Here is a 96137-nt window from a genome sequence, read left to right as displayed (position 1 = left end):
GGGGGGCGTGCGTCTGGCCTCGCGGGCCCGGGGCCCCGCCCGCTGGGGGGGGGGGGGGCGGGCGGGCCGGGGGGGGGGGGGGGGGGGGGGGGGGGGGGGGGGCCCCCCCCGCCCCGGGTGGAGAAGGATCAGACGGTCGCGGAGTACTGGCTGTCCTTCATGAGGAAGGTCGCCAGCGGCTTGCCGTCGGCGTTCGACATGGCGCTGAAGGTGATGCCCAGGGTGGACGCCGCCTTGCGGGCCAGCTTGATGTCGTCGGACGCGGTGACCTGGCCGCGCGGGATGATGAACCGGTACGTGACCGCGGTGTTGCTCCCGGCCTTGACGTCGGTGAACTCCAGGCCGAGGGCGCGGGCATCCGCGTACGGACGCTCGGCGATCTCGTACTTGTAGGTCTCCGCCTGCGCGGCCGGGTCGGCCTCGACCTTGCCGCCGCCCATGAAGAACGGCAGCGTGTTCTCGTTGAACTGGAGCATGGAGAACTTCAGCGAGAGGTCACGGGCCGAGTAGATGTAGTGGATCGGGGAGACCGACTGCCACGAGTCGATGGCCTCCAGCTTGTCCTTCTTCGAGAAGGTGACGCCGTCGCCGGTGGTGAAGCCGAGGTCCGTCCAGCCGGTCCAGTCGGCGGAGGGCTCGCCGGCGCCGAAGGCGGGGGCGGCGGTGCCGACGTTGGCCACGTAGAGCTTGCCGGTGCCGGCGACGCGGATCTCGGCCGAGTTGTTTCCTGCCATGGTGGTTTTCTCCTTGTGATGGGGTGAAGGCACCGCCCCGGGCGTGAGACCCGGGTACGGCAAAGGCCCCGCCGGACGGCGAGGCCTGGTCTGTGGGGTGAGCGGCCGTCAGGGAGCCGGAGCGGCTCAGAAGACGCTCAGGGAGAGGCGGATCACGCAGAGGTAGCGGTTGGCGCCCCGGTAGAGGTAGTCGGGCAGCCAGCGCGGCCCGTCCTGCTCCTCCACGTCGTGGACGACGTTGTCGGCGCCGATCTGCTTGCCGATGGTGGCGAGCAGGCACCGCCGGGCCGCGTTGGCGAGGACGTGGGCCGCGTTCTTGGTCGGCCCGTACACCTCAAACTCGATCAGCGGCATGTCGACGTGCAGGTCGCCGATCCAGGCGCCGCCGCGGCGGTTCACCAGGACGGCGCTCTGCGTGCCGTCGAAGCCGGCCGGCGCGTTGACCGCGATGGTCGCGCCGGCCAGGGCGGGGTCGGCCTTGAGGACGTCGACGACCAGCTTCTCGACGTCCGGGAACGCACTCGGGGGAGTGGTCATGACGGTTCTCCTCAGGGGAGGGGAGGGATGGCGGGACGGGGTGCCGCCCGGGGCGCTCCGGCGGGAGGGGGCGGGGCGCGGCAGCGCACCCGGACGGCGGACGGCGGAGCCGCGTCCCGTCCTGCGGGCGCAGCTCCGCCGCTGCACCAACTGTGACAGCGATCGTGCGCGCACGCAACTAGAACGGTGAGGGGATGTGGCGGAACCCCTGGAGGGATCCGCCACCCGACCCGCACCAGGGACGGACCCCGACCCGCACCAGGGACGGACCCGGATCCGCACCAGGGACGGACCCCGACCCGCACCAGGGACGGACCCCGACCCGCACCAGGGACGGACCCCGACCCGCACCAGGGACGGACCCGGATCCGCCCGGCCCCCGGGGACACCCCCTCGATAGGTTGGCCGCCACCGAACCGAGGGAGCCGACCGTGACCGCCGACCGCCCCCGCCTGCTCTACGTGACCGACCTGGCCTACCCGGCCAACGGACGGCGCTACGGCGACGAGGACATCCACCTCACCGCGCGGCTGCGCGCCGACTTCGACCTGGCCCTCTGCCACCCGCTCGACGCCGCCGCCCTCATGGAGGGCTTCGACGCCGTCGTCGTCCGCAACAGCGGCCCGGTCCTCGCCTACGAGAAGGAGTACGAGGCCTTCCGCGCGCGGGCCCTGGCCCTCGGCACCCGCGTCTACAACCCGCTCCACGGGCGCGGTGACATGGCCGGCAAGCAGTACCTGCTCGACCTCACCGCCGCCGGGTACCCCGTCATCCCCACCGTCGACCGCCCCGAGGACCTCCACCGGCTGCCCGCCGCCACGGAGTACGCGGTCAAGCCCAAGGCCGGCGCCGACTCCATAGGACTGCGCTTCCTGCCGCCCGAGGAGCTCCCCGGCCTCGTCTACGACGAGCTCCTCGTCCAGCCCCGCGTCCCCTTCCGGTACGAGGTCTCCTTCTACTTCGTCGACGACCTCTTCCAGTACGCCCTGTACGCCCCCGACCCCGAGCGCCGCTGGATCCTGGAGCCGTACGAACCGACCGCCGAGGACCTCGTCCTCGCCCGCCGCTTCATCGACTGGAACACCCTCGACCACGGCATCCAGCGCGTCGACGCCTGCCGCACCCCGGAGGGGGAGCTGCTCCTCGTCGAGCTGGAGGACCTCAACCCCTACCTCTCCCTCGACCGCGTCCCCGAGCCGGTGCGCGAGCGCTTCGCCGCCACCCTGGTCCGCTCCCTCCACGCCTTCCTGGCGGCATGACCACGTGACGGCGTGACGGCATGACGAAGCGCCCCGAGTCCGGAAGATCCGGACTCGGGGCGCTTCGGTGACGAACGGTCAGGCGGTCGGTCAGGCGGTACTCGTACGGGTACGGCGGCGGGCCAGCCGCTCCGCCGCGAACACGTCCTCCAGGCGGAAGAGCTGGGCGCGGCCCGCCTTGCCCGCGGCCCGCAGGTGTCCCAGCTGCACCCACTTGCGGATCGTCGCGGGGGCGACCCCGGCCTCCTCGGCGGCGAGCGGCCCGGGGATCAGCGCGGGCAGCGCGGGCAGTCCGGACAGCGCCGGCATCGCGGGCGAGCTCAGCATGAGGTGGTCCCCTTCGTGTCGTCCATCGCCGCTTCGATCTCCTCGGTACGGGTCCCCGAGGCCTCCGTCAGTTCCGCCCACTCGCTCTCCGGCCACAGGTGCCGGTACGCGGGGTCGTCCTGACAGCCGCACGCCGCGTCCGTGCACACGCACGCCGGGTTCACGCACAGCACCGCGCGCCGGTCGGGGAACGCCCGCAGCGACACCGAGTCGCACCACGGGCAGCGCCCCGAGACCCGGACGATCGTCTCCGCGTCACCCAGCGTCCGGGCGCAGCGGCGGGCCATCCGCCGGATCTCGTCCCGGACGTGCCGGGCGAGGACCGGGTGGGCGGCGACGGCGTCGAGCAGGCCGACGATCCGCCGGAGCCGCTCGATCACCCCGGCCCGGCGCGGCCGCGGCAGGGCGAGCCGGGCGCAGACCGCCTCCTCCAGCTCGACCACGCCGTCGGTGATGTCCCGGATGGCGTCGGAGATGTGGAGCCGGATCGGGGCGGCGCCGTGCCCGGGAACGGAGAGGCCGTGCCGCTGTTCGAGGAGCAGCGCCTCGCGCCGCTCCTCGCGGATCAGCTCGTCGCGGCCGGGGTGCGGGGCGGTGGGGGCGGTCCCGGCGGGGGAGCGGCGGCCGGGCGCCAGCTCCTCGGAGAGCTCGGGAAACTGCCGTACGAGGGAGGCGGTCCAGAGGGCGATGTCCCGCAGCACGAGCTCGACAGCGCTCGCGCTGTTCGGAGAGCCCGGGTCCGGAACGCTCGCGCTCTTCGGGAGGGTCGGGCTGTCAGGGGCGCTCGCGCTGCTCAGGGGGCTCGCGACGCTGGCGGTGAGGTCAGCCACGGCGGCGACTCCCCGCAAGCGCGACCGCCTTCGCGACGCGCTCCGCGTCCGCCGGGCGGCCGTTGCGCCACAGGCGGCCCGCGCAGACGCCGTCGAAGTAGCTCTCGGCCGGGGCCACGGCCGCCTCGCACTCGCGGCGGACGGGGCAGTCGGCGCAGGCGCGCAGCGCCGGGGCCGCGTCCTTGGGGCGGCGGGCGAAGACGACGGACGGGGAGAGGCCGGCGCACGCGGCGGAGGCCTGCCAGGGGGACGGGTCGGTCGGGAACAAGAGGTTTCTCCACGGTCCGGGGCCACCGGGGCGCCCATGGGGCCGGTGGGGCTTCTGGTGCTCAGGGGGCCGGCGAGTGCGGCGATGAGCAGCCTTACACGTTGCGTGCGAGCGCGCAACAAACTTATGGGGATGCCCCGACCAGGTCTTCATCGATTCGACACGATTGCGTGCCCGAAAGCACGTAATTCTGTGCGCGCAAGCACGCTAAGGTGAGGCCTCCGGAGGGTGGGGAGTGAGGGAGCGGTACACATGACCAGTCAAGGGCTCGACGAATTCGCGGGTTGGGTCGAAGGCCTGATGAGAGCGCGCGGATACGACATCGACAGTCCCCGCGGCGGCGGGAAGTCCCGGATCGCGGACGAGGCCGGGGTGCACCGCGCCGCCGTGACCCGTCTGCTGCAGCGGCAGAGCATGCCCGACCTGGAGACCATGCGCCGGATCGCCCCGCTCCTCGGGGTCTCCGTCCGGGACATGCTGATCCGGTCCGGCCGGGTCACCCCCGAGGAGCTGCCGCTCGCGGCGGACCTGCTGCCGCCCAACGACTGGCAGCCGACCATGGAGGACTTCGCGCGCTGGCTCGGCGTGCCCGACGAGCGTCTGGGCGTCTTCGTCAAGGTCGTGAACCAGTTCCTGGAGCCCGCCGAGGAGGGCCTGGACGACGCGGCGGCCGTCGAGGCGAGGCGTACCGCGCGCGACTGACCGCCACCCGCCTGGACGGACCCGGTCGCCGGGCCCGTCCCGGCGACCCCCTTCAGGCGGCTCTCGCGGTGATCCCCCGGGCGATCCGGCACGTCCCGGCGCGCCCGGGGCTGCGCGTGCGTGGCCATTTGTTTTGACCGGAGTCCATGCGATAGGTACGCTCATGCCTTGTGCCTGGGGTGTGCCTGGGCTCCCGTGCGTGTCTTCCGCCGCACGGCGAGTCCGCGAAACGGCCACCGTGATCCGCGCCTTTTCCGCCTTCGGCGGAGGTCCGCGAATTCGACACACCCGACCGCGTGGGTCGGCGAATGTTCCAGGTTAGTTTCACCGACGGCACACAGAAACCGGAGAAGTAGTGCCTACGATCCAGCAGCTGGTCCGTAAGGGCCGGCAGGACAAGGTCGAGAAGAACAAGACGCCCGCACTCGAGGGTTCCCCTCAGCGTCGTGGCGTCTGCACGCGCGTGTTCACGACCACCCCGAAGAAGCCGAACTCGGCCCTCCGTAAGGTCGCGCGTGTGCGTCTGACCTCGGGCATCGAGGTCACGGCCTACATCCCGGGTGAGGGTCACAACCTGCAGGAGCACTCCATCGTGCTCGTGCGTGGTGGCCGTGTGAAGGACCTGCCGGGTGTTCGCTACAAGATCATCCGCGGTTCCCTCGACACGCAGGGCGTCAAGAACCGTAAGCAGGCTCGCAGCCGCTACGGCGCCAAGAAGGAGAAGTAAGAATGCCTCGTAAGGGCCCCGCCCCGAAGCGCCCGGTCATCATCGACCCGGTCTACAGCTCTCCTCTTGTCACCTCGCTGATCAACAAGATCCTGCTTGACGGCAAGCGTTCCACCGCCGAGCGCATCGTGTACGGCGCCATGGAGGGTCTTCGCGAGAAGACCGGCCAGGACCCGGTCATCACGCTGAAGCGCGCGCTTGAGAACGTCAAGCCGTCCCTCGAGGTCAAGTCCCGCCGTGTCGGTGGCGCCACCTACCAGGTGCCGATCGAGGTCAAGCCGGGCCGCGCGTCCACGCTGGCCCTCCGCTGGCTCGTCGGTTACTCCCGCGCCCGTCGCGAGAAGACCATGACCGAGCGCCTTCTGAACGAGCTGCTCGACGCCTCCAACGGCCTCGGCGCTGCTGTCAAGAAGCGTGAGGACACGCACAAGATGGCCGAGTCCAACAAGGCCTTCGCGCACTACCGCTGGTAGTCGCAACCCACATCGAGACCGAGAGAAGACTGAGCCGATATGGCTACCACTTCGCTTGACCTTGCCAAGGTGCGCAACATCGGCATCATGGCGCACATCGACGCGGGCAAGACGACCACCACCGAGCGGATCCTGTTCTACACCGGTGTCTCTTACAAGATCGGTGAAGTCCACGACGGCGCTGCCACGATGGACTGGATGGAGCAGGAGCAGGAGCGCGGCATCACGATCACGTCCGCCGCGACGACCTGCCACTGGCCGCTCGAGAATGTCGATCACACGATCAACATCATCGACACGCCGGGTCACGTCGACTTCACCGTCGAGGTGGAGCGTTCGCTGCGCGTGCTCGACGGTGCTGTCACCGTGTTCGACGGTGTGGCCGGCGTCGAGCCCCAGTCCGAGACCGTTTGGCGACAGGCGGACCGCTACGGCGTCCCGCGTATCTGCTTCGTCAACAAGCTCGACCGTACGGGCGCCGACTTCCTGCGCTGCGTCGACATGATCGTGAACCGCCTCGGCGCGGTCCCGATCGTCATGCAGCTGCCCATCGGCGCCGAGATGGACTTCCAGGGTGTTGTGGACCTCGTCCGCATGAAGGCCCTGGTCTGGTCCGCGGACGCGTCCAAGGGCGAGATGTACGACGTCGTCGACATCCCGGAGAACCTCACCGAGCTCGCCGAGGAGTACCGCGGCAAGCTCATCGAGTCCGTCTCCGAGAACGACGAGGAGCTCATGGAGCTCTTCCTCGAGGGCGTCGAGCCCACCGAGGAGCAGCTCTACGCCGCCGTCCGTCGCATCACCATTGCCTCCGGCAAGGGTGGCGGCGAGAAGACGGTCACCCCCGTCTTCTGTGGCACCGCGTTCAAGAACAAGGGCGTCCAGCCCCTGCTCGACGCGGTCGTGCGCTACCTTCCCTCCCCCCTGGACGTCGAGGCCATCGAGGGCCACGACGTCAAGGACGCGGAGCTGGTCGTCAAGCGCAAGCCGTCCGACGACGAGCCGCTGTCGGCCCTCGCGTTCAAGATCGCGAGCGACCCGCACCTCGGCAAGCTCACCTTCGTCCGGATCTACTCCGGTCGCCTGGAGGCCGGCACCGCGGTGCTGAACTCCGTCAAGGGCAAGAAGGAGCGCATCGGCAAGATCTACCGCATGCACGCGAACAAGCGTGAGGAGATCGACTCGGTGGGCGCCGGCGACATCGTCGCCGTCATGGGCCTGAAGCAGACCACCACCGGTGAGACGCTGTGCGACGACAAGAACCCGGTCATCCTGGAGTCCATGGACTTCCCGGCGCCGGTCATCCAGGTCGCGATCGAGCCCAAGTCCAAGGGTGACCAGGAGAAGCTGGGTGTCGCCATCCAGCGTCTCGCGGAGGAGGACCCCTCCTTCCAGGTGCACTCGGACGAGGAGACCGGCCAGACCATCATCGGTGGTATGGGCGAGCTTCACCTCGACATCCTCGTCGACCGTATGCGTCGCGAGTTCAAGGTCGAGGCGAACGTCGGCAAGCCGCAGGTCGCGTACCGCGAGACGATCCGCAAGGTCGTCGAGCGCGTGGACTACACCCACAAGAAGCAGACCGGTGGTACCGGTCAGTTCGCCAAGGTGCAGATCGCGATCGAGCCGATCACGGACGGCGACGCCACGTACGAGTTCGTGAACAAGGTCACCGGTGGCCGCATCCCGAAGGAGTACATCCCTTCGGTCGACGCGGGTGCGCAGGAGGCCATGCAGTTCGGCATCCTGGCCGGCTACGAGATGACCGGCGTCCGCGTCATCCTTCTCGACGGTGGCTACCACGAGGTCGACTCCTCCGAGCTGGCGTTCAAGATCGCCGGTTCGCAGGCCTTCAAGGAGGCCGCGCGGAAGGCTTCGCCGGCCATCCTCGAGCCCATGATGTCCGTCGAGGTCACCACGCCCGAGGACTACATGGGTGAGGTCATCGGCGACATCAACTCCCGCCGTGGCCAGATCCAGGCCATGGAGGAGCGCAGCGGCGCTCGCGTCGTGAAGGGCCTCGTGCCCCTCTCGGAGATGTTCGGCTACGTCGGAGACCTCCGCAGCAAGACCTCGGGTCGCGCAAGCTACTCGATGCAGTTCGACTCCTACGCCGAGGTTCCGCGGAACGTCGCCGAGGAGATCATCGCGAAGGCCAAGGGCGAGTAGCTCTCCCGAGTTCACGCTTTAGGCTTGACACCAGTCGCCGGGGCTCGACCCCCGAAACCCGAGGAATCGGGCCCCGGTGGATGGCATCCCAGCAAAGATCACCTGGCGCCGATGAAGCAAGGCGTACAGAACCACTCCGCAGGAGGATTCAGTGGCGAAGGCAAAGTTCGAGCGGACTAAGCCGCACGTCAACATCGGCACCATCGGTCACATTGACCACGGTAAGACGACCCTCACGGCCGCCATTACCAAGGTGCTGCACGACGCGTACCCGGACCTGAACGAGGCCTCGGCCTTCGACCAGATCGACAAGGCTCCCGAGGAGCGCCAGCGCGGTATCACCATCTCGATCGCGCACGTCGAGTACCAGACCGAGTCGCGTCACTACGCCCACGTTGACTGCCCCGGTCACGCGGACTACATCAAGAACATGATCACGGGTGCGGCGCAGATGGACGGCGCCATCCTCGTGGTCGCGGCCACCGACGGCCCGATGCCGCAGACCAAGGAGCACGTGCTCCTGGCCCGCCAGGTCGGCGTTCCGTACATCGTCGTCGCCCTGAACAAGGCCGACATGGTGGACGACGAGGAGATCCTGGAGCTCGTCGAGCTCGAGGTGCGTGAGCTCCTCTCCGAGTACGAGTTCCCGGGCGACGACCTTCCGGTCGTCCGCGTCTCGGCGCTCAAGGCGCTCGAGGGCGACAAGGAGTGGGGCGAGGCTCTCCTCGGTCTCATGAAGGCCGTCGACGAGTCGATCCCGCAGCCCGAGCGTGACGTCGACAAGCCGTTCCTGATGCCGATCGAGGACGTCTTCACGATCACCGGTCGTGGCACCGTCGTCACCGGTCGTATCGAGCGCGGCATCCTCAAGGTCAACGAGACCGTCGACATCATCGGTATCAAGACCGAGAAGACCACCACCACGGTCACCGGTATCGAGATGTTCCGCAAGCTGCTCGACGAGGGCCAGGCCGGTGAGAACGTCGGTCTGCTCCTCCGTGGCATCAAGCGTGAGGACGTCGAGCGCGGCCAGGTCATCATCAAGCCGGGTTCGGTCACGCCGCACACGAACTTCGAGGCCCAGGCCTACATCCTGTCGAAGGACGAGGGTGGCCGTCACACCCCGTTCTTCAACAACTACCGCCCGCAGTTCTACTTCCGTACCACGGACGTGACCGGCGTCGTGACCCTCCCCGAGGGCACCGAGATGGTCATGCCGGGCGACAACACCGCCATGAGCGTTGAGCTGATCCAGCCCATCGCCATGGAGGAGGGCCTCAAGTTCGCCATCCGTGAGGGTGGCCGGACCGTCGGCGCCGGCCAGGTCGTCAAGATCACTGCCTGATCTTGAAGTGACCCGGTAGCTCCACGAGCTCCACAGGGAAGGCCCCGCACCGAAAGGTGCGGGGCCTTCTCGCGTTCCCGGCCGCCTTCTACGGGCGCCAGCTCCACGGATGCCCGTCCGCGCCGAGCCCCACCACGGTCACCCCGCGCGCGCCCACGTGGAGCGCGGCCGACAGGGCGGCCCCTCCCGCCGTACGCGTACGGAGCCGGCCGCCGGCCCGCACCGCGACCCGGCCGCGCGGATCCGTACCGAGCAGCACGGTCCCGAGCGCCGATGACCGGGCGGCGACCACACCCCCGTACCCGTCGAGACCGGCGTCGCCCGAGGGGCCGAGCAGCTCGCCGGCCGCGGGCCGCCGGTAGTACAGCTCACCGCCCGCCGAGGCCACCGTGGACCCGGAGAGCGGCAGCGCCCCCGTCTTCGCCACGCCGTCCACCCAGTGCCGTACGGACTCCCGGCCCGCCGCGTACACATGCACCCGGCCCGCCGCGTCGAGCGAGACCGCGAGGCCGTCCTGGACCTCCGTGTCCCCGGGAAGCGCCCGCCACGGACCCCAGGACCCGTCCGCCGCCGACCGGACCCGTGTCGAGACGCCCTGGTCCGCGTTCCGTACGAAGAGGTGGACCCGGCCGTCCGGGGCCGTGACGGCCACCGGGGCTCCGATCCGGCGCCCCCGGTCGTCCCCGCGCTCCGGACCGCCGAGCCCGCGCCAGGCCAGGAACGGGCCGCCGGGGGAGCGCTGCTCCAGGAGCACGACCTCGCGCCGGTTCGGCCCGCCGTGCCCCTCGATCGCGGCGAACCGCACCCCGACGAGCAGCACCCGGCCGTCGTCGAGCACCGCGGAGCCGAGCGCCGGCGCGAGCGGGCCGCCGCCCAGGTCCTCCGGCTCGCCCCAGACGCCGCTGCCGGGCGCCGACTCCCGCCAGCGGGCCGCGCGCATCCCGAGGACGCCGTACGCCGCCAGCCGGCCGTCCGGCTCCTCCACGAGCGCCGGACCGGTGGCCGGCCAGCGGTGGTGCGTCGAGCGCACCCAGCCCTTGCGGTTGGTGAGCGGCCGGTCGCCGCCGACCCCGTAGTCGCCGCACCCCGAGGGGTTCCCGCACTCCCAGGACGGATCCCCGCCGTACGGGACGAGCCGGGCGGCCTTCTCCTTCAGGACCCCCGGCGGGAGGTTCTTGGGCCAGTGCCGGTTGTAGTAGCCGCGGAAGGCGGTCGTCGTGAACGCCGGTATCGGGCCCCCGTCCCGTACCGCGTCGGAGACCCACCGGCTCAGCGCCGCCCAGGTGAAGCAGGCCACCGCCGTGTGGTCCCCGTGGTCCGCGTAGCCCGGCTGCTCGCTGTCCCGCTTCCGGGTGGCCTCGTCGGTGATCCGGATGTCGGGGTCCGGGTCAAGGGTGTGCACCACGGTCGGCCGGTAGCGGCGGAGGATACCGACGAGGACACCGACCAGCCCGTCGTAGTCGTACGTCTCCGAGCGGGTCACCGGCGAGCCCGCCGACAGATGCGTCCGCAGCTCCAGGGCCCGGTCGTGCCAGAGCGCGGGCACCGCCATGTACCGGCGGTTCGTGTGCATCGGCAGGTCGAGGAAGACCAGCTCGATCCGGCGCGGGCCGCGGATGAGCGTGTCGACCTCCGCGCGACGGCCGCCGGGGAGCGTCAGGACCTCACGGCGCCACGGCGTGAACTTCGGCAGGCCGAGCGCGGCGGCGTACGTCTGGCGCAGGCCCTGCCGGCGGGCGGAGGAGTACGCGGCCCGGTCCGGAGGAGTGTCGGGCATCCCCGCGATCCGGTTCCGGCCGGTGTGCTCGCCGGCCGTCACGTACACGGAGACGAGCGGGATCCCGGAGTCGAGCAGCCGCTGCGTGTCCGGGTTCATGAAGTACAGGTCGTCGTCCGGATGCGCGGCGAACTGCATGAGCAGCGCCCGCCGGGCCCGCGTCGGGGCGATCGTCTTCCCCGGCGCGGGGTCCGCGGTCGGGGCGGTCCGGCGCGGCTCCGGCACGGAGCAGCCGGTGGCGGCCGCGGTCACCGCGAGGGCGGCGGCGCCGAGAACCGTCCGGCGCCGGTGGGTGGTGGTCACGTACGGGTCCCGTCCCCTTCGGTCTGCGGTCCCCTGTAAGACGGACTTCCGGTACCCGGGGTTGTGCGCGAAGGGGCCCCGGATGCCGGAAACGACCCCCTCGGAAAAGATCTTTGAGAAAGTTCGAGAAATACTGTCGGCTGATGTCGAGCCCGCGCCGACGGTTCCGACCATGGGGTGACAGCGCGCCACAGGGGCGCGCGGGACGAGGGGGACACCCAAGATGAAGTACGTCGCGATGATCTACGGCAACCAGGCCAAGTGGGAGTCCTTCCCGGCCGAGGCCTGGCCCGAGGCGATCGCCAAGCAGGAGGCCTTCAACCGGAAGTACCGGGAGACCGGAGAGCTGATCGGCGCGTACGGACTCGCCGACGCGGCCGCCGCCCAGCTCGTCCGCCGCGAGGGCGGGGCCCCCGCGGTCACCGACGGGCCGTACCTGGAGACCAAGGAGTACCTGGCCAGCTTCTACCTCCTCGACTGCGACAGCCTGGAGCGCGCCCAGCGGATCGCGGCGGACATGCCCTTCGCGGACGTCGACCCCGTCGAGCTCTGGCCGATCCTGCACGAGTCCGCGGCGGACGTGTGACCGGGACGACGGAGATCGAGGACCTGCTGCGCACCTGTGCGCCGCAGGTCCTCGGCACGCTCGTCCGGCGGTACGGCACCTTCGACCTCTGCGAGGACGCCACCCAGGAGGCGCTCATCGCCGCCGCGCGGCAGTGGCCCGACGAGGGGATCCCGGACAACGCGCGCGGCTGGCTCCTCACCGTCGCCCAGCGCCGGTACGTCGACCTGGTACGCAGCGAGGCCGCGCGCCGGCGCCGCGAGGAGGCCCTCTCGCTGGCCACCCCGGACTCCGAGCTCCTCGCGCCCGCCGTGGACGACGCCCCCGGGAGCGACCGGGACGACTCCCTGTCGCTGCTCTTCCTCTGCAGCCACCCCGACCTGACCCCCGCGAGCCGGATCGCGCTCACCCTGCGGGCCGTCGGCGGCCTCACCACGGCGCAGATCGCCGCCGCCTTCCTCGTCCCCGAGTCCACGATGGCGCAGCGCATCAGCCGGGCCAAGCAGACGATCAAGGCGGCGGGCGGCACGCTCGCCCTGCCCGCGGGGGAGGACCGGGCGGCCCGCCTCGCCGAGGTGCGGCACGTCCTCTACCTGATCTTCAACGAGGGCTACACGGCCAGCGGCGGCGACGAGCTCACCGCGCCCGCGCTCTCCACGGAGGCGATCCGGCTCGCCCGGCTCCTGCACCGGCTCGTCCCCGAGGACACCGAGACCGCGGGCCTGCTCGCGCTCATGCTGCTCACCGACGCTCGCCGCCCGGCCCGCACGGGCCCGCACGGCGAGCTCGTGCCGCTCGCGGAGCAGGACAGGGGCCGGTGGGACGGCGGGCTGATCGCGGAGGGCGTCGCGCTGATCAGCCGTACGCTCCCCAGGGGGCAGGTCGGCCCGTACCAGCTCCAGGCGGCGATCACGGCCGTGCACGACGAGGCCGAGTCGGCCGAGGCCACGGACTGGCCCCAGATCCTCGCCCTCTACGAGCTCCTGGAGCGGACCGGCGAGAACCCGGTGATCACGCTCAACCGCGCGGTCGCGGTCGCGATGGTCCACGGCCCGGAAGCGGGGCTTGAGCTCCTCGACGGCCTGGCGCGGGACAAGCGACTCGCCCACCACCACCGGCTGCTCGCCACCCGGGCGCACCTTCTCGAACTCCTCGGCGACGAGGAGGGCGCGGCCGGCGCCTACCGCGAGGCGGCCCGTCACGCGACGAGCGCTCCCGAGCGCCGCCATCTGACGGAGCGGGCGCGCCGGTTGGGATGAGGGGGGGCGGGAGGGGCTTCCGGGACGGCGCACGCGCCCCGACGCTTGCCCGTACGTGACGTGGGGTACAGTCTTCGCCCCCGATTGGCGGCCGGAAGGTCCCGTATGGCAGACTGTCGGGGTTGCTCGGTTGAGTGCCGATGCTGCGCGCCTCCCGTCGGGAGGACCGGAAGCGAGTCCCACAGTACTCGTCGCTCCTTCTCAGGAGCGGACGTACGGGAATCTTCCGGGAAGCGTCAGCGGGGTGCAGACCAGGCGCTCGGGTGGTGTTCTGCCCCCGGCTCGCGGTTCTGGGACCGCACCCCCTTGGTTGGGAAATCCTTCGGGATTTCTGCGTAGAGGGAGTGCGACACGCCCGACCGCGTGGGTCGGAGACAGAGTCAACAGAACCCCCGAGTCCAGAGCGTTACGAGAGACAGGACTACTAGTAGCCATGGCGGGACAGAAGATCCGCATCCGGCTCAAGGCCTACGACCACGAGGTCATCGATTCCTCGGCGAAGAAGATCGTCGAGACGGTGACGCGCACTGGTGCGTCGGTCGCGGGCCCGGTGCCGCTGCCCACTGAGAAGAACGTGTACTGCGTCATCAAGTCGCCGCACAAGTACAAGGACTCGCGCGAGCACTTCGAGATGCGCACGCACAAGCGCCTCATCGACATCCTCGACCCCACGCCGAAGACGGTTGACTCGCTCATGCGTCTCGACCTCCCGGCGGGCGTTGACATCGAGATCAAGCTCTGAGGGCGCGCGAGATGGCTAAGAACATCAAGGGCATCCTGGGCGAGAAGCTCGGCATGACGCAGGTCTGGGACGAGAACAACCGGGTCGTCCCGGTGACCGTCGTCAAGGCCGGCCCGAATGTCGTGACCCAGGTCCGTACGAACGACGTCGACGGCTACGAGTCGGTCCAGATCGCCTTCGGCGAGATCGACCCTCGCAAGGTGAACAAGCCCCTCAAGGGTCACTTCGCCAAGGCTGACGTCACCCCGCGCCGCCACCTGGTGGAGCTCCGCACCGCTGACGCCTCCGAGTACACGCTCGGCCAGGAGATCACCGCCGAGCTCTTCGAGGCCGGCGTGAAGGTCGACGTCACCGGCAAGAGCAAGGGCAAGGGCTTCGCCGGTGTCATGAAGCGCCACAACTTCCGTGGTGGCAAGGCGTCGCACGGTGCCCACCGCGTGCACCGCAAGCCCGGCTCCATCGGTGGCTGCGCCACTCCGGGTCGTGTCTTCAAGGGCATGAAGATGGCCGGTCGCATGGGTAACGAGCGTGTGACCACCCAGAACCTGACCGTCCACGCCGTTGACGCCGAGAAGGGTCTGCTGCTCATCAAGGGCGCCGTCCCCGGCCCCAACGGTGGCCTCGTCCTGGTCCGCACCGCGGCCAAGGGGGTTTGAGGAACCGATGAGCACCATTGACATCCTTTCGCCGGCAGGCGACAAGACCGGTACCGTCGAGCTCCCCGCGGAGATCTTCGGCGCCAAGGTCAGCGTTCCGCTGATCCACCAGGTCGTCGTCGCGCAGCTGGCCGCGGCCCGTCAGGGCACGCACAAGACCAAGACCCGTGGCGAAGTCCGTGGTGGTGGCAAGAAGCCGTACCGCCAGAAGGGCACCGGCCGCGCCCGTCAGGGTTCGACCCGCGCCCCGCAGTTCGCCGGTGGTGGCGTCGTCCACGGCCCGCAGCCGCGTGACTACTCCCAGCGGACCCCGAAGAAGATGAAGGTCGCCGCCCTCCGCGGTGCCCTGTCGGACCGGGCCACCCACTCCCGCATCCACGTCGTCACCGGCGTGGTCGAGGGTGGCATCTCCACCAAGGCCGCCAAGACGCTGTTCGGCAAGATCTCGGAGCGCAAGAACCTGCTCCTGGTCGTCGAGCGCTCGGACGAGGCCGCGTGGCTGTCCGCTCGTAACCTGCCCCAGGTGCACATCCTGGAGCCGGGCCAGCTCAACACGTACGACGTGATCGTCTCCGACGACGTGGTCTTCACCCAGGCCGCCCTCGAGTCCTTCGTGTCTGGCCCCCAGACCGCTGAGACCGAAGGGAGCGACGCCTGATGACTGAGGCCGTCGTCACCAGCAAGACCTTCTCGGACCCGCGCGACATTCTCGTCAAGCCGGTTGTCTCGGAGAAGAGCTACGCCCTGCTGGACGAGAACAAGTACACGTTCATCGTCGCGCCTGGCTCCAACAAGACCCAGATCAAGCAGGCCGTCGAGGCGGTCTTCTCGGTCAAGGTCACCGGGGTCAACACGATCAACCGCCAGGGCAAGCGCAAGCGCACCAAGGCCGGTTTCGGTAAGCGCAAGGACACCAAGCGCGCCATCGTGACCCTTGCCGAGGGCAACCGTATCGACATCTTCGGCGGTCCGACCGCCTAAGGGCGGTCTGGATCGTCCGGAATCGGACGAGGACTGAGAAATGGGAATCCGCAAGTACAAGCCGACTACGCCGGGCCGTCGTGGCTCCTCCGTAGCCGACTTCGTCGAGATCACGCGGTCCACGCCGGAGAAGTCGCTGGTCCGCCCCCTGCACAGCAAGGGCGGCCGTAACAACACCGGTCGGATCACGGTTCGACACCAGGGTGGCGGCCACAAGCGCGCCTACCGGGTGATCGACTTCCGTCGTCACGACAAGGACGGCGTGCCGGCGAAGGTCGCTCACATCGAGTACGACCCCAACCGCACCGCGCGCATCGCGCTGCTCCACTACGCGGACGGCGAGAAGCGCTACATCATCGCCCCGAAGAACCTGACGCAGGGTGACCGGGTCGAGAACGGCCCCGGCGCGGACATCAAGCCCGGCAACAACCTGGCGCTCCGCAACATCCCGGTCGGTACCACGATCCACGCGATCGAGCTCCGCCCCGGTGGCGGCGCCAAGTTCGCGCGCTCCGCTGGTGCCTCCGTGCAGCTGCTGGCGAAGGAGGGCACGATGGCCCACCTTCGTATGCCGTCCGGTGAGATCCGTCTCGTCGACGCCCGCTGCCGCGCCACCATCGGTGAGGTCGGCAACGCCGAGCAGTCGAACATCAACTGGGGCAAGGCCGGCCGTAAGCGCTGGCTGGGCGTTCGCCCGACCGTTCGCGGTGTGGCGATGAACCCGGTGGACCACCCGCACGGTGGTGGTGAGGGTAAGACCTCCGGTGGTCGTCACCCGGTCTCCCCGTGGGGTCAGAAGGAGGGTCGTACTCGCTCGCCGAAGAAGGCTTCGAGCAAGTACATCGTCCGCCGCCGCAAGACGAACAAGAAGCGCTAGGAGCGGGTTTAGATGCCGCGCAGTCTCAAGAAGGGACCCTTCGTCGACGGACACCTCGTAAAGAAGGTGGACGTACAGAACGAAGCCGGTACCAAGAACGTCATCAAGACCTGGTCCCGTCGCTCGATGATCATCCCGGCCATGCTCGGCCACACGATCGCGGTGCACAACGGCAAGACCCACATCCCGGTGTTTGTCACCGAGTCGATGGTCGGCCACAAGCTCGGCGAGTTCTCGCCGACGCGCACCTTCCGGGGTCACGTGAAGGACGACCGGAAGTCGAAGCGCCGCTAGTAGCGGGGTGGAATCGACCATGACAGACACTGGAAGGACAACCATGGAAGCCAGGGCCCAGGCGCGGTACATCCGCGTCACGCCCATGAAGGCCCGCCGAGTGGTGGACCTTATCCGTGGCATGGACGCCACGGAGGCTCAGGCGGTCCTGCGTTTCGCCCCGCAGGCCGCGAGCGTGCCGGTTGGCAAGGTGCTGGACAGCGCCATTGCCAACGCTGCACACAACTACGACCACACTGACGCCTCTTCGCTGGTCATCAGCGAGGCGTACGTCGATGAGGGCCCGACCCTGAAGCGGTTCCGTCCGCGTGCTCAGGGCCGTGCATTCCGGATCCGTAAGCGGACCAGCCACATCACCGTGGTCGTCAGCAGCAAGGAAGGAACCCGGTAATGGGCCAGAAGGTTAACCCGCATGGGTTCCGGCTCGGCATCACCACGGACTTCAAGTCCCGTTGGTACGCCGACAAGCTGTACAAGGACTACGTCAAGGAAGACGTCGCCATCCGTCGGATGATGACGTCCGGCATGGAGCGCGCCGGCATCTCGAAGGTTGAGATCGAGCGCACCCGTGACCGTGTGCGTGTGGACATCCACACCGCGCGTCCCGGCATCGTCATCGGCCGCCGTGGCGCCGAGGCCGACCGCATCCGCGGCGACCTCGAGAAGCTCACGGGCAAGCAGGTCCAGCTGAACATCCTCGAGGTCAAGAACCCCGAGATGGACGCTCAGCTGGTTGCTCAGGCCGTTGCCGAGCAGCTCTCCTCCCGCGTCTCCTTCCGTCGCGCCATGCGTAAGAGCATGCAGGGCACGATGAAGGCCGGCGCCAAGGGCATCAAGATCCAGTGCGGCGGTCGTCTCGGCGGCGCCGAGATGTCCCGCTCCGAGTTCTACCGCGAGGGTCGTGTGCCGCTGCACACGCTCCGCGCGAACGTGGACTACGGCTTCTTCGAGGCCAAGACGACCTTCGGTCGCATTGGCGTCAAGGTCTGGATCTACAAGGGCGACGTCAAGAACATCGCCGAGGTCCGCGCCGAGAACGCTGCGGCCCGTGCGGGTAACCGCCCGGCCCGTGGCGCCGGCGCTGGCGACCGCCCGGCCGGCCGTGGTGGCCGTGGTGGCGAGCGTGGCGGCCGCGGCCGCAAGCCGCAGCAGCAGTCCGCGCCGGCTGCCGAGGCCCCCAAGGCCGACGCTCCCGCCGCCGCTGCCGCTCCGGCTGAGAGCACCGGAACGGAGGCCTGACCGACATGCTGATCCCCCGTAGGGTCAAGCACCGCAAGCAGCACCACCCCAAGCGCTCGGGTATGAGCAAGGGTGGTACGCAGGTTGCGTTCGGCGAGTACGGCATTCAGGCCCTCACGCCGGCGTACGTGACGAACCGCCAGATCGAGGCTGCTCGTATCGCGATGACCCGCCACATCAAGCGTGGCGGCAAGGTCTGGATCAACATCTACCCGGACCGCCCCCTGACGAAGAAGCCTGCCGAGACCCGCATGGGTTCCGGTAAGGGTTCTCCGGAGTGGTGGATCGCGAACGTCAAGCCGGGTCGGGTGATGTTCGAACTGTCCTACCCGAACGAGAAGATCGCGCGCGAGGCCCTGACCCGTGCGGCCCACAAGCTGCCGATGAAGTGCAAGATCGTTAAGCGCGAAGCAGGTGAGCTGTGATGTCGGCCGGTACCAAGGCGTCCGAGCTGCGCGAGCTGGGCAACGAGGAGCTTCTCAACAAGCTCCGCGAGGCCAAGGAAGAGCTGTTCAACCTCCGCTTCCAGGCGGCGACGGGCCAGCTCGAGAACCACGGTCGGCTCAAGTCCGTCCGTAAGGACATCGCCCGGATCTACACCCTGATGCGTGAGCGCGAGCTGGGCATCGAGACGGTGGAGAACGCCTGATGAGCGAGAGCAACGTGACTGAGAAGACCGAGCGCAACGCTCGCAAGGTCCGCGAGGGCCTGGTCGTCAGCGACAAGATGGACAAGACCGTCGTCGTCGCTGTCGAGGACCGCGTCAAGCACGCGCTGTACGGCAAGGTCATCCGCCGTACGAACAAGCTCAAGGCTCACGACGAGCAGAACGCTGCCGGCATCGGCGACCGCGTCCTCCTGATGGAGACCCGGAAGCTGTCGTCGACGAAGCACTGGCGCGTCGTCGAGATCCTCGAGAAGGCCAAGTAGGCATTTCGCGCAAGCGAAATCCAATAACCACAGCTTGTAGGGGTAACCCTTCAAGTTCGTTCCGCCAGGCTCGGCCGGGGCACTTCGGTGCCCCGGCCGGGAACCGGCAGACAATCAGGAGATAGACGTGATCCAGCAGGAGTCGCGACTGCGTGTCGCCGACAACACTGGTGCCAAGGAGATCCTTTGCATCCGTGTTCTCGGTGGCTCCGGTCGCCGCTACGCGGGCATCGGTGACGTCATCGTCGCCACCGTCAAGGACGCGATCCCCGGTGGCAACGTGAAGAAGGGTGACGTCGTCAAGGCGGTCATCGTTCGCACCGTCAAGGAGCGCCGCCGCCAGGACGGCTCGTACATCCGCTTCGACGAGAACGCCGCTGTCATTCTCAAGAACGACGGCGACCCTCGTGGCACCCGTATCTTCGGCCCGGTCGGCCGTGAGCTGCGCGAGAAGAAGTTCATGAAGATCATCTCGCTCGCGCCGGAGGTGCTGTAAGCATGAAGATCAAGAAGGGCGACCTGGTTCAGGTCATCACCGGTAAGGACAAGGGCAAGCAGGGCAAGGTCATCACGGCCTTCCCCCGCGAGAACCGCGTTCTCGTCGAGGGTGTCAACCGGGTCAAGAAGCACACCAAGGCCGGCCCGTCGCAGGCCGGTGGCATCGTCACGACCGAGGCTCCGGTCCACGTCTCCAACGTCCAGCTGGTCGTGGAGAAGGACGGCAAGAAGGTCGTCACGCGTGTCGGTTTCCGCTTCGACGACGAGGGCAACAAGATCCGCGTTGCCAAGCGGACGGGTGAGGACATCTGATGGCTACCACCACTCCGCGTCTCAAGACGAAGTACCGCGAGGAGATCGCGGGCAAGCTGCGTGAGGAGTTCTCGTACGAGAACGTCATGCAGGTTCCCGGCCTCGTGAAGATCGTGGTCAACATGGGTGTCGGCGACGCCGCCCGCGACTCGAAGCTGATCGACGGTGCGATCCGCGACCTCGTCACGATCACCGGCCAGAAGCCGGCCGTGACCAAGGCTCGCAAGTCCATCGCGCAGTTCAAGCTGCGTGAGGGCCAGCCGATCGGTGCACACGTCACCCTCCGTGGCGACCGCATGTGGGAGTTCCTGGACCGCACCCTGTCGCTCGCGCTTCCGCGCATCCGCGACTTCCGTGGTCTGTCCCCCAAGCAGTTCGACGGGCGTGGCAACTACACCTTCGGTCTCACGGAGCAGGTCATGTTCCACGAGATCGACCAGGACAAGATCGACCGTGTCCGGGGTATGGACATCACCGTGGTGACCACGGCGACCAACGACGCTGAGGGCCGCGCCCTTCTCCGTCACCTCGGCTTCCCCTTCAAGGAGGCGTAAGCGAGATGGCGAAGAAGGCTCTCATCGCGAAGGCTGCCCGCAAGCCCAAGTTCGGCGTGCGCGGCTACACGCGCTGCCAGCGCTGTGGTCGTCCCCACTCCGTGTACCGCAAGTTCGGCCTGTGCCGCGTGTGCCTTCGTGAGATGGCTCACCGTGGCGAGCTGCCGGGCGTGACCAAGAGCTCCTGGTAATCCCTTAATTGGGATGACCGGAGTCTCTCGGTAAGCACTGGGTTGTCGGTCGCCCATCCCTCCATGGCTTAGGCTAGGAGGGTTGGGCGTCCGTCGCCCGTACGACTTACTACGCCGTAGGTCCCCGCGCCGCACCCGTCCCGCCCCTGTGTGGGGAGAGGGATGGCGCATACAGGAAACCCCGGCGAGAGAGGCCGAAGGCCAATTCATGACCATGACTGATCCGATCGCGGACATGCTGACTCGTCTGCGTAACGCGAACTCGGCATACCACGACTCCGTGACGATGCCGCACAGCAAGATCAAGTCTCACATCGCGGAAATCCTCCAGCAGGAGGGCTTCATCACGGGCTGGAAGGTCGAGGACGCCGAGGTCGGCAAGAACCTCGTCCTCGAGCTCAAGTTCGGTCCGAACCGTGAGCGCTCCATCGCGGGCATCAAGCGGATCTCGAAGCCCGGTCTCCGGGTTTACGCGAAGTCCACCAACCTGCCGAAGGTTCTCGGCGGCCTGGGCGTGGCGATCATCTCCACGTCCCACGGCCTCCTGACCGGCCAGCAGGCAGGCAAGAAGGGCGTAGGTGGGGAAGTCCTCGCCTACGTCTGGTAGTCGGGAAAGGAAGGAAAGCTCATGTCGCGTATTGGCAAGCTGCCTATCCCGGTTCCCGCCGGCGTGGACGTCACCATCGATGGCCGCACGGTCACGGTGAAGGGTTCCAAGGGCACCCTGAGCCACACCGTCGCCGCTCCGATCGAGATCGTTAAGGGCGAGGATGGCGTGCTCAACGTCAACCGTCCGAACGACGAGCGTCAGAACAAGGCCCTCCACGGCCTGTCCCGCACGCTGGTGGCCAACATGATCACCGGTGTGACCCAGGGTTACGTGAAGGCGCTCGAGATCAGCGGTGTCGGTTACCGCGTTGCCGCGAAGGGCTCCAACCTGGAGTTCCAGCTCGGCTACAGCCACCCGATCCTGGTCGAGGCGCCCGAGGGCATCTCGTTCAAGGTCGAGTCGCCGACCAAGTTCTCGGTCGAGGGCATCGACAAGCAGAAGGTCGGCGAAGTCGCCGCCAACATTCGCAAGCTTCGCAAGCCTGACCCTTACAAGGCCAAGGGCGTGAAGTATGCGGGTGAGGTCATCCGCCGCAAGGTCGGAAAGGCTGGTAAGTAAGCCATGGCATACGGTGTGAAGATCGCCAAGGGCGACGCCTACAAGGGCGCTGCCAAGAAGCGCCGCCACATCCGCATCCGCAAGAACGTGTCGGGTACGGCGGAGCGTCCGCGCCTCGTCGTGACGCGTTCCAACCGCGGTATCACCGCTCAGGTCATCGACGACCTCAAGGGTCACACCCTTGCGTCTGCGTCGACCCTGGACGCGTCGATCCGTGGCGGCGAGGGTGACAAGTCCGCGCAGGCCAAGCAGGTCGGTTCCCTGGTCGCCGAGCGCGCCAAGGCCGCCGGTGTCGAGGCTGTCGTGTTCGACCGTGGTGGCAACAGGTACGCCGGGCGCATTGCCGCTCTGGCTGACGCCGCCCGCGAAGCCGGGCTGAAGTTCTAAGCCCCGGTTCCGGGACTAACGGACGTAACAGAGAGAGGTAATCCAATGGCTGGACCCCAGCGCCGCGGAAGCGGTGCCGGTGGCGGCGAGCGGCGGGACCGGAAGGGCCGCGACGGTGGCGCTGCCGCCGAGAAGACCGCGTACGTTGAGCGCGTTGTCGCGATCAACCGCGTCGCCAAGGTTGTCAAGGGTGGTCGTCGCTTCAGCTTCACCGCCCTGGTTGTCGTCGGTGACGGCGACGGCACGGTAGGTGTCGGTTACGGCAAGGCCAAGGAAGTTCCCGCGGCCATCGCCAAGGGCGTCGAGGAAGCCAAGAAGAACTTCTTCAAGGTTCCCCGCATCCAGGGCACCATCCCGCACCCGATCCAGGGCGAGAAGGCGGCCGGCGTTGTCCTGCTGAAGCCTGCTTCCCCCGGTACCGGTGTTATCGCCGGTGGCCCGGTGCGCGCGGTGCTCGAGTGCGCCGGCGTTCACGACATCCTGTCGAAGTCGCTCGGCTCCGACAACGCGATCAACATCGTGCACGCGACCGTGGAGGCCCTCAAGGGTCTGCAGCGTCCCGAGGAGATCGCGGCTCGCCGTGGTCTGCCCCTCGAGGACGTCGCTCCCGCGGCTCTGCTCCGTGCGCGTGCTGGGGCGGGTGCGTAATGGCTCGCCTCAAGGTCACGCAGACGAAGTCGTACATCGGCAGCAAGCAGAACCACCGCGACACCCTGCGTTCGCTTGGCCTCAAGAAGGTCAACGACGTGGTTGTCAAGGAGGATCGTCCCGAGTTCCGCGGCATGGTGCACACCGTCCGCCACCTCGTGACGGTCGAGGAGGTTGAATAAAATGGCGGAGAACAGCCCGCTGAAGGCCCACAACCTCCGTCCCGCCCCCGGTGCCAAGACCGCGAAGACCCGTGTCGGTCGTGGTGAGGCGTCCAAGGGTAAGACGGCCGGTCGTGGTACCAAGGGTACGAAGGCCCGTTACCAGGTTCCGCAGCGCTTCGAGGGTGGGCAGATGCCCCTCCACATGCGTCTGCCGAAGCTCAAGGGCTTCAAGAACCCGTTCCGCACCGAGTTCCAGGTCGTGAACCTGGACAAGCTCGGCGCTCTCTACCCCGAGGGTGGAGAGGTCACGGTGGCCGACCTGGTCGCCAAGGGCGCGGTTCGCAAGAACAGCCTCGTCAAGGTGCTCGGCACCGGCGAGATCACCGTGGCGCTGCAGGTTTCGGTTGACGCCGTCTCCGGCTCCGCCAAGGAGAAGATCGCCGCCGCTGGTGGCACCGTCACCGAGCTCGTCTAAGACGACTCGATGGCTTGAACATCCGATCGGGGATGCCTCCCAAAAGGGGCATCCCCGATTGGTCGTTCCTAGGGGGGCATGGTCGCCGGTAAGGTGGCGTGCACTGTCTAGGCTCCGTGCGGTATGCCCGCGCGGGATTGATGACCGATACCTAATCGTCGAACCTCAAGACCGTCACCCTTGACGCATAGCGCGGGGGTCGCAGGAGGCACCGTGCTCACCGCGTTCGCCCGGGCGTTCAAGACGCCCGACCTGCGCAAGAAGCTGCTCTTCACGCTCGCCATCATCGTGCTGTACCGCCTCGGCGCGCACATCCCGGTGCCCGGCGTCAGCTACGAGGCTGTTCAGCAGTGTGTCAAGCAGGCCAGCGAGGGCAACAACAGCCTGTTCGGCCTGGTCAACATGTTCAGTGGCGGGGCGCTGCTGCAGATCACGATCTTCGCGCTCGGCATCATGCCGTACATCACGGCGAGCATCATCCTGCAGCTGCTGACCGTCGTGATCCCGCGACTGGAAGCCCTCAAGAAGGAGGGACAGTCCGGTACCGCCAAGATCACGCAGTACACCCGGTACCTGACGATCGCCCTCGCCATCCTCCAGGGCACCGGTCTCGTGGCCACCGCGAAGAGCGGCGCGCTCTTCAGCGGCTGCGTGGTCGCCGACCAGGTCGTGCCCGACCAGTCGATCTTCACGATCGCCACGATGGTCCTCACGATGACCGCAGGCACCGCTGTCGTCATGTGGCTCGGTGAGCTCATCACCGACCGTGGCATCGGCAACGGCATGTCGATCCTGATGTTCATCTCGATCGCCGCCGGCTTCCCGGGTGCCCTCTGGGCCATCAAGGAGAGCGGCAAGCTCGCCAAGGGCTGGATCGAGTTCGGCACCGTGATCCTCATCGGCTTCGTGATGGTGGCCCTCGTGGTCTTCGTCGAGCAGGCCCAGCGACGCATCCCGGTGCAGTACGCGAAGCGCATGATCGGCCGGCGCTCCTACGGCGGTACGTCCACATACATCCCGCTGAAGGTGAACCAGGCAGGTGTGATTCCTGTCATCTTTGCGTCGTCGCTGCTCTACATCCCGGCCTTGATCGCGCAGTTCTCGAACTCCACCGCGGGGTGGAAGACCTGGATCGAAGCCCACTTCGTCAAGGGTGACCACCCCTACTACATCGCTACGTACTTCCTCCTGATCGTGTTCTTCGCCTTCTTCTACGTGGCGATCTCGTTCAACCCCGAGGAAGTTGCCGACAACATGAAGAAGTATGGTGGCTTCATCCCGGGTATCCGGGCTGGTCGACCTACTGCTGAGTATCTGAGCTACGTGCTCAACCGGATCACTTGGCCGGGCTCGCTGTACTTGGGTCTGATCGCTCTTGTGCCGACGATGGCGTTGGCAGGCTTCGGTGGCGCCAATGCCAACTTCCCCTTCGGCGGGACGAGCATCCTCATCATCGTGGGTGTGGGGCTGGAGACCGTGAAGCAGATCGAGAGCCAGCTCCAGCAGCGCAATTACGAAGGGTTCCTCCGCTGATGCGAATCGTCCTCGTCGGACCGCCCGGTGCGGGCAAGGGTACGCAGGCCGCGTACCTTGCCAAGAACCTGGACATCCCGCACATCTCCACGGGTGACCTGTTCCGTGCCAACATCTCGCAGGGCACGGCGCTGGGCCTTGAGGCGCAGTCGTACATGAAGGCCGGCCAGCTCGTGCCGGACTCCGTGACGATCGGGATGGCCAAGGACCGCATGGAGCAGCCGGACGCCGTCAACGGCTTCCTGCTCGACGGGTTCCCGCGCAACGTGGCCCAGGCCGAGGCGCTGGACGAGATCCTCAAGGCGGGCCACGTCCAGCTGGACGCGGTCCTGGACCTGGAGGTCCCCGAGGACGAGGTCGTGAAGCGGATCGCGGGTCGCCGCATCTGCCGCAACGACAGTGCGCACGTCTTCCACGTGACGTACAACGCTCCGAAGACCGCGGGTGTCTGTGACGCCTGTGGTGGCGAGCTCTACCAGCGCGACGACGACTCCGAGGAGACCGTCCGTCGGCGCCTGGAGGTCTACCACACGGAGACCGAGCCGATCATCGACTACTACAGGTCGCAGAACCTGGTGTCGACGATCTCGGCGCTCGGCAAGGTCGACGAGGTCACCTCGAAGGCCATGGCCGCGCTGAAGAAGTAGCCACCTGTTCGTTCGATACGGCCGCGGTGCCCGAGAGGGGCGCCGCGGCCGTATCGTTGTTCTGTCCCGTGTACACGCAAGAAAGGCCCCGTGACGATGGTGCAGATCAAGACCCCCGAGCAGATCGCGAAGATGCGTGAGGCGGGCCTGGTCGTCGCCGCCATCCACGCGGCGACCCGTGAGGCGGCCGTGCCGGGCGCCACGACGCGGGATCTGGACGAGGTCGCGCGGAAGGTGATCGCCGACCACGGCGCGAAGTCGAACTTCCTCGGGTACGGCGGGTTCCCCGCGACGATCTGCACCTCGGTGAACGAGGTCGTCGTCCACGGCATCCCCGACGACAAGACCGTCCTGAAGGACGGCGACATCATCTCCATCGACGCCGGCGCGATCGTGGACGGCTGGCACGGTGACGCGGCCTACACGGCCTTCGTGGGCACCGGGCACGCGCCCGAGCTCGTCGAGCTCTCCCGGGTGACGGAGGAGTCGATGTGGGCGGGCATCGCGGCGATGAAGCTGGGCAACCGGCTCGTCGACATCTCGAAGGCCATCGAGACGTACATCAAGCGGCAGCCCCGTCCGTCGGTCGGCGAGCACAGCCTCGGGAAGTACGGGATCGTCGAGGACTACGGCGGCCACGGCATCGGCACCGAGATGCACATGGACCCGCACCTGCTGAACTACGTCTCCCGCAAGCGCGGCAAGGGCCCGAAGCTGGTCCCCGGCCTCTGCCTGGCGATCGAGCCGATGGTCTCCCTGGGCACCCCGCACACCGAGGTCCTCAAGGACGACTGGACGGTCGTCACGACCGACGGCACCTGGTCCTCGCACTGGGAGCACTCGATCGCCCTGACCGAGGCGGGCCCGCTGGTCCTCACGGCGGTCGACGGCGGCAAGGCGAAGCTGGCGGAGCTGGGTGTGACGGCGGCGCCGGACCCGCTGGCGTAGGTGCTTGCTTAATGATCTTCTACTGTGGGCAAACTTCCCGGATTCGTCTTTTCCAGGGGCCTGACGTAGACTGATGCGTCGGCTCTCGTGTACCCGTGTGTCCGCATACGGCGGCGAGAGTCGATCAAGGTAGCCGATTCGAAAGGCGAAGCGTGGCCAAGAAGCAAGGTGCCATCGAAATCGAGGGCACCGTGATCGAGTCTCTCCCGAACGCCATGTTCAAGGTGGAGCTCCAGAACGGTCACAAGGTCCTCGCGCACATCTCCGGCAAGATGCGGATGCACTACATCCGAATCCTTCCGGACGACCGGGTCGTCGTGGAGCTCTCTCCGTACGACCTGACGCGTGGCCGGATCGTCTACCGCTACAAGTAGATCTTGCCCGCACCCCGCCTCCGCGCGCGGGTGATGGCACTGACCCGGAGAACCTCACACCCATGAAGGTCAAGCCGAGCGTCAAGAAGATCTGCGACAAGTGCAAGGTGATCCGCCGTCACGGTCGGGTCATGGTCATCTGCGACAACCTGCGCCACAAGCAGCGCCAGGGCTGACGCACGCCGACCGACCTGCATTTCGCAGTTCTTCGCGCGACGCATAGCAGTACGTACATACGCAGAGCCCGTCGGGCCGTGTTCCACGGTTGACGGCACCTCCGGCGGGGGCCGGGGACCCGGACGTACCACTCTTCGACATTTCGAAGGGTCGGCGGTCGGGAGCGGTTCTGCAGCAGACCCCCGAGAACACAGGAGCCATTGAATGGCACGCGTTTCCGGTGTTGACATCCCGCGCGAAAAGCGCGTGGTGGTCGCACTCACCTACGTCTTCGGCATCGGGCGTACCCGGTCCGAGGAGATTCTCGCCGCGACCGGCGTGAACCCGTCCACCCGTGTCCGTGAGCTTGCCGAGGAAGACCTCGTCAAGATCCGTGAGTACGTGGACGCCAACCTCCAGACCGAGGGTGACCTCCGCCGCGAGATCGCCGCCGACATCCGCCGCAAGGTCGAGATCGGCTGCTACCAGGGTCTGCGCCACCGTCGTGGCCTGCCCGTTCGCGGTCAGCGCACCAGCACGAACGCTCGTACCCGCAAGGGCCCGCGTCGCGCCATCGCCGGCAAGAAGAAGCCGGGCAAGAAGTAGTCCTCAGCGGACGCTTGACCAAGCGGTCTTCGCTGTAGGACCGACCACCTCCCGTAGGAGATTTAGATGCCCCCCAAGGGTCGTCAGGGCGCTGCCAAGAAGGTGCGCCGCAAGGAAAAGAAGAACGTCGCTCACGGCCACGCGCACATCAAGAGCACGTTCAACAACACGATCGTCTCGATCACGGACCCCGCGGGCAACGTGATCTCCTGGGCCTCCGCCGGCCACGTCGGCTTCAAGGGCTCGCGCAAGTCCACCCCGTTCGCCGCGCAGATGGCCGCTGAGTCGGCCGCTCGCCGCGCGCAGGAGCACGGCATGCGCAAGGTCGACGTCTTCGTCAAGGGTCCCGGCTCCGGCCGCGAGACCGCGATCCGCTCCCTCCAGGCCACGGGCCTCGAGGTCGGTTCGATCCAGGACGTCACCCCCACGCCGCACAACGGCTGCCGTCCCCCCAAGCGCCGCCGCGTCTGACGCACGGCTGCTTGATCAGGACTTCGGGCGGTACGGCTCTTCGGACCGTGCCGCCCGTACCCTTGTAGGTGCTACATCCCGTCGGGCGTCAAATAGTGGGCGTCCACGACTGAAGGACACAAAGACATGCTGATCGCTCAGCGTCCGTCGCTGACCGAAGAGGTCGTCGACGAGTTCCGCTCCCGGTTCGTGATCGAGCCGCTGGAGCCGGGCTTCGGTTACACCCTCGGCAACTCCCTCCGCCGTACCCTCCTGTCGTCGATCCCGGGTGCCGCTGTCACCAGCATCCGCATCGACGGTGTCCTGCACGAGTTCACCACCGTGCCGGGCGTCAAGGAGGACGTCACCGACCTCATCCTGAACATCAAGCAGCTGGTCGTCTCCTCGGAGCACGACGAGCCCGTCGTGATGTACCTGCGCAAGCAGGGCCCGGGTCTGGTCACCGCCGCCGACATCGCGCCCCCGGCCGGTGTCGAGGTGCACAACCCCGACCTCGTCCTCGCCACGCTCAACGGCAAGGGCAAGCTGGAGATGGAGCTGACCGTCGAGCGCGGTCGCGGCTACGTCTCCGCCGTGCAGAACAAGCAGGTGGGCCAGGAGATCGGTCGTATTCCGGTCGACTCCATCTACTCGCCGGTGCTCAAGGTCACGTACAAGGTCGAGGCGACCCGTGTCGAGCAGCGCACCGACTTCGACAAGCTGATCGTCGACGTCGAGACCAAGCAGGCCATGCGCCCGCGTGACGCCATGGCGTCCGCCGGCAAGACCCTGGTCGAGCTGTTCGGTCTGGCGCGCGAGCTCAACATCGACGCCGAGGGCATCGACATGGGCCCGTCCCCGACGGACGCCGCCCTTGCCGCCGACCTGGCGCTGCCGATCGAGGAGCTCGAGCTCACCGTTCGTTCGTACAACTGCCTCAAGCGCGAGGGCATCCACTCCGTGGGTGAGCTCGTGGCGCGTTCCGAGGCGGACCTGCTCGACATCCGCAACTTCGGTGCGAAGTCGATCGACGAGGTCAAGGCGAAGCTGGCCGGTATGGGCCTCGCGCTGAAGGACTCGCCGCCCGGATTCGACCCGACCGCCGCGGCCGACGCCTTCGGCGCGGACGACGACGCGGATGCCGGTTTCGTCGAGACCGAGCAGTACTAAGAGCTCGGGGCCGCTGGTCGGTCCCTTGGTGCGGGTGGACTGTGGCTGGTCGCGCAGTTCCCCGCGCCCCTTCCGGGCGCCCCTTCGGGGGCTGCCCGGATCTCCGACGGGTATCCGCCCGCTCGGACACTGACATCGGTACCTCATACGGCCGGTGCAGAGCATTAGGAGAAACACCATGCCGCGTCCCGCGAAGGGTGCCCGCCTCGGCGGTTCCGCCGCTCACGAGCGTCTGCTGCTCGCCAACCTGGCGAAGTCCCTCTTCGAGCACGGCCGCATCACGACGACCGAGGCCAAGGCCCGTCGCCTGCGTCCCGTCGCCGAGCGCCTGATCTCCAAGGCGAAGAAGGGCGACATCCACAACCGTCGCCTGGTGCTGCAGACGATCACCGACAAGGGCATCGTCCACACCCTCTTCACCGAGATCGCCCCGCGTTACTCGGAGCGTCCGGGTGGTTACACCCGTATCACCAAGATCGGCAACCGTCGTGGCGACAACGCCCCGATGGCCGTGATCGAGCTGGTCGAGGGCGAGATCGCCAAGAAGGCGACCGTCGCCGAGGCCGAGGCCGCCACCGTGCGCGCCGTCAAGGAGGCCGACGCGGCCGCCGAGGCGCCGGCCGAGGAGTCGAAGGACGCGTAAGCGTTCCTCGCCGACTTTCCGTGTGCGGGCCCGTACCCCTCTGGGGTGCGGGCCCGTTCCCGTGTGTTTGAGAGGATTCTCGCGTGAGCGATGACGTGCAGGACGGGTTCGTACGAGTACGCCTTGACCTTTCGTACGAGGGCAGGGACTTCTCCGGCTGGGCCAAGCAGCCCCAGGGGCGGCGGACCGTGCAGGGGGACATCGAGGCCGCCCTGCGGACCGTGACCCGGTCCACGGAGACGTACGAGCTGACCGTCGCCGGCCGGACCGACGCCGGCGTGCACGCGCGCGGGCAGGTGGCCCACGTCGACCTGCCCGTCGAGCTGTGGGAGGAGCACCGGGACAAGCTGCTCAGGCGGCTCGCGGGGCGGCTCTCCCACGACGTACGGGTGTGGAAGGTGGAAGAGGCCCCCGCCGGCTTCAACGCCCGCTTCTCGGCGATCTGGCGCCGCTACGCCTACCGCGTCACCGACAACCCCGGGGGCGTCGACCCGCTCCTGCGCGGGCACGTCCTGTGGCACGACTGGGCCCTCGACATGGACGCCATGAACGAGGCGGCGACCGCGCTCATCGGTGAGCACGACTTCGCCGCGTTCTGCAAGAAGCGCGAGGGCGCCACGACCATCCGCACCCTGCAGGTGCTGCGCTGGGAGCGGCGGGCCGACGGCATCCTCGAAGCGACGGTGAAGGCGGACGCCTTCTGCCACAACATGGTCCGCTCGCTCGTCGGCGCCATGCTCTTCGTGGGCGACGGCCACCGGCCGGTCGACTGGCCCGGCAAGGTGCTCGCCGCCGGCGTGCGGGACTCGGCCGTCCATGTCGTACGGCCGCACGGCCTCACCCTCGAAGAGGTCGGCTACCCCGAGGACGCTCTCCTCGCCGCCCGCAGCAAGGAGGCCCGCAACAAGCGGTCACTCCCCGGGAGCGTTGGCTGCTGCTGAGGCCTGCGCCCGGCCACGGGCGTAGATCTGGTTGAAGACGAAGGTGCCGAGGTCGTCGCTGGCCTGGAAGACCGGCTTGTCGGCCGTGGTGACCTTCTTGCCGTTGGAGAAGCCCGCCTGTGTGAAGTAGGCGTAGCGGCCGGCGGAGTTCGAGCGGCGCAGACAGACCGTGCCGTGGCAGAACTCACGCACGCCCGCGCCCGCGAGGGGTGCGATGCCGCCGGTCGCCTGGGCCTTCGCCTTGAGGGCCGCCGCCTCGGAGGGGAAGACGGCCACGCCGACCGTGATCGCCACGCCGTCCTTCACGTAGGTGGCGCGCAGGATCTTCTGGCAGCCGTTCTTCTTGAGGACGGTGCCGAGCCCGCCCTGGGTGACGGCCGCGCAGTTCGTGGTGACGGCGGTCGCGCCCTTCTGGTACGCGCGGCCGTTCATGGACATCTTCTTGCCCGGGAAGAGGCCGTCCGCGGTGAGCGGGGCCTTGTCCTTCTTCGGGTCCGAGATGTAGTCCTTCGGGTTCGGCGGGGGCGGCGGCGCCACCGAGGAGAAGGTCGGCTCGGGCGTGGGGGAGCCGGTGGGGGAGACCGTGCCGGTGGGAACCCCGCCGTTCTTCGCCTCGCCGTTGGTCTTGTTGGTGCTCACGACGGCGGTCGCGACGATCGCGCCCACGGCGAGGGTCGCCAGCGCCCCGCCGCCGATCATCAGCCACTTCTTGCGGCGGCTGCGGCTCGCGGAGGCGTCGGCGAGGGCGCCCCAGTCAGGGGTGGGTCCGCCGCCCTGCGCCCCCGGGAAGGGGTTCGGCTGCTGCTGTCCCTGGCCCGGCTGCCCGCCGTACGGCTGCTGCCCGCCGTAGCCGGGCTGCTGTCCGCCGTAGCCGGGCTGCTGCCCGTACCCCGGCTGTCCCTGTCCCTGCCCCTGCTGCTGCGGCTCCTGCGGCCACTGCGGTCCCCCAAAGCTCATGCCGCGCATCCTAAACCGGTTGGGGGAAGGGGACGCGTGCGGTGACAATGCACCTCATGGGACATGTCGAGGCCGCACATCTTGAGTACTACCTTCCGGACGGGCGGGTCCTCCTCGGAGATGCCTCCTTCCGCGTCGGGGAGGGCGCGGTCGTCGCCCTCGTCGGGGCCAACGGCGCCGGCAAGACGACCCTCCTCCGGCTGATCTCCGGGGAGCTCCAGCCGCACGGCGGCTCCGTCACCGTCAGCGGTGGTCTCGGCGTGATGCCGCAGTTCGTCGGCTCCGTACGGGACGAGTCGACCGTCCGCGACCTGCTGGTGTCCGTGGCGCAGCCGCGGATCCGGGAGGCCGCGAAGGCGGTCGACAAGGCCGAGCACCTGATCATGACGGTCGACGACGAGGCCGCGCAGATGGCGTACGCGCAGGCCCTCAGCGACTGGGCCGAGGTGCAGGGCTACGAGGCCGAGACCCTCTGGGACATCTGCACCATGGCGGCCCTCGGCGTCCCGTACGACAAGGCGCAGTTCCGGGAGGTGCGGACGCTCTCCGGCGGCGAGCAGAAGCGGCTGGTCCTGGAGTACCTGCTGCGCGGCCCCGACGAGGTGCTGCTCCTCGACGAGCCGGACAACTACCTCGACGTGCCCGGCAAGCGGTGGCTGGAGGAGCGGCTGCGGGAGACCCGTAAGACCGTGCTCTTCATCTCCCACGACCGCGAGCTGCTCTCCCGGGGCGCCCAGAAGATCGTCGCGGTCGAGCCCGGCCCGGCCGGCTCGGACGTGTGGGTGCACGGCGGTGGCTTCGACACCTTCCACGAGGCGCGGCGCGAGCGGTTCGCCCGCTTCGAGGAGCTGAAGCGACGCTGGGACGAGAAGCACGCCCAGCTGAAGAAGCTCGTGCTCAACCTGCGGCAGGCGGCGTCGGTCAGCCACGACATGGCCTCGCGGTACGCGGCGGCGCAGACCCGGCTGCGGAAGTTCGAGGAGGCGGGGCCGCCGCCGGAGCCGCCGCGCGAGCAGGACATCCGGATGCGGCTGCGCGGCGGCCGTACCGGTGTCAGGGCTGTGACCTGCGAGAACCTTGAGCTGACCGGGCTGATGAAGCCCTTCTCGCTGGAGATCTTCTACGGGGAGCGGGTCGGCGTCCTCGGCTCGAACGGCTCGGGCAAGTCGCACTTCCTGCGGCTCCTCGCGGGGGACCCGTCCGTCGCTCACACGGGTGACTGGAAGCTGGGCGCGCGGGTCGTGCCCGGGCACTTCGCGCAGACCCACGCGCACCCGGAGCTGACCGGGCGGCCGCTCGTCGACATCCTGTGGACGGAGCACGCCAAGGACCGGGGCGGGGCGATGTCGATGCTGCGGCGGTACGAGCTGGAGCGCCAGGGCGACCAGCCCTTCGACAAGCTCTCCGGCGGCCAGCAGGCCCGCTTCCAGATCCTCCTCCTGGAGCTGGCGGGGACCACGGCGCTGCTCCTCGACGAGCCGACGGACAACCTGGACCTGGAGTCGGCGGAGGCCCTGCAGGACGGGCTCGAGCAGTACGACGGGACCGTCATGGCGGTGACCCACGACCGGTGGTTCGCGAAGAGCTTCGACCGGTTCCTGGTCTTCGGCTCGGACGGGATCGTGCGGGAGACGACCGAGCCGGTGTGGGACGAGCGGCGGGTCGAGCGGGCGCGGTGACCTCGGGCGGTCGGCGGGTCGCTTCGGTGCCGGTGACCTCGGGCGGTCGGCGCGTCGCCTCGGTGCCGGTGACCTCGGGCGGTCGGAGGGTCCGCGTCGGTGCGTTTTGACCCGTCCGGGGTGGCGCGGGTACTGTTGCGGTTTGTTATGCGTAGGGGCTACGTCGTTCTCACACGACGGACCCTTACGTAGGTTCCCTGGAGCAGTTACCAGTGGCTCGCATACGGGCGGTGTCCCGGCAGTGCAGGCCCCAGCTGCATGATCGCTTCAGGTGTGTCTGGACTCCATCCACTGAAGAAGCGAAGGCTACGAAGTGCGTACGTACAGCCCCAAGCCCGGCGATGTCACTCGCCAGTGGCACATCATCGACGCGCAGGACATCGTCCTGGGCCGTCTGGCGACCACGGCTGCGAACCTCCTGCGAGGCAAGCACAAGCCGATCTACGCCCCCCACATGGACATGGGCGACTTCGTCATCATCATCAACGCTGACAAGGTCCACCTGTCCGGCAACAAGAAGACCCAGAAGCTGGCCTACCGCCACTCCGGCTTCCCGGGTGGTCTCCGCTCCGTCCGTTACGACGAGCTGCTGGAGAAGAACCCCGAGAAGGCCGTCGAGAAGGCCATCAAGGGCATGATCCCCAAGAACACCCTGGGCCGTCAGATGCTCTCGAAGCTGAAGGTCTACGCGGGCCCGAACCACCCGCACGCTGCGCAGCAGCCGGTTGCGTTCGAGATCACCCAGGTCGCGCAGTAGTTCCGGCCACACCCCCTAAGAACGAAAGAAATCTGAGGAGCATCGTGGCCGAGACCACCCCCGAGACCCCCGTCGACGAGTTCGAGGGCGTTGAGGAGTACACCACCGAGACCGAGCTCGTCGAGGGTGAGTACACCTCCGAGTCGCTCGCGTCCCGCTTCGGCGACCCGCAGCCGGCCGCCGGCCTGGGCCGTCGCAAGAACGCCATCGCCCGCGTCCGGATCGTTCCGGGCACCGGCAAGTGGAAGATCAACGGTCGCACCCTTGAGGACTACTTCCCCAACAAGGTGCACCAGCAGGAAGTCAACGAGCCCTTCAAGGTGCTCGAGCTCGACAACCGCTACGACGTCATCGCCCGCATCGCGGGTGGCGGTGTCTCCGGCCAGGCCGGCGCCCTGCGCCTCGGTGTGGCCCGTGCGCTGAACGAGGCGGACGTCGAGAACAACCGCCCGGCGCTGAAGAAGGCCGGCTTCCTCTCCCGCGACGACCGTGCGGTCGAGCGCAAGAAGGCCGGTCTCAAGAAGGCCCGTAAGGCCCCGCAGTACAGCAAGCGTTAATCACGCCTGCTCGGACTGTTCTCGTACGCCCCGGCGGCACTGCCCGTGCCGTCGGGGCGTACGTTTTTTCATAACCTTTTTCTTCTTTCATCAGCTTGGGCACGTATTTCTCGGAGGACAGCTGTGGGACGACTCTTCGGCACGGACGGCGTACGCGGTGTGGCCAACGCGGACCTGACGGCGGAGCTCGCGCTCGGTCTGTCGGTCGCGGCGGCGCACGTGCTCGCCGAGGCGGGCACCTTCGAGGGCCATCGGCCGACCGCGGTGGTCGGGCGTGACCCCCGCGCGTCCGGGGAGTTCCTCGAAGCCGCCGTCGTCGCGGGTCTCGCCAGCGCCGGTGTCGACGTGCTGCGCGTCGGCGTCCTCCCCACCCCCGCCGTGGCCCACCTCACCGGCGTCCTCGGCGCCGACCTCGGCGTGATGCTCTCCGCCAGCCACAACGCGATGCCCGACAACGGCATCAAGTTCTTCGCCCGCGGCGGCCACAAGCTCGCCGACGACCTCGAGGACCGCATCGAGTCCGTGTACGAGGAGCACCGCACCGGCGCTCCCTGGGCGCGCCCGACCGGTGCCGGCGTCGGCCGGGTCCGCGACTACGACGCGGGCTTCGAGACGTACGTCTCCCACCTCCTCTCGGTCGTCCCCAACCGCCTCGACGGTCTCAAGGTCGTCCTCGACGAGGCCCACGGCGCCGCCGCCCGCGTCTCGCCCGAGGCCTTCACCCGGGCCGGCGCCCAGGTCGTCACCATCGGCGCCGAGCCGGACGGCCTCAACATCAACGACGGCTGCGGCTCCACGCACCTGGGGCTGCTCCGCGCCGCCGTCGTCGAGCACGGCGCCGACCTCGGCATCGCGCACGACGGCGACGCCGACCGCTGCCTCGCCGTGGACGCCGCCGGCAACGAGGTCGACGGCGACCAGATCCTCGCCGTGCTCGCCCTCGCCATGCGTGAGGCCGGGACGCTGCGCGGCGACACCGTCGTCGCGACCGTCATGTCCAACCTGGGCTTCAAGCTCGCCATGGAGCGCGAGGGCCTGAACCTCGTCCAGACCGCGGTCGGCGACCGCTACGTCCTGGAGTCCATGAAGGAGAACGGCTACGCACTCGGCGGCGAGCAGTCCGGGCACGTCATCGTGCTCGACCACGCCACCACCGGCGACGGCACCCTCACCGGCCTGATGCTCGCCGCCCGGATCGCCGCCACCGGCAAGTCCCTCGCCGAGCTCGCCGGCGTGATGGAGCGGCTGCCGCAGATCCTCATCAACGTCCCGGACGTCGACAAGTCCCGCGTGAAGACCTCCGGCGACCTCGCCGCCGCGGTCACCGCCGCCGAGTCGGAACTCGGTGCCACCGGCCGCGTCCTGCTTCGCCCCTCCGGCACCGAGCCGCTGGTCCGCGTCATGGTCGAGGCCGCCGACATCGAGCAGGCCCGCGCGGTCGCGCAGCGCCTCGCGGACGTCGTGAAGTCGGCGCTGGGCTAGGCTTTCTGAGGCATCGTCATGCAGATGGGTGAGGACCCGCCGCACCGGACTCCGGTACGGCGGGTCCTTCTCGTACGAGGGGACTTTCCGGGGTCAGCCCCTGCGTAGGCGGCGCTTGAGGCGGCCGCGCTGCGTCTGCCACAGCCTCTTCTGCACGTACAGGGTCGCCGTACCCGCGAGCATGATCCCCAGCAGGTTGAGCAGCAGCTGCCCGATCGACCCACCCATCTGCCCGAGCTCGCCGTAGCTGAGCGCCACCGCCGCGTTCGCCGCCGCCGGGACCGTGGTCACCGAGATCGCCACTCCCACCAGGGCGCCCGACTTGGACGAGGTCAGCGACAGGGTGCCGGCCGCGCCCGCCAGGAGTGCCACCACGAAGGAGAACGGGTCCGGCTGCCAGATGAAGCTGGTCTGTGGACGCTCCGCGTCCAGCAGGTCCTTGCTGAACAGGCCCAGCCAGTCCATGAGCAGGCTGAACACGGTCGTCACCAGGATCGCCGAAGCGAAGCCGATGAGCAGCGCGATCAGCGAACGGGCCGCCAGCCTCGGCGCCCGCTGCACGATCGCCGTGCACACCCCGGCGAGCGGGCCGAACTCCGGGCCGACCGCCATGGCGCCCACGATCAGGATCGCGTTGTCCAGGATGACACCGCAGGCCGCGAGCATCGTCGCGAGGCACATGAAGGAGAAATAGGTGAAGGAGAGCGTCGACTCCTCGTGGCTCGACTCCGCCAGCTGCTCCCAGATCACGGCGTCCGCGCCCTCGCCCGGCGCCTCCTCCTCGGCCGCGTCCGCCCGCCTGGACATCGACAGGTCGATGTGTTCCACGGCGATCGACCCGTCCTGATCGATCTTCAGGTCGCGGAGCCGGTGCAGCAGTTCGTCCGCGGCCTCACGCGCCGTGTCACAGGCGACCAGGTCGCCGACAGGGTTCCTGGCCGCGCCGGGCAGCACCACGAGATGCGTGGCGCCGACCGTCGACTCGATCAGTTCGACCGCGGACGCGGTGCGGTCAGGTGGAACGATCATCCGAAGGTGCAGCATGCGGAGAGCTTACGGAGGTCACAGCTTGCGGAGGCTCAGGCGCTGCACCTTGTGGTCGGGGCCCTTGCGGACGACGAGGGTCGCCCGGCCGCGGGTGGGGGCGACGTTCTCCAGGAGGTTGACCTTGTTGATCGTCCGCCACATCGTGCGGGCGTAGTCGAGGGCCTCCTCCTCGGAGACCTGCGTGTACCGCTGGAAGTACGAGGAGGGATTCTGGAACGCGGTGTCGCGCAGCTTGCGGAAGCGGTTGAGGTACCAGCGCTCGATGTCCTCCGGCCGCGCGTCCACGTACACCGAGAAGTCGAAGTAGTCGGCGAGACCGACCCTCGTACGGCCGTCCTTGCCGGGCAGGGCCGGCTGGAGGACGTTCAGCCCCTCCACGATGAGGATGTCGGGGCGGCGGACGACGAGCCGCTCGCCGGGCACGCGGTCGTAGATCAGGTGCGAGTAGACCGGGGCCGTGACCTCCTCCTTGCCCGCCTTGATGTCCGCCACGAACCGGGTCAGCGCCCGGCGGTCGTACGACTCCGGGAAACCCTTGCGGGCCATCAGGCCGCGCGCCTTCAGCTCCTCCATCGGATAGAGGAAGGCGTCCGTCGTCACCAGCTCCACGCGCGGGTGCTCCGGCCAGCGGGCGAGGAGGGCCTGGAGGAGGCGGGAGACCGTCGACTTGCCGACGGCGACCGAACCGGCGACCCCTATGACGAAGGGGGTGCCGCGCTGCTCCGCGCTCTCGCCCAGGAAGGTGTTGAGGGCGCCGCGGAGGCCGCTGGTGGCCTGCACGTAAAGGTTGAGCAGCCGGGAGAGCGGGAGGTAGACGTCCCGGACCTCGTCGAGGTCGATGACGTCCCCGAGGCCGCGGAGCCGCTCGACCTCGTCGGCGGTGAGGGGGAGCGGCGTCTTGTCGCGGAGGTCGCTCCACTCGGCCCGGGTGAGGTCGACGTAGGGGGTCGCCTCGGAGGGACGGCGGTTGCCGGTGCCGTTCCGGGGGCTGCCGGTGCCGTTCCGGGCGGTGCCGGTCCCGTTTCCGGGGGTGCCGGTGCCGTTCCCTGGGCTGCCGGTCCCGGCGCCGTCGCGGGGACCTTCTCCGTTGGCGCTTCGTGGCGGCGAAGTGATCACCCCGCCATTGTCGGGGGTCGGGGGCGTCTGTGGGTCGTGGGGTCGGTCACGCGACAAAAGTCGTTGTCCGGGCGCGGCCGCGGGGGCGATCATTCTCGGGTGCCGCGTGTCCTCTGGATCTCACGCGGGGGGAGCCGCCCGTCGGGCGGCACGATGAGACCACGAAGAGAAACAGAGAGCCACCACAGATGCGTACGACCATGAGAAGCGCTGCCGTCACCGCCACCGCCGTCTCCCTCGCCCTGCTCGTCACCGCCTGCGGTGGCGGGGAGAAGAGCGACGGCGACCAGGGCAAGGACGGGGGGAAGGGCGCCGCTCCGAGCACCTCCGCCCCGAGCACCTCCGCTCCGAGCGCCTCCGCCACGAGCAGCGCACCCGACGCCAAGGCGCTGACCGCCGCCGAGCTCGAGAAGCTCATCGTCGAGCAGGCCGACCTGCCGGGCCACCAGGTGCAGAAGACCAAGGCCGGAGAGATCCCCGCGGCCTCCGCGATCTCCACCGACAAGCCGTCCTGCAAGCCGTTCGCCGAGGCCATGTCCTACCTCGCCCCCGGGAAGCCGGCCGTCTCCGCGCACCGCAAGGCCATCGAAATGCCGAAGACCGAGGGGAAGACGGCATCTCCGGAGGACGCCCTGGGGGCGCTGGCGGCACCGGTGACGGGCGTGGCCCTCGGCTCGTACGAGGGGCAGGGCGCGCAGGAGGCCTTCGCCTCGCTGAAGACGGCCGGCACCGACTGCGCGGGCGGCTTCACGCTGATCGGCGGCGGCGAGCGGACGAAGATCACCCAGGTCGCGCCGGAGACGGTGGCGGGTGAGGCGGCGCTGGCCTGGACGGTCACCACCGACGTGGAGGGCAAGCCCTGGGTCACCAAGCTGGTCGTCTTCCGTCACGGCAACACCCTGGCCTCGCTCTCCACGATCAGCTTCGGCGGCACGGTCAAGGCCCTGCCGAAGGCCATCATCGACGCGCAGGCCGCGAAGCTCGGCTGACGCCACCCTTCGCCGGCGCACGGGTTCGCAGGCGGGGTTCGGTCGGCTGCCGACGCGCGGTCGCCGAACTCCGGCCTTCCGGCCGCCTTCCGTCCTACGCTTCCGACATGTGCGGAATCGTGGGATACGCCGGCGGGCAGTCGGCGCTTGATGTGGTGGTCGCGGGCCTGAAGCGGCTCGAATACCGGGGCTACGACTCGGCCGGTGTCGCGGTGCTCTCCGACGGGGGAATCGCCGCGGCGAAGAAGGCGGGCAAGCTCGTCAACCTGGAGAAGGAGCTCGTGGACCGGCCGCTGGCCGGCGGCTCCGTGGGCATCGGGCACACCCGGTGGGCCACCCACGGCGGGCCGACCGACGTCAACGCGCACCCCCACCTGGACAACGCCGGGCGCGTCGCCGTCGTCCACAACGGCATCATCGAGAACTTCGCCGACCTGCGCGCCGAGCTCGCCGAGCGCGGCCACGACCTGGTCTCCGAGACCGACACCGAGGTCGTCGCCCACCTCGTCGCCGAGGAGTTCTCCTCCGCCGGCGACCTGGCGGAGGCCATGCGGCTCGTCTGCCGCCGCCTCGACGGGGCCTTCACCCTGGTCGCCGTCCACGCCGACCAGCCCGACGTCGTCGTCGGCGCCCGCCGGAACTCCCCGCTCGTCGTCGGCGTCGGCGAGGGCGAGAACTTCCTCGCCTCCGACGTGTCCGCCTTCATCGCCCACACCCGCTCGGCGATCGAACTCGGCCAGGACCAGGTCGTCGAGCTCACCCGGGACACCGTCACCATCACCGACTTCGACGGCGCCCCCGCCGACGTACGGGCCTTCCACGTCGACTGGGACGCCTCCGCCGCCGAGAAGGGCGGCTACGACTACTTCATGCTCAAGGAGATCGCCGAGCAGCCCAAGGCCGTCGCCGACACCCTCCTCGGGCGGATCGACGGGGCCGGCCGGCTCACCCTCGACGAGGTCCGCATCCCCGCCGCCGTGCTCCGCGAGGCCGACAAGGTCGTCATCATCGCCTGCGGCACCGCCTTCCACGCCGGTCTCATCGCCAAGTACGCCATCGAGCACTGGACCCGCATCCCCTGTGAGGTCGAGCTCGCCAGCGAGTTCCGCTACCGGGACCCGATCCTCGGCCAGAAGACCCTGGTGATCGCGATCTCCCAGTCCGGCGAGACCATGGACACCCTCATGGCGCTCCGGCACGCCCGCGAGCAGGGCGCGAAGGTCCTCGCCGTCTGCAACACGAACGGTTCGACGATCCCCAGGGAATCGGACGCCGTCCTCTACACGCACGCCGGGCCCGAGGTCGCCGTGGCCTCGACCAAGGCCTTCCTGACGCAGCTCGTCGCCTGTTATCTGCTCGCGCTCTACCTCGGGCAGGTGCGCGGCACCAAGTGGGGCGACGAGATCCACGCCGTCGTCCGCGAGCTCGCCCGCATCGGCGACGAGGTCGAGCGGGTCCTGGAGACCATGGAGCCCGTCCGGGCCCTCGCCCGCTCCCTCGCCCACAAGAACACCGTCCTCTTCCTCGGCCGGCACGTCGGCTACCCGGTGGCCCTGGAGGGCGCGCTGAAGCTCAAGGAGCTCGCGTACATGCACGCCGAGGGCTTCGCCGCCGGAGAGCTCAAGCACGGCCCGATCGCGCTCATCGAGGAGGACCTGCCGGTCGTCGTCGTGGTGCCCTCGCCCAAGGGCCGCTCCGTCCTCCACGACAAGATCGTCTCCAACATCCAGGAGATCCGGGCGCGCGGTGCGCGGACCATCGTGATCGCCGAGGAGGGCGACGAGGCCGTCGTCCCGTACGCCGACCACCTCATCCGGATCCCGGCGACGCCTACGCTGCTCCAGCCGCTGGTCTCCACGGTGCCGCTCCAGGTCTTCGCCTGCGAGCTCGCCACCGCGCGGGGCAACGAGGTCGACCAGCCGCGCAACCTGGCCAAGTCCGTGACCGTGGAGTGAGTGGGAAATGATCATTGGGGTGGGGATCGACGTGGCGGAGATCGACCGCTTCGGCGCGTCGATCGAGCGCACACCGGGGCTGCTCCAGCGCCTCTTCGTCGAGCGGGAGCTGCTGCTCCCCAGCGGCGAACGGCGCGGGGTGGCCTCGCTCGCGGTGCGGTTCGCCGCGAAGGAGGCGCTGGCGAAGGCGCTCGGCGCGCCGGGCGGACTGCACTGGACGGACGCCGAGGTGTACGTCGAGGGGACCGGGCAGCCACGGCTCCGCGTGCGCGGGACGGTGGCGGCGCGGGCGGCGGAGCTGGGCGTGAAGCACTGGCACGTCTCGCTGAGCCATGACGCGGGGGTGGCCTCGGCGGTGGTGATCGCGGAGGGGTGAGGGTCGTACGTCGACAGGGGCCCGGCCGTCTTCACGGCCGGGCCCCTGTCGTGTGCGCGCGGCCGCCAGGGCCGGCGTCGGCGTCGGGTGGTGTGCGCCGCGCGCGTCTAGGGTCACCGATTCGGCGGCCTGGTCGCCGACGTACAGCCGTCCCTACGCCGGGTCGGCGGCGAGGTGGGTGACGCTGACGTCGACCGCGGGCAGGGGCTTGAAGGCTGCGGCAGACTGCTGGACATGCGTACCGCTCACCGTGTCGAGACCGTCCGGGCCGCCGAGGCCGCACTCCAGGCCCACCTCCCGGAAGGCGCCCTCATGCAGCGGGCCGCCGCCGGACTCGCCGCCGCCTGCTGCGGGTTGCTGCCGCGGGTGTACGGGGCGCGGATCGTGCTCCTCGTCGGCAGCGGCGACAACGGCGGCGACGCCCTGCACGCCGGTGCCCGGCTCGCCCGGCGCGGCGCGGGCGTCACGGCCGTACTGCTCGGGGAGCGGGCCCACGAGGGCGGGCTCGCGGCGTTCCGGACGGCGGGCGGGCGGATCGCCGACGACCCCTTCGGGGCCCTCGCCGTCGCCGACCTCGTCCTCGACGGCATCACCGGCATCGGCGGGCGGGGCGGGCTCCGGCCCGACGCCGTCCCCGTCGCGCGGGCCGCGCGCGGCTCCGACGCCGTCGTCGTCGCCGTCGACCTGCCGAGCGGCGTCGACGCCGACACGGGGGAGGTGACGGGCGAGGCGCTGCGGGCCGACGCGACGGTGACCTTCGGGACGTACAAGCCGGGGCTGCTCGTCGACCCCGCGCGGGAGTACGCCGGGGCGCTGCGGCTCGTCGACATCGGCCTCGGGCCCTTCCTCCCCGGGGTGCCCGAGGCGGAGGCCCTCCAGCACGCGGACGTCGCGCGGCTGCTGCCCGTGCCGGGCGCCGAGAGCGACAAGTACCGCCGCGGCGTCCTCGGCGTCGTCGCCGGCTCCGCCCGCTACCCCGGAGCGGCGGTCCTCGCGGTGGCGGGGGCGCTGCGGGGCGGGGCGGGGGCCGTGCGGTACGTCGGACCCGCCGGGGACGCGGTGCTCGCGCGGCACCCGGAGACGCTGGTGCACTCCGGGCAGCCGGAGAAGGCCGGGCGGGTGCAGGCCTGGGTCGTCGGGCCCGGGCTCGGCGAAGGGCCCGGTTCCGCCGTCGCGGTCGCCGAGGTCCTCGCCTCCGACGTGCCGGTCCTCGTCGACGCCGACGGCCTGCGGGGCCTCGACCCGGCCGTCGTACGCGCCCGTCGCCCGGCCCCGACCCTGCTCACCCCGCACGCGGGGGAGGCGGCGGCGCTGCTGGGCGTCGCCCGGGAGGAGGTCGAGGCCGGGCGGCTCGCGGCGGTACGGGAGCTGGCGGCGCGCTTCGGGGCGACGGTGCTGCTCAAGGGGTCGACGACGCTGGTGTGCGGCCCGGAGGGCGGGCCGGTACGGGTCAACCCGACGGGGACGCCGTGGCTGGCGACGGCGGGCAGCGGCGACGTCCTGTCGGGGCTCGCGGGCTCGCTGCTGGCGGCGGGACTCCCGGTGATGGACGCGGCGTCGGCCGCGGCGTACCTGCACGGGCTGGCGGCACGGCGGGCGTCCACCGGGCGGGGCGGCGGTCCGGCGGGGCCGGTGACGGCGAGCGAGGTGGCGGAGTCCCTGCGGGGGGCGTGGGGGGACGTGGGGGCGTAGGCGGTGGGGTGGGAGGGGGGTCGCGGGGCTGTGCCCCGGACCACGCTCGGGGCTGTGCCCCGGACCCCCCTCGGGGCTCCGCCCCCGCCCTCCGGCCATCCCCTCCGCCACCCCCCACTCGGCCGAACCCGTTGCCCCACCCGTGCGATCCGGCGCGCTGCGAGCGCGGGGCGGGGATTGGGTGGGTCGGGTGATCATGTCGAGAAGTCGTACCGCCCCGCTGTTGTTCGTCCTCGCCGCCGTGCTCGCCCTCGGGCCCACCGCTGCCCTCGCCGACACGCCCGAGCCCTCCGGGCCTTCCGCGGCCGCCGAGCCGCTCGTGCCCGGGGTTCCCGGTGCCGGGCGGGCCGAGTATCCGATGGACACGCCCGATCAGGTGCTGCCTCCGCTGCAGCCCCAGGGCGAGGTGCCCGTGCCCGAGCCCGAGGAGGGGGTCGACGAGCTGGTCGAGTATCTGCCGCGGAGTGTCGTCGGGGCCGCCTGCACCGCCACCACCGGGACCTATCAGCGGCAGGTCGAGCGGCTGTTGAAGCTGACGGTCGACGGGAGGCAGTCGGCCGCCGACTGCAGGGCCATCAAGGCCTTTCAGGTGAAGGAGAAGATCAAGCCCGCCAACGGGTACGCCGGGCCCGTCACCTGGGCCCGGGCCGAGCTGCTCGCCGCGCGGAAGAACCTCGACCCGGGGCGGCGCTGCCCCGTGAAGAAGTACGCCGTGGCCTGCGTCGATCTCGACCGGCAGCTCATGTGGGTCCGTAAGGACAAGAAGGTGACCTACGGGGTGGTGAACATCAGGAGCGGGCGGGTCGGGTACGCGACCCGGACCGGCTGGCACACCGTCTACTGGCGCCACAAGGACCACTGGTCGTCCATCTACGACACCCCCATGCCGTACTCCCAGTTCTTCAGCGGCGGCCAGGCCTTCCACGGCGTCTACGGGCCGATCGCCACGCCCACCGGCAGCCGCGGCTGCGTCAATCTCAGCTACGGCAACGCCGGGAGACTCTGGGACGTCCTGCGCAAGGGTGACCGGGTCTACATCTGGGGAAAGCGGCCCGGTAGCTGACACCTGAGAGACTGGGCGCGATGACTGAGACACCTCCGCCCCGCAGGGCCCGCGCCGAGATCGACCTCGGCGCGCTGCGTGCGAACGTCCGCACGCTGCGCGCCCGCGTCGCCCCCCACGTCCGGATCATGGCCGTGGTCAAGGCCGACGCGTACGGACACGGCGCCGTACGCTGTGCCCGCGCCGCCCTCGACGCGGGCGCGGACTGGCTCGGTACGGCCACCCCGCACGAGGCGCTCGCCCTGCGCGCCGCCGGGATCACCGACGTTCCCGTCATGTGCTGGCTCTGGACCCCCGGCGACCCCTGGGACCAGGGCATCGAGGCCGGTCTCGACATGTCCGTGAGCGGGATGTGGGCTCTGGAGGAGGTCGTCGAGGCCGCCAGGGCGACCGGGAAGCTCGCCCGCGTGCAGCTCAAGGCCGACACCGGGCTCGGGCGCAACGGCTGCCAGCCCGCCGACTGGCCCGAGCTCGTCGGGGCGGCGCTGAAGGCCGAGGCCGAGGGGCTCGTGAAGGTGACCGGCCTCTGGTCGCACCTCGCCTGCGCCGACGAGCCCCACCATCCCTCCATCGCCGCGCAGCTCGACGTCTTCCGGTCGATGCTCGCCCACGCGGAGGAGGCGGGCGTCGAGCCCGAGGTCCGGCACATCGCGAACTCGCCGGCCACCCTCACCCTGCCCGAGGCCCACTTCGACCTGGTCCGGCCCGGCATCGCGGTGTACGGCGTCTCGCCGAGCCCCGAGCTCGGCACCTCCGCCGAGCTGGGGCTCCGGCCCGTCATGTCGCTGAAGGCGAGCGTCGCGCTCGTCAAGCACGTGCCCGCCGGGCACGGGGTCAGTTACGGGCATCACTACGTCACGGGTGACGAGACCACCCTCGGGCTCGTGCCCCTCGGGTACGCCGACGGCGTCCCCCGGCACGCCTCGGGCCGCGGCCGCGTCCTCGTCGGCGACACCGTCCGGACGGTCGCCGGGCGCGTCGCCATGGACCAGTTCGTCGTCGACCTCGGCGGGGACACCCCCGAGCCCGGCGCCGAGGCCGTGCTCTTCGGCCCCGGCGACCGGGGCGAGCCGACCGCCGAGGACTGGGCGGTGGCCGCCGACACCATCGCGTACGAGATCGTGACCCGGATCGGCGCGCGCGTCCCGCGCGTGTACCTGGGCGAGTAGGGGGGTCGGGGTGGGCGAGTCCAGCGGCACCAGTAACTGGCGGCGGGCCGGGTTCGCCGGGGCCGCGATAGGCGTCCTCGCCGCGGGCGCGGCCGCCGGAGTCGCCGTCGAGCGGCTCACGGTCGGCCGCTCCGTACGGCAGAAGGCCCGGCTCGCCCTGGACTCCACCGGGCCGTACGGCAGCCTGCGCGGCACCTCGGGCCGGGCGCTCGCCGACGACTCGACCGTCCTGTATTACGAGGTCGACGACATCGACGACATCGACGACATCGACGAGGCCGATGAGGTCGGCCTCGTCGTCGGTGAGGCCGGCGAGCTCGACGCCAGGGGTGACGCCCGCCCGGGGCCGCCGGGCACGTCCGTCGGGCGCCGTCGCCGGCGGCGGCTCTTCGGCCGCAAGGAACCCGCCCCCGTCACCGTCGTCTTCAGCCACGGCTACTGCCTCAACCAGGACTCCTGGCACTTCCAGCGGGCCGCGCTCCGCGGTCTCGTCCGCACCGTCCACTGGGACCAGCGCAGCCACGGCCGCTCCGGCCACGGCGTCGCCCAGTCCGGGCCTGACGGGGTGCCCGTCTCCATCGACCAGCTGGGCCGCGACCTCAAGGCCGTCCTCGACGTCGCCGCGCCCGAGGGCCCGCTCGTCCTGGTCGGGCACTCGATGGGCGGCATGACGGTGATGGCGCTCGCCGAGCAGTACCCGGAGTTCTTCCGCGAGCGGGTCGTGGGCGTCGCCTTCGTCGGCACCTCCGCCGGAAACCTCGCCGAGGTGTCGTACGGGCTGCCGCTCGCCGGCGTCAACGCCGTCCGACGGGTCCTGCCTGGCGTGCTCCGGGCCCTCGGCTCGCAGGCGGAGCTGGTCGAGCGCGGGCGCCGTGCGACGGCGGACCTCTTCGCCGGGCTCATCAAGAAGTACTCGTTCGCGTCGAAGGACGTGGACCCGGCGGTCGCCCGCTTCGCGGAGCGGATGATCGAGTCGACCCCGATCGACGTGGTGGCGGAGTTCTACCCGGCCTTCGCCGAGCACGACAAGGCCACCGCCGTCGCCGCCTTCGCGGAGCTGGAGCTGCCGGTGCTCGCGCTCGCCGGGGACAACGACCTCGTGACCCCCAGCTCGCACACCGAGGCCATCGCCGATCTCCTCCCGGACGCGGAGCTGGTCATCGTCCCCGACGCGGGCCACCTCGTGATGCTGGAGCGCCCCGAGGCCGTCACCGACCGGCTGGCCGACCTGCTCGTGCGGGCCGGCGCGGTCCCCGGGCCCGCGACGGTGAGGACGGACGCCCGCAGGAGTTAGGTTGGGCGGCATGGAAGCAGCGCACCCGCCCGTCTCCGGCGCCACCCTCGACATCGACTCCCCCGAGCAGATGGGGGACCTCGGTCGCCGGCTCGCGAAACTCCTCCGCCCCGGCGACCTCGTCATGCTCACCGGCGAGCTCGGTGCCGGGAAGACCACCCTGACCCGTGGCCTCGGCGAGGGCCTCGGTGTGCGCGGTGCCGTCACCTCCCCGACCTTCGTCATCGCCCGTGTCCACCCGTCCCTGGTCGGCGGTCCGGCCCTCGTCCACGTCGACGCGTACCGCCTCGGCGGCGGTCTCGACGAGATGGAGGACCTCGACCTGGACGTCTCGCTGCCCGAGTCCGTGGTGGTCGTGGAGTGGGGTGACGGCAAGGTCGAGGAGTTGACCGACGACCGGCTGCACGTCCTCATCCACCGCGTGACCGGCGACACCGACGACGACCGGCGCACGGTCGTCCTGCGCGGGATCGGTTCGCGCTGGGCCGACGAGGACCTCGATCTCGGCTGAGGGCGAGCCGGCACCTCCCAGGGCGCCGTCGTGTTCGTCTGATCGTAGGAGCTTCCGACAACGTGTCGGGAAGATATTGCGTGGGCCGTACGTGCCGTGGTGACATGGATGCACGAGCTGGTTAGGTGTACCTAACCTACGGGAGGCATGCATGGCCACGCCACAGCGCGCGGAAGCCGGAAACGGCCGGGACCACGTCTCGATGGGCGAGCTCCTGGCGTCCTGCGCCGCGGCGCGTGCCGTGTCCACGCCGCCGCGCCGCACCGGGCCCGAGCAGGGCGAGGGCGGGAACGAGCGCGAAGACGGGCGCGAAGACGACGGCAGACTCGTCGTGTGGCGGGACGAAGCCGCTTAGGAGGCGTCGTCCCTCCTCGAATCAGGGCAGGACAGCCTGTATATGTGTGCGGGAGCGGGCGCGGTCAGTTGACGACGACGACCTTCGCGCCGATCGACGCGAACATCCACAGCGCGTCCCCGTCCGCCCGCTTCATGCGGATGCCGCCCGTCTTCTTCGACGGGTCCGGCTTCGGCGTCGAGCCGTCCACCGCCGCGCTGAAGCCGATCGCCACGTCCTGGGCGGTCGCGAACCGCACCACGTGCTCGATCTGCACCCCGTCCGAGCCGCGCACCGAGCCCGAGCGCGAGGTCACCGAGTAGGCGCCCGGCGGCGGGTTCACCGTGCTCGGCATCACCGTGAACGTGCGGGTGGCCTTGCCCTTGCCGTCCACCAGCCACACCCGTCGGTCGGCGAGTGCGTACACGACCCGCTCACCCGTGCCCGAGCCCGCCGGGACCGTCAGCGGGTTCTTCACCGGCTGCTTCGGGCCGCCGCTCGCCGACGCGGAGGGGACGGCCGTGCCCGGCTTCGTCGGCTTCGCCGACAGATCGGTGGGGACGTTCGCCGAGGCCTGGTACGCGAGGACGCCGACCGCGACGACGGCCGCCGCGGTGAGCCCGGCCACGAATCCCGAGCTGCTCCTTGCCACCGTGCCCACCTCTCGTACGAACGTATCGAAGGGTGACGGTAGCAGCCGGTGCCCCCGGGGGCGGGGCGCCGTGCCCGGCGGCGGTCCGGGGGTGGCCCGGGTGCCTCGCCGGGGCGCCGCCCGTCCCGGGAGCCGTAGGCTGTTCGCGTGCTGTTGCTCGCCATGGATACCGCCACCCCCGCCGTCACCGTCGCCCTGCACGACGGCGAGGCCGTCGTCGCCTCGTCGAGCCAGGTCGACGCCCGCCGTCACGGGGAGCTGCTGCTGCCCGCCGTCGACCGGGTCCTCAAGGAGGCCGGGCTCGCGCTCGACGCCGTCACCGGGATCGTCGTCGGCGTCGGCCCCGGTCCGTACACCGGTCTGCGCGTCGGTCTCGTCACCGCCGCGTCCTTCTCCTCCGTGCTCGGCGTCCCCGTGCACGGCCTGTGCACCCTCGACGGCCTCGCGTACGCCTCCGGGATCGACGGGCCCTTCGCCGTCGCGACGGACGCGCGCCGCAAGGAGGTCTACTGGGCGCGCTACGAGGACTCCCGCACCCGCGTGACCGACGCGGCCGTCGACCGACCCGCCGAGATCGCCGAACGCCTCGCCGGTCTGCCCGTCGTCGGCTCGGGCGCCCGCCTCTACCCCGATGCCTTCCCCGACGCCCGTGACCCCGAGCACCAGTCGGCGGCCGCGCTCGCCGCGCTCGCCGCCGAGAAGCTGGCGGCCGGCGGCGAGGGGTTCCTGGACCCGCTGCCGATGTACCTGCGGCGCCCCGACGCGCAGGTGCCCAAGAACTACAAGGTGGTCACCCCCAAGTGACCGGCGGAGACACGACCGGCGGACACCTGGCCGGCGGAGACGTGGCCGGCGGAGACGTGACCGGTGGGGTCGAGCTGCGCGAGATGCGCTGGTGGGACATCGCCCCGGTGCTGGCCCTGGAGGACGAGCTGTTCCCCGAGGACGCCTGGTCGGCGGGGATGTTCTGGTCGGAGCTCGCGCACGCGCGCGGCCCCCGGGCCACCCGCCGCTACCTCGTCGCGGAGGACGCGGCGGGGCGGCTCGTCGGATACGCCGGGCTCGCCGCGGCCGGCGGACTCGGCGACGTCCAGACGATCGCCGTCGCCCGCGACCAGTGGGGTACGGGCCTCGGCGCCCGGCTCCTCACCGACCTGCTCCACCACGCCACCGCCTTCGAATGCGACGAGGTCCTCCTCGAAGTGCGCGTGGACAACACCCGGGCCCAGAAGCTCTACGAGCGCTTCGGCTTCGAGCCCATCGGCTTCCGGCGCGGCTACTACCAGCCCGGCAACGTGGACGCGCTCGTGATGCGACTGACCGTCCAAGGAACCGGGACCGAGATCTGATGTCCGTAACGACCCATGGCTGGAATGACTGATGGCTGCTGACGAACCCCTCGTACTCGGCATCGAGACCTCCTGTGACGAGACCGGCGTCGGCATCGTCCACGGCACGACCCTCCTCGCCGACGCCGTCGCCTCCAGCGTCGACACCCACGCCCGCTTCGGCGGCGTCGTGCCCGAGATCGCGTCCCGCGCCCACCTGGAGGCGATGGTCCCGACGATCGAGCGCGCCCTGAAGACGGCCGGGGTCTCCGCGAAGGACCTCGACGGCATCGCCGTCACGGCCGGGCCGGGCCTCGCGGGCGCGCTGCTCGTCGGCGTCTCGGCCGCCAAGGCGTACGCCTACGCCCTCGGCAAGCCGCTCTACGGCGTCAACCACCTCGCCTCGCACATCTGCGTCGACCAGCTGGAGCACGGCAAGCTGCCCGAGCCGACGATGGCCCTGCTGGTCTCCGGCGGTCACTCGTCCCTGCTGCTCTCCTCCGACATCACCTCCGACGTGCGGCCCATGGGCGCCACCATCGACGACGCTGCCGGCGAGGCCTTCGACAAGATCGCCCGCGTCCTCGACCTCGGCTTCCCCGGCGGACCGGTCATCGACCGGCTCGCCCGGGAGGGCGACCCGAAGGCGATCGCCTTCCCGCGCGGACTGAGCGGCTCCCGTGACCCCGCGTACGACTTCTCCTTCTCCGGCCTCAAGACCGCCGTGGCCCGCTGGATCGAGGCGAAGCGCGCGGCCGGCGAGGACGTGCCCGTACGGGACGTGGCCGCGTCCTTCCAGGAGGCCGTCGTGGACGTGCTCACCCGCAAGGCCGTCCGGGCCTGCAAGGACGAGGGCGTCGACCACCTGATGATCGGCGGCGGCGTCGCCGCCAACTCGCGGCTGCGGGCGCTCGCCCAGGAGCGCTGCGAGCGGGCCGGCATCCGGCTGCGCGTACCGCGCCCGGGGCTGTGCACGGACAACGGCGCGATGGTCGCCGCGCTCGGCTCCGAGATGGTCGCCCGCAACCGGCCGGCCTCGGACCTGGAGCTGTCGGCTGACTCGTCGCTGCCGGTGACGGATCCGCATGTGCCCGGTGCGGCCCACGCCCACGATCACGGTCACGCCCACGACCACGATCACGTGCACGAGGTCAGCAAGGAGAACCTGTACCCGTGAAGCTCACGCTCATGTGGGAGGCGCGGGCCGCCCAGGGCCGCGGCGCCGAGCTCCTGGAATGGGCCAGGGCCCAGGTCCTGGCCCACGAGCCCCTGCGCCGGGAGATCTTCCGCGCCCCGCAGGACCGGGTCCTCGTCCTCACGTGGTGGGAGGCGGAGACCTTCGACGCCGAACTGCCCGAACTGCCCGAGCCGGAGGCGGAGCTCATCACCCGTCCGGTCCATCGCTGGCGCTTCGAGGCGGTTTCCTCCGACTGATCCGGCCTCCGGGGGCAACCCCGGGGCCCGCTCGCGCATCCCACAGGGCGTGGACAAGAAGATCGTGGTGTGGGCGGCGCTGACCGCCGTCGCTCTGCTCGTGACCGGCTGCACGGCGGAGCACCCGGCCCCCGCCCCCGCCACCGCCCCGGGCGCGTCCGGGAGCGCCCCTGCCGTGGCGCCCACAGCCGGTGCGGCCGCGTCGCCCTCGACCGGTGCGGCCGTGGATCCCTCAGCCGGTGCGGCCGCCGGCGCGCCGGGCTCCGCCGCCGCGTACCGCACGTGGGGGCTGAAGCCCTTCGCCGCCCCGCCCGCCCCGCCGGCGGTCAAGCCGGTCGTCCGGAAGCCCGGCGGTCCCGTCCCCGTCATCAGCGAGATCCCCACCACCGAGAAGATCGTCTTCATCACGATCGACGACGGGGCCGAGAAGGACCCGGAGTTCGTCCGGATGATGAAGGACCTCAAGGTCCCGGTGACGATGTTCCTCACCGACTCCGCGATCCGCGGCGACTACGGCTACTTCGCCCCGCTCGCCGCCCAGGGCCACGGCGTCGCCAACCACACCCTGACCCACCCCAACCTCCGCACGCTCTCCCGCGACGCCCAGCGCCGGGAGATCTGCGGCCAGCAGACGAAGCTGGCTGCGCGGTACGGCACGGCCCCGCGGCTCTTCCGCCCGCCGTACGGCAACTGGAACGAGGACACCCGCGCCGCCGCCGGGACCTGCGGGGTGGACGCCATCGTGCTGTGGCGCGAGTCCATGCAGATCAAGAACATGCAGTACCAGCGCGGGGACAAGAAGCTGCGCCCCGGCGACATCATCCTGGCCCACTTCCGGGGCCCGTCGGAGCTCAAGGGCCGGACGATGACCGAGATGACGGCCACGATGCTGCGCCGCATCCAGGAGCAGGGCTTCACCGTGGCCCGCCTGGAGGACTACGTCTGAGGATCCCGGTCCACGGATTCCCGGAGATTCCCCTGGCGCGGTGTCGATGCGGGCCCGACCCGTTCGACGTATGTGTGGAAGGCGGGGAACGGCCCCGCCACCGCACCACCGAGGAGTCGTCATGCCCCGCTTCCTGTCCCTCGTCCGCATCGAGGAGAACACCATCGACATGGAGAGCGCCGACCCCGGCTTCGAGGAGCGGATGGGCGCGCTCTTCGAGGAGATCACCAAGGCCGGCGCCATGGTGGACACGGCCGGGCTCAAGCCGACCGCCGAGGCCACCCGGATCACCTGGTCGGACGGGAAGCTGTCGTACACCGACGGACCGTTCACCGAGACCAAGGAGGTCGTCGGCGGCTACGCCATGCTCCAGTGCAAGGACATGGCCGAGGCCGTCGAGTGGGGGAGGCGTTTCCTGGCCGTCCACCCGCCGCAGTGGAAGGTCGGCCTGGAGGTCCGCGAGGTCGAGGAGATGCCGGAAGGCTGACCCGTGGGGTGGACCGCACTCCTGTACGGCCCTGCCGTGTCGCCCGCTGTGCTGTCATGTGAACCATGACGGTGGAAAGCACCCTGGAGACGGTCTGCCGGATGGAGTCGGCGCGGATCATCGCCACCGTGGCGCGGATCGTCCGGGACGTCGGCATCGCCGAGGAGATCGCCCAGGACGCGCTCGTCGCCGCCCTTGAGCAGTGGCCGCGGACAGGGGTCCCGGAGCGCCCGGGCGCCTGGCTGACGGCCACCGCCAAGCACCGCGCCGTCGACCTCGTGCGGCGGCGCGAGACGTACGCCCGCAAGCTCGCCGAGGTGGGCCGGACGCTCACGGAGGAGTCGTACGACCCCGAGCCGTCCGGCCCGGGCGACATCGACGACGACGTGCTCCGGCTCGTCTTCACCACCTGCCACCCGGTGCTCTCCGCCGACAGCCGCACGGCGCTCACGCTGCGGCTCGTCGGCGGGCTCCGGACGGACGAGATCGCCCGCGCCTTCCTCGTGCCCGAGGCGACGGTCGCGGCGCGGATCACCCGCGCCAAGCGGACGCTCGCGAAGGCGGGCGTGGAGTTCGAGGTGCCGTACGGGGAGGAGAGGGTCGCCCGGCTGGGCTCCGTCCTGGAGGTCGTCTACCTGATCTTCAACGAGGGGTACGCGGCGACCGCGGGCGACGACCTGCTGCGGCCCGGCCTGTGCGAGGACGCGCTCCGGCTGGCCCGCGGCCTCGCCGCGCTCCTGCCCGGGGAGGGCGAGGTCCACGGGCTCGCCGCCCTGCTGGAGCTCCAGGCCTCCCGGACGGCGGCCCGTACCGGCCGCGACGGGCAGCCCGTCCTCCTCGCCGACCAGAACAGGAGCCGCTGGAACCGGCTGCTCGTCCGGCGCGGCTTCGCCGCCCTTGAGCGGGCCGGGGACGGGCGCTCCTACGGGCCGTACGCCCTCCAGGCCGCGATCGCCGCCTGCCACGCGCGCGCCGCCTCGTACGGGGAGACGGACTGGCGGACGATCGCGGCCCTGTACGGCCGGCTGGCGGCCGTCGCGCCCTCCCCGGTGGTCGAGCTGAACCGCGCGGTCGCCGTGTCGATGGCGGAGGGCCCCGCCGAGGCCCTCCCGCTTGTCGACGCCCTGGCCGCCGAACCCGCCCTGTCCGGCTACCACCTGCTGCCGAGCGTGCGCGGCGACCTGCTGGCCCGGCTGGGGCGGGCGGCGGAGGCCCGGGCGGAGTTCGAGCGGGCCGCCTCGCTGACGCGGAACGCGCGCGAGCGGGACCTGCTCCTCGGCCGCGCCCGGGCCGTCCAGGCTCAGTAGCGGAGGATCCGGCCCGCCGACGTACCGACGAGGACCGTGCCGTCGGGGGCCGCGTGCACCGAGAGCGGGCCGTACGGGGGCAGGGCGCGGCGGTCGAGGACGGTGCCGTCGGCGGTGTCGGCGGAGATCAGGGTGCCGTCGGCGCACAGGGCGTGCAGGACGCCGTCGTGCGCGTCGAGGTCGACGAGCTCGGCGTCCAGCGGCGTGGTCCAGACGACGTCCCCCGCCGGGAAGGCGCGGCGGACCAGCTCCGTCCGGCCGTGCAGGAGGGCGGGGCCGGCGGAGTCGGAGACGTACACCGCGCGGCCGAGCGGGCGGTCGACCCGGAAGGGTTCCAGCGGGAAGAGCGTCGTCTCGGCGCCGGAGCGGGGGTCGAGCGCGATCACGTCCCGGCGCCGCCGCCCGTACAGCAGCTCGGGGCAGCGACGGACGTCGATCGGGACGAGGTCGTACCGGTCGGGCTCGTGGACCGTGGCGAGCGGGGTGCCGTCGGCGGCGAAGGTCCGGGTGTTGGGGGCGGTGCCCTCCTTCTCGCTGCCGCGGTCGTACGTGTCCCGGATCGCCCACACCCCGTCCGTACGGGTCGACAGCGCTGCCGAGAAGGGCACCGAGGGGGTGTCGAGGACCGTGCCGTCGGAGGTGTCGACGAGAGGGAAGTCGGTCCGGGTACGGGAGTCGGGGCCGGCGACGGCGACGCGTACCGTCCGCTCGTCGGCGGAGACCTCGATCCGCCGACCGCCGGCCGCCGACGGAGCGGGAACGCTCCACAGCGGCGACCCGTCGGGGGACCAGCACTCCACCACGGCGTGGCTGCGGGTGGCGAGCACCCGGCCGTCGCTCAGCCCGGCCACGGCCCGGACCCCGCCGAGGCCGTCGTAGCTCCGGCCGGCCCGCTCGGCGAGTGTCCGGAGGACCTGGTGCGCGGGATCCGGCTCGGAGTACGGGAGCGGGGTGGACGGGTCGAGCGGCTGCTTCCGGAGGGCGGACAGGCCGAGGGCGTCGGGGGCGAGGCCGAGCCACTCCTCGCGGGCCACGACGGCCCGGGACCGCTCGAACTCCACCCCGTCGTGCATGGCGCAGAAGGTGAGTTCGAGGGCGCTCGCGTCCGTCCAGCGGACCAGCTCGACACCCCACCGGGGATCGGCGAGGTCCACGCGATGACCGCTCGCGGGTTCGAGGAGGACGAGACGGCCCTCGCGCAGGTACGCGTCGCCGTTGTCGAAGCCGACGGCGAGGAGCGGGAGCGTGGGGTGGAAGGCCATCGTCTCCGTCTCCATGGCCACCGTCAGGACGTGGGCGCAGGAGAGGTCGGCGGTGCGGTAGACCGCCACCCGGCTCAGGTCCGAGAGCACCGAACTGACCGCGACCCACTGCCCGTCGCCGCTGAGGACCGCCTCGGTGGCGAGCCCGAACAGCTCGGGGAAGGGCTCCTCGTGGAAGACCGCGCGCGGGGTCGCCGTCGGCTGCTCAGGCATGGTGCTCCGTCATGTGGGTCAAGGTGGTGCGGGCGATGACGGCGAGGGCCTCCGGTGTCGCCTCCGGCGCGAGCTCGCGGAAGGACGCGGCGAAGGCCGCCGACCCGGCGCAGAGCGTCCGCGCCTCCAGGGCCTGGGCGAGGCGCGGGAACACCTCGTGGGAGCAGTACGGGTGCTCGCCCTCGACGTACGCCCGCAGGCTCTCCTCGTACGAGGCGAACTCGCCGTCGTACGCCCAGCCGTCCAGCGACAGCAGCAGCGGGAACCGCGCCCTCACCTCCCACGCGGCGAGCGGCACGTCCTCGTACGTGGCGTCCCCCTGGCGGTCCGCGAGCCGCAGGAGCATCGCGAGCTCGGTCATGAACGCGGGAACGCCCTTCGCGCCGGCGGCCGTCCGCCAGGCGTGGCGGTTCGCCTCCGGGCAGGTCGCGAGGAACTCCTCGCTGAACACGGTGGACAGATAGTCCAGTTGGGAGGCGAGATGCTGCGGGGTGTGCCGCCAGGCGGGGTCCCAGTACTCCGTCCGCGTGACGCGCTGGAACCGCAGGACCTCCCACTCCAGCGGGTCGGGCCCGCCGGCGGCCAGTCCGACGAGGTGCGCGACCGGCCCCGTGGTGAACATGCCTTCCGGGTGCAGCGCCACGATCTCTCCCCCTGTTCGCATCCTGCCGCTCACGGCAGCTCGGTCACCGGCCCCCGCCCGCCGGGCGGCCGATCAGCATCGTCGGGGCCCCCGCGACCCGGGTGAGCAGCACCGTCGCGGAGTGGGGGCCCTTCGGCTTCACCTTGCGCCGGATCTCCTCGGGTTCGACCGCCGAGCCGCGCTTCTTCACGGTCAGGGTGCCGACCTCGCGCTCCCGCAGCAGAGCCTTCAACTTCTTGAGGTTGAAGGGGAGTTCGTCGGTGATCTCATACGCGGAGGCGTACGGGGTGGGGACGAGCTCGTCCGCCGTGACGTAGGCGATCGTCTCGTCGATCAGGCCGCCCGACACGTCCTCGGCGACCTCGGCGACGAGGTGCGCGCGGATGACGGCGCCGTCCGGCTCGTACAGATAGCGGCCGACCGGCCGGACCGCCGGGTCGGGCAGTCCCCGGCCGACGATCCCGGCGCCCGAGGGCAGCAGCGTGGCGCGGCGGGCGCCCGGCTCCGTACCGAACCAGAGCACGGCCTCCTTCACGTCCCCGCCGTCCGAGATCCACTCGGCCTCGGCCTCCGCCGGGACGGCCTCGTGCGGGATGCCGGGTGCCACCTTCAGGGCGGCGTGCGGGGCCTTGCGGGCCGCCTCGACGGCCCAGGAGAGCGGCGGGGAGTACGCCTCGGGGTCGAAGATCCTGCCCCGGCCGCCGCGCCGCGCCGGGTCGACGAAGACCGCGTCGTAGGGGGCGGTGTCGATGTCGGTGACGTCCGCGCACCGCACCTCGATCAGCCCGCCGAGGCCGAGGGCCTCGGCGTTGGCGCGGGCCACCTCGGCGGTCAGCGGGTCGCGGTCGACGGCGAGGACGGAGATCCCGGCGCGGGCGAGGGCGAGCGCGTCGCCGCCGATCCCGGAGCAGAGGTCGGCGACGCTGCCGACGCCGAGGGCCTTGAGGCGGGCCGCCCGGTAGGTGCCGACCGAGGCGCGGGTCGACTGCTCGACGCCGTTGGGCGTGAAGTACATCCGGTACGCGTCCTCGGCGCCGAACTTCGCCACCGCGCGCTGGCGCAGCCGGGCCTGCCCGACGGCCGACGTGACGAGCTCGGCGGGGTGGTCGCGGCGCAGCCGGGAGACGACCGCCAGCTCCTGGGCGGGGTCGTAGTCGCGCAGGGCGGCGAGGAGCGCCTGTCCCTCGGGGGTGAGCAGGGCGGTGAACTGGGCGAGGTCGGTCACCCGTCCCATTGTGGGGCCTGCGGTGCTGTGGGCCGGCCGGGGGACGTGCGCCGCCGTGCGGCGGTGTCGCGGTCCGTAGGGGTGCGCTCACTGACAGGATGCGGCGCCATACCGCTTGTACGACAAGAGGAAGAATTTATGGTGATCAGCGCGCACCCTTTCCGGCGGACCCTCGGGGCCGCTCTCGTCGTCGCAGCCCTCGCATCCGCCGCCACGGCCTGCTCCGACTCCGGCCCCGCCGCACCGGAGCGCGGCGCCCCCGCCCCCGCCCCGGGGCAGCAGGGACAGGCGCAGGCCCCGGGATCGGCCGGCGCGCTCAGCGCGTACGTCGAGAAGGTCCGCAAGCAGAAGGCCGCCCGCGCGCTCGCGGCCAAGAAGTGGGGTCTGGCCCGGCCCCCGCTCGACGCCCCGGCCCCGCCGAAGGCCAAGCCGAGGATCACCACCCGCAAGGGCTTCGAGACGGACGGCGAGGGCCTGCCGCCCGTCTTCACCACCGTGCCGACCAAGCAGAAGGTCGTCTTCCTGACGATCGACGACGGCGCGGAGAAGGACCCCGAGCTGCTGCGGATGATGAAGGACCTCCGGATCCCGTACAGCGCCTTCCTCAGCGACTACGTCGTCAAGGACGACTACGGCTACTTCGCGCGGATGCAGAAGTCGCAGGAGGGCGGGGTCTCCCTCCACAACCACACGCTCAACCACCGCTACCTGCCCGGACTGTCGTACGCGCAGCAGAAGCGTGAGATCTGCGGGATGCAGGACGTCATCGAGAAACGGTATGGCAAGCGGCCCCCGCTCTTCCGCCCGCCGTACGGCAACTACAACGAGAACACGCTGCGCGCGGCGAAGTCCTGCGGGGTCAAGGCGGTCCCGCTGTGGGCCTCGGAGGCCTTCCCGGACCACATGGAGTGGCGCGAGTGGGACCGGGACCTGCACCCCGGCGACATCGTGCTCACGCACTTCCGGGGCAAGGGCGACTGGAAGGGCACGATGCCGGACATGATCCGGCGGGTGATGAACGTGATCACGGCCAAGGGGTACGCGGTCGCGAAGCTCGAGGACTACGTGTGAGAGGGCTACCTGCGAGAGGGCTCGGTGCGGGACGGGTCCGTGCGGCACGGATCCGTACGGTGATCGCGGGCGCCGCGCTGGCCGGCGCGCTGCTCACCCTCTCCGGCTGTGCCTCGTCGGTCGACCCGATCGAGCGGCTGGGGCGGAAGGCGGCGGAGCGGATGGGCCCTCGGGAGACGGCGACCGTGGCCGACGCGGTGGCCGAAAGGTGTACCGGAACGACGCGCGACGGCACGGAATTGGCACTCCGCTTGACCGAGTGCTAATCGCGGTCATAGTCTCGGCTCTGGCACTCCCCACTGGAGAGTGCCAACACAGCGACAGGCAGGTCCGGCACCCGCGACGACGGATCCACCTGGTCGCCACCTCAGACAGTTGACCCCGTAATCTCCGAAGGGGGAGGTCGGATCGTGACGACCACCAGCTCCAAGGTTGCCATCAAGCCGCTCGAGGACCGCATTGTGGTCCAGCCGCTCGACGCCGAGCAGACCACCGCCTCTGGCCTGGTCATCCCGGACACCGCGAAGGAGAAGCCCCAGGAGGGTGCTGTTCTCGCCGTGGGCCCGGGCCGCTTCGAGAACGGCGAGCGCCTGCCGCTCGACGTTCAGGTCGGCGACGTCGTGCTCTACAGCAAGTACGGCGGCACCGAGGTGAAGTACAACGGCGAGGAGTTCCTCGTCCTCTCGGCTCGCGACGTGCTCGCGATCATCGAGAAGTAATTCACCGAGTACCTGAAGTATCTGAAGCAGATGCTTTGAGCTGCGCCCCTTGACCCCGCACAGGGCGTCCGGGGGCGCAGTTCGTTTCCACCCCATTCCGAGAGGGCTGAACCGCTCCCATGGCGAAGATCCTGAAGTTCGACGAGGACGCCCGTCGCGCCCTTGAGCGCGGCGTCAACAAGCTTGCCGACACGGTGAAGGTGACGATCGGCCCCAAGGGCCGCAACGTCGTCATCGACAAGAAGTTCGGCGCCCCCACCATCACCAACGACGGTGTCACGATCGCCCGCGAGGTCGAGCTCGACGACCCGTACGAGAACCTCGGCGCCCAGCTGGTGAAGGAGGTGGCGACCAAGACCAACGACATCGCGGGTGACGGCACCACCACCGCCACCGTGCTCGCCCAGGCCCTGGTCCGCGAGGGTCTGCGCAACGTCGCCGCCGGCGCCTCCCCGGCCGCCCTGAAGAAGGGCATCGACGCCGCCGTCAAGGCCGTCTCCGAGGAGCTCCTCGCCACCGCGCGCCCGATCGAGGACAAGTCCGACATCGCCGCCGTCGCCGCGCTCTCCGCGCAGGACCAGCAGGTCGGCGAGCTCATCGCCGAGGCGATGGACAAGGTCGGCAAGGACGGTGTCATCACCGTCGAGGAGTCCAACACCTTCGGCCTGGAGCTCGACTTCACCGAGGGCATGGCCTTCGACAAGGGCTACCTGTCCCCGTACATGGTCACCGACCAGGAGCGTATGGAGGCCGTCCTCGACGACCCGTACATCCTGATCAACCAGGGCAAGATCTCCTCGATCCAGGACCTGCTCCCGATCCTCGAGAAGGTCATCCAGGCCGGCGCCAGCAAGCCGCTGCTGATCATCGCCGAGGACGTCGAGGGCGAGGCCCTGTCGACCCTGGTCGTGAACAAGATCCGTGGCACCTTCAACGCCGTGGCCGTCAAGGCCCCGGGCTTCGGCGACCGCCGCAAGGCGATGCTCGGCGACATGGCCACCCTCACCGGTGCCACCGTCATCGCCGAGGAGGTCGGCCTCAAGCTCGACCAGGCCGGTCTGGACGTGCTGGGCACCGCCCGCCGCGTGACGATCACCAAGGACGACACCACCATCGTCGAGGGCGGCGGCAACGCCGACGAGCTCGCGGGCCGTGTCAACCAGATCAAGGCCGAGATCGAGTCCACGGACTCCGACTGGGACCGCGAGAAGCTCCAGGAGCGCCTCGCGAAGCTGGCCGGCGGCGTGTGCGTGATCAAGGTCGGCGCCGCCACCGAGGTGGAGCTCAAGGAGAAGAAGCACCGTCTGGAGGACGCCATCTCCGCGACCCGCGCCGCGGTCGAGGAGGGCATCGTCTCCGGTGGTGGCTCCGCTCTGGTCCACGCCGTCAAGGTCCTCGAGGGCAACCTCGGCAAGACCGGCGACGAGGCCACGGGTGTCGCGGTCGTCCGCCGCGCCGCCGTCGAGCCGCTGCGCTGGATCGCCGAGAACGCCGGCCTCGAGGGCTACGTCATCACCTCGAAGGTGGCGGAGCTCGACAAGGGCCAGGGCTTCAACGCCGCGACCGGCGAGTACGGCGACCTGGTCAAGGCCGGCGTCATCGACCCGGTGAAGGTGACGCGCTCCGCCCTGGAGAACGCCGCCTCGATCGCCTCCCTCCTCCTCACCACCGAGACCCTCGTGGTGGAGAAGAAGGAAGAGGAGCCGGCGGACGCGGGCCACGGCCACGGCCACGGTCACTCCCACTGAGGCTCGTAGCTCGTAGCTCGTAGCTGAGAGCTGAGAGCTGAGAGCTCAGAGCTCAGAGCTGAGGCCCGGTGCCCCCGTCGCGGGGGCACCGGGCCTCGTGCTTTCCGCCCGCTCCTATGTCTCCACGGCGCCGAGCTGCCCCATGAGTCCGAGCAGGTCGTACTGCCACCACCCCTCGACGATCTTCCCGTCGTCCCGGAACCGGTGGATCACCGTCCCGGTCATGGTCACGTCCATGCCGGTCGGCTGGAGCCCCATGAAGTCCCCGGTGTGGCTGCCCTTCCACGTCCAGCGGGTGCAGACCCGGTCGCCCTCGGCGAGCTGGTCGTCGACGGTGAAGGAGAAGTCGAAGCCGCCCCGCCACATCTCCACCTCGCGCCGGACGGCGTCCATGCCGATGACGTCCTGCTCGTTGGTCGGATCGTGGTCGTGGTACCCCTCGGCCAGCACCTCGTCGAGCAGCGCGAGCTCCTGCTGGGTGGCGATCATCTCCATGAGCCGCCGGGCGTTGGACTTGTACAGCGCCTCGTCCCTGACCACGTCCAGGTCGGTGAAGGTCGGCATCTCGTCACAGAGCGCGACCATCTCCCGGAAGATCCGGTCGGTCTCGGGAAGCTGGGAGTTACGCATGGCCACGTCGTAGGAGGGGAACTCGACGATCTCCACGATGTGGGAGCCGTCGGAACGGTCCTTGCCGACCATGCTGTGGGTCGCGGTCCGTTTTCCCTGGGTCTGCTCGACCCACTCGTCCATGAGCCGGTTCAGATCGTCCACCCGACTCGTCTTGCAGTCGATTATCTGTACGAACGTCATGACGCCTCCCGACCCCGGGACAGGACCCTTCCAGTCTAGGTTGGACGCATGGAGCGGGCAGGGGGAGCGGCGGTCTACGCCGAGTGCTGGAGGTCTGACGCCCGTACCTCCTCCGCGAACGGTTCCCCCCTCCCGTACCGCGCCACCTCCTCGATCGCCTGGTCCGCCATGCGGTGCAGTTCGTTGCCGAGGGAGCCCGCCACGTGGGGGGTGAGCAGGACGTTCGGGAGGGTGTAGAGCGGGGAGTCCGGGGGTGGGAGTTCCGGGTCCGTCACGTCGAGGGTCGCGTGGAGGCGGCCCGCGAGGAGGTGGGGGAGGAGCGCCGTCTCGTCGATCAGGGAGCCGCGGGCCGTGTTGATCAGGGTGGCGCCGTCGGGCATCGCGGCGAGCTGGGCAGCGCCGATCATGCGGTACGTGGACGGGAGTTGCGGCGCGTGGACCGAGACGACCGTGCTGCGGGCGCAGAGGTCGTCGAGGCCGGTCAGCTCCACGCCGGGCGGCGGGACGTCGACGTACGGGTCGTACAGGAGGATCTCGAAGTCGAAGGGGCGGAGGAGTTCGACGACCCGGCGGCCGATGCGGGAGGCGCCGACGATGCCGATCGTGCGGCGGTGGTTGCCCCAGGCGGCGGATTCGGTGAGCCACGCGTGGTCGGTGCGGAGTTCGGCGTAGCGCTGCGCCGAGCGGAGGACCTGCTTCCCGGCGAAGAGGATCGCGGCGAGCGTGTACTCGGCGACGGGCAGCGCGTTGGCGGTGGCGGCCGTGGTGACGCGGAGGCCGCGGTCCCAGCAGGCGTCGGTGATGTGGTGCTTGACGGAGCCGGCGGCGTGGACGACGGCCCGGAGGCGGGGGGCGCGGTCGAGGACCTCGGTGGTCAGCGGCGTGGCGCCCCAGCCGGTGAGGAGGAGTTCGGCCTCGGCGAGGGCGGCGGCGGTGCGCGCGTCCGGGGCGGTGAGGTCGTGGGCGACGAAGCGCGGGTCGGTCCTGGCGAGGGCCGCGAGGCGCTGCCGGTGGGCGTCGGTGAGCAGGCGTTCCGCGGTGTCCGGGCCCATCGCGAGGAGGAGGGCGGGGCGGTTGTCAGTGGCGGGGTGCATCGTGGGACGTGTGCTCCTCACTTGACGCTGCCGGCGGTCAGACCCGCCTTCCAGTGGCGCTGGAGGGAGACGAAGGCGATGACGAGGGGGACGACGGCGAGCAGGGATCCGGTGACGACGAGGGGGTAGTAGTCGGGTTCCGCGTGGGCGTTGCTGTTCCACGCGTACAGGCCGAGGCTCAGGGGGTAGAGCTTCTGGTCCGAGAGCATCACCAGGGGGAGGAAGAAGTTGTTCCAGATGGCGGTGAACTGGAAGAGGAAGACGGTCACGAAGCCGGGCATGACCATGCGCAGACCGATGGACCAGAAGACGCGCAGTTCGCCGGCCCCGTCGATACGGGCCGCCTCCAGGGCCTCGTCGGGGATGTAGCCCGCGCAGAAGACCCGGGAGAGGTAGACGCCGAAGGGGTTGACGAGGACCGGGATCAGGACGGCCCAGTAGGTGTTGACGATGCCGACCTCGCTGGCGAGGAGGTACATCGGCAGGGCGAGCGCGGTGGTGGGGACGAGCACACCCAGGAGGACGACGCCGAAGAGCTTCTCCTTGGCCCGGAAGTCGTAGACGTGGAAGGCGTATCCGGCGGCGACGCTGACGAGCGAGCAGGCGAGGGCGCCGAATCCGGCGTAGAGGAGGCTGTTCAGGTACCAGTGGAAGTAGATGCCGTCGTTGTACTCGGCGAGCCGGGACAGGTTGCCGCCGAGGTCGAAGCCCTCGAAGGAGAAGGCGTTTCCGGCGAGGAGGCCTCCGGCGTCCTTGGTGGCGGCGGTCAGCAGCCAGACGAGCGGGAAGAGCATGTAGACGACGGCGAGGACGAGGGCGCCGTTGACGGCGGTCCTGGAGAGCCATCTGTTCGTGGCGGTGGTACGGGGCTTGCTCATGCGCGCTTCCCCTTCCGGCCCGTCAGTCGTGTCACCGCGAAGGAGAGCAGCGCGGCCGTCAGGGCCAGGAGGACCGAGGCCGCCGCCGCGAGCCCGTAGTCGTTGCGGTCGAAGGCCGCGGTGTAGGCGTACATGTTCGGCGTCCAGGTGGAGGTGACGGCGGAGCCGGTGCCCTTGTTGAGGATCAGCGGCTCGGTGAAGAGCTGGAGGGAGCCGATGATCGTGAAGAGCCCGACCATCGCGAGTGAGGCCTTGACCAGCGGGACCTTGATGGAGAAGGCGATGCGCCAGGCGCCCGCCCCGTCGACCGTGGCCGCTTCGAGGACGGAGCGGTCGATGGCCTGGAGGGCCGCGTAGAAGATGACCATGTTGTAGCCGAGCCACTCCCACAGGGCGATGTTGACGATGGAGGGCAGCGCGCCTTCGGGGGAGAAGAAGTCGAAGTCGATGCCTCCCGCCTCCATGGCCTGCACGACTGGGCTGAGCTGGGGTGTGTAGAGGTAGACCCAGATCAGCGCGGCGATGATGCCGGGGACGGCGTGCGGCAGGAAGAGCGCGAGCTGGAAGAAGCGGCGGGCGCGGGCGAGGGCCGAGTCGAGGAGGAGGGCGAGTCCGAGGGCTCCGACGAGCAGCAGCGGAATGTAGAACAGGCAGTATCCGAGCAGGACGCCGAAGCCCTCGCGGAAGGCCCGGTCACCCAGCGCCGCCGTGTAGTTGTCGAGGCCGCTGAAGACGGTCTCGGTGCCGCCGAAGCCCAGTCCGGACTGCTTCTCGGTGAAGAGGCTGAGCCAGACCGCGTAGCCGATCGGCACCACCATCACCGCGGTGAACAGGAGGAAGAACGGGGTCAGCAGGATCGTGGCGGCGCGGGTGCGGGCCTTCACTCGGTCAGCCCTCGACCTTCAGGCCGCGCTTGGTGAGCTCGGCGACGGTGGCGTCGTGGCCGGCCTTGACGGCGTCCGTGATGGTCGGGCCGCCCTGGGCGATCTTGCCGAAGTGGTCCTTGATCGTGGTGTTGGTGGTGCCGGTGGTCGGGCCCCAGGACCAGCTGGGGTTGATGGACGCGCCGGAGGCCTCGAAGAGGGCGTAGATGTCCTGGCCGCCGTAGTAGCTCGCGTCGAAGGCCTTCTTGGCGACCGGGCGCAGGCTCGCGGCGGCCGGGAAGGCGGAGGAGGTGCCGGAGGCGATGCGGGCCTTCACGCCCTGCTCGGTGGTGGACATCCACTCGGCGAAGGCGACGGCCGCGGCCTTCTGCTTGCTGTCCCTGGTCACGGCGAAGGAGGTGCCGCCGAGCATGCCGCTCGCGGCCTTGCCGTCCCAGCTGGGCATGGGCGCCACGGCCCACTTGCCGCTCTGCTCGGGCAGGGTGCCCTTGAGGACGCCCGCGCCCCAGGAGGCGCCGAGGTAGCCGATGGTGGTGCCGTTCTTGAGGGAGCCGGTCCACTCGGGGCTGAACGAGGCGTTCTTGTGGACGAGATCGGCGTCGAGGAGGCCCTGCCAGTAGGCGGCGACCTTGGTGGTGGCGGCGTCGGTGGTGTCGATCTTCCAGGTCTCGTTCTCCGCCTTGAACCACTGGGCGCCGGCCTGCCAGGCCATCGCCTCGAAGGTGGTCGGGTCGTCGGGGAAGAACGTGGCGATACGGGCCTTGGCGTCGGCCTTCTTGACCTGCTCGGCAGCCTTCTTGAACTCGTCCCAGGTGGTGGGGGCCTGGACCTTGTACTTCGCGAACAGGTCCTTGCGGTAGAAGAAGGCCTGCGGGGCGGCGTCGAAGGGGACGGCCCAGGACTTGCCGCCGAGCGTGGTGAGTTCGACGGTCTGCGGGAGCAGCTTCGCCCGGTCGGCCTCGGTGAACTCGCCGCCGATGTCCTGGAGCGCGCCGGAGCTGACGAACTCGGGGAGCGAGGAGTACTCGATGGAGACGAGGTCGGGGGCGTTGCCCGCCTTCACGGCGTTGGAGATCTTGGCGTAGCCGCCGGCGGTGCCGGAGGGGATCTCCTCGAACGTCACCTGGATGTCGGTGTGGGAGGCGTTGAAGGCGTCGACGACGTCCTTGGAGCCCTTGGCCCAGCCCCAGAAGGTGATGGTCACGGGCTTGCCGTCGGCGGATGTGGTGTCGTCACCGCTGCCGCCGCAGGCCGTGAGAACGGCGAGGGCGGTCGCGGTGCCGGCTATGACACGGGATGTTCTGCTCCAAGTACGGGTCACGGCACGGCTCCTGAAGGCGGGGCGGCTGGGAGGTTGTGGCCGTGATCCTGTGACCGTTCATGACCGAAGTCAAGAGCGAAAGATTGATTGATCGAAAAAAGATCAGATCGATCGGTGGCCGCGCGCCCCGCAGGACTCCCGCACCCGCAGCCGCGGCAGCAGGCTCAGATGGCGCCGCGCCGCCTCCTCGCCGGGCCCCGCCTCACCCTCCGTTAGCCGCTCCACGAGCAGCTCCGCGGCGTACCTCCCCACCTGCCGCTTGGGCGGGGCGACCGCCGTCAGCGGGGTGTCGGCGAGGGCCGCGACCTCGTCGTCGTACGCGATCAGGGCCAGGTCCTGCGGCACCCGCACGCCCAGCTCGGCCAGGCGCTGCACGATCTCGATCGCGTCCACGTCGTTGTGGACGAGCGCCGCGCCCGACAGGCCCGAGCGGACCGCCTCGTACAGCGCCCGCACGGCCCGCTCGAAGCCCTCCGGATCCGCCTCGGCCGGCACGGACTCGATGACCGGCCGGGGCTCCTTCAGGCCGAGGGTCCCCAGCGCCTCGGCGTACCCGGCGCGCACCGCGAGCGCGGTCGGGGAGTCCCCGCGGGCCACGAGCAGCGGCGTCGAATGACCGAGTGCGAGCAGGTGGCGGAGGGCGAGGAGGACGCCGTGGCCGTGGTCGGAGACGACCCGGTCCAGACCGTCGAGCGGACTGCCGGGCTCGGCCCTGCGCTCCAGGAGCACGGCCGGTACGGGCAGTTCGGCCAGCCAGTCCCCGTAGGCGAGCCGGTCCTCGGGTCCACGCCAGCCGGGTGCGACGAGGACGCCCTCGGCGCCCGCCGCGAGCAGCCCCTCGGTACGGGCGCGGTCCTCCTCCGGCCGGTAGTCCGAGACGCGCAGCACCAGCCGGGCGCCGGCCCGTGCCGCGGCCTCGTGCGCGCCCCGGATGACCTCGGCGAAGTAGTACGTGGCGGAGGGGGCCAGCAGGCCGAGGACCAGGCCCTCGCCGGGCCGTCCCGCGGCCGGCGCGCCCTGCCCCCGGGGCCACGACACCTGGCCGTGCACCCGGTCGAGCAGGCCCTGCCCCGCCAGCGCCTCGACGTCCCGGCGGGCGGTGACGGGGGAGACCCCGAGCCGCTCGGCCAGTTCGGCGACGCGGGCGGTGCCGCGCTCGCGGACCAGGGCCAGCAGTCGGTCGTGTCGTTCGGCGGCACTCTCGCGCACGGTGTGCTCCCCCTCGCGGTGATGGTGGTCCAGGGATCAGGCTTTTGGTGGCCCAGGGACCAGGTTCTTCGACTCTAGTCCAGGAATGATCGAACGACGGGAGTTTCGATCATTCGCTCCGATTCTCTTGACGTTCGATCGAAGCCTGTTCAGGATTCCCGGCGACGCAGACGTCAGGGAGCCCTCAGGGAGCATCATGCCCACGCCGCCCGAGAACCGTGAGCTCAGTCCGTACACCGGCTGGACCCGTGCCCACTGGGAGACCACGGCCGACCGGCTCCTCCTGGCCGTACGCCCCCACACCTCCCCCCGCGGCGGCCTCATCGACCTCCCCGGACCGCGCCCCAGCTGGTCAGGCGCCCGCTCCGACGGACTGGAAGGCTGGGCCCGCACCTTCCTCCTCGCGGCCCTCCGCGTCGCGGGCGCCCAGGGAGCGGACCCCCACGGCCACCTCGACCGGTACGCGGACGGACTCGCCGCCGGGACGGCGAGACCCGGCACCGACGACCCCGACTCCTGGCCCCTCGCGACCGACACCCGCCAGGCGATCGTCGAATCCGCCTCGATCGCCCTCGGCCTCCGTCTCACCCGCCCCTGGCTCTGGGACCGCCTCGACGACCCCACCCGCCGGCGCGTCGTCGACTGGCTCCGCCCCGCCCTCGGACCGTCCCCCGTCGACAACAACTGGTGGCTCTTCGGCCTCACCGTCGCCGGCTTCCTCCAGGACGCCGGCATCGAGACCGACCGGGCCGCCGCCACGATCGACCGCTCCCTCGCCCGCGTCGAGGACTGGTACCTCGGCGACGGCTGGTACAGCGACGGCGACAACCGCGCCTTCGACCACTACAACGCCTGGGCCCTGCACTTCTACCCCGTCCTCCACGCCCACCTCGCCGGCGACCGCGCCCTCCTCGACCGGTACGGCCCCCGCCTGCGCCGCCACCTCGACGACCACGTCCACCTCTTCGACGCGAACGGCGCCCCCGCCCCCTACGGGCGCTCCCTGATCTACCGCTTCGCCGCGGCCGCCGCCCCCTGGCTCGGCACCCTCACCGGCCACACCCCCCTCACCCCCGGCGCGACCCGCCGCCTCGCCTCCGGCACCCTGCGGTACTTCCTCGACCGCGGCGCCACCGACGCACGCGGGCTGCTCACGCTCGGCTGGCACGGCCCGTACCCGCCCCTCGTCCAGGAGTACTCGGGACCCGGCTCCCCCTACTGGGCCTCCAAGGGTTTCCTCGGCCTCCTCCTGCCCGCCGGCCACCCGGCCTGGACCGACCCCGAGGAAGCCCTCCCCGCCGAACGGACCGACACCGTACGCCCGTTCGCCCCGACAGGCCTGCTCGTCCAGACGACCGCGGCCGACGGGCTCGTACGCCTCCACAACCACGGCAGCAACCACGTCCACGCCGCCGGGACGGACGAGGACGACCCCGGCTACGCCCGCCACGCCTACTCCACCCGCACCGGCCCCACGACCGGACCGGCCCCCGCCGACAACCACTTCGCCCTCCTTGCGGAGGACGGCCGGGCCAGTACGCGCGGCCCCGCCGTCCCGGCGGGCACGGGCCCGGACTGGGCGGCCTCCCTGCACACCCCCCGCCCCGGCGTCCGGATCCTCTCGGTGACCCTCGCCCACGGCCGCGCCGAGGTCCGCGCGCACCTCGTGCTCGGCGCCCCGGAAGGGACTCCCGTACGGCAGACGGGCTGGGCCACCACCCCCGACGGGCCCCACGCGGAGCTCCACCCGGTCCACGGCTACCCGGAGGCCACGAAAGCCACCGAACTCCCCACCGGGGAAACCCTTCAGGGTCCCGGCAGCCGGACCCTCGCCCTGGCGGGCGTCACACACGGCCCGGAAACCCTCTTCGTCGCCCTCGCCTCCCTCACCGCCGAAGCCGCCCCGACCCCCGTGGCCGACCTCGCGGACGTCCGGGTCACCGCCCCGCGCACGCTCACCGTGACCTGGCAGAACGGCACCACGGGCACCACCAGCAACGGCACCACCACCGGCACCACCACCCGACTGGACCTCGGCCTGGAGAACGATTGAACGTGAGCTCGATGGATCACACGTTCTGCTGATCGCTGACGCATTCGCTTCCCTCCCGCAGAACCACGGCTAGCGTCGATTCCGTGAAGCTAGCGGTGCGGGTGAAGCCGCTGCCGACGCCGGAGCAGGCGGCGGCGCTCGAAGCGACCCTGCGTTCCTGTAACGAGGCGGCAAACTGGCTCTCGGTTCGGGCCTTCGAGCATGGCCGGACTTCGCGGGCCGCGCTCCAGGTGTCGGCGTATGCGGCATCGAAGGCGCGGGGGCTGTCGGTGCGACCCGCGTTGCACGTGCTGCGGAAAGTCGCCGACGCCTATACCGCGCTGAAGGTGAATCTGAAGGCCGGGAATCTCGGCAAGCGCGGCTCGAAGCGGAACGCGAGGGCGGCTGGCAAGCCGGTCGTATTCCAGACCGATGCGGCGCAGCCGTTCGACGACCGGTGCCTCTCCTGGCAGATGGACGACTCCACCGTGTCGATCTGGGCGGCGTCCGGGCACATGAAGGGCCTCGTCTTTGCCGGCCAGGCCGAGCAGCTGGCCCTCTTGGCGGCATGCCGTAAGGGCGAGTCGGACCTGTTGCTCAAGGGGTACGTCGATGCCGCGTACATCAGCAGGGAGTGTTCCCGGTGTCATCACGTCGACTGTCGCAACCGGCCTTCACAGGCCGTGTTCGCATGTCAGGTCTGTGGCTTCGTTGAGCACGCGGACCTGAATTCGTCCCGCAACATCGCCGCTCGCGGCTGGTGGACGTGGGTTCGCGGGGCCGAGTCACAGGCCCGCCCCAACCCCGGCGGGATCACCGCCGACCCCCTGCTCCGCCCCGACCTGCGGCTCGGCGCCGGATGCCCCGCCCCGTCCGCCGGCACGCTCATCGCGGACAACGGCGGCAGGGACCGGTTCGGAAACGCCGTGTCGGCGACGACGGCTCCGAACATCGGGGCGTACGAGGGGCCGGGCCGCAACCAGTCCCGCAGAAGGGTCACTTAGGGCCGTACTTGCGGCCCGCCTTGGAGGAGACCCCGCCGAGCAGACCGCGCGGTGCCAGCTTCACCACACCCATCAGGGCCTTGTAGCGGGGGTCGGGGATCGACAGCGTCTTCCCCCGCTCCAGGTCCCCGAGCGCCGCCGTCACCAGCTTGTCCGCGTCGAGCCACATCCACCCCGGGATGTTGTCCGTCCCCATTCCGGCCCGCTCGTGGAACTCGGTCCGTACGAAGCCGGGGCAGAGCGCCATCAGCCGCACCCCGCTGCCCGCGAGGTCCCGCGCCACGCCCTGGGTGAACTGCACGACCCAGGCCTTCGACGCCCCGTACGTCCCGCGGGGCACGAAGGCCGCCACCGAGGCGACGTTCACCACCGAGCCCCGGCCGCGCTCCTTCATCGACGCGGCCGCGGCCGAGGTGAGCCGCAGCACCGCCTCGCAGTGCACCGTGAGCATCTTCAACTCGTCGGCCATGGAGACTTCGAGGAAGCGGCCCTTGTTGCCGAAGCCGGCGTTGTTCACGAGCATGTCGACCGGCTGCTTCGGGTCGGAGAGCCGCGCCTCGACGGCGGCGATGCCCTTCTCCTCCGCCAGGTCCGCAGAGAGGACCTCGGCCTCGATGCCGTGCCGGTCGTGCAGTTCGGTGGCCTGCTCCCGGAGCCGCTTCACGTCCCGGGCCACGAGCACGACATCGTGACCGTCCGCCGCCAGCCTGCGTGCGAAGGCGGCCCCGATGCCCGCGGTGGCGCCCGTAATCAGTGCAGTCGTCATACGGGCACGTTAATGCCCCGCCCGGGGCCTACGCCCCGCCGCTCGCCCCGCCGCCCGTCCGGCCGTACTTCTCCGCGTACTGGCGCGCGAGCGCGAGCAGCCCCGACTCCATCCACTCCGCGGCGGCCAACGTGGCGGGCAGCAGAGTGCGTTCGGCGGTCGCGGCGCGGTGCAGCAGGGCGACGGTGACGTCGTGGTCCGGCCGGTGCACGACCGTGATCGGGTCGCCGGCCCGCACCTCGCCCGGCACGATCACCCGCAGCAGCGCACCGGGTCCGGCCGCCGACAGGGTGAACCGCTTGACCCAGCCCTTCTCCTCGACGAAGCCCGCGAACGTCCGGCACGGGATGCGGCCGCCGGTCACTTCGAGGACGACGTCCTCACCGATCCGCCACCGCTCCCCGATCAGGGCGCCGTTCACGTCGAGGCCGAGGGTCGTGAGGTTCTCGCCGAAGGAGCCGTTGGCCAGTTCGCGGCCGAGCTCCCGCTCCCACAGGTCCATGTCCTCACGGGCGAAGGCGTACGCGGCCCGGTCGTCGCCGCCGTGGAACCGCAGGTCGCAGACCACGTCCCCGGCCACCCCGCTCGCCCCGACACCGGGCGCCCCGGGGGCCTCGATCCGTACCGGACCGTCGACGGGCCGCTTGTCGATGCCCGTCATCCCCGAGGCCGACTCGGTGTAGTCCACCGCCCGGGCGCGTCCCGCGTTCACGCTCAACAAGGTCATGCGGGCACTTTACGGGGATATCCCCAAAGGGTCGTCTATGAATTCGCCGGTTCACCCAAGATTCGCTTATGCTTGAGCGCATGATCGAGGCCCGCCACCTCCGCGTCCTGCGCGCCGTCGCCGCCACCGGCTCCTTCTCCGCCGCCGCGCGCGAACTCGGCTGCACCCAGCCCGCCGTCAGCCAGCAGATGAAGGCGCTGGAGACCTCCGCCGGCACCCCGCTGCTGATCCGGACCGGACGCGAGATGCGCCTCACCCAGGCCGGCGAGGTCCTCGTCCGGCACGCCTCCGGCATCCTCGCGGGGCTCACGGCCGCCGAGGAGGAGGTCGCCGCCATCGCGGGGCTCCGGGCGGGCCGCGTCCGCCTGGTCTCGTTCCCCAGCGGCAGCTCCACCCTCGTCCCCACCGCGCTCGCGGCCCTGCGCGCCAAGCACCCCGGCACCCGGGTCTCCCTCGTCGAGGCGGAACCGCCGCGCTCGATCGAGATGCTCAGGGAGGGCGACTGCGACGTGGCCCTCGCCTTCCGGTACGGGGCGGGGCTGGCCGAGTGGGACGACCTCGTCGTCCGCCCGCTGCTCGCGGACCGGCTCGTGGGCCTGGTGCCCGAGGGGCACCGGCTCGCCGGTGCCGGGTCGGTCGGCATCGCCGAACTGGCGGACGAGTCCTGGATCGCGGGCTGCCCGCGCTGCCGCCGTCAGCTCGTGGACGTCTGCGAGGAGGCGGGCTTCACCCCGCGCATCGACTTCGCCACCGACGACTACCCGGCCGTGGTGGGCCTGGTCGGCGCGGGTCTCGGCGTCGCCGTCCTGCCGGAGCTCGCCATCGAGTCCGTACGGCCCAAGGGGGCGCGGACCGTGACCGTGGAGCCCGCCGTGGAGCGGGAGATCGTGGCCCTGACCCTGCCGGACCTGGCCCAGGTCCCGGCCGTCGCCGCCACGCTCGACGAACTGACCCGCGCCGCCACGCGCGCGTAGGCGCCATCGCCACGCGCGCGTGGGCGCGACTCGCTCGTGTGCGGTTCAGACTCGGTCGTCGTTGAGGAAACGTTCCTTCACATGCGCTCCACGATCGGGCGGCCGTGTGCCGCCGCCGATGTCGTCATGGACGTCACGGTGGTGACAGGTGCGGCCGTCGGCGCCGCCGTGATCAGGCGGTTCCGGGCGCGTCCCATGAGCTCTTCGCGTTCGTCCTCGGTGAGGCCGCCCCATACGCCGTAGGGCTCCCGCACGGCGAGTGCGTGTGCCGCGCACTCCGCGCGTACCGGGCACCGCATGCAGACCTCTTTCGCCGAGTTCTCACGCGCACTCCGTGCCGCGCCGCGCTCTCCCTCCGGGTGGAAGAACAGGGAGCTGTCCACCCCGCGGCAGGCCGCGAGGAGTTGCCAGTCCCACAGATCGGCGTTGGGTCCGGGAAGGCGGGAGAAATCTGCCATTGCGCTAGTCCCCTTGAAACCGTGTCGAACGGATAGGTGGGCGGGTGGATGGCTGATCGGCCGGGGCTCCTCGGGCCCCGACGACTCGGGGTAGTACAACTACTGTCGAAGTAGATGTAAATATGACTCATTGCGAATCTAGCCGCAGACACTGCGAAAAGGGAAGAAAACCCGCTAAATGGGGCATAGCTTTCGATGATGGACGGAAGGGCCGCGTCGCTCTCCTCCGCTTACGGCTCCTCACGTAGAGTGCCGAAGGCTGCCGTCCGACCCGTAACTCTTTCGAGTGACCGTCGTTGAGTGTGCGGAGGCGGTTGAAGGAACAAGCGATCGGGCAGGTGTCCGAGAGCGTCAATCGCACAGGTGACGATACGTACCAGCCCTGGAGGCTCAAGGTGACGCGCAACAGCTGCGAGAGCCACGGAGGTCAGTCATGACATCCGTCCTCGTCTGCGATGACTCCCCGCTTGCCCGAGAAGCGCTCCGCCGCGCGGTCGCGACCGTGCCCGGTGTCGAGCGCGTGACCACCGCGGCCAACGGCGAGGAGGTCCTCCGCCGCTGGGGCGCGGACCGCTCGGACCTGATTCTGATGGACGTACGCATGCCCGGTCTGGGCGGCGTCGAGACCGTCCGCCGGCTGCTCTCCGCGGACCCCGGCGCCCGGATCATCATGCTCACGGTCGCCGAGGACCTCGACGGCGTCGCGCTCGCGGTCGCCGCGGGTGCCCGTGGCTATCTGCACAAGGACGCCTCGCGCGCCGAACTGCGGGCCACCGTCACCCAGGCGCTCGCCGACCCGACCTGGCGGCTCGCCCCGCGCCGGCTCCGTTCGGCCGAGATGGGCGCCGCGCCCACGCTCACCGCGCGCGAGATCCAGGTCCTCGAAGGCATGAGCCACGGCCGGTCCAACGCGGAGATCGGGCGCGAGCTCTTCCTCTCCGAGGACACGGTCAAGACGCACGCCCGGCGCCTCTTCAAGAAGCTCGGCGCCTCCGACCGGGCGCACGCGGTCGCGCTGGGTTTCCGCTGGGGCCTGGTGCGCTGAGTCGCAGGTCACCGGCCTTCTCCCCGTCCGCGTCCGCGTCCGTCGTGGGGTGGACGGGGTGGGCTTGTGTCACTTCCCCGCGGAATGCCGCATCCTTGAGATGTGGAGTTCCTCGGGGACGAGTCGATCGAGCGGGAGGGGAGGGCGCGGGAGATGAGTTCCGGCGCACCTGCTCATAACGCTTCGGTGCACAACTACGGACGCGGTGCCGCGAACGCAGAGGCGTCGGGGCACCATGGAGCGATGCGCGACGACGAGACCGTGGGGTCCCCCATGCCTGCCGGGCAGGGGGAGATCGGCGCGCTCGTGCGCCGTGCGGTCGAGGGCGACGCGCAGGCCACACACGACCTTCTCGCGCGTGTGCACCCGCTCGCCCTGCGGTACTGCCGCACCCGCCTGAACCGGCTGCCGGGGGACGCCCGCCACTTCGTGGAGGACCTCGCCCAGGAGGTCTGCGTCGCCGTCCTCATGGCCCTGCCGCGCTACAAGGACACGGGCAGGCCCTTCGAGGCCTTCGTCTTCGCCATCGCCGGACACAAGGTCGCCGACCTCCAGCGGGCCGCCATGCGGCACCCCGGGGCGACGGCCGTGCCCTCCGACGAGATGCCGGAGCGGCCCGACGACTCGCTCGGCCCCGAGGAGCGCGCGCTCCTCAGCGAGAACGCCGAGTGGGCCAAGAAGCTGCTGGCCAACCTCCCGGAGAACCAGCGCGAACTGCTCGTGCTGCGGGTCGCCGTCGGGCTGACCGCCGAGGAGACCGGGCAGATGCTCGGCATGTCCCCCGGGGCCGTCCGGGTCGCGCAGCACCGTGCGCTCAGCCGGCTCCGCGCGCTCGCCGAGCAGTGAGCATTCGCTCCGAACAGTGGATGTTCTCGCCGAACAGTAAGCGTTGCTGAGGCCTGTCAGCCCTTTCGTACACGTACAAACGTCCAAAGCTTCCGGCTGATCTTGATCGTGGAATGAGACACGGCTCAGGCCCGTTAGCATGGACATCCGCACCGATCAAGGCCATTTGGGGAAGGTGTCATGACTGCAAACGTCGACGGAGTGCCCGAGAAATTCGCGACACTCGGGCTGACCTACGACGACGTGCTGCTGCTGCCGGGCGCGTCCGAGGTCCTCCCGAACGCGGTCGACACCTCGTCCCGCATCTCCCGCAACGTGCGCGTGAACATTCCGCTGCTGTCGGCGGCGATGGACAAGGTCACCGAGTCCCGCATGGCGATCGCCATGGCGCGACAGGGCGGCGTGGGCGTGCTCCACCGCAACCTGTCGATCGAGGACCAGGTCAACCAGGTCGACCTCGTGAAGCGCTCCGAGTCCGGCATGGTCACCGACCCGATCACCGTGCACCCGGACGCGACGCTGGCCGAGGCCGACGCGCTGTGCGCCAAGTTCCGCATCAGCGGCGTCCCGGTGACCGACCCGGCGGGCAAGCTGCTCGGCATCGTCACCAACCGCGACATGGCCTTCGAGTCGGACCGCAGCCGCCAGGTGCGCGAGGTCATGACCCCGATGCCGCTGGTCACGGGCAAGGTCGGCATCTCCGGTGTGGACGCGATGGAGCTGCTCCGCCGCCACAAGATCGAGAAGCTGCCGCTCGTCGACGATTCCGGCATCCTCAAGGGCCTCATCACGGTCAAGGACTTCGTCAAGGCCGAGAAGTACCCGCACGCCGCCAAGGACGCCGAGGGCCGGCTGCTCGTCGGCGCGGCCGTCGGCGCCAGCCCCGAGGCGCTGGAGCGGGCGCAGGGCCTGGCCGCGGCGGGCGTCGACTTCCTGATCGTCGACACGTCCCACGGCCACAACAGCAACGCCCTGAACTGGATGGCGAAGATCAAGTCCAGCGTCGGTGTCGACGTCATCGGTGGCAACATCGCGACGCGTGACGGTGCGCAGGCCCTGATCGACGCCGGTGTCGACGGCGTCAAGGTCGGTGTGGGCCCCGGCTCCATCTGCACCACGCGCGTCGTCGCCGGCATCGGGGTCCCGCAGGTCACCGCCATCTACGAGGCGGCACTCGCCGCCCGCGCGGCCGGTATCCCGGTCATCGGCGACGGCGGCCTGCAGTACTCCGGCGACATCGGCAAGGCGCTCGCCGCCGGCGCCGACACGGTCATGCTGGGCAGCCTCCTCGCCGGCTGCGAGGAGTCGCCCGGCGAGCTGCAGTTCATCAACGGCAAGCAGTTCAAGTCGTACCGCGGCATGGGCTCGCTCGGCGCGATGCAGTCCCGCGGCCAGGGCCGGTCGTACTCGAAGGACCGCTACTTCCAGGCCGAGGTGGCCTCGGACGACAAGCTCGTCCCCGAGGGCATCGAGGGCCAGGTGCCCTACCGCGGCCCCCTGGCCAACGTCCTGCACCAGCTCGTCGGCGGTCTCCGTCAGACGATGGGCTATGTGGGCGCGGCCACCATCGAGGAGATGGAGTCCAAGGGCCGGTTCGTCCGGATCACGTCCGCGGGCCTCAAGGAGAGCCACCCGCACGACATCCAGATGACGGTCGAGGCGCCGAACTACAGCAGGAAGTAACACAGCGCGACGCGTGGGGGCGGTTCCGGCATGTGGCCGGAGCCGCCCCCCACGCTTGTGTCGGGGATACTGGTAGGCGCAGACGTAGAGGGAAAGGCCACACATCGTGACTGAGATCGAGATCGGGCGCGGCAAGCGCGGCCGCAGGGCGTACGCGTTCGACGACATCGCCGTCGTCCCGAGCCGGCGCACCCGGGACCCGAAGGAGGTCTCGATCGCCTGGCAGATCGACGCCTACCGTTTCGAGCTGCCGTTCCTGGCCGCTCCCATGGACTCGGTCGTGTCGCCGCAGACCGCCATCCGGATCGGCGAGCTGGGCGGCCTGGGCGTCCTGAACCTGGAAGGGCTCTGGACCCGGTACGAGGACCCGCAGCCGCTGCTCGACGAGATCGCGGAGCTGGACGAGGCCACCGCGACCCGCCGTCTGCAGGAGATCTACGCGGCTCCCATCAAGGAGGAGCTGATCGGGCAGCGCATCAAGGAGGTGCGCGACTCCGGTGTCGTCACCGCCGCCGCGCTCTCCCCGCAGCGCACCGCGCAGTTCTCGAAGGCCGTCGTCGACGCCGGCGTGGACATCTTCGTCATCCGCGGCACGACGGTCTCCGCCGAGCACGTCTCCGGCGCCGCGGAGCCGCTGAACCTGAAGCAGTTCATCTACGAGCTGGACGTCCCGGTCATCGTCGGCGGCTGCGCCACGTACACCGCGGCCCTGCACCTGATGCGCACCGGCGCGGCGGGTGTCCTCGTCGGCTTCGGCGGCGGCGCGGCGCACACCACGCGCAACGTCCTGGGCATCCAGGTCCCGATGGCGACCGCGGTCGCCGACGTGGCCGCGGCCCGCCGCGACTACATGGACGAGTCCGGCGGCCGGTACGTGCACGTCATCGCCGACGGCGGTGTCGGCTGGTCCGGCGACCTGCCGAAGGCCATCGCCTGTGGCGCCGACTCCGTCATGATCGGCTCCCCGCTGGCCCGCGCCACGGACGCGCCGGGCAAGGGCCACCACTGGGGCATGGAGGCCGTCCACGAGGACGTTCCGCGCGGCAAGCTGGTCGACCTGGGCATCGTCGGCACCACCGAGGAGATCCTCGCGGGCCCGTCGCACATCCCGGACGGCTCGATGAACTTCTTCGGCGCCCTGCGCCGGGCGATGGCGACGACGGGCTACACGGAGCTCAAGGAGTTCCAGCGCGTCGAGGTCACCGTCGCGGACGCGCAGCACAAGCGCTGACGTCGTCCCGTACGCGTACGAGGGGCCCCGCACCGGGTGGTGCGGGGCCCCTCGGCGTGTGTCCGGCACTCAGCGGGCGGCCTTCTTGGCCGCCGAGAACGCGGCGAAGGCGGCGAGGGCGAAGAACAGGAACGTCAGGGCGTCCTTGCCCTCGTTCCAGGCCTCCGTCAGCACGCCGAACTCCTCCAGGAACAGCTCCGTGGCGGAGACGTTCAGCGCCTTGGCGCCCAGGACCGCGATGCCCACGAGCTGGCCGAGGTAGACGGCGCCGAGGGACAGCACCGCGCTGGCGATCGGCAGGACGGGGTTGCGGCCGCCGACCTTGCCGGCGGCGAGACCGACGAGGAAGCCGACACCGACGGCGGCCCAGCCGATCTCGCGCTCGATGCCGCCGATGACGGCTCCGTACACCCCGCCGGCGACGAGCCCCGCGACCAGGGCGGCCAGCAGGCCGAGCCCCACGTTGTCGCGGACGGGCGCGGGCGGCGGCGCCATCGGGTACGGCTCGGGCGCTGGGCCGTTGGCGAACGGGTTGCCGGACGGCGGCGGTACGGGCTGGCTCATGCTGCGGATCCCCCAGGGACGTGGACGCACGGATGTGCGTACGAGAGGTCCCGGAGGTTAGCAGCCCCCTGTGACGGCGCCCCAGGGGTTTCGCGTGCGGTGGCTCGGTCAGAGCCGGTGGGCCGCGCCGCCGGGGGTGGCGCCGCGGGTGTCGAGGAGGAGCTGGGCCTTCACCGAGAGGCCCTGGAGGTCGTACGTGCGGTGGTGCTGGAGCAGGACCGTCAGGTCGGCGTGGGCGGCGGCCTCGTAGAGGGAGTCGGCGCGGGGGACGGGGAGTTCGCGGACGCGCCAGTCGGGGACGTGGGGGTCGTGGTAGCTGACGGCCGCGCCCAGGTCCATGAGGCGGCGGGCGATCTCGTCGGCGGGGGAGCCCTGACGGTCCGGGAGGTCGGGCTTGTACGTGATCCCGAGCAGCAGGATCCGGGCTCCGCGGGCCGACTTGCCGTGCTCGTTGAGGAGGGTGGCGGCGCGCTGGACGACGTACTGGGGCATGCGTTCGTTGACCTGGCCGGCGAGTTCGACGAGGCGGAGCGGGCGGTGGGCGCCGATGGTGTCGACGGAGACGCCGTGGCCGCCGACGCCGGGGCCCGGGCGGAAGGCCTGGAAGCCGAAGGGCTTGGTCTCGGCGCAGCGGATGACGTCCCAGAGGTCGACGCCGAGTTCATGGCAGAGGACCGCCATCTCGTTGACCAGGGCGATGTTGACGTGCCGGAAGTTGGTCTCCAGGAGCTTGACCGTCTCGGCCTCGCGCGGGCCGCGCGCGCGGACCACCTTGTCGGTGAGCCGGCCGTAGAAGGTGGCGGCGGACTCCGTACAGGCCGGGGTGAGGCCGCCGATGACCTTGGGGGTGCCGGCGAAGCCGTGGGTGCGGCTGCCGGGGTCGAGGCGGCCGGGGGAGTACGCGAGGTGGAAGTCGCGGCCGGCCCGCAGCCCGGAGCCCGCTTCGAGGACCTCGCGGAGGAGGCCTTCGGTGGTGCCCGGCGGGACCGGGGACTCCAGGAGCACGGTGGTGTGGGGGCGCAGCCGGGCGGCGAGGGCGCGGGCCGCGTCGGTGACGGCGGTGAGGTCGAGGGTGCGGTCGGGGCCGAGGGGGGTCGGTGCGCAGAGGACGGCGGTGCGGACGCGGCCGAGTTCGGCGGTGTTCGTGGTGGGGCGGAAGCCTCCCGCGAGCATCCGGCGGATCTCGGGGGCGGTGAGGGAGCCGTCGACCGGGGAGCGGCCCGCGGCGAGTTCGGCGACGGGGCGGGGGTCGGTGTCGTAGCCGATGGTGTCGATGCCTGCGGCGGTGGCGGCCTGGGCGAGGGGGAGTCCGTGGTGGCCGAGGCCGATGACGGCGAGATCAGCGGGCATGGGGGGTGGGCCGTCCTTCCCAGTAGCCGGAGGGGACGCGGGGCGCAACCCCGGTGGACAGAACGGGGTGAACGCAATGTCAGACTAGGCGTAAATATGACCGATATGCGGCATTGTGGGGTCGAAGGTCGCCGAGTGTTATCCACAGGGTGGCGGCGAGGCGGTGGCTGAAGTCACCGGAGCGGGCCAGAATCGAAACCGGGACGGCTCCGGGGACGACCGGGACGGCTCGGGGACGACGGGAGGCGACAACCGTGAGGACAGCGACACTGGGACCGGCCGAGCGCACCGAGGCGCTCACGGCCATGGCGGAGCGAGAGTTGGACGTGCTGGTGGTCGGCGCCGGAGTGGTCGGCGCGGGGACCGCCCTCGACGCCGTCACGAGAGGGCTCTCCACCGGCATCGTCGAGGCCCGTGACTGGGCCTCCGGCACGTCGAGCAGGTCCAGCAAGCTCATCCACGGCGGCCTGCGGTACCTGGAGATGCTGGACTTCGCGCTGGTCCGGGAGGCGCTCAAGGAGCGCGGACTGCTCCTGGAGCGGCTCGCACCCCACCTGGTGAAGCCGGTCCCCTTCCTCTACCCGCTCCAGCACAAGGGCTGGGAGCGGCTCTACGCGGGCTCGGGCGTCGCGCTGTACGACGCGATGTCCCTCTCCTCCGGCCACGGCCGCGGCCTGCCCGTGCACCGCCACCTCTCCCGGCGGAACGCACTGCGGGTCGCGCCATGCCTCAAGAGGGACGCCCTGGTCGGCGCCCTCCAGTACTACGACGCCCAGATGGACGACGCCCGCTTCGTCACCACCCTCGTGCGCACGGCCGCCGCGTACGGCGCGAAGGCCGCCAGCCGGGCCCGCGTCGTCGGCTTCCTGCGCGAGGGCGAGCGGGTCGTCGGCGCCCGCGTCCAGGACGTCGAGTCCGGCGGCTCGTACGAGATCAGGGCCAAGCAGATCGTCAACGCCACCGGGGTGTGGACGGACGATACCCAGGCTCTCATCGGCGAGCGCGGCCAGTTCCACGTCCGCGCCTCGAAGGGCATCCACCTGGTCGTGCCCAAGGACCGCATCCACTCGACCACCGGGCTCATCCTGCGCACCGAGAAGTCCGTGCTGTTCGTCATCCCCTGGGGGCGGCACTGGATCGTCGGCACCACCGACACCGACTGGGACCTCTACAAGGCCCACCCGGCCGCGTCCAGCGCCGACATCGACTACCTCCTGGAGCATGTGAACACCGTGCTCGCGACCCCGCTCACCCGGGACGACGTCCAGGGCGTCTACGCGGGCCTGCGACCCCTGCTCGCGGGCGAGTCGGACGCCACGAGCAAGCTCTCGCGCGAGCACACCGTCGCCCACCCGGTCCCCGGCCTCGTCGTGGTGGCCGGCGGCAAGTACACGACGTACCGCGTCATGGCCAAGGACGCGGTCGACGAGGCGGTCCACGGCCTCGACCAGCGGGTGGCCGCCTGTGTCACCGAGGACATCCCGCTCCTCGGCGCCGAGGGCTACCGCGCCCTGTGGAACGCCCGCGCCAGAACGGCCGCGAGGACCGGCCTGCACGTCGTCCGGGTCGAGCATCTCCTCAACCGGTACGGCTCCCTGACGGAGCAGATCCTCGACCTGATCGCCGGGGACCCCGGGCTCGGGGAACCGCTCGCGGCGGCCGACGACTACCTGCGCGCCGAGATCGTCTACGCCGCCTCGCACGAGGGCGCGCGCCACCTCGACGACGTCCTCACCCGGCGGACCAGGATCTCCATCGAGACCTTCGACCGGGGTACGCGAAGCGCGCGCGAGTGCGCGGAACTGATGGCACCCGTCCTGGGCTGGGACGCCCGCCAGATCGACAAGGAGGTCGAGCACTACGAGAAGCGGGTCGAGGCCGAACGTGAGTCGCAGCGGCAGCCTGACGACCTGACGGCGGACGCCGCACGGCTCGGGGCGCCGGACATCGTGCCGATCTGACGGGCCGTCCCCGACGGGAGGGTCGCGTCGGCCGGAATCCTGCGGGAACCTGGAGGGTGTCCGGGGGCGTCGTCATCCCGGAGTGCGGACCCGGGGGCGGCACCGGTCCCGAGGTGAGGGACAATGGCCTCTCTTCCAGGGCGGGTTACCGCATCGCGCGGGAAGCGGCAGACGCGGCGGAGATCAGGGATCGCAGAGGGGACGCATGTCGGAGGCGGAGCAGTCGCGGGACACGGCGAGGGACCCCCGGCGGGACGCCGCCGCGGGGGCCGCGACCGACGGCGACCGAGGGGCGGTCCCGGCCGCGCGCGAAGCGGCGCGGGACGCGAAGGACGCGCAGGTCACGGATGCTGCGCAGGGTGCGGAGGACGCGGAGCGCGTGGACGACATGAAGCGCGCGGAGGACGTCGTGGGAGCCGGGGACGCGGTCGGCGCGAAGGGTGACGCGAGGTCGGACGAGCCTTGGGACGCTCCCGTCGCGGAGTCCGCGGAGTCCGCGGAGTCCGCGGAGTCCGCAGTGTCCGCTGACAAGGCCCCTGACGCGTCGCCTGCTAAGCCTTTCGGCGCGTCCGCTGACGAACCCTCCGACGCCCCCGCCGACGAGCCTTTCGGCGCGACGGCCCGGCTGCGGGGCACCGAGCCGTCGACCGGCAGGGCCGGCTTCGGCGCCGGGGACGGCGACGGCCAGAGCGGTGCCGGAAGCGCCGCGCGCGCCGGTGGTGCCGGTTCCGGGGGCTTCGGCGGCGACCGGTTCCGCAAGGACCCGGTGACCGAGGGCCGGCTGCTCGCCGGGCGTTACCGGCTCGGTGTGGTCCTCGGGCGCGGCGGCATGGGCACCGTGTGGCGCGCGGTCGACGAGACCCTCGGCCGTACCGTCGCCGTCAAGGAGCTCCGCTTCCCCACGAGCATCGACGACGACGAGAAGCGACGCCTCATCACCCGGACCCTGCGCGAGGCGAAGGCCATCGCCCGGATCCGTAACAACGGCGCCGTGACCGTGTACGACGTCGTCGACGAGGACGACCGTCCGTGGATCGTCATGGAGCTCATCGAGGGCAAGTCCCTCGCCGAGGCCGTGCGCGAGGACGGCACGCTCACGCCCCGCCGCGCCGCCGAGGTCGGCCTCGCCATCCTCGACGTCCTGCGCTCCGCGCACCGCGAGGGCATCCTTCACCGTGACGTGAAGCCGTCCAACGTGCTGATCGCCGAGGACGGCCGGGTCGTCCTGACCGACTTCGGCATCGCCCAGGTCGAGGGCGACCCCTCGATCACCTCCACCGGCATGCTCGTCGGCGCCCCCTCCTACATCTCGCCGGAGCGCGCCCGCGGCCACAAGCCCGGACCGGCCGCCGACCTGTGGTCGCTGGGCGGCCTCCTCTACGCGTCGGTCGAGGGCAGCCCGCCGTACGACAAGGGCTCCGCCATCGCCACCCTCACGGCGGTGATGACCGAGCCGGTCGACCCGCCGAAGAACGCGGGACCCGAGCTGGAGCAGGTCATCTACGGCCTGCTCGCCAAGGACCCGGCCCAGCGCCTCGACGACGCCCGCGCGCGGGTCCTGCTGCGGGCCGTGCTCGACGCTCCCGACGTGCCCGTCGCGGCGCCTGAGGTCTCTCCCGAGGTCACCAGGGTCGTACCGCTTCCGCCGCGCCCCGACCGGGGTCCGGTGGTTGCGGCCGCCGACCGGGACAGGACGCCCGACGCGGCCGTCGCCGCCGACCGGGTGCGGGGCGCGCTGAAGTCCGTGCGCAACGCGGCGGCGTCGGCGAAGGCCGAGCCGAAGGCGAAGCCGAGGTCCAAGGCGGCGGAGCCGGTGCGGGGCGGAGGCCGGCAGGCGCCGGCCCGCGCGCCGCTCACCGACGTCGTGCCGCGCCGCACGCTGGTGATCATCGCCGCGGTCGCCGTCCTCGCTCTCCTCGGCACGATCCTGACGGTCTCCCTCTCCGGTGGCGACAAGGACAAGCAGGTCCAGGGGACCGGCGGTGCGACGGCCTCGGCCGGCGCGTCCGGCGGTGCCGACGGGTCCGGTGGGTCCGAGGGCTCCGGCGGCAAGGGCCAGACGCCGGGCGGCCCCGGCCAGCAGGGCGGCGCACAGCCCGGGGACACCGGCTCCAACGGATCGACGGGCGCCACGGGCACGGCGGGCACGACCACCGGAACGACGACGGGGACGACGGTCGGGACGACGACCGGGCAGGGCGGCACCAAGCCGTCCGGCAAGCCCGGCGGCGGCGCACAGCTGCCCGCCGGCTACGCCCTCGTCACCCACGCGCCGCTCCACTTCTCCATGGCGCTGCCCGCCACCTTCAAGCCCCGCTCGATACCGGGATACGCGCTCGGCGTGATATTCAGCGAGAGCGGCGGCTTCCCGCGCGTCCAGGTCGACTTCAACGACAGCCCGAAGGACAACGCGCAGATCGCGTGGGAGCTGGCCAAGGCCGGTGTGGCCGTCACCAGCCAGGACTACCGGCACATCGGCATCAAGCCGGTCTCGTACAAGGGTTACCCGACGGTCGCGGACTGGGAGTTCACGCGCACGCAGAAGAGCATGACGGTCCGGGTGCTCAACCGCGGCTTCAAGGTGGACGACACGCACGGCTACTCCATCATGATCACCTGCAAGGCGGACGAGTGGAACGGCGCGGAGTGCCGGACGCTGCGGGAGACGGCGTTCGCCACGTTCAGCCCCAAGGACTGACCGGTGCCACGTATCGTGAGAGCTCGTGGACCGTACGCAGTCGACAATTGCCGCTAACTGCACGGTGCCGGACCGGAATTGACGGACTCGCGTGATCCGACGGATCCGCGGGTCCACGGGGGACAGCGTGCGCGCGTGGGGAGGCGTCGTGGACGACTACGCGGGAAGGGTGCTGGCGGACCGCTACCGCCTGCCGCTGCCGCCGACCGGTGCGGAGACGGGCGCCGGTCCGGACGCGTACGCGCACGACTTCGCCGAGACGCGCGCCTTCGACACGTACAGCGGGCAGGAGGTCCTGGTCCGCCAGGTGCCGCTGCCGGAGTTCGTCGACGCCGAGGTGCTCGACGGCGCGGACGGTCACGACCAGCCCTACGGGAGCGCCGGGCGGGCGACCCGACGGCCGGCCGAACCCGTAGTGCGCCGCGCGATCGAGGCGGCCCAGGCCGCCGCCCAGATCCCCGACCACCCGCTCCTCGACCAGGTCTTCGACGTCTTCGCGGAGGCCGGCTCGCTGTGGATAGTGAGCGAGGTCGTGGCGGCCAGACCGCTGGCCGCGCTCCTCGCCGAGCAGCCGCTGAGCCCGTACAGAGCGGCCGAGATCGGCGCAGACGTCCTCACCGCCCTGCGCGCGCTCCACGCCCACGGCTGGGTCCACCGGAACATCACCTCCCGGACCGTGCTCGTCTGCGACGACGGTCGGGTGGTCCTCACGGGCCTCGCGGTGGGCGCGGCGGAGGAGGCCCTGTGCGGCTACGCGCCCGTGCCGGAGCAGGGGGACGACGGGAGCGAGTTCGGGGCGAGGTTCGGCGCGGGGACGGCGGCCGGGACGGGGGTCGGGTTCGCGTCGCGGGAGTTCGAGCCCGACTTCCCGCTCGCGCCCGAGCCCGAGTTCGCCGAGGTGTACAGCTCCGACCTGTACGAGGCCGAGGCCGAGGTCTACGACGAGATCGGGACCGGGACCGGGACCGAGACCGGCGAGGCTGACGAGGAGGAGACCGAGGAGGCCGAGGTCTACGAGGCCGCCGCCTACGACTACGAGCCCGACGCGTACGGGGAACCCGACCCGTACGCCGCCGAGAGCCCTGACGGCCGGCCCGAGCCCGGTGGAGCCGACGCGCCCGGAGCTGATGGATACGGAGCCGACGCGTACGGTCGTGACTCCTACGGGGCCGACCCGTACGGCGCGGGGGCGAGGTCCGCCGCCGAGGTGCGGACCGGGGCGGAGCCGTCGGCCGTCGCCCCGCCGCCCACCGCCGACGTGCGGGCCGCGCGGGCCGGGGCCATCGCCGCGTACCGCGCGGGGGCGCGTGCCGCGGCGCGGCTCGGCGAGGCGGGCGCGCTCCCCGGCCCACGCCCCGCGCCGACGGAGCCGCCCACGGCAGCCGTTCCCGCACCCACGCCCCCGCCGCCGGCCCCGGTGCCCGCGTCCGGCGCGCCCGAGCCGCAGTGGTGGTCGCAGACGGCGGACGACGACGAGGACGACGACGAGGACGACGAGAGCGGCGGCACGGCGTACGGCGGCCCGCAGGCCGGTCCTCCGCCGCGCGTGCACCTCGCCGGCAACTGGAGCGACGGGCCGCACTCCGCGCGCGACGGCTCCGGACCGATCCCCGCCGGAGGCTCGGGCCCCGGCCGCGGTCCCGTACTGCCCGGTTCGGGCCGCCCGGCGCTGCCCGCCGGGTACACGGCCGCCACCCCGGACCCCGCGCGCCTCCCGGTCAGCGCCGGCGACCCCGGACCGCCCGAGCGGGTCGCCGTACCGGCCCAGGTCCACCGCGGCCCCACCACGCGCCTCGACGCCGAGCGGGCCCGCCAGACCCGGATCGCCGTCGTCGGCGCCGTCACCGAGCGCTGGGCGCCCGAGCAGGCCGGCCCCGTGCACGAGAACTGGCGGCTCGCCCCGCCCATCGGCCCCGCCACCGACCTGTGGGCGCTCGGCGCGCTCCTCTACCGGGCCGTCCAGGGCCACGCCCCGTACCCGGAGGACAGCGCCGCCGAGCTCGTCCAGCTGGTCTGCGCCGAGCCGCCGGCCTTCGCCGAGGAGTGCGGGCCGCTGCGCCCGGTCGTGGAGTCCCTGCTGCGCCAGGACCCCACCGAGCGCCCCGACTTCGAGGAGCTGCGCGGCTGGCTGCGCTCCCTCGTGCGGTCCGCCCCGGAGCCCGAGGCAGGCCTCGGAGTCGTACCGCTGCCGTCCTTCGACGAGACGCGACTGCCGATCGTGCGCCGCCGCGGCGAGCTGGTGCGCCGGCGCCGCAGGGGAGCGGGCGGGGCGGCGGGCGCGGGCCGGCACCGTCACAAGCGGGGCAAGGACCCCCGCCCCGCCGCGCCCGAGGCGGCCTTCCACGAGACCGGGCACGAGGCCGGCCGCGGGATCGGACGGGAGATCGGGCCCGAGGCCGCGTACGCGGACGCGCGGGCCGAGTTCCACGAGGAGATCCCACAGCGCGCGCCCCGCGCTCCCCGCCCCCCGCGCGCGCCGCGGAGCTCCGCCCGTGGCGAGGACTCGCCACGCGCCCTCGGCCGTACGCTGCTGCTCCTCGTCCTGCTCCTGCTCGGCGGGGCCGTGGCGTACGCCGTCTTCTTCCTGCCCGGCGAGGGCAAGGAGCCCACCGCGGGCCCGTCGGCGCCCACCAGCGCGCCCGGCACCGCACACACGGGCGCGCCGTCCACGGGCGCGGAGCCCGCCGAGCCATCGGGCGGGACGTCGTCCGAGCCCGCGCCCAAGCCGTCCACCACCCGGCCCGCGGCCGATCCGTCGGCGCCCGCCCTCGCCGCCGGGTACACGGTGCGCCAGGACCCGGAGGGCTTCCGTATCGGGGTCCCGAACGGCTGGCGGCGCAGCCCGATCAACGACGCCGGGCAAGTGCGCTACACCGGCGGGGACTTCACGATGATCGTCGTCCCCGGCCGGGACACCGTCCGTGACCACGGCTCCGACCCCCTGGAGTACCAGAACACCAAGGAGCGCGAGCTGGAGCCGTCGCGCGTGTCCAGCTGGTCGGGTGCGGAGCAGACCCGCCGTGTCGTCATCGGCAGCACGGCGACGGCGACGGGCAGTTACTGGTGGCTGGACAGCACCGGGCGTCAGGTCTTCGTCCGGAACCTCGCCCTGATCGACGACGGCCGGTACCACGTCGTGCTGGTCATCGGCCCGAACAGCGAGCGCGACAAGGTCTCCGAGATCCACGACGAGGCGACGAAGGCGTTCCGCCCGGGCCGCTGAGGCACTGAAGGCGCCGAACCGTCCGGCGGATCGTCCGTCGGGGCGCCATCGGCCCCTGGTCACAGTGCTGTTCCTATGACAGCCCCGAGGTTCCGCCGCCCGCACCCCCCTCCGTAACCTGGCATCCGAAGGAACGGGCGGGGGCAAGTGGAACATTCTCAGAGCACAGGGGCGGGGTTGTTGCTCGCGGGTCGTTACCGGCTCGGCGAGTGCATCGGACGCGGCGGCATGGGCAAGGTCTGGCGCGCGCACGACGAGGTACTGCACCGCGTGGTCGCGGTGAAGGAGCTGACGGCGGGTCGGTTCGTGGGGGAGGCCGACCGGCTCGTGCTGCACGCGCGGACGCAGAAGGAGGCCCGGGCCGCCGCGCGGATCACCCATCCGGGCGTGGTCACCGTCCACGACGTCCTGGAGCACGACAGCCGTCCGTGGATCGTGATGCAGTACGTCGACGGGCCCTCGCTCGCCGACGCCGCCAAGGAGACGGGCGCGCTCGAACCCCGTGAGGCGGCCAGGGTCGGGCTGCACGTCCTCGGCGCGCTGCGCGCCGCGCACGCGGCCGGGGTGCTGCACCGGGACGTCAAGCCGGGCAACGTCCTCCTCGCGCGGGACGGGCGCGTGCTGATCACCGACTTCGGGATCGCGGCGATCGAGGGGGACTCGACGATCACGCGGACCGGGGAGATCGTCGGCTCCATCGACTATCTGGCACCCGAGCGGGTACGGGGCGGCGATCCAGGTCCCGCCTCCGACCTCTGGTCCCTCGGGGCCACGCTGTACACGGCGGTGGAGGGCACATCGCCGTTCCGCAGGACCTCTCCGATCAGCACGATGCAGGCCGTGGTGACCGAGGAACCGCCGTATCCGGAGAAGGCCGGGGCACTCGCGCCGGTCATCGTGGCGCTGCTGCGCAAGGAGCCGGAGCACCGGCCGCGCGCGGACGAGGCCGAGCGGATGCTGCTCGACGCGATGGAGGGAAGGACTCCGCAGGCGGCGCAGGCGTACGTGCCGACCCAGCGCGTGGCGAGGGACGACCTGGCCCCGGGCGGGACCGGGGGCGACCGGAGGGCCCCGGGCGGCGAGCAGGGCACGGCGGACCCGGCGGATCCGGTCGCGGGGAGCGCTTCGGGGGGCACGGCAGCGGGCGCGGCCGGGAGTACGCCAGGTGCGGACGCGCCGGTGCGTCCGGCCGGTGGACCGCGCGCCTCCACGGCGCAGTGGCCCCACCCCGCCCATGAGCCGCCGTCGCCGGCCACCCTGGTGCCCTCCGCTCCCGCCTCTCCCCGTCCGGGCCGAGGAGGCTGGCGTACCGCCGTCCTCGCGGCGCTGCTCGCCGGACTCGTCGCGGGCGGTGCCGTCTTCGCCGCCATGAACTACGCGGACGGCGACCGGAGCGGCAACGGCGGACGGAACACGACCACCGGCCCCGCCACCTCCACCGCCCCCCAGGGCGTCGAGGCCGACATCCCGGACGGCTGGGTCCGCGTCGACGACCCGGCGGGCTTCAGCCTCCTCGTACCGAAGGGCTGGAAGCGGCAGAAGGAGGGCGACCAGATCGACTACACCCCGGACAACGGCAACCACCGCATCCGGATCAGCATCGACCCCAAGCCCGACTTCGAGAACCCGTACATGCACGCCCTCGACCTGGAGCGCGTCCTGCAGAAGCGGATGGACTACAGCCGGGTCAAGCTCCGCCAGGTCACCTACCGCGACCAGGTCCGGTCCTGCCAGTGGGAGTTCACCTGGACGGAGCGGAAGGAGTTCCCCGGGCCGCGGCACGCGATCGACCTCATGTACTACGAGGACGACGGCACGGAGTACGCCCTGTACATGTCCTCACCGGAGTCGAGCTGGGAGACCACCCGCAAGCAGTTCGACATCGTCGTCCAGCACTGGCGGGCGCCGGGGGAGTGAATCCCCCGGCGCGAGGGGCCGGAGAATCTCCTCGCCTGGCCTCCCTCAGCCGTAAGCCCCTGATCAGGGCTTATGTGCCAGTGATCGCTGGCGCGATGTGTGCACCCGGTGAAAACGCGTTACCGACGGGTACCCAAAGGGCGGAACGCCGCCTACGCTCGCCCTCATGACGGACTCGCAGGCCCCCGCAGCCCCCGCCCTTCCCGACGCCCCCGCCGCGAAGGGCGGAGCGGCCGCGCCCGCCGGCGCGACCAACCCGGTCGCGCCCGCGCCCGTCGGCGCGCGGACCGCCGCCGACGTCGTGACGCCCGAGGTGGTCGCCCGGCTCACCCGCGGAGTGGTCGGCTCCGGCCGAACCGCCAACCACACCCCCTTCACCGGGGAGAGGCTGACGGAGCTGCCCGAGGCCACCCCCGAGGACGTCGCCGAGGCCTTCGCGCGCGCCCGCGCCGCCCAGGAGTCCTGGGCCGCGACCCCGGTCAAGGCACGCGCCGCCGTCCTCCTCCGCTTCCACGACCTCGTCCTCCAGCGCCAGTCCGAGGTCCTCGACCTCATCCAGCTGGAGACGGGCAAGGCGCGCCTGCACGCCCACGAGGAGGTCCAGGCGGTCTGCGTCGCCGCCCGCCACTACGGCCGCAAGGCCGCCTCCTACCTGCGCGCCAAGCGCCACACCGGTGTCGTACCGACCCTCACCAAGGTCACCGAGCTGCGCCAGCCGCGCGGGGTCGTCGGCCAGATCGCGCCCTGGAACTACCCGCTGGAGCTCTCCGTCGGTGACGCGCTCCCGGCCTTCGTCTCCGGCAACGCCGTCGTCATGAAGCCCGACACCGAGACCGCGCTCACCGCGCTCTGGGCCCGTGACCTGCTCGTCGAGGCCGGACTGCCCGCCGAGGTCTTCCAGGTCGTCCTGGGCGAGGGCCCGGTCGTCGGCCCCGAGGTCGTCAAGCACGCCGACTACGTCTCCTTCACCGGCTCCACCCGCACCGGCCGCGAGGTCGCCCAGGGCGCCGCGGCCCGGCTCGTCGGCGTCTCCCTCGAACTCGGCGGCAAGAACGCGATGCTCGTCCTGAAGGACGCCGACATCGAGAAGGCCGCCGCCGGAGCCGTCCGCGCCTGCTTCTCCTCCGCGGGACAGCTCTGCATCTCCATCGAGCGGCTGTACGTGCACGAGTCGATCGCCGACGCCTTCCTCGACCGCTTCGCCGCCCGCACCAAGGCCATGCGGCTCGGCAGCTCCCTCGCGTACGGGGCCGACATGGGCTCCCTCGTGGGCGAGCGGCAGCTGGAGACGGTCACGAAGCACGTCGACGAGGCCGTCGCCAAGGGCGCCCGGCTCGTCGCCGGCGGCGTCGCCCGCCCCGACATCGGCCCCCTCTTCTACGAGCCGACCATCCTCGACGGCGTCGAGGCCCCGATGGCCGTCTGCTCCGAGGAGACCTTCGGCCCGGTCGTCTCGATCTACCGCTTCACGGACGAGGACGAGGTGATCGACCTCGCCAACGGCACGCCGTACGGTCTCAACTCCTCCGTGTGGACCAAGGACTCGCGCCGCGGCCACGCCGTCGCGGCCCGGCTGCGCACGGGCACCGTCAACATCAACGAGGGGTACGCCCCGGCCTACGGCAGCGTGCAGTCCCCGATGGGCGGCATGAAGGAGTCCGGTCTCGGCCGCCGCCACGGCTCGGAGGGCATCCTCAAGTACACCGAGGCCCAGACCGTCGCCCAGCAGCGGCTGATGCCGCTCGCGCCCTCCTTCGGCATGGACGACGAGAAGTACGCCGCGGTGATGAGCCTGTCCCTGAAGGCGATGAAGGCCCTGCGCCTGCGCTGACCCCGGACCGCCCCGTCCGTTTCCGCCCTTTTCCGTACGAGGAGAGCCATGACCGCGGTACCCCCTACCCAGAATCGGGATCAGGCCGAGGACGAGTCGTACGACTACGACGTGCTCGTCGTCGGCTCCGGCTTCGGCGGTTCGGTCACCGCCCTCCGGCTCACCGAGAAGGGCTACCGGGTCGGCGTCCTGGAAGCCGGACGCCGCTTCACCCGCGCGACCCTGCCGAAGAACTCCTGGGACGTGAAGAACTTCCTGTGGGCCCCGGCCCTCGGCCTCTACGGCATCCAGCGCATCCACCTGCTGGGCAACGTGATGGTGCTCGCGGGCGCCGGTGTGGGCGGCGGCTCCCTCAACTACGCCAACACCCTCTACGTACCGCCGAAGCCGTTCTTCGACGACCCGCAGTGGAAGGACATCACGGACTGGCAGGACGAGCTGCGGCCGTACTACGACCAGGCGCAGCGGATGCTCGGCGTCCGGCTCAACCCGACGACGACCCCCTCGGACGTGCACCTCAAGGCGGCCGCGCAGGCGATGGGCATCGGCGACACCTTCCACATGGCGCCGGTCGGCGTCTTCTTCGGGGACGGCCGCGACGCCGTCAGCGGGGACGAGGCCGGCACGGCGAAGGCGAAGCCGGGAGCGGAGGTCGCCGACCCGTACTTCGGCGGCGCGGGCCCGGCCCGGCGTGCCTGCACCGAGTGCGGCGAGTGCATGACGGGCTGCCGCCACGGCGCCAAGAACACCCTCAACGAGAACTACCTCCATCTCGCCGAGAAGGCGGGGGCGACCGTCCACCCCATGACCACGGTCGTCACCGTCACCGAGGACTCGCGCGGCGGCTACGCGGTACGGACCCTGCCCACCGACGACCGGAAGAAGGGCAAGGGCCGGACCTTCCGCGCCCGCCGGGTGGTGATCGCGGCCGGCACGTACGGCACGCAGACCCTGCTGCACCGGATGAAGGACGGCGGGCTGCTGCCCCGGATCTCGCGCAGGCTCGGCGAGCTCACCCGTACCAACTCCGAGGGCCTGGTCGGCGCCCAGACCACCGACCGGCGCTACCGCAAGAAGCACGGCAAGGAGAAGGCCGACTTCACCCGCGGCGTCGCCATCACCTCCTCGATCCACCCCGACGCGAACACCCACATCGAGCCGGTGCGGTACGGCAAGGGCTCCAACTCCATGGGCGGTCTGACCGTCCTCCAGGTGCCCTACGGGGCCCACCGGGTGCGGAACTGGTTCCTCAACCTGCTCAGGCACCCGACGCTCGCCGCCCGCTCGCTCTCCAACTGGCACTGGTCGGAGCGGACCATCATCGGTCTGGTCATGCAGTCCCTCGACAACTCCCTGACGACCTATCGCAAGCCCGGCGGGCTCGGAAAGGGCCTGCTCACGGCCCGCCAGGGGCACGGGGCGCCGAACCCGGTGCAGATCCCGGAGGCCACCCGGGCCGCGAGCCTCCTCGCCGAGGAGATCAACGGCTTCGCCGGCTCCAACATCGGCGAGCTGATGGGCACCCCGCTCACCGCCCACTTCCTGGGCGGCTGCCCGATCGGCGCCGACGCCGAGTCCGGCGTCATCGACCCGTACCACCGGCTCTTCGGCCACCCCGGGATCTCCGTCGTCGACGGGGCGGCCGTCTCCGCCAACCTCGGCGTCAACCCGTCCCTGACGATCACGGCGCAGGCGGAGCGGGCGATGTCCTTCTGGCCGAACAAGGGCGAGGAGGACCCGCGGCCGCGGCAGGGAGAGGCGTACGTACGGCTGGCGGCGGTCGAACCGAAGTCCCCGGCGGTCCCCGCCGAGGCGTTCGGCGCCCTGCGGCTGCCGTTCCTGGGCATCCCCACGGTCCCGCCGAAGAAGGAACCGGGAAGCCCGGCTCCGGAGAGCCGGACGCCGGGGAGCCCGGCGCCGGAGAGCCAGGCATGAGAAAAGGCGCTGCACCCCCCTCCGAGTGCAGCGCCTTTCCTGCTTTTGGTGATGCTGCATAGATGACCCGCGACCGGCGGGATTGGTTGTAGCGGTTGCACAGGATCTTCGTGTGACGCGCGTCACTCCGGAGGATCGTCCGCGAGAAAGGGCCCCGTGCCGCGATTCCGGTCGCGGCGCGGGGCCCTTGGGCGTCGGCGCCGGGGGATCGCGCCGCGCGGGGAGGAGAGGGGGACGGACGTGCGGGTACGGGGGAGAAGAGGGGGGAGAGGTCGACCGGTTGCGGCCGGCCCCGAGCGTCCCCGGGGCCGACCGCCCTTGCTGGTGACCGGGCTGCTGTCCCCTGCTGCCCGGTCACACGCGCTGGTGCGAGGTCCCACGGCGCACCGGAGGTACGCCACACGCCCCAGCGAAGCCACGCGTGGTTTGTACGGGCCCGCCCCTGGCTGGCACGGACACCCGGACCAACGAAGCCGGGTCGCGGCCGGTCACGCGCCGTACGGGTGAGAGAGGGATCGAACTCAGATGCGGCCCCGGCACAGCTCCAGCATGGTCATCGCGAGGGACGTACCGGGCTTGCCCAGCGCGTCACGGTAGTGACCGAGGACCTCCATCTCGCGGGCCAGGTTCACCCGGCGGCCTCCGGAGGAGATCCGGGCCTCCTGGATCACGGCCGAGACGGCCATCCGTTCCTGGATGAGACCGATGATCCGGTCGTCCAGCGAGTCGATGCGCTCGCGGGCGTCACCGATCAGCGTCGCCGCCTCGGCGGTGCGCGCGCCGGTCTTCTCGGTGACGGTGGTGTTCGTAACGGTGGTGTGCGTCGTCATGGTGGGGCTCCTCGGGGTGTCGGGTGCGGAGCCCCGGGGCGACAAGGCCCGGAAACGACAGAACGCCCCGGGCCTTGTCGGCCCGGGGCGCCTGGGAAGTCGCTTGTCAGTTGCTCAAGCAGCACGACCATGGCAGCCGGACGGGCCGGTGCCATAGGTAAAGACGAAGGTCGAGAGCTTGCGCATGGCGACAGTATGGACCCCGCCCCGGACCCCGGGCCAACCCCGGTTCGGATGGTGAGACGAAAAGTGCGACCGGCGCGCCGGTAGAATCGACAAATAGCACCCCCCCTTCGGGGGACCCCACCTACCGCCGGAAGGCCGCCGTAGTGTCATCAGCGACCCCCGCTGCCGCGCCCGACGTCTCCAACCCGGACGTAGTCCTCGTTGTCGACTTCGGCGCCCAGTACGCCCAGCTCATCGCCCGCCGCGTCCGTGAGGCCCGGGTCTACAGCGAGATCGTCCCGTCCACCATGCCGGTGGCCGAGATGCTGGCCAAGAACCCGAAGGCGATCATCCTCTCCGGCGGCCCGTCCTCCGTGTACGCGGAGGGCGCCCCCCGCCTCGACCGCGAGATCTTCGAGGCGGGCGTCCCCGTCTTCGGTATGTGCTACGGCTTCCAGCTGATGGCGACGACCCTCGGTGGCACCGTCGACAACACCGGCGCCCGCGAGTACGGCCGTACGGAGCTGCACGTCGCCAAGGCCGGCTCCACCCTCTTCGAGGGCACCCCGGTCGAGCAGTCCGTGTGGATGTCGCACGGCGACGCCTGCTCCGCCGCCCCCGAGGGCTTCTCCGTCACCGCGTCCACGGACGTCGTGCCGGTCGCCGCCTTCGAGAACGACGAGAAGAAGCTCTACGGTGTCCAGTACCACCCCGAGGTGCTGCACTCCACGCACGGCCAGCAGATCCTGGAGCACTTCCTCTACCGCGGCGCCGGCATCCAGCCCAGCTGGACCACGGGCAACGTGATCGAGGAGCAGGTCGCGGCCATCCGCGCCCAGGTCGGCAACAAGCGCGCCGTCTGCGGCCTCTCCGGCGGTGTCGACTCCGCCGTGGCCGCCGCGCTCGTGCAGAAGGCCATCGGCTCGCAGCTCACCTGCGTCTACGTCGACCACGGCCTCATGCGCAAGGGCGAGACCGAGCAGGTCGAGAAGGACTTCGTCGCCTCCACCGGCGTCAACCTGAAGGTCGTCGACGCGCAGGAGCGCTTCCTCGCCGCCCTCGCCGGCGTCTCCGACCCGGAGACCAAGCGCAAGATCATCGGGCGTGAGTTCATCCGCGTCTTCGAGCAGGCGCAGGCCGAGATCGTCGCCGAGTCGGCGGGCACCGGCGAGGACGTCGCGTTCCTCGTCCAGGGCACGCTCTACCCGGACATCGTCGAGTCCGGCGGCGGCACCGGCACCGCCAACATCAAGTCCCACCACAACGTGGGCGGCCTCCCCGAGGACCTGGAGTTCGAGCTCGTCGAGCCGCTCCGCCAGCTCTTCAAGGACGAGGTCCGCATGGTCGGCCAGGAGCTCGGCCTGCCGGAGGAGATCGTCCAGCGCCAGCCCTTCCCCGGCCCCGGCCTCGGCATCCGCATCGTCGGCGAGGTCACCAAGGAGCGCCTGGATCTGCTGCGCGAGGCCGACGCCATCGCCCGCGAGGAGCTCACCGCGGCCGGCCTCGACCGCGAGATCTGGCAGTGCCCGGTCGTCCTGCTCGCCGACGTCCGCTCCGTGGGCGTCCAGGGCGACGGCCGCACCTACGGCCACCCGATCGTGCTGCGCCCCGTCTCCTCCGAGGACGCGATGACGGCCGACTGGTCGCGCCTGCCCTACGAGGTGCTCGCCAAGATCTCGACCCGCATCACGAACGAGGTCGCCGACGTGAACCGCGTCGTCCTCGACGTCACGAGCAAGCCCCCGGGCACCATCGAGTGGGAGTGATCCCTCCCGCACCGCCCGGGGCCGTACGCGTCTGACGCCGTACGTGCCCGAAGCCGCCGC

101 protein-coding genes and 1 pseudogene are annotated in these 96137 nt (G+C 70.9%); 77 read left to right on the top strand and 25 right to left on the bottom strand.

Annotated features, from left to right (window positions below; translation table 11 throughout):
- Positions 1 to 128 precede the first annotated feature (128 nt).
- Positions 129 to 734, bottom strand: a complete 606-nt coding sequence (locus tag ACWFR1_RS02400) for a phage tail tube protein (protein ID WP_453545554.1) — start codon at positions 732 to 734, stop codon at positions 129 to 131.
- Between the two features lie 126 nt (positions 735 to 860).
- Positions 861 to 1271: a hypothetical protein gene (locus ACWFR1_RS02395; RefSeq protein ID WP_453545552.1), complete on the bottom strand. Its 411-nt coding sequence runs from the start codon at positions 1269 to 1271 to the stop codon at positions 861 to 863.
- A gap of 431 nt (positions 1272 to 1702) precedes the next feature.
- Here ACWFR1_RS02395 and ACWFR1_RS02390 point away from each other — a divergent pair, with 431 nt between their 5' ends.
- Positions 1703 to 2530 carry a hypothetical protein gene (locus ACWFR1_RS02390; RefSeq protein ID WP_453545550.1) on the top strand — a complete coding sequence of 276 codons (828 nt, stop codon included), beginning with the start codon at positions 1703 to 1705 and terminating at the stop codon, positions 2528 to 2530.
- A 90-nt stretch (positions 2531 to 2620) separates the two neighbouring features.
- Here ACWFR1_RS02390 and ACWFR1_RS02385 read toward each other — a convergent pair whose 3' ends face one another.
- The 3 genes from ACWFR1_RS02385 to ACWFR1_RS02375 form a co-directional block, all read right to left on the bottom strand.
- Positions 2621 to 2857, bottom strand: coding sequence for a hypothetical protein (locus ACWFR1_RS02385; protein ID WP_453545548.1), 237 nt, complete (start codon positions 2855 to 2857; stop codon positions 2621 to 2623).
- Entirely contained in the window at positions 2851 to 3558 is a 708-nt protein-coding gene (locus tag ACWFR1_RS02380; RefSeq protein ID WP_453545775.1) for a hypothetical protein, read from the bottom strand. Before ACWFR1_RS02380 ends, ACWFR1_RS02385 begins: the two co-directional genes overlap by 7 nt.
- Positions 3559 to 3679: 121 nt before the next feature.
- Positions 3680 to 3955, bottom strand: a complete 276-nt coding sequence (locus ACWFR1_RS02375; protein ID WP_453545546.1) for a WhiB family transcriptional regulator — start codon at positions 3953 to 3955, stop codon at positions 3680 to 3682.
- A gap of 252 nt (positions 3956 to 4207) precedes the next feature.
- Between ACWFR1_RS02375 and ACWFR1_RS02370 the strand changes: the two genes are divergently transcribed.
- From ACWFR1_RS02370 to tuf, 5 genes are all read left to right on the top strand, one after another.
- Entirely contained in the window at positions 4208 to 4657 is a 450-nt protein-coding gene (locus tag ACWFR1_RS02370) for a helix-turn-helix domain-containing protein (protein WP_453545544.1), read from the top strand.
- A 355-nt stretch (positions 4658 to 5012) separates the two neighbouring features.
- A complete protein-coding gene (gene rpsL, locus ACWFR1_RS02365; protein ID WP_003948652.1) occupies positions 5013 to 5384 on the top strand; it encodes a 30S ribosomal protein S12 in 372 nt (123 codons plus the stop codon).
- Between the two features lie 2 nt (positions 5385 to 5386).
- Complete coding sequence (gene rpsG / locus ACWFR1_RS02360; RefSeq protein WP_024755400.1) at positions 5387 to 5857, top strand: 30S ribosomal protein S7; 471 nt, start codon at positions 5387 to 5389, stop codon at positions 5855 to 5857.
- A gap of 39 nt (positions 5858 to 5896) precedes the next feature.
- Entirely contained in the window at positions 5897 to 8026 is a 2130-nt protein-coding gene (gene fusA / locus ACWFR1_RS02355; protein ID WP_453545541.1) for an elongation factor G, read from the top strand.
- 151 nt (positions 8027 to 8177) lie between these two features.
- Positions 8178 to 9371: an elongation factor Tu gene (tuf, locus tag ACWFR1_RS02350; protein ID WP_024755402.1), complete on the top strand. Its 1194-nt coding sequence runs from the start codon at positions 8178 to 8180 to the stop codon at positions 9369 to 9371.
- 88 nt (positions 9372 to 9459) lie between these two features.
- On the opposite strand, the gene ACWFR1_RS02345 is transcribed toward tuf, so the two are convergent.
- Positions 9460 to 11451 (bottom strand): PIG-L family deacetylase, encoded by a 1992-nt coding sequence (locus ACWFR1_RS02345; RefSeq protein ID WP_453545539.1) that lies wholly within the window; start codon positions 11449 to 11451, stop codon positions 9460 to 9462.
- Between the two features lie 223 nt (positions 11452 to 11674).
- On the opposite strand from ACWFR1_RS02345, the gene ACWFR1_RS02340 reads away from it, so the two are divergent.
- The 33 genes from ACWFR1_RS02340 (at position 11675) to truA (ending at position 30859) form a co-directional block, all read left to right on the top strand.
- A complete protein-coding gene (locus ACWFR1_RS02340; protein ID WP_453545537.1) occupies positions 11675 to 12037 on the top strand; it encodes a YciI family protein in 363 nt (120 codons plus the stop codon).
- Positions 12034 to 13275: an RNA polymerase sigma factor gene (locus tag ACWFR1_RS02335; protein WP_453545535.1), complete on the top strand. Its 1242-nt coding sequence runs from the start codon at positions 12034 to 12036 to the stop codon at positions 13273 to 13275. Before ACWFR1_RS02340 ends, ACWFR1_RS02335 begins: the two co-directional genes overlap by 4 nt.
- Positions 13276 to 13708: 433 nt before the next feature.
- Positions 13709 to 14017 carry a 30S ribosomal protein S10 gene (rpsJ, locus tag ACWFR1_RS02330; RefSeq protein WP_003948644.1) on the top strand — a complete coding sequence of 103 codons (309 nt, stop codon included), beginning with the start codon at positions 13709 to 13711 and terminating at the stop codon, positions 14015 to 14017.
- 11 nt (positions 14018 to 14028) lie between these two features.
- Positions 14029 to 14673, top strand: a complete 645-nt coding sequence (gene rplC / locus ACWFR1_RS02325; RefSeq protein WP_024755405.1) for a 50S ribosomal protein L3 — start codon at positions 14029 to 14031, stop codon at positions 14671 to 14673.
- Between the two features lie 7 nt (positions 14674 to 14680).
- Positions 14681 to 15331: a 50S ribosomal protein L4 gene (gene rplD / locus ACWFR1_RS02320; protein ID WP_453545532.1), complete on the top strand. Its 651-nt coding sequence runs from the start codon at positions 14681 to 14683 to the stop codon at positions 15329 to 15331.
- Positions 15331 to 15654: a 50S ribosomal protein L23 gene (gene rplW, locus ACWFR1_RS02315; protein WP_024755407.1), complete on the top strand. Its 324-nt coding sequence runs from the start codon at positions 15331 to 15333 to the stop codon at positions 15652 to 15654. The genes rplD and rplW overlap by 1 nt, the downstream gene beginning before the upstream one ends.
- Positions 15655 to 15694: 40 nt before the next feature.
- Positions 15695 to 16531, top strand: coding sequence for a 50S ribosomal protein L2 (gene rplB, locus ACWFR1_RS02310; RefSeq protein WP_189511754.1), 837 nt, complete (start codon positions 15695 to 15697; stop codon positions 16529 to 16531).
- A gap of 12 nt (positions 16532 to 16543) precedes the next feature.
- A complete protein-coding gene (gene rpsS, locus ACWFR1_RS02305; RefSeq protein ID WP_024755409.1) occupies positions 16544 to 16825 on the top strand; it encodes a 30S ribosomal protein S19 in 282 nt (93 codons plus the stop codon).
- A gap of 43 nt (positions 16826 to 16868) precedes the next feature.
- Positions 16869 to 17216: a 50S ribosomal protein L22 gene (gene rplV, locus ACWFR1_RS02300; protein ID WP_024755410.1), complete on the top strand. Its 348-nt coding sequence runs from the start codon at positions 16869 to 16871 to the stop codon at positions 17214 to 17216.
- The gene (gene rpsC, locus ACWFR1_RS02295; protein WP_017239578.1) at positions 17216 to 18064 is read left to right on the top strand and encodes a 30S ribosomal protein S3; all 849 of its coding nucleotides are present in this window, start codon (positions 17216 to 17218) and stop codon (positions 18062 to 18064) included. Before rplV ends, rpsC begins: the two co-directional genes overlap by 1 nt.
- 5 nt (positions 18065 to 18069) lie before the next feature.
- A complete protein-coding gene (rplP, locus tag ACWFR1_RS02290; protein WP_015035580.1) occupies positions 18070 to 18489 on the top strand; it encodes a 50S ribosomal protein L16 in 420 nt (139 codons plus the stop codon).
- Complete coding sequence (gene rpmC, locus ACWFR1_RS02285) at positions 18489 to 18713, top strand: 50S ribosomal protein L29 (protein WP_017239580.1); 225 nt, start codon at positions 18489 to 18491, stop codon at positions 18711 to 18713. The genes rplP and rpmC overlap by 1 nt, the downstream gene beginning before the upstream one ends.
- Positions 18713 to 18994: a 30S ribosomal protein S17 gene (gene rpsQ / locus ACWFR1_RS02280; protein WP_024755411.1), complete on the top strand. Its 282-nt coding sequence runs from the start codon at positions 18713 to 18715 to the stop codon at positions 18992 to 18994. Before rpmC ends, rpsQ begins: the two co-directional genes overlap by 1 nt.
- A gap of 127 nt (positions 18995 to 19121) precedes the next feature.
- Positions 19122 to 19490, top strand: coding sequence for a 50S ribosomal protein L14 (gene rplN, locus ACWFR1_RS02275; RefSeq protein WP_003956455.1), 369 nt, complete (start codon positions 19122 to 19124; stop codon positions 19488 to 19490).
- Between the two features lie 2 nt (positions 19491 to 19492).
- Complete coding sequence (gene rplX, locus ACWFR1_RS02270) at positions 19493 to 19804, top strand: 50S ribosomal protein L24 (RefSeq protein WP_024755412.1); 312 nt, start codon at positions 19493 to 19495, stop codon at positions 19802 to 19804.
- Entirely contained in the window at positions 19801 to 20358 is a 558-nt protein-coding gene (rplE, locus tag ACWFR1_RS02265) for a 50S ribosomal protein L5 (protein ID WP_453545773.1), read from the top strand. The genes rplX and rplE overlap by 4 nt, the downstream gene beginning before the upstream one ends.
- A 5-nt stretch (positions 20359 to 20363) precedes the next feature.
- Complete coding sequence (locus tag ACWFR1_RS02260) at positions 20364 to 20549, top strand: type Z 30S ribosomal protein S14 (protein ID WP_003948630.1); 186 nt, start codon at positions 20364 to 20366, stop codon at positions 20547 to 20549.
- Positions 20550 to 20757: 208 nt separating this feature from the next.
- A complete protein-coding gene (rpsH, locus tag ACWFR1_RS02255) occupies positions 20758 to 21156 on the top strand; it encodes a 30S ribosomal protein S8 (protein ID WP_015035585.1) in 399 nt (132 codons plus the stop codon).
- Between the two features lie 21 nt (positions 21157 to 21177).
- Positions 21178 to 21717: a 50S ribosomal protein L6 gene (rplF, locus tag ACWFR1_RS02250; RefSeq protein ID WP_055641839.1), complete on the top strand. Its 540-nt coding sequence runs from the start codon at positions 21178 to 21180 to the stop codon at positions 21715 to 21717.
- Between the two features lie 3 nt (positions 21718 to 21720).
- Complete coding sequence (gene rplR, locus ACWFR1_RS02245) at positions 21721 to 22104, top strand: 50S ribosomal protein L18 (RefSeq protein WP_056651228.1); 384 nt, start codon at positions 21721 to 21723, stop codon at positions 22102 to 22104.
- Positions 22105 to 22149: 45 nt separating this feature from the next.
- Positions 22150 to 22752, top strand: coding sequence for a 30S ribosomal protein S5 (gene rpsE / locus ACWFR1_RS02240; RefSeq protein ID WP_015035588.1), 603 nt, complete (start codon positions 22150 to 22152; stop codon positions 22750 to 22752).
- Entirely contained in the window at positions 22752 to 22934 is a 183-nt protein-coding gene (gene rpmD, locus ACWFR1_RS02235) for a 50S ribosomal protein L30 (protein WP_024755415.1), read from the top strand. The genes rpsE and rpmD overlap by 1 nt, the downstream gene beginning before the upstream one ends.
- A gap of 1 nt (position 22935) precedes the next feature.
- Positions 22936 to 23391 carry a 50S ribosomal protein L15 gene (gene rplO, locus ACWFR1_RS02230; protein WP_024755416.1) on the top strand — a complete coding sequence of 152 codons (456 nt, stop codon included), beginning with the start codon at positions 22936 to 22938 and terminating at the stop codon, positions 23389 to 23391.
- 213 nt (positions 23392 to 23604) lie between these two features.
- The gene (gene secY / locus ACWFR1_RS02225; protein WP_384560148.1) at positions 23605 to 24924 is read left to right on the top strand and encodes a preprotein translocase subunit SecY; all 1320 of its coding nucleotides are present in this window, start codon (positions 23605 to 23607) and stop codon (positions 24922 to 24924) included.
- Entirely contained in the window at positions 24924 to 25571 is a 648-nt protein-coding gene (locus tag ACWFR1_RS02220; protein WP_453545525.1) for an adenylate kinase, read from the top strand. The genes secY and ACWFR1_RS02220 overlap by 1 nt, the downstream gene beginning before the upstream one ends.
- A 96-nt stretch (positions 25572 to 25667) precedes the next feature.
- Positions 25668 to 26519, top strand: a complete 852-nt coding sequence (map, locus tag ACWFR1_RS02215; RefSeq protein WP_453545771.1) for a type I methionyl aminopeptidase — start codon at positions 25668 to 25670, stop codon at positions 26517 to 26519.
- A gap of 152 nt (positions 26520 to 26671) precedes the next feature.
- On the top strand, positions 26672 to 26893 hold the full coding sequence (gene infA / locus ACWFR1_RS02210; protein WP_003956442.1) for a translation initiation factor IF-1: 222 nt from the start codon (positions 26672 to 26674) through the stop codon (positions 26891 to 26893).
- 62 nt (positions 26894 to 26955) lie between these two features.
- The gene (rpmJ, locus tag ACWFR1_RS02205; protein ID WP_003956441.1) at positions 26956 to 27069 is read left to right on the top strand and encodes a 50S ribosomal protein L36; all 114 of its coding nucleotides are present in this window, start codon (positions 26956 to 26958) and stop codon (positions 27067 to 27069) included.
- Positions 27070 to 27274: 205 nt separating this feature from the next.
- Entirely contained in the window at positions 27275 to 27655 is a 381-nt protein-coding gene (gene rpsM / locus ACWFR1_RS02200; protein WP_030214048.1) for a 30S ribosomal protein S13, read from the top strand.
- Between the two features lie 66 nt (positions 27656 to 27721).
- Entirely contained in the window at positions 27722 to 28126 is a 405-nt protein-coding gene (gene rpsK / locus ACWFR1_RS02195) for a 30S ribosomal protein S11 (protein ID WP_006376016.1), read from the top strand.
- Positions 28127 to 28252: 126 nt separating this feature from the next.
- Complete coding sequence (locus tag ACWFR1_RS02190) at positions 28253 to 29275, top strand: DNA-directed RNA polymerase subunit alpha (RefSeq protein WP_003966937.1); 1023 nt, start codon at positions 28253 to 28255, stop codon at positions 29273 to 29275.
- Positions 29276 to 29453: 178 nt separating this feature from the next.
- Positions 29454 to 29918 carry a 50S ribosomal protein L17 gene (gene rplQ, locus ACWFR1_RS02185; protein ID WP_024755424.1) on the top strand — a complete coding sequence of 155 codons (465 nt, stop codon included), beginning with the start codon at positions 29454 to 29456 and terminating at the stop codon, positions 29916 to 29918.
- Positions 29919 to 30001: 83 nt separating this feature from the next.
- The gene (gene truA / locus ACWFR1_RS02180; RefSeq protein WP_453545521.1) at positions 30002 to 30859 is read left to right on the top strand and encodes a tRNA pseudouridine(38-40) synthase TruA; all 858 of its coding nucleotides are present in this window, start codon (positions 30002 to 30004) and stop codon (positions 30857 to 30859) included.
- Here the strand turns inward: truA and ACWFR1_RS02175 are convergent.
- Positions 30830 to 31816 (bottom strand): hypothetical protein, encoded by a 987-nt coding sequence (locus ACWFR1_RS02175; protein ID WP_453545519.1) that lies wholly within the window; start codon positions 31814 to 31816, stop codon positions 30830 to 30832. The genes truA and ACWFR1_RS02175 overlap by 30 nt on opposite strands.
- 47 nt (positions 31817 to 31863) lie before the next feature.
- Between ACWFR1_RS02175 and ACWFR1_RS02170 the strand changes: the two genes are divergently transcribed.
- The 4 genes from ACWFR1_RS02170 (at position 31864) to glmM (ending at position 36291) form a co-directional block, all read left to right on the top strand.
- The gene (locus ACWFR1_RS02170; RefSeq protein WP_453545769.1) at positions 31864 to 33495 is read left to right on the top strand and encodes an ABC-F family ATP-binding cassette domain-containing protein; all 1632 of its coding nucleotides are present in this window, start codon (positions 31864 to 31866) and stop codon (positions 33493 to 33495) included.
- A 313-nt stretch (positions 33496 to 33808) separates the two neighbouring features.
- Entirely contained in the window at positions 33809 to 34252 is a 444-nt protein-coding gene (rplM, locus tag ACWFR1_RS02165) for a 50S ribosomal protein L13 (RefSeq protein ID WP_376412992.1), read from the top strand.
- 44 nt (positions 34253 to 34296) lie between these two features.
- On the top strand, positions 34297 to 34809 hold the full coding sequence (gene rpsI, locus ACWFR1_RS02160; protein WP_015035601.1) for a 30S ribosomal protein S9: 513 nt from the start codon (positions 34297 to 34299) through the stop codon (positions 34807 to 34809).
- Between the two features lie 123 nt (positions 34810 to 34932).
- Positions 34933 to 36291 carry a phosphoglucosamine mutase gene (glmM, locus tag ACWFR1_RS02155; protein ID WP_453545516.1) on the top strand — a complete coding sequence of 453 codons (1359 nt, stop codon included), beginning with the start codon at positions 34933 to 34935 and terminating at the stop codon, positions 36289 to 36291.
- A gap of 93 nt (positions 36292 to 36384) precedes the next feature.
- Here the strand turns inward: glmM and ACWFR1_RS02150 are convergent, their stop codons facing one another.
- A complete protein-coding gene (locus tag ACWFR1_RS02150) occupies positions 36385 to 37335 on the bottom strand; it encodes a DUF389 domain-containing protein (RefSeq protein ID WP_453545514.1) in 951 nt (316 codons plus the stop codon).
- 18 nt (positions 37336 to 37353) lie between these two features.
- Positions 37354 to 38454: a type I pantothenate kinase gene (gene coaA, locus ACWFR1_RS02145; RefSeq protein WP_453545512.1), complete on the bottom strand. Its 1101-nt coding sequence runs from the start codon at positions 38452 to 38454 to the stop codon at positions 37354 to 37356.
- Positions 38455 to 38654: 200 nt separating this feature from the next.
- On the opposite strand from coaA, the gene ACWFR1_RS02140 reads away from it, so the two are divergent.
- From ACWFR1_RS02140 to ACWFR1_RS02100, 9 genes are all read left to right on the top strand, one after another.
- Positions 38655 to 39443: a hypothetical protein gene (locus ACWFR1_RS02140; RefSeq protein WP_453545510.1), complete on the top strand. Its 789-nt coding sequence runs from the start codon at positions 38655 to 38657 to the stop codon at positions 39441 to 39443.
- A 107-nt stretch (positions 39444 to 39550) separates the two neighbouring features.
- Entirely contained in the window at positions 39551 to 41398 is a 1848-nt protein-coding gene (gene glmS, locus ACWFR1_RS02135) for a glutamine--fructose-6-phosphate transaminase (isomerizing) (protein ID WP_453545508.1), read from the top strand.
- Between the two features lie 7 nt (positions 41399 to 41405).
- Complete coding sequence (locus ACWFR1_RS02130) at positions 41406 to 41774, top strand: holo-ACP synthase (protein ID WP_317598435.1); 369 nt, start codon at positions 41406 to 41408, stop codon at positions 41772 to 41774.
- A gap of 234 nt (positions 41775 to 42008) precedes the next feature.
- Positions 42009 to 43466, top strand: a complete 1458-nt coding sequence (locus tag ACWFR1_RS02125) for an NAD(P)H-hydrate dehydratase (RefSeq protein WP_453545505.1) — start codon at positions 42009 to 42011, stop codon at positions 43464 to 43466.
- A 196-nt stretch (positions 43467 to 43662) separates the two neighbouring features.
- The gene (locus ACWFR1_RS02120; protein ID WP_453545503.1) at positions 43663 to 44529 is read left to right on the top strand and encodes a L,D-transpeptidase family protein; all 867 of its coding nucleotides are present in this window, start codon (positions 43663 to 43665) and stop codon (positions 44527 to 44529) included.
- Between the two features lie 20 nt (positions 44530 to 44549).
- Positions 44550 to 45698, top strand: coding sequence for an alanine racemase (alr, locus tag ACWFR1_RS02115; RefSeq protein ID WP_453545501.1), 1149 nt, complete (start codon positions 44550 to 44552; stop codon positions 45696 to 45698).
- 10 nt (positions 45699 to 45708) lie between these two features.
- Positions 45709 to 46992 carry an alpha/beta fold hydrolase gene (locus tag ACWFR1_RS02110; protein WP_453545498.1) on the top strand — a complete coding sequence of 428 codons (1284 nt, stop codon included), beginning with the start codon at positions 45709 to 45711 and terminating at the stop codon, positions 46990 to 46992.
- Positions 46993 to 47002: 10 nt separating this feature from the next.
- The gene (tsaE, locus tag ACWFR1_RS02105) at positions 47003 to 47503 is read left to right on the top strand and encodes a tRNA (adenosine(37)-N6)-threonylcarbamoyltransferase complex ATPase subunit type 1 TsaE (protein ID WP_453545496.1); all 501 of its coding nucleotides are present in this window, start codon (positions 47003 to 47005) and stop codon (positions 47501 to 47503) included.
- Between the two features lie 151 nt (positions 47504 to 47654).
- Complete coding sequence (locus tag ACWFR1_RS02100) at positions 47655 to 47858, top strand: hypothetical protein (RefSeq protein ID WP_453545494.1); 204 nt, start codon at positions 47655 to 47657, stop codon at positions 47856 to 47858.
- 64 nt (positions 47859 to 47922) lie between these two features.
- On the opposite strand, the gene ACWFR1_RS02095 is transcribed toward ACWFR1_RS02100, so the two are convergent.
- Positions 47923 to 48489 carry a hypothetical protein gene (locus ACWFR1_RS02095; RefSeq protein WP_453545492.1) on the bottom strand — a complete coding sequence of 189 codons (567 nt, stop codon included), beginning with the start codon at positions 48487 to 48489 and terminating at the stop codon, positions 47923 to 47925.
- A 147-nt stretch (positions 48490 to 48636) separates the two neighbouring features.
- On the opposite strand from ACWFR1_RS02095, the gene tsaB reads away from it, so the two are divergent.
- The 7 genes from tsaB (at position 48637) to ACWFR1_RS02060 (ending at position 53991) form a co-directional block, all read left to right on the top strand.
- Positions 48637 to 49293, top strand: a complete 657-nt coding sequence (gene tsaB / locus ACWFR1_RS02090; RefSeq protein ID WP_453545490.1) for a tRNA (adenosine(37)-N6)-threonylcarbamoyltransferase complex dimerization subunit type 1 TsaB — start codon at positions 48637 to 48639, stop codon at positions 49291 to 49293.
- Positions 49294 to 49376: 83 nt separating this feature from the next.
- The gene (gene rimI, locus ACWFR1_RS02085; protein ID WP_453545766.1) at positions 49377 to 49838 is read left to right on the top strand and encodes a ribosomal protein S18-alanine N-acetyltransferase; all 462 of its coding nucleotides are present in this window, start codon (positions 49377 to 49379) and stop codon (positions 49836 to 49838) included.
- 31 nt (positions 49839 to 49869) lie between these two features.
- The gene (gene tsaD, locus ACWFR1_RS02080; RefSeq protein ID WP_453545488.1) at positions 49870 to 50994 is read left to right on the top strand and encodes a tRNA (adenosine(37)-N6)-threonylcarbamoyltransferase complex transferase subunit TsaD; all 1125 of its coding nucleotides are present in this window, start codon (positions 49870 to 49872) and stop codon (positions 50992 to 50994) included.
- Positions 50991 to 51251: a hypothetical protein gene (locus ACWFR1_RS02075; protein WP_453545485.1), complete on the top strand. Its 261-nt coding sequence runs from the start codon at positions 50991 to 50993 to the stop codon at positions 51249 to 51251. Before tsaD ends, ACWFR1_RS02075 begins: the two co-directional genes overlap by 4 nt.
- Positions 51252 to 51300: 49 nt before the next feature.
- The gene (locus ACWFR1_RS02070) at positions 51301 to 52197 is read left to right on the top strand and encodes a polysaccharide deacetylase family protein (RefSeq protein ID WP_453545483.1); all 897 of its coding nucleotides are present in this window, start codon (positions 51301 to 51303) and stop codon (positions 52195 to 52197) included.
- A 121-nt stretch (positions 52198 to 52318) separates the two neighbouring features.
- Positions 52319 to 52684, top strand: a complete 366-nt coding sequence (locus ACWFR1_RS02065; protein ID WP_024756668.1) for a YciI family protein — start codon at positions 52319 to 52321, stop codon at positions 52682 to 52684.
- Positions 52685 to 52749: 65 nt separating this feature from the next.
- Positions 52750 to 53991: an RNA polymerase sigma factor gene (locus ACWFR1_RS02060; RefSeq protein WP_453545481.1), complete on the top strand. Its 1242-nt coding sequence runs from the start codon at positions 52750 to 52752 to the stop codon at positions 53989 to 53991.
- On the opposite strand, the gene ACWFR1_RS02055 is transcribed toward ACWFR1_RS02060, so the two are convergent.
- From ACWFR1_RS02055 to ACWFR1_RS02045, 3 genes are read right to left on the bottom strand one after another with little or no spacing between them, the layout of a single operon-like run.
- The gene (locus ACWFR1_RS02055; protein ID WP_453545479.1) at positions 53985 to 55466 is read right to left on the bottom strand and encodes a hypothetical protein; all 1482 of its coding nucleotides are present in this window, start codon (positions 55464 to 55466) and stop codon (positions 53985 to 53987) included. The two genes, ACWFR1_RS02060 and ACWFR1_RS02055, sit on opposite strands and share 7 nt — an antisense overlap.
- Positions 55459 to 56109, bottom strand: coding sequence for a hypothetical protein (locus tag ACWFR1_RS02050; RefSeq protein ID WP_453545477.1), 651 nt, complete (start codon positions 56107 to 56109; stop codon positions 55459 to 55461). The genes ACWFR1_RS02055 and ACWFR1_RS02050 overlap by 8 nt, the downstream gene beginning before the upstream one ends.
- A 43-nt stretch (positions 56110 to 56152) precedes the next feature.
- On the bottom strand, positions 56153 to 57343 hold the full coding sequence (locus ACWFR1_RS02045; protein ID WP_453545475.1) for a THUMP-like domain-containing protein: 1191 nt from the start codon (positions 57341 to 57343) through the stop codon (positions 56153 to 56155).
- 129 nt (positions 57344 to 57472) lie between these two features.
- Between ACWFR1_RS02045 and ACWFR1_RS02040 the strand changes: the two genes are divergently transcribed.
- From ACWFR1_RS02040 to groL, 4 genes and pseudogenes are all read left to right on the top strand, one after another.
- A complete protein-coding gene (locus tag ACWFR1_RS02040) occupies positions 57473 to 58405 on the top strand; it encodes a polysaccharide deacetylase family protein (RefSeq protein WP_453545473.1) in 933 nt (310 codons plus the stop codon).
- A 50-nt stretch (positions 58406 to 58455) separates the two neighbouring features.
- Positions 58456 to 58575 (top strand): annotated as a pseudogene (locus tag ACWFR1_RS02035) (polysaccharide deacetylase family protein); the annotation flags it as partial.
- 240 nt (positions 58576 to 58815) lie between these two features.
- Complete coding sequence (groES, locus tag ACWFR1_RS02030; protein ID WP_024756677.1) at positions 58816 to 59124, top strand: co-chaperone GroES; 309 nt, start codon at positions 58816 to 58818, stop codon at positions 59122 to 59124.
- A gap of 119 nt (positions 59125 to 59243) precedes the next feature.
- Entirely contained in the window at positions 59244 to 60872 is a 1629-nt protein-coding gene (gene groL / locus ACWFR1_RS02025; protein WP_453545471.1) for a chaperonin GroEL, read from the top strand.
- Positions 60873 to 60986: 114 nt separating this feature from the next.
- Here the strand turns inward: groL and ACWFR1_RS02020 are convergent, their stop codons facing one another.
- From ACWFR1_RS02020 to ACWFR1_RS01995, 6 genes are all read right to left on the bottom strand, one after another.
- Positions 60987 to 61685, bottom strand: a complete 699-nt coding sequence (locus ACWFR1_RS02020; protein WP_453545469.1) for an ester cyclase — start codon at positions 61683 to 61685, stop codon at positions 60987 to 60989.
- 74 nt (positions 61686 to 61759) lie between these two features.
- Positions 61760 to 62779 (bottom strand): hydroxyacid dehydrogenase, encoded by a 1020-nt coding sequence (locus tag ACWFR1_RS02015; protein WP_453545467.1) that lies wholly within the window; start codon positions 62777 to 62779, stop codon positions 61760 to 61762.
- Between the two features lie 17 nt (positions 62780 to 62796).
- Positions 62797 to 63657, bottom strand: coding sequence for a carbohydrate ABC transporter permease (locus ACWFR1_RS02010; RefSeq protein ID WP_453545465.1), 861 nt, complete (start codon positions 63655 to 63657; stop codon positions 62797 to 62799).
- Complete coding sequence (locus ACWFR1_RS02005) at positions 63654 to 64541, bottom strand: carbohydrate ABC transporter permease (protein WP_453545463.1); 888 nt, start codon at positions 64539 to 64541, stop codon at positions 63654 to 63656. The genes ACWFR1_RS02010 and ACWFR1_RS02005 overlap by 4 nt, the downstream gene beginning before the upstream one ends.
- 4 nt (positions 64542 to 64545) lie before the next feature.
- The gene (locus ACWFR1_RS02000; protein WP_453545461.1) at positions 64546 to 65862 is read right to left on the bottom strand and encodes an ABC transporter substrate-binding protein; all 1317 of its coding nucleotides are present in this window, start codon (positions 65860 to 65862) and stop codon (positions 64546 to 64548) included.
- Positions 65863 to 65964: 102 nt separating this feature from the next.
- Positions 65965 to 67071 carry a substrate-binding domain-containing protein gene (locus ACWFR1_RS01995; protein WP_453545459.1) on the bottom strand — a complete coding sequence of 369 codons (1107 nt, stop codon included), beginning with the start codon at positions 67069 to 67071 and terminating at the stop codon, positions 65965 to 65967.
- A gap of 196 nt (positions 67072 to 67267) precedes the next feature.
- Between ACWFR1_RS01995 and ACWFR1_RS01990 the strand changes: the two genes are divergently transcribed.
- Both ACWFR1_RS01990 and ACWFR1_RS01985 read left to right on the top strand, forming a co-directional pair.
- On the top strand, positions 67268 to 69124 hold the full coding sequence (locus tag ACWFR1_RS01990) for a DUF2264 domain-containing protein (RefSeq protein ID WP_453545458.1): 1857 nt from the start codon (positions 67268 to 67270) through the stop codon (positions 69122 to 69124).
- A gap of 83 nt (positions 69125 to 69207) precedes the next feature.
- Positions 69208 to 70107 (top strand): zinc ribbon domain-containing protein, encoded by a 900-nt coding sequence (locus ACWFR1_RS01985; RefSeq protein ID WP_453545456.1) that lies wholly within the window; start codon positions 69208 to 69210, stop codon positions 70105 to 70107.
- Here the strand turns inward: ACWFR1_RS01985 and ACWFR1_RS01980 are convergent.
- The gene (locus tag ACWFR1_RS01980; RefSeq protein WP_453545454.1) at positions 70100 to 70873 is read right to left on the bottom strand and encodes an SDR family NAD(P)-dependent oxidoreductase; all 774 of its coding nucleotides are present in this window, start codon (positions 70871 to 70873) and stop codon (positions 70100 to 70102) included. The genes ACWFR1_RS01985 and ACWFR1_RS01980 overlap by 8 nt on opposite strands.
- A 28-nt stretch (positions 70874 to 70901) precedes the next feature.
- The gene (locus tag ACWFR1_RS01975) at positions 70902 to 71600 is read right to left on the bottom strand and encodes an MOSC domain-containing protein (protein WP_453545452.1); all 699 of its coding nucleotides are present in this window, start codon (positions 71598 to 71600) and stop codon (positions 70902 to 70904) included.
- A gap of 80 nt (positions 71601 to 71680) precedes the next feature.
- Between ACWFR1_RS01975 and ACWFR1_RS01970 the strand changes: the two genes are divergently transcribed.
- Complete coding sequence (locus ACWFR1_RS01970; protein WP_453545450.1) at positions 71681 to 72574, top strand: LysR family transcriptional regulator; 894 nt, start codon at positions 71681 to 71683, stop codon at positions 72572 to 72574.
- Positions 72575 to 72651: 77 nt separating this feature from the next.
- Here the strand turns inward: ACWFR1_RS01970 and ACWFR1_RS01965 are convergent, their stop codons facing one another.
- On the bottom strand, positions 72652 to 73032 hold the full coding sequence (locus ACWFR1_RS01965) for a WhiB family transcriptional regulator (protein WP_453545448.1): 381 nt from the start codon (positions 73030 to 73032) through the stop codon (positions 72652 to 72654).
- A gap of 433 nt (positions 73033 to 73465) precedes the next feature.
- Between ACWFR1_RS01965 and ACWFR1_RS01960 the strand changes: the two genes are divergently transcribed.
- The 4 genes from ACWFR1_RS01960 to ACWFR1_RS01945 all read left to right on the top strand — a co-directional run bounded on the left by ACWFR1_RS01960 (position 73466) and on the right by ACWFR1_RS01945 (position 77837).
- Positions 73466 to 74077 carry a response regulator transcription factor gene (locus tag ACWFR1_RS01960; RefSeq protein ID WP_003948568.1) on the top strand — a complete coding sequence of 204 codons (612 nt, stop codon included), beginning with the start codon at positions 73466 to 73468 and terminating at the stop codon, positions 74075 to 74077.
- Between the two features lie 243 nt (positions 74078 to 74320).
- A complete protein-coding gene (locus tag ACWFR1_RS01955; protein ID WP_453545446.1) occupies positions 74321 to 74923 on the top strand; it encodes a sigma-70 family RNA polymerase sigma factor in 603 nt (200 codons plus the stop codon).
- 180 nt (positions 74924 to 75103) lie between these two features.
- Positions 75104 to 76606 carry an IMP dehydrogenase gene (gene guaB / locus ACWFR1_RS01950; RefSeq protein ID WP_453545444.1) on the top strand — a complete coding sequence of 501 codons (1503 nt, stop codon included), beginning with the start codon at positions 75104 to 75106 and terminating at the stop codon, positions 76604 to 76606.
- A gap of 106 nt (positions 76607 to 76712) precedes the next feature.
- Entirely contained in the window at positions 76713 to 77837 is a 1125-nt protein-coding gene (locus tag ACWFR1_RS01945) for a GuaB3 family IMP dehydrogenase-related protein (protein ID WP_453545442.1), read from the top strand.
- A 69-nt stretch (positions 77838 to 77906) separates the two neighbouring features.
- Here ACWFR1_RS01945 and ACWFR1_RS01940 read toward each other — a convergent pair whose 3' ends face one another.
- A complete protein-coding gene (locus ACWFR1_RS01940) occupies positions 77907 to 78401 on the bottom strand; it encodes a hypothetical protein (RefSeq protein ID WP_453545440.1) in 495 nt (164 codons plus the stop codon).
- A 108-nt stretch (positions 78402 to 78509) separates the two neighbouring features.
- A complete protein-coding gene (locus tag ACWFR1_RS01935) occupies positions 78510 to 79751 on the bottom strand; it encodes a nucleotide sugar dehydrogenase (RefSeq protein WP_453545438.1) in 1242 nt (413 codons plus the stop codon).
- Between the two features lie 254 nt (positions 79752 to 80005).
- On the opposite strand from ACWFR1_RS01935, the gene ACWFR1_RS01930 reads away from it, so the two are divergent.
- From ACWFR1_RS01930 to ACWFR1_RS01905, 6 genes are all read left to right on the top strand, one after another.
- Positions 80006 to 81712: a glycerol-3-phosphate dehydrogenase/oxidase gene (locus ACWFR1_RS01930; RefSeq protein WP_453545436.1), complete on the top strand. Its 1707-nt coding sequence runs from the start codon at positions 80006 to 80008 to the stop codon at positions 81710 to 81712.
- Positions 81713 to 81917: 205 nt separating this feature from the next.
- Positions 81918 to 84410, top strand: coding sequence for a protein kinase domain-containing protein (locus ACWFR1_RS01925; RefSeq protein WP_453545434.1), 2493 nt, complete (start codon positions 81918 to 81920; stop codon positions 84408 to 84410).
- A gap of 148 nt (positions 84411 to 84558) precedes the next feature.
- Entirely contained in the window at positions 84559 to 87633 is a 3075-nt protein-coding gene (locus tag ACWFR1_RS01920) for a protein kinase (protein ID WP_453545432.1), read from the top strand.
- 147 nt (positions 87634 to 87780) lie between these two features.
- Positions 87781 to 89550 carry a protein kinase domain-containing protein gene (locus ACWFR1_RS01915; protein WP_453545430.1) on the top strand — a complete coding sequence of 590 codons (1770 nt, stop codon included), beginning with the start codon at positions 87781 to 87783 and terminating at the stop codon, positions 89548 to 89550.
- 166 nt (positions 89551 to 89716) lie between these two features.
- The gene (locus tag ACWFR1_RS01910) at positions 89717 to 91381 is read left to right on the top strand and encodes a succinic semialdehyde dehydrogenase (protein WP_453545428.1); all 1665 of its coding nucleotides are present in this window, start codon (positions 89717 to 89719) and stop codon (positions 91379 to 91381) included.
- Positions 91382 to 91429: 48 nt separating this feature from the next.
- The gene (locus ACWFR1_RS01905) at positions 91430 to 93316 is read left to right on the top strand and encodes a GMC family oxidoreductase N-terminal domain-containing protein (RefSeq protein WP_453545426.1); all 1887 of its coding nucleotides are present in this window, start codon (positions 91430 to 91432) and stop codon (positions 93314 to 93316) included.
- A 521-nt stretch (positions 93317 to 93837) separates the two neighbouring features.
- On the opposite strand, the gene ACWFR1_RS01900 is transcribed toward ACWFR1_RS01905, so the two are convergent.
- Complete coding sequence (locus ACWFR1_RS01900; RefSeq protein WP_453545424.1) at positions 93838 to 94146, bottom strand: chorismate mutase; 309 nt, start codon at positions 94144 to 94146, stop codon at positions 93838 to 93840.
- A 329-nt stretch (positions 94147 to 94475) separates the two neighbouring features.
- Between ACWFR1_RS01900 and guaA the strand changes: the two genes are divergently transcribed.
- Entirely contained in the window at positions 94476 to 96077 is a 1602-nt protein-coding gene (guaA, locus tag ACWFR1_RS01895) for a glutamine-hydrolyzing GMP synthase (protein ID WP_453545423.1), read from the top strand.
- The last annotated feature ends 60 nt before the right edge of the window (positions 96078 to 96137 follow it).

The organism is Streptomyces sp. NPDC055103 (assembly GCF_053607625.1).
Note: the sequence above shows the minus strand (reverse complement) of the source record. Positions and strands in the feature narration are given on the sequence as shown.

What these genes read in the sequence shown, in the direction of transcription:
- ACWFR1_RS02400 (WP_453545554.1), bottom strand. Translation starts at nt 734, where the DNA reads ATGGCAGGAAACAACTCGGCCGAGATCCGCGTCGCCGGCACCGGCAAG.
- ACWFR1_RS02395 (WP_453545552.1), bottom strand. Translation starts at nt 1,271, where the DNA reads ATGACCACTCCCCCGAGTGCGTTCCCGGACGTCGAGAAGCTGGTCGTC.
- ACWFR1_RS02385 (WP_453545548.1), bottom strand. Translation starts at nt 2,857, where the DNA reads ATGCTGAGCTCGCCCGCGATGCCGGCGCTGTCCGGACTGCCCGCGCTG.
- ACWFR1_RS02370 (WP_453545544.1), top strand. Translation starts at nt 4,208, where the DNA reads ATGACCAGTCAAGGGCTCGACGAATTCGCGGGTTGGGTCGAAGGCCTG.
- rpsG (WP_024755400.1), top strand. Translation starts at nt 5,387, where the DNA reads ATGCCTCGTAAGGGCCCCGCCCCGAAGCGCCCGGTCATCATCGACCCG.
- fusA (WP_453545541.1), top strand. Translation starts at nt 5,897, where the DNA reads ATGGCTACCACTTCGCTTGACCTTGCCAAGGTGCGCAACATCGGCATC.
- ACWFR1_RS02340 (WP_453545537.1), top strand. Translation starts at nt 11,675, where the DNA reads ATGAAGTACGTCGCGATGATCTACGGCAACCAGGCCAAGTGGGAGTCC.
- rpsJ (WP_003948644.1), top strand. Translation starts at nt 13,709, where the DNA reads ATGGCGGGACAGAAGATCCGCATCCGGCTCAAGGCCTACGACCACGAG.
- rplC (WP_024755405.1), top strand. Translation starts at nt 14,029, where the DNA reads ATGGCTAAGAACATCAAGGGCATCCTGGGCGAGAAGCTCGGCATGACG.
- rplD (WP_453545532.1), top strand. Translation starts at nt 14,681, where the DNA reads ATGAGCACCATTGACATCCTTTCGCCGGCAGGCGACAAGACCGGTACC.
- rplW (WP_024755407.1), top strand. Translation starts at nt 15,331, where the DNA reads ATGACTGAGGCCGTCGTCACCAGCAAGACCTTCTCGGACCCGCGCGAC.
- rplB (WP_189511754.1), top strand. Translation starts at nt 15,695, where the DNA reads ATGGGAATCCGCAAGTACAAGCCGACTACGCCGGGCCGTCGTGGCTCC.
- rpsS (WP_024755409.1), top strand. Translation starts at nt 16,544, where the DNA reads ATGCCGCGCAGTCTCAAGAAGGGACCCTTCGTCGACGGACACCTCGTA.
- rplV (WP_024755410.1), top strand. Translation starts at nt 16,869, where the DNA reads ATGGAAGCCAGGGCCCAGGCGCGGTACATCCGCGTCACGCCCATGAAG.
- rpsC (WP_017239578.1), top strand. Translation starts at nt 17,216, where the DNA reads ATGGGCCAGAAGGTTAACCCGCATGGGTTCCGGCTCGGCATCACCACG.
- rplP (WP_015035580.1), top strand. Translation starts at nt 18,070, where the DNA reads ATGCTGATCCCCCGTAGGGTCAAGCACCGCAAGCAGCACCACCCCAAG.
- rpmC (WP_017239580.1), top strand. Translation starts at nt 18,489, where the DNA reads ATGTCGGCCGGTACCAAGGCGTCCGAGCTGCGCGAGCTGGGCAACGAG.
- rpsQ (WP_024755411.1), top strand. Translation starts at nt 18,713, where the DNA reads ATGAGCGAGAGCAACGTGACTGAGAAGACCGAGCGCAACGCTCGCAAG.
- rplX (WP_024755412.1), top strand. Translation starts at nt 19,493, where the DNA reads ATGAAGATCAAGAAGGGCGACCTGGTTCAGGTCATCACCGGTAAGGAC.
- ACWFR1_RS02260 (WP_003948630.1), top strand. Translation starts at nt 20,364, where the DNA reads ATGGCGAAGAAGGCTCTCATCGCGAAGGCTGCCCGCAAGCCCAAGTTC.
- rpsH (WP_015035585.1), top strand. Translation starts at nt 20,758, where the DNA reads ATGACCATGACTGATCCGATCGCGGACATGCTGACTCGTCTGCGTAAC.
- rplF (WP_055641839.1), top strand. Translation starts at nt 21,178, where the DNA reads ATGTCGCGTATTGGCAAGCTGCCTATCCCGGTTCCCGCCGGCGTGGAC.
- rplR (WP_056651228.1), top strand. Translation starts at nt 21,721, where the DNA reads ATGGCATACGGTGTGAAGATCGCCAAGGGCGACGCCTACAAGGGCGCT.
- rpsE (WP_015035588.1), top strand. Translation starts at nt 22,150, where the DNA reads ATGGCTGGACCCCAGCGCCGCGGAAGCGGTGCCGGTGGCGGCGAGCGG.
- rpmD (WP_024755415.1), top strand. Translation starts at nt 22,752, where the DNA reads ATGGCTCGCCTCAAGGTCACGCAGACGAAGTCGTACATCGGCAGCAAG.
- rplO (WP_024755416.1), top strand. Translation starts at nt 22,936, where the DNA reads ATGGCGGAGAACAGCCCGCTGAAGGCCCACAACCTCCGTCCCGCCCCC.
- ACWFR1_RS02220 (WP_453545525.1), top strand. Translation starts at nt 24,924, where the DNA reads ATGCGAATCGTCCTCGTCGGACCGCCCGGTGCGGGCAAGGGTACGCAG.
- map (WP_453545771.1), top strand. Translation starts at nt 25,668, where the DNA reads ATGGTGCAGATCAAGACCCCCGAGCAGATCGCGAAGATGCGTGAGGCG.
- rpmJ (WP_003956441.1), top strand. Translation starts at nt 26,956, where the DNA reads ATGAAGGTCAAGCCGAGCGTCAAGAAGATCTGCGACAAGTGCAAGGTG.
- rpsM (WP_030214048.1), top strand. Translation starts at nt 27,275, where the DNA reads ATGGCACGCGTTTCCGGTGTTGACATCCCGCGCGAAAAGCGCGTGGTG.
- rpsK (WP_006376016.1), top strand. Translation starts at nt 27,722, where the DNA reads ATGCCCCCCAAGGGTCGTCAGGGCGCTGCCAAGAAGGTGCGCCGCAAG.
- ACWFR1_RS02190 (WP_003966937.1), top strand. Translation starts at nt 28,253, where the DNA reads ATGCTGATCGCTCAGCGTCCGTCGCTGACCGAAGAGGTCGTCGACGAG.
- rplQ (WP_024755424.1), top strand. Translation starts at nt 29,454, where the DNA reads ATGCCGCGTCCCGCGAAGGGTGCCCGCCTCGGCGGTTCCGCCGCTCAC.
- ACWFR1_RS02175 (WP_453545519.1), bottom strand. Translation starts at nt 31,816, where the DNA reads ATGAGCTTTGGGGGACCGCAGTGGCCGCAGGAGCCGCAGCAGCAGGGG.
- ACWFR1_RS02170 (WP_453545769.1), top strand. Translation starts at nt 31,864, where the DNA reads ATGCACCTCATGGGACATGTCGAGGCCGCACATCTTGAGTACTACCTT.
- ACWFR1_RS02150 (WP_453545514.1), bottom strand. Translation starts at nt 37,335, where the DNA reads ATGCTGCACCTTCGGATGATCGTTCCACCTGACCGCACCGCGTCCGCG.
- ACWFR1_RS02140 (WP_453545510.1), top strand. Translation starts at nt 38,655, where the DNA reads ATGAGAAGCGCTGCCGTCACCGCCACCGCCGTCTCCCTCGCCCTGCTC.
- glmS (WP_453545508.1), top strand. Translation starts at nt 39,551, where the DNA reads ATGTGCGGAATCGTGGGATACGCCGGCGGGCAGTCGGCGCTTGATGTG.
- ACWFR1_RS02130 (WP_317598435.1), top strand. Translation starts at nt 41,406, where the DNA reads ATGATCATTGGGGTGGGGATCGACGTGGCGGAGATCGACCGCTTCGGC.
- ACWFR1_RS02125 (WP_453545505.1), top strand. Translation starts at nt 42,009, where the DNA reads ATGCGTACCGCTCACCGTGTCGAGACCGTCCGGGCCGCCGAGGCCGCA.
- ACWFR1_RS02120 (WP_453545503.1), top strand. Translation starts at nt 43,663, where the DNA reads ATGTCGAGAAGTCGTACCGCCCCGCTGTTGTTCGTCCTCGCCGCCGTG.
- alr (WP_453545501.1), top strand. Translation starts at nt 44,550, where the DNA reads ATGACTGAGACACCTCCGCCCCGCAGGGCCCGCGCCGAGATCGACCTC.
- tsaE (WP_453545496.1), top strand. Translation starts at nt 47,003, where the DNA reads ATGGAAGCAGCGCACCCGCCCGTCTCCGGCGCCACCCTCGACATCGAC.
- ACWFR1_RS02100 (WP_453545494.1), top strand. Translation starts at nt 47,655, where the DNA reads ATGGCCACGCCACAGCGCGCGGAAGCCGGAAACGGCCGGGACCACGTC.
- rimI (WP_453545766.1), top strand. Translation starts at nt 49,377, where the DNA reads ATGCGCTGGTGGGACATCGCCCCGGTGCTGGCCCTGGAGGACGAGCTG.
- tsaD (WP_453545488.1), top strand. Translation starts at nt 49,870, where the DNA reads ATGGCTGCTGACGAACCCCTCGTACTCGGCATCGAGACCTCCTGTGAC.
- ACWFR1_RS02065 (WP_024756668.1), top strand. Translation starts at nt 52,319, where the DNA reads ATGCCCCGCTTCCTGTCCCTCGTCCGCATCGAGGAGAACACCATCGAC.
- ACWFR1_RS02060 (WP_453545481.1), top strand. Translation starts at nt 52,750, where the DNA reads ATGACGGTGGAAAGCACCCTGGAGACGGTCTGCCGGATGGAGTCGGCG.
- ACWFR1_RS02055 (WP_453545479.1), bottom strand. Translation starts at nt 55,466, where the DNA reads ATGCCTGAGCAGCCGACGGCGACCCCGCGCGCGGTCTTCCACGAGGAG.
- ACWFR1_RS02045 (WP_453545475.1), bottom strand. Translation starts at nt 57,343, where the DNA reads ATGGGACGGGTGACCGACCTCGCCCAGTTCACCGCCCTGCTCACCCCC.
- ACWFR1_RS02040 (WP_453545473.1), top strand. Translation starts at nt 57,473, where the DNA reads ATGGTGATCAGCGCGCACCCTTTCCGGCGGACCCTCGGGGCCGCTCTC.
- groL (WP_453545471.1), top strand. Translation starts at nt 59,244, where the DNA reads ATGGCGAAGATCCTGAAGTTCGACGAGGACGCCCGTCGCGCCCTTGAG.
- ACWFR1_RS02020 (WP_453545469.1), bottom strand. Translation starts at nt 61,685, where the DNA reads ATGACGTTCGTACAGATAATCGACTGCAAGACGAGTCGGGTGGACGAT.
- ACWFR1_RS02015 (WP_453545467.1), bottom strand. Translation starts at nt 62,779, where the DNA reads ATGCACCCCGCCACTGACAACCGCCCCGCCCTCCTCCTCGCGATGGGC.
- ACWFR1_RS02010 (WP_453545465.1), bottom strand. Translation starts at nt 63,657, where the DNA reads ATGAGCAAGCCCCGTACCACCGCCACGAACAGATGGCTCTCCAGGACC.
- ACWFR1_RS01990 (WP_453545458.1), top strand. Translation starts at nt 67,268, where the DNA reads ATGCCCACGCCGCCCGAGAACCGTGAGCTCAGTCCGTACACCGGCTGG.
- ACWFR1_RS01980 (WP_453545454.1), bottom strand. Translation starts at nt 70,873, where the DNA reads ATGACGACTGCACTGATTACGGGCGCCACCGCGGGCATCGGGGCCGCC.
- ACWFR1_RS01975 (WP_453545452.1), bottom strand. Translation starts at nt 71,600, where the DNA reads ATGACCTTGTTGAGCGTGAACGCGGGACGCGCCCGGGCGGTGGACTAC.
- ACWFR1_RS01970 (WP_453545450.1), top strand. Translation starts at nt 71,681, where the DNA reads ATGATCGAGGCCCGCCACCTCCGCGTCCTGCGCGCCGTCGCCGCCACC.
- ACWFR1_RS01965 (WP_453545448.1), bottom strand. Translation starts at nt 73,032, where the DNA reads ATGGCAGATTTCTCCCGCCTTCCCGGACCCAACGCCGATCTGTGGGAC.
- ACWFR1_RS01960 (WP_003948568.1), top strand. Translation starts at nt 73,466, where the DNA reads ATGACATCCGTCCTCGTCTGCGATGACTCCCCGCTTGCCCGAGAAGCG.
- ACWFR1_RS01955 (WP_453545446.1), top strand. Translation starts at nt 74,321, where the DNA reads ATGCGCGACGACGAGACCGTGGGGTCCCCCATGCCTGCCGGGCAGGGG.
- guaB (WP_453545444.1), top strand. Translation starts at nt 75,104, where the DNA reads ATGACTGCAAACGTCGACGGAGTGCCCGAGAAATTCGCGACACTCGGG.
- ACWFR1_RS01940 (WP_453545440.1), bottom strand. Translation starts at nt 78,401, where the DNA reads ATGAGCCAGCCCGTACCGCCGCCGTCCGGCAACCCGTTCGCCAACGGC.
- ACWFR1_RS01935 (WP_453545438.1), bottom strand. Translation starts at nt 79,751, where the DNA reads ATGCCCGCTGATCTCGCCGTCATCGGCCTCGGCCACCACGGACTCCCC.
- ACWFR1_RS01925 (WP_453545434.1), top strand. Translation starts at nt 81,918, where the DNA reads ATGTCGGAGGCGGAGCAGTCGCGGGACACGGCGAGGGACCCCCGGCGG.
- ACWFR1_RS01910 (WP_453545428.1), top strand. Translation starts at nt 89,717, where the DNA reads ATGACGGACTCGCAGGCCCCCGCAGCCCCCGCCCTTCCCGACGCCCCC.
- ACWFR1_RS01905 (WP_453545426.1), top strand. Translation starts at nt 91,430, where the DNA reads ATGACCGCGGTACCCCCTACCCAGAATCGGGATCAGGCCGAGGACGAG.
- ACWFR1_RS01900 (WP_453545424.1), bottom strand. Translation starts at nt 94,146, where the DNA reads ATGACGACGCACACCACCGTTACGAACACCACCGTCACCGAGAAGACC.